Genomic DNA, 115343 nt, shown 5'->3' on the forward strand with positions numbered 1-115343 from the left:
TGAAAGGCCCTCGGGTAAAACTTCTCACCTGCGTGAGCCGCTCCATTCACCAGGCAAAGCTGATAGCCGAGAATGGATTTCTGCCATTTAATCCCAGAAATGTCCGACCATGGAATCCAGGTCGTGCGATACGGCTCGCGAACGACTAGGTGACCCTTCTTCGCGAGCAATCCGGGCGAGAAATAGTAACGCCACGCGAAGCATGCGAAGAAGGGGGAGAGCATCAAAGTCAGGGCCAGCGGAGTGTACGTGTCGTGCGGTGAGCTGATGGCCTCGATGATGACGATCACCGGAAGAGCCTGGGAGACGCCGGAAAAGATGAGACCTTTCAGGAGATGAGTCCTCGATCTCTTCATCATCGCCCCCTCCCCCTGAACTCCAAGGTGCTCACGATCGAATCAACCACACTTTGTGCAAGTCTGGCCCCCGTGAAGGCGAGCGCCAGTCCCGCCACGCCCCCTGCGAGCCCGAGGCTCTGTTAGGTACAGCCCCGGCTCCGCTGGAGCAGGACCCGCACGCGTCCTTCTGCTCCCCATAGTGCTTCTGGCGGTAATAGTCGGGGGAGAGGGTTCCGCCGTTGGATTCCACGATCTCCTCGTAGCGGTTGCCATACTCGTACGGGTCGTTGCCGTTGTGGCACTTGTCCATGCCGCTGGCGCACTCTTCGAGTTGCTTGCCGGTGGGGTCCCAGAACGTGAAGGGGTTCTGGTTCGAGTACGTGTAGCCGTGGAGCTGTTGCGAGTCCTTGAGGTCCATGACCGGGTCGACGGAGATGAACCGCCCGGTCAGGGGATCGTACTCGCGGGCGCCGAGGTGGGTGAGACCGCTGTCGATGTCCTTGGTGCCCCCGACGAAGCCCTTGTCGCCGGCCCAGGCGGTCGGCTGGGTGCCGCGGATCTCACCGAACAGGCCGGTCTTACGGCGGGTCACCGCCTGGGTCGCGTCCGCGGTGATCTGGGTGGTGCCGGTGCCATGGTGGTCGGTGAGGGTGAAGGTGAGCTTGCCGCCCTCGCGCATGGCGACGCCGTCGTAGTAGCGGGTGCCAGTGACCTTTCCGGTCTTGTCCAGGTGGAGTTCGTTCCCACCGGGCAGGTAGAGCGTGGTGCTCTTGGTGTCCTTGCGGAGCAAGCGCTGGCCGGCGGCGTCGTAGACGAAGGAGTTGCTGGAGGTGCCCTGGGTCAGGGTCTTCAGGTGTCCTTCGACGTCCCAGTCGAGGTACTGGGTTTCACCGGTGCCGCTCTTGCGGGTCTTGGTGTTGCCGCTCTCGTCGTAGGTGAAGGTCTCGTCATGGACGTTGGTGCCGCTCTGCGTGACCTTGGTCAGGTCGTGCTTGCCGGCGGTCGGCGGGGCGTAGGTGCGGATGGTGTCGGCGGTCGGGCCCGAGGCCGTCTTGTGCTTGGTCTCGGTCTTGCGGTTGCCGACCGCGTCGTAGGTGTACGTCGTCCAGTACGGGTCCTCACCACCGATGACCGAAGCCGACGGCGAGCTCGCGCAGGCCTCGCCCTTGTTGGTCCAGGCCTCGGTGATGCGGCGCAGTGCGTCAATGCGGACGCACTGGGTGTCGGTGGTGCGTGCGGCGTCCTGGCCGTACGCGGTGGCGATGGATGTGAGGTTGCCCGCGGGGTCGTTGCTGTACTTGGTGTCCTCGATCCGCTGGGGTGCGAGGTCGCGGTCGGTGTAGGCGCGGCTGATCGCACCAGTGTGCTCGTCGTACTCGGTCGAGCGGTACAGGCGCTGACCGAGGGCACCGAGTTCCTGGCGGGTGCTGCGGCCGTAGTGGTCGTAGGTCATCGCCGAGACGAGGCGGCTGCTGCCTGCGGCCATGTTGTTGAGCAGGCCCGACACCGACTTGTAGGTGCTGCCGACCGTCTCCGCAGGCAGGTCGCCCATGGCCGGCTGCTTGGTCGTCAGGATCTGACCGGTGATGTTGTAGGTGTTCGTCCACTGGTAGGTGCCGGCCAGCGCCCCGGTGTCCGGGGTGGAGGGGATGGTGACCTTGGTGGTGAGGGGCTGGTAGAGGTTGTTGTAGGCGAGGACCTCGGACTCGTACGCCTTGCCGTCCACGTAGCGCGTGGACTTCGCCACCTGGCCCTTGGCGACCGTGTCGTAGACCTGCGCGATGAGCACGGTCGCGCCCTGCTTGACGGTGGTAGGGCGGCCGAGGTCGTCGTAGTCGGTGTGCAGCGTGATACCGCGGGCGTCGGTGATGTCCGTGGTGCGGTCACCGGCGTCGTAGGTGACCTTCATGACGCCCTTGTCCGAGTCGTTCGACTCGACCTGGCGGCCGCGGACGTCGTAGGTGGCTGTCCACTTCGCATTGCCCGGGTCGGTGACCTGGGCGAGCTGGCCGAGCTTGTTGTAGCCGTACAGCGTCGACTGTGAAGTCGTGCGGGCGGCGTTGGTGTACTGCTTGCTTTCGACGGTGCGGCCCAGCGCGTCGACGACCGTGGTCGTCGCTGTCCCGCCCTGGGGCGGGATCACCGTGGTGGTGTCACCTGTGTAGCTGGTGGTGGCGCGCTTGGTCTCGGTGCCGAACTTCTTGGAGATCACTGCGGTCGGCCGTCCGGCACCGTCGAAGACGGTGTCGGTCGAGGCGGGGTATGCGGTCTCCGTACCCGTCACCAGATCAGGTGAGGGCGCGCCGTCGGCGTAGTAGGTGCCGGAGCTGCGCCAGGCCAGGCCGCGGGTGTCGTAGAACGTCTCCGTGACCAGACGCCCGGACAGGTCGGGCGACTGCGTCTGCGTCTGGCGCTCGCGCAGCAGACCGTCCTGGATGGAGTAGACGGTGGAGTACTTGTAGTCGTGCGTCAGGGACTTGGAGGTGACGACGTTCGGGCCGTCGTTGCGGACCGTGTAGTCGAACACGCGGCTGGGCGCGTTCGGGTTCGCCTCGACCGTCCAGTTCGGGAACCAGACCTTGGTCATACGCCCGAGGGCGTCGTACGCCGTGGTGGTGACCTTGCCGTTGGCGTCGGTCACCTTCGTCGGCAGCCCACGCAGCGGGTCCACCTCGGAAGTGGTGGTGTGCGCGAGCGTGTTCGTCACGACCATGGACGTCGGGACCTCGCCCGTGGCCGGGGTGTAGGCGGTCGTGCTGACCTTGTTGTAGGCGTCGGTGCCGGCCAGGGCTCGGCCGTAGACGTCGTAGCAAAGCTGGTTCTTGGCGGCGCCGCAGGTCGACGGCACGGTGGAGACGACGTCGTACCCGTCGCCCTTGCCGTTGATCTTCTCGTTCTTCGTCACCAGGCCCGAACCGGGAACGGTGCCGAGCGCGCCGTTGTCGAAGTAGGTACGGACGTCGGAGATGACGTCGGACGGTCGGCTGACGGGTGAGCCGCATGTCGCGGCCACGGCCTCGACGCGGCTTTGCTTGTTCAGGATCCAGCTCGTGGTGTTGCGGGCGTACGTGGTCGTGGTGCAGGCCTCGTCACCCGTCTTGGCGGTGTCGCCCGTCGAGGACTCCCAGTCGACCATTCCGTACTCGTCGAAGTGGCGGCTGGCCTCGGTCGTGCGCGTACCGCCGGTGACGGTGGTTCGAGTGGCCTCCTTCTCCGTTCCCGTCTTGTACGAGACGAGGTCGGGCAGGCCCGAACGGACCCGCTTGGCCACGGGATCCGAGCGCCAGGGCGTGTTGGACTTGGCGCTGATCAGTTTGGTGGTGTCGTCGCCCTCGTAGGTGGCCGACTCACGGACCATGCCGGCGAACTCGGGTCGGTCGGTGACCGCGACACCTGCGGAGTCCTTGACGTCCTTGCCGTCCAGGCCCCGGAAGTAGCGGTTCGCGGAGAGCGTCTTGGCGTCACTCGCGGCGCCGGTGCGCGTCTGCACGAGCTCATAGCCGCGGGCGACGGAGTGCACTCGGTCCTCGGGCTTGGTGAACTCGCTGGTGTCCTTGTCCCAGGCTGCCGCGCCGAGGTAGGCGTATGAGGTCACCTTGTCCGGGGTGGAGGCTATGTTGTCGCCCTCCACGATCTGGGTCACCACGTAGCTGTTGAACCAGTCGACCTTCGACGTGTCGCCCTCCGCTGCCCACTTGACGGGGTAGCAGCGGGTCGTGTTCGTCCCGTCCGGCTGCGGCAGGGTCGTAGGGGTACAGTCGGGCTGGGAGTAGGTGACTCCGATGGTGCCGCCGCTCTCGGTGTTCACCTGGGACACCCGCAGCCGGATGTACGGCGCGAGACCGTCACCGGTGGCGTCCACCCGGTTCGGGCGCTGCTCACCGCTGAAGCTGACCGGGGGAAGCGGGGTGTCCGTGGCGGCGCCCGCCCTGCCGGTGCGGGTGATGGACTTCAGCCACATGGGGGTGGAGGTGCCGTCGCCGGCCGGCGGGAAGTTCTGGTCCAGGGTCCAGGAGTCGACGTCCTGATAGGCGCCGCCGGTGAGGACCTTGGTGTTGATGCCGGTCAGGCGCTTGCGCGACCAGAAGGTGGGCGAGTACTGGCCCTTGCACTCGGCGGACCCGTCCTTGCAGAACAAGTCATACGGGGTGTCCGGCCAGTTCTTCGCGTTCGTCTCGTCGAAGGTCCCACACGCGGTCAGGCAGCGCTCGGAGACGTCGAAGGTGACCTGGCCCATGGCCTTGGCCGTGTAGACCGAGTCCGAGCGCAGGCCGTAGTCGATGTGGTCGAGCCAGCCGCCGCGGACGTACGGGGTGACCGTGGACTTGCCGGTGGTCTCCGACACGTTGCGGCCGTAGTTGTTGGTCTCGGTCTTCCAGTAGTACGCCATGGCGCTGCCGCCGGGAGCGACCACGTAGTCCATCTGCCAGCGCCACGCCTGCCGGCACCAGGCCGACGCGAACGAGGCCTTGTAGCAGGGCTCGCCCGCCTGGTTGCCGAAGACCGGGACCGTCCACGCGGAATTCGTCGCCGGCGTCGACGCGTCCTTCCAGCCCGGCAGGCGGTTCAGGCCGAAGAAGTACTGCATGCCGTCGGTCGTGGTGATCTTCCAGTGCTCACCGTCATTGTCGCCGTTGTTGGCGCCGGTCAGCTTCTCGACCTTCTCACCCGAGTCGGACGCCGGGTGCCAGCCCTTGCCCGCCTCGAAGACCAGCTCGGTCGACTTGCCGCCCAGCGAGAGCGTCGCGTTGTCGTTGAACCAGCACTGGTCACCCACCTTGGTGGTGTTGGTGCCGCCGGTCTTGTCGTCGTTGCACGCCTTGTACTTGCGCTCGATGAAGCCGGGCTCCCAGTTCCAGCCGTCGCCGATCCACGAAGCCTGGCTGTTCGACGCGCTCGTCCGGCCGTCAACCGACTGCGAGCTGTAGCTCAGTCCGATCTGCGGGGCCTGCCCGCCGGGCACATCGGGAGTGCTGATGCCGTAGGTCCAGGAGAAGGCGCCGGTCGAGCCGCCGGAAGTCCAGGAGCCCGACGGCTGCAGAGACGTTGCCTTGTAGTCACCCGTCGGGCCGGAGTCACCCGCCGTCGCCGCGAGGACGGTCGCACCGCCGCTCGCGGCTGCGGCCGCCGGGGCCGCCTGCCCGCCCGCCGCCTCCGCCGCGACGCCAGGCGGCGTGACCTGCGCGGACAGCTTGCCCGCGTGCGTGTCGTTGCGCGTCTGCAGCGGCTTCTGCGTACGGCACTCCGCGCGCTCCGGCGTCGTCAGTGCACAGGCCGGAAGCTCCACCAGGTGCAGGCGGGTCGCGTAGTCGCCGCCGTAGGCCCCCCGGAAGGAGTTGTAGTCCACCTCGACCTGCGCCGAAGCGGACTGCGCGGAACCGTCGGAGCGGCCCACCGACAGCAGTACGCCGTCGATGCCGGCCTTGCGCGCCGCGTCCTTGCCGGCGACGGAGACCTTCACCTTGGACGGCGCCTCGGCCGCCTTGCCCGGAGCCGCGTACACCGCGACCGGGAACTTGCCCGCCTGCTGCGAGCCCGAACCGACGGCCGGAACCTGCGCCGCACCGGCGAGGAACGACTTCGAGACCGGGCCCGAAGCCGGAGCCAGGTCCACCTCCGCCGAACCCGCGGCCGGCCAGGAGACCTTCGGAGCCTTCCACGGCGTCGCCGCGTCACCGGCCTTCTTCGCGCCGCCCGCAGGGACCGGCTTGACCGGTACCGCCTTCGGCTGCTCGAGCTCCGGCAGCGAAGCCCGTGGTTTGCTGTCCGCTACGGCAACCGCGCCGGGCAGCATGCCTGAGAGGACCGCTGCGGCCAATGCTGCAGAAAGCCCTCGCATGCGAAATCTTCTCACACCCCACCCCATGTTTCTCAGCAGAATTACCGGCGCAGACTAACAGGGCGAATTCCCCTATCTCACACACCATCACCTGCGCGGATACGACCAAGGGGATCTAGCGGATCAAATGGGGCGGCGCGCATAAAGTGTCCATAAAAAGCGCAGGTTAGCATGCTTGCAGGCGCGCACTCAGAGTAGAGTCACCGGGCGCACTCCGACACTTGCGGTTTGCGTGAGAAGAAATAAGGGCCTCTCCGGCGCTCGGGATGGGCGAGGGGGGTTGCGGTTCATTTCCTTGGTCCTCATAAACGGAATTACTGCTACCGGTTTGGTGGTAATACAACCGTCGTCCACTGCTGCTGCCGCGACCGATCCCGTCGCCGAGGGCTCCATGAGTCCGGCTGACTTCGCACTCGCCAAGGCCAAGGCGTCGGCAGTCAGCATCACCTTCTCCGGCGGCGGCACCGCACCCCTGTCATGCGCCTCAGCCAGCGCCCTTACCCCGCGTCAGGGCCCGCCGCCACGGAACGACACCTCCGTCACCTGAAGCAGTGAACTCCGCCTTACCCCAACGGCACCACGGGTAGGGCACTGCTGATCTCGTGCGGGGGGGCCGCAGCCAAGGGCCCCCCGCACCCTCGGACGGAAAGGCCGACCCCGCCGTGACGCAGCCGTTTCAACTGCCGGATTTCTACGTGCCCTATCCGGCACGACTGAATCCCCACCTGGAGGACGCGAGGGTCCACACCAAGGGATGGGCCCGCGCACTCGGGATGCTGGAGGGTTCCGGTGTGTGGGAAGAACGCGACCTCGACTCCCACGACTACGCGCTGCTGTGCGCCTACACCCACCCCGACTGCGACAGCGAAGCGCTGTCGCTGGTCACCGACTGGTACGTCTGGGTCTTCTTCTTCGACGACCACTTCCTGGAGATGTACAAGCGCTCGCAGGACCGCGACGGCGCCAAGGAGTACCTCGACCGGCTCGCCGCCTTCATGCCGATGGACCTGGCCGACGGCTTTCCCGAGGCGACCAACCCGGTCGAGGCCGGGCTGGCGGACCTGTGGGCCCGGACCGTCCCGGCGATGTCCGGTGACTGGAGGGAACGGTTCGCCCAATCCACGAGGAACCTCCTCAACGAATCCATGTGGGAACTGGCCAACATCAACATCGGGCGCGTGTCGAACCCGCTCGAATACATCGAGATGCGCCGCAAGGTGGGCGGCGCCCCCTGGTCGGCCGGCCTGATCGAGTACGTCTCCGCCGAGGTACCGGCCCGCGTCGCGCACGCGCGACCGCTCGCCGTGCTGCGCGACGCCTTCTCCGACGCCGTGCACATCAGGAACGACATCTTCTCCTACGAGCGCGAGGTCGCCGACGAGGGTGAGCTCTCCAACGCCATCCTGGTCCTGGAGACCTTCCTGGGCTGCTCCACCCAGGAGGCCGCCGAGGCGTCCAACGACCTGCTCACCTCCCGACTCCAGCAGTTCGAGCACACCGCGCTCGCCGAACTGCCGCAGCTCTTCGCCGACCACGCCATGGACCCGGCCGAGATCGCCGCCGTCCTCGCCTACGCCAAGGGCCTCCAGGACTGGCAGTCGGGCGGCCACGAGTGGCACATGGTCTCCAGCCGCTACATGAACAAGGAGGCCCGGGCCACCGCCCCCCTCACCCTCCCCTTCCTCCCGGCCGGCCTCGGCACCTCTGCGCTCGATCTGCGGTCCGTCTTCGCGCAGCGCTCGATGGGGCTGCGCCGCCGCTCCTTCACGCACGTCCCCTTCGAGAAGACCGGCCCCTCCGTCATCCCCGACATCTACATGCCCCATCAGCTCAGCCTCAGCCCGCACCTGGCGCACGCACGCGAGGAGTCGGTGGCGTGGGCCCGGCGGACGGGCCTGCTGGATCCGCAGCCGGGCGATCCCGGCTCGGGCATCTGGAACGAGCAGAAGCTGCGCGGCTACGACTTCGCCCTCTGCTCCGCAGGCCTCGACCCCGACGCCACACCCGAGCAGCTGACCCTGAACGCCTCCTGGCTGACCTGGGGCACCTACGGTGACGACTACTACCCCGTGGTCTTCGCCCAGGCCAAGAACCTGCCCGCGGCCAAGGCCACCACGGCGCGCCTGGTGGCCATGATCCCCGTCGACCACGCCGACCAGCCGGAACCCCTGACCGCCATGGAACGCGGCCTGGGCGACCTGTGGGTGCGCACGAGCGCCGGCATGTCCACGGAGCAGCGGACCGAATTCCGGGCCACGCTGGTGGACATGCTGGAGAGCTGGCTGTGGGAGGTGGACAACCAGATCCAGAACCGCATCCCGGACCCGGTCGACTACGCGGAGATGCGACGGCGCACCTTCGGCACCTACCTGACGATGTACCTGTGCCGGCTCGGGCACCAGGGCCGGGGCATCCCGCCGGAGATCTACTCCTCGGGCACCATCCGGTCGCTGGAGAACGCGGTCGCGGACGCGGCGTGCCTGATCAACGACGTCTTCTCCTACCAGAAGGAGGTGGAGGTCGAGGGGGAGGTCCACAACTACATTCTGGTCACGCGGAACTTCTTCGACATCGGCTACCCGGAGGCACTGCACATCTGCCACGCGCTGATGACGCAGCGCACCGAGGAGTTCGAGCACATCGTGGCCCACCAGCTGCCGCTCCTCTACGACGACTGGAAACTGAGCGGGGAGGCGCGCGGCGCGCTGGACGCGTACGTCGGCGAACTGAAGGACTGGCACGCCGGCATCCTCAACTGGCACCGGAAGATCCGCCGTTACCGCCCCGAGGACCTGCACGGACTGCCCGACGCCCTGTCCACGGGCGTCCGGGACCCGGGCTTCGGCAGGTCGGCCACCCGGATCGCCCTGCCCTCCTGACCCGGGGGCGGGGCCGGTCCGCTCGCCCGGCCCCGCCACCGCCACCGCCACCGCCACCGCCCGCCCGCCCCCGCCCTCACCCCCGGTGCCGCCCGCCCCGGCCGGCCGGGCGGGCGGCGGGCGGCGCGTCAGAACTCGTCGGCGGTGTGCGCCAGCACATCGGTCCGCAGGGCCGCGTCCAGCGCCGCCGCGGAGCCGGCGGTACGTTCGGCGACCAGCCCGGCGGCGACCAGCTCGGTCATCCGGGTCCCGCCCAGGTAACAGGCGGCCAGTTCGCGCACGTCCATGGCCAGGTCCGCGGGGGACACGGTGGGCTCGTACGCGGCCCCGCCCGGCCCCGCCTTCAGCCGGAACCGCCCGGCGTTCGCGGGCAGCCACGCGTCGGTCAGCTCCAGGACCACTTCCACCGCGGCGGCCCACGCGCGGCCGGTCAGTGCCGCCCGTACGTCGACCAGGCGCAGCCACAGCGCGGGGAACTGCGCGGTGACCCGTACCTGGTCCCGGTCGGCGGCGAAGTGCAGGAGCGGGTCGTCGGCCGGGCGGCCCCACGCGCAGACCCGGCCGGTGAGGTCCAGGGAGGCGAGGCACCCCCACAGGGCGGCGGCGACCGCGGGGGTCTCGGCCTCCAGCTCGTCCACCCGGACCAGCCCGGGGGTGCGCAGGGGTCCGGCGTCGTCCTCCGGTTTGGTGCGGTAGAGGACGTACCCGGCGATCGGCCGGCCCGGGTCACCCAGGACGATGATCCGGGGAGGGCTCAACTCCGCGTCCTCCTCGTCCTGTTCGGCCAGCCATTCCTCGGCCCAGCGCTCCGGGCTCCGGGTGGGGCGGCCCGCCCGTACGGCGCGGGCGGCCTCGTGGAAGGGACCGATCACGGCGAGGGCCTCATCCGCGCCGACCAGGCGCAGCGGGCGCGGGTCCGGGGCGATGCGCAGGGGCAGCGGCCGGGTGGAGTCGATCTCGATGGTGACGCCGGTGGTGGCGCCGCCGTAGCCGAAGCGGCCGTAGATGGCGGCCTCGGAGGCCCAGAGGGCCGCGAGGGGGCTGCCGGCCGCCGCCGCGCGCCGCAGCTGTTCGGTCATCAGCGCGGTGAGCACGCCGCGGCGGCGGTGGGTGGGGGCGACGGAGACGAAGGTGAGCCCCGGGCAGGGCAGGTCCGCGCCCGGGACCGAGAGCCGGAAGTCGTGCGCCGCCATGAAGCCGACCAGCAGGTCCCCGTCGTAGGCGCCGAGGCGTCCGCAGCGTGACAGCAGGGCGCGGTGCCTTTCGCGGACCTCCTTCTCGGGCCTGTCGTGGAAGACCAGGTACGCGAGTTCCAGAGCGCGGTCGATGTCGGCCTCGGCTACCTCACGGATGTGCAGCATGATCGCGAGACTAATCGGTCATCGGGGACCGGTCACCCCATATACCTCGTACTGGCCAGGGTGACCGGTTCCCGTGGCCGCCCTACCGGGCGGCGGGGCCGCTCCAGCCCGCCGGGACGTGCCCGATCCGGACCCGCTGCGGGTGGTCCCCCACGGGGACGGAGACCCGCTTGGTGCCGGTGGCGAAGTCGATGGCCGTGACCTGGTCGGCGCCGCTCTCGGAGATCACGCAGCCCGTGCCGTCGCCGTCGACGGTGGCCCAGTACGGCTTGACGGCGGGTACGAGCGGCCCTTCGGTGAGGGTGGCCCGGTCCACGACGGTGGCGTAGTCGTCCATGGTGCCCGCGATGCAGAGCTTGCTGCCGTCCGGGCTCATGGACATGCCGTGGTGGCGGGAGTCGTTGACCCACGTGGTGCGGTCGGCGCTGGTGGCCGGGTTCTGCGGGAGGGTCTTGAGACGGGTGATCCGGTCGGTGGCCACGTCGTACTCGAGGAAGCCGCCCAGGAACGACACCTGGAAGTAGAGCTTCGACTCGTCCGGGCTGAAGGAGACGGGGCGCACGGCGTCGGAGAGGTCCGGGCGGCCGAAGGCGTCCAGCCGCTCCCGCATGTCGATGATCTTGACGGTGCGGAAGGTCTGGGCGTCGACCACGGTGATCTTGCGGTCGCCCTTCGTCCAGTCGAGCCAGGGGGCGTCAAGAGCGGAGGTCACGTCCCCGATGGAGCTGTTCCACAGGTAGCGGCCGTCCCGGCTGAAGGTGTTCTCGTGGGGCTTGTCGCCGGTGGGGAATGAGCCGATCTGGCGTCCGGTGGCGATGTCGAGGACGTGCACGGTGTTGGCGGTGGAGGCCGACACCGCCACCCGGGTGCCGTCCGGGGAGACGGCCATGTGGTCGGCGCGGTAACCGGCCACGGGGAAGCGCCAGTTGATCCGTCCCGTGCGCAGGTCGACGGAGACGACATCGGCGAAACTGGGCCGGGAGGCGACGAGGGCCGATCCGTCGGGGGTGGTGTACAGGTCGTCGACGAACTGGTCGTGGCCCTCGCCGGCGGTTTCCCGGATGCCGAGGAAGAAGCCCAGCTTGATCGGGTTGAGGTAGATCTCCCGGAGCCGTTCCGCCTTGTCGGGGACGACGTTGATCCGGCCGACCTTGGCGAGGCCGCCGGTGGAGGCGAGGACGTCGGCGGTCCCCTCCCAGTTGTTGCCGACGAAGAGCACTTCGCGCAGTCCGTCGCCGGGCGCTGCGGCGGCCGGTGAGACGGCGGCCAGCAGGGTGGCCGCGGCCAGCACGCCGAGGGTGCGCAGGGTGCGGAGGGTACGTGACATCCGTTCAACTCCGTTGTGGGGAAGGGATGGAGAGGGTGCCTCCTGTTACCGGCCGGTAAAATAGGCGGAACGCCGAAAGGACGCAACCCCCTTGGGGCGCGCCCTTTTCCACGTCCTGCTTCCGCGTCCACCGCGGCTGAGCCTCGAAACCCTTGGAACCCCTGAAACCCTTCAGCCTCGGCAACTCGGCAACCTCTTCAAGCGACGGAGCCGATCCGGCTCACGACCGTGTGCGCGGCGTCGGGGTGGATCGGCCGGTGCGCGCCGGTCAGTGCGGCCCCGGTGCCGCCGCGGCGGTTGGCCACGATCTCGGCGGCGATGGACAACGCGGTCTCCTCGGGCGAGCGGGCGCCCAGGTCCAGGCCGATCGGCGAGCGCAGCCGGGCCAGTTCCAGCTCGGTCACGCCCACCTGGCGCAGCCGCTCGTTGCGGTCCTCGTGCGTGCGGCGGGAGCCCATGGCGCCGACGTAGGCGACGGGGAGCCGCAGGGCCAGTTCGAGGAGCGGGACGTCGAACTTGGCGTCGTGGGTGAGCACGCACAGGACGGTCCGTCCGTCCACGCCGGTGGTCTCCAGGTAGCGGTGCGGCCAGTCGACGACGATCTCGTCGGCCTCGGGGAAGCGGGTCGCCGTCGCGAAGACGGGCCGCGCGTCGCACAGGGTCACTCGGTAGCCGAGGAACTTCCCGATGCGCACGAGGGCGGAGGCGAAGTCGATGGCACCGAAGACGATCATCCGCGGCGGCGGCACGCTGGACTCCACGAGCACCTTGAGGGGCTCCCCGCACAGCCGCCCGTCGGCGCCGATCTCCAGCACGCCGGTCCGGCCGGCGTCGAGCATGGCGCGGGCCTCCTGCGCGATGGTGCGGTCCAGCTCGGGGTGTCCGCCGAAACCGCCCTGGGGGGCGCCGTCGGTACGGACGAGCACGGCCCTGCCCATCAGCCCGGCGGGGCCCTCGGCGATGCGCGCCACCGCGGCGGCCTCACCGCGGGCGGCGGCGGCCACAGCGGCCGCGACCACCTCCCGTACGGCGGATCCCACGGCCACCGGGGTCACCAGGATGTCGATGATCCCGCCGCAGGTCAGGCCCACGGCGAAGGCATCGTCATCGCTGTACCCGAAGCGCTCCCGGACGCTCTCGCCGTCCTTCAGCGCCTGCCGGCACAGCTCGTACACCGCGCCCTCCACGCATCCGCCGGAAACCGAGCCGATGGCCGTGCCCTCGCTGTCGACCGCGAGGGCCGCTCCGGGCTGCCGGGGCGCGCTCCCGCCGACCGCCACCACGGTGGCGACGGCGAAGTCACGTCCCTGCTCGACCCACCGGTTCAGTTCTTCGGCGATGTCCAGCATGGGGGCCTCCTCGGAGGGTTCGGTTCCAGTATCGGATGCGTGGAGGGGTCAGGTGCGGATCACGTCCGCACCTACTTGACGCCGAGCCATCCCTCGATGGGGTGGAGGGCGAAGTAGACCAGGAAGATGCCGGCCAGCACCCACATGAAGGCACCGACCTCGCGGGCCTTGCCCTGCGCGGCCTTGATGGCCACGTAGGAGATGACACCGGCGGCGACACCGGCGGTGATCTGGTAGGTGAACGGCATGATCACGACGGTCAGGAAGACCGGGATCGAGGTGGCGCTGTCGGCCCAGTCCACGTGGCGGGCGTTCTGCATCATCATCGCGCCGATGACGACCAGGGCCGCGGAGGCGACCTCGCCGGGGACGATCTGGGTGATCGGGGTGAAGAAGAGGCAGGCGGCGAAGAACAGGCCGGTGACGACGGAGGCGAGACCGGTACGGGCCCCCTCGCCGACGCCGGTCGCGGACTCGACGAACACGGTCTGGCCGGAGCCGCCCGCGAGGCCGCCGATGGCGCCGCCGGCGCCGTCGATGAACAGCGCCTTGGACAGGCCCGGCATGCGGCCCTTGTCGTCGGCGAGCTTGGCCTCGGTGCCGACGCCGATGATGGTGGCCATCGCGTCGAAGAAGCCGGCGAGCACCAGCGTGAAGACGATCATGCCGACGGTCATGACACCGACGTCGCCCCAGCCGCCGAACTCGACCTTGCCGAAGAGCGAGAAGTCGGGCATCGAGATGGCGGAGCCGGAGAGCTCCGGCGGGCCGTTCCGCCACGCCTTCGGGTCGATGTCCGCGACAGCGTTGAGGCTGGCCGCGAGGACGGTGCCGCCGACGATGCCGATCAGGATCGCGCCGGGGATCCTGCGTGCCTGGAGCATGAAGATGGCGAGCAGGGTGACGCAGAACAGCAGGACGGGCCAGCCCGCGAGCTCACCGGCGGCGCCGAGCGTCACGGGAGGAGCGAACTCCCCGCCGTTGCCGACGAAGCCGGCCTTGACCAGGCCGATGAGGGCGACGAACAGGCCGATGCCCATGGTGATCGCGTGCTTGAGCGCGAGGGGAATCGCGTTCATGATCATCTCGCGGAGGCCGGTGACGACCAGGAGACAGATCACGACCCCGTACATGACGCACATGCCCATGGCCTGCGGCCAGGTCATCTGGGGCGCCACCTGTGAGGACAGCACACCCGAGACGGACAGTCCGGCCGCGAGGGCGAGCGGCACCTTGCCGACGAAGCCCATCAGGAGGGTGGTCAGGGCGGCGGCGAAGGCCGTGGCCGTGATCAGCGCCTTCTGGCTCATGGTGTCTCCGGCGACGTCCTTGCCGGAGAGGATCAGCGGGTTGAGCAGCAGGATGTACGCCATGGCCATGAAGGTCGTGACGCCGCCACGAACCTCGTTGCCGACATTGGATCCTCTGTGTGTGATGTGAAAGTACCGGTCGAGCCAAGAACGCCCGGCGGGTGTGCGAGAGCCGTCGCCGGCCTCTTCCGCGGTGGTCTTGGGCTCCACAGACGACTGGGTCATGGTGCCTAACTCCCAAGGTTCAAAGGGGCACCCGCATGAAGATTGGAGACGCGGGATTTGGGAAACTCCGTTGGCTGCACGACCCGGGGTGACGGCCCGAGGCGAAGCGAAATGTTCACTGCGTGTACTGCGGGTTCTGCGGGTTCTGCGTGAACTGCGGTCCTGCGGGTGGCGCGGTGGTGACCGCTGGAACTACGGGGGTGTGTGCAGGGGTGCTGCCGGGTGAAGCGGACCGCGAGCGGTGCGGTCCTTCGTGTACTCCGGGCGGTGCCTGTGAAGTGTGACGTTCCCATGTCGCACCGCCCGGAGAGTTCGAGGGGGTCCGGGCGCCGGACGGCCCCCGGAGCGTGCCGTCCTAGAGGGTGCCGGTGAGGGCTTCCGGGCGGATCGGCGTCTTGGTGATGTCCAGGCCGGTCGCCTGGCGGATCGCCGCGAGGACGGCCGGGGTGGAGGAGAGGGTCGGGGCCTCGCCCATTCCGCGCAGGCCGTAGGGGGCCTTCGGGTCGGCGAGCTCCAGGACGTCGACCGGGATGGTCGGGGTGTCGAGGATGGTCGGGATCAGGTAGTCCGTGAAGGAGGGGTTGCGCACCTTCGCGGTCTTCGGGTCCACGATGATCTCTTCCATGATCGCGACGCCCAGGCCCTGGGTGGTGCCGCCCTGGATCTGGCCGACCACGGAGAGCATGTTCAGGGCCTTGCCGACGTCCTGCGCGGTCGCCAGCTCGACGACCTTGACCAGGCCGAGCTCGGTGTCCACCTCGACGACCGCGCGGTGCGCGGCGAAGGTGTACTGGACGTGCCCGTTGCCCTGGCCGGTGACCAGGTCGAAGGGGACCGTCGGGTGGTGGCGGTACTCCAGTTCGAGGTCGATGGCCTCGTCCCCGAGGACCTCGGCGATGTCCGCGAGGACCTCGCCGCCGTCGGTGACGATCTTCCCGCTTTCGAGGAGCAGCTCGGCGGTGGCCCAGGCCGGGTGGTACGAGCCGTTCTTGCGGCGGCCGATCTCCAGCAGGGCCTCGCGGACCGCCTCACAGGTGTTCTTCACCGCGCCACCGGTCATGTACGTCTGCCGGGAGGCGGAGGTGGAACCGGCGGAGCCGACCTGGGTGTCGGCCGGGTGGATGGTCACCTGGGTGACGCCCAGCTCGGTCCGGGCGATCTGCGCGTGGACGGTGATGCCGCCCTGGCCGACCTCCGCCATGGCGGTGTGGACCATCGCGACGGGCTCGCCGTTGATGACCTCAAGGCGCACCCGGGCGGTCGAGTAGTCGTCGAAGCCCTCGGAGAAGCCGACGTTCTTGATGCCGACCGCGTAGCCGACGCCGCGCACCACGCCCTCGCCGTGGGTGGTGTTGGAGAGGCCGCCGGGCAGCGCGCGGACGTCCGGGCCCTCGCCGGCCGTCTCCCACTGGCGCTCCGGCGGCAGCGGGCGGGCCTTGACCCGGCGCAGCAGTTCGGCGACGGGCGCGGGGGCGTCCACGACCTGGCCGGTGGGCATGACCGTGCCCATCTCCATGGCGTTCAGCTGGCGGAACTCGACCGGGTCCATGCCCAGCTTCGCCGCGAGCTTGTCCATCTGGGCCTCGTAGGCGAAGCAGGCCTGGACGGCGCCGAAGCCGCGCATCGCGCCACAGGGCGGGTTGTTCGTGTAGAGCGCGATCGCCTCGATGTCCACGTCCTCCAGGACGTAGGGACCGACCGACAGGGACGAGGCGTTGCCGACGACGGCCGGGGAGGCCGAGGCGTAGGCGCCGCCGTCGAGGACGATTCTGCACTTCATGTGCGTGAGCTTGCCGTCCTTGGTGGCGCCGTGCTCGTAGTGGAGCTTCGCCGGGTGACGGTGCACGTGGCCGAAGAAGGACTCGAACCGGTTGTAGACGATCTTGACCGGCTTGTTCGTGGCCAGCGCCAGGAGGCACGCGTGGATCTGCATCGAGATGTCCTCGCGGCCGCCGAAGGCACCGCCGACGCCGGACAGCGTCATGCGGACCTTCTCCTCGGGCAGGCCGAGGACGGGGGCGATCTGCTTGAGGTCCGAGTGCAGCCACTGGGTGGCGACGTACAGCTCGACGCCGCCGTCATCGCAGGGCACGGCCAGGCCGGACTCGGGGCCGAGGAAGGCCTGGTCCTGCATGCCGAAGGTGTACTCGCCCTCGACGATGACGTCGGCCCTCTTGCGGGCCTCTTCCACGTTGCCGCGGATGATGGGCTGGCGGTGCACGATGTTCGGGTGCGGGACGTGACCGATGTGGTGGTCGGTGCGGCCCTCATGGATCAGCGGGGCGCCCTCGGCGAGCGCGGAGGCCTCGTCCGTGACGAGCGGCAGCTCACGGTAGTCGATCTTGATCTTGGCGGCCGCGCGCCGGGCGGTCTCCGGGTGGTCGGCGGCGACCAGGGCGACCGGCTCGCCGTGGTGGCGCACCCGGCCGTTGGCGAGGACCGGGGTGTCCTGGATCTCCAGGCCGTAGTTCTTCATCTCGGCCGGCAGGTCGTCGTAGGTCAGCACCGAGTAGACGCCGGGCATGGCGAGCGCCTCGGAGATGTCGATGGACGCGATCTCGGCGTGGGCGACGGTGCTGCGCAGGGTCTGGCCCCACAGCATGTCCTCGTGCCACATGTCCGAGGAGTACGCGAACTCACCGGTGACCTTGAGCGTGCCGTCCGGGCGGAGCGTCGACTCGCCGATGCCGCCCTTGTTGTGCTTCTGGCTGACGCTGGTCGGCGCGCCGGCGGGCACGGTGCGGGTGTTCTGAGCCATGGTCAGACCGCCTCTGACTGACGGGCGGCCGCGAGGCGGACCGCGTCGAGGATCTTCTCGTAACCCGTGCAGCGGCAGAGGTTGCCGGACAGGGCCTCACGGATGTCCTGGTCGGACGGGGAGGCGTTCTCCTCCAGCAGCGCGTCGGCCTGGACCAGGAGGCCGGGGGTGCAAAAACCGCACTGCACGGCGCCGGCGTCGATGAACGCCTGCTGGATGGTGGAGAGTTCGACGCCCTCACCGGTCTGGGAGTCACCGGGCTTGGCCGTCCAGCGCTTGGCCTCGTCGATGGTGACGCCCTTGGCGCCGCAGCCGCCGCCGGTGCCACAGGCCCCGCCGTGGCCGTGCTCCTCGCGCTGCTTGGCGAAGTCCGCCAGGCCCTCGACGGTCACGACGTCGCGACCCTCGACCTGACCGGCGGCCACCAGACACGAACAGACCGGCACGCCGTCGAGACGGACGGTGCAGGAACCGCACTCGCCCTGCTCACAGGCGTTCTTCGAACCGGGCAGACCCAGGCGCTCGCGCAGGACGTACAGGAGGGACTCGCCCTCCCACACGTCGTCCGCTTCCTGCTGACGGCCGTTGACGGTGAAATTGACGCGCATGTTTACGCAGCCCCTTCAAGCGAGCGGCCGTGGCCGGTACCGCGGTACTGCTCCCAGGTCCAGACGAGCTGGCGGCGAGCCATGATGCCGACCGCGTGACGGCGGTACTTCGCCGTGCCGCGGACGTCGTCGATCGGGTTGGCCGCGCCGGAGGCGAGGTCACCGAACTGCTTGGCGATCGACGGGGTGACGACCTTGCCGGACTCCCAGAAGCCGCCCTCTTCGAGGGCGGCGTTCAGGAACTCCTCGGCGGCCTTCGCGCGGATCGGGGTCGGCGCGGCCGAGCCGATGCCGGTACGGACCGTGCGGGTCTGCGGGTGCAGCGCCAGGCCGAAGGCGCAGACGGCGATGACCATCGCGTTGCGGGAGCCGACCTTGGAGTACTGCTGGGGGCCGTCCGCCTTCTTCACGTGGACGGTCTTGATGAGCTCGTCGGCGGCGAGCGCGTTGCGCTTCACGCCGGTGTAGAACTCGTCGATCGGGATCAGGCGGGAGCCGCGTACGGACTCCACCTCGACCTCGGCGCCCGCCGCGAGCAGCGCGGGGTGGGAGTCACCGGCCGGCGAGGCGCAGCCGAGGTTGCCGCCGACGCCTCCGCGGTTGCGGATCTGCGGGGACGCGACCGTGTGCGAGGCGAGCGCGAGACCGGGCAGCTCCGTGCGGAGGTTCTCCATGATCTGCGTGTAGGGGACGGAGGCGCCGAGACGGACCACGTCCTCGCCGACCTCCCACTCCCGCAGCAGACCGATGCGGTTCAGGTCCAGGAGGTACTCCGGCCGGCGGTGGTCGAAGTTGATCTCGACCATCACGTCGGTGCCACCCGCAATCGGCACAGCTGAGGGGAACTCGGCCTTAGCGGCGAGCGCCTCCTCCCAGCTGGCGGGGCGAAGGAAGTCCATGAGCGGCTCTCTTCTTCTTCATCGTGTCGTTCACTTCAAGCCAGGAGGCCCAGTGGCCTTCGACTGGTCGTTCACGTGCTGTTAACGCGGTGTGGAGTCAGTACACAAGCCGCGCGTCCCCCGGGTGCAGTCACCGAAACCATGAAGGAGTTGGCTGGCGGCCTCCCTCGTCTTGTAGATTCGTATGAAAGGCAGGATGCAACGACCTGCCCGATTTCCAACGGCAACATTCGAGACAGATCGGCGGCGACATCATGCGGCTGCGCGCACTGCTGGAGACCGAGGCGCTGGGGCTGCGGCTGCTGGGCGGCGAGGACGAACTCGACCGGACGGTCCGCGGGGTCATGACGACCGACCTGCGTGATCCCAGCCGATACCTCTCCGGGGGCGAACTCGTCCTCACCGGCCTGGCCTGGCGGCGGAATTCGGCCGACTCCGAGCCGTTCGTACGAATCCTCGCGAGCGCCGGTGTGGCGGGGCTCGCGGCGGGTGAGGCGGAGCTCGGGGACGTGCCGGACGATCTGGTATCGGCCTGCCGGCGCAACCGGCTGCCGTTGTTCGCCGTCAACGAAGACGTTGCATTCGCCACGATCACCGAGTACGTGGTGCGCCAGGTCTCGGGGGAGCGCGCCGGGGACCTGGCGGCCGTGGTCGACCGCCACCGCCGCCTGATGACGTCGGGCCCGGCCGGTGGCGGACCCGACGTGGTGCTGGATCTGCTCACCACGGACCTCGATCTCCGGGCCTGGGTGCTGTCCCCCACGGGCCGGCAGATCGCCGGGGCGGGCGAGCCGCTGGCACCAGGCGTGTGCGCAGCGCTGGCGAGTGAGCACCTCGCCGCGGTCCGGACGGGCCGCAGGGGCCCGCACCGGATCTCCCTCCAGGGTATTACCTACTCGCTCTTCCCGATCAGGGGACACGGGCGCGGCGCGGCCGGTCCGGCCGCCCGTGACGTCCGCGAGAGCGTGCTGTCGGACTGGCTGCTGGCCGTCGAGGCGGACGCCGGGGACTGGCCCGCCGAGCGGCTCGACCTGCTCCAGGGCGTCACCCAGCTCATCGCGGTGGAACGGGAGCGGCGCGACGCCGCCCGCACCGTGCGCCGCCGCCTCGCACAAGAAGTCCTCGAACTGGTCCAGACGGGTGCCCCGCCGGCGGAGATCGCCGCCCGCCTGCGGGTCGCGGCCCCGGTACTGCTGCCCGGACTGGGCGCGGCACCCCACTGGCAGGTCGTGGTGGCGCGGGTGGACTGGGACGGCGGGGACATCCCCGGCGGCCCGGTGGCCCAGTCGCTGCTGGAGGAGATCCTCGTCGACCCGTCCGTCTCGGGGCCCGAACCGTCGGACCGGATCGCCGTCGCCCACGCCGGGGGCGAGGCCATCGCCCTGGTGCCGCTGCCCGCACCGGCCGGGGAGGACGGGGAGGACAAGGGCCCCGACTCCGCCCTGCACGCCGACGTGCTGCTGACGGCCGTACGCGACCCGCTCCAGGCCGGTCTGGCCGACGACGGCCGGCTCACGCTGGGCGTCAGCGCGGCGGTGCACTCCGCGGAGGGACTGCGCGGCGCGCTGGAGGAGGCCCGGCACGCCCGCCGCGTCGCCGCGGCCCGCCCGGGCCGGGTCTGCGCGGCGGGCCACCACGAACTGGCCTCGCACGTGCTGCTGCTGCCGTTCGTGCCGGACGACGTGCGCCGCGCCTTCACGGCCCGGCTGCTGGACCCGCTGCGGGACTACGACCGGCGCCACCGCGCCGAGCTCATCCCGACGCTGGAGGCATTCCTGGACTGCGACGGTTCCTGGACCCGTTGCGCGACGCGGCTGCACCTGCACGTCAACACGCTGCGCTACCGGGTCGGACGAATCGAGCAGTTGACGGGACGTGACCTGTCCCGGCTGGAGGACAAGCTCGACTTCTTCCTGGCACTGCGCATGAGCTGAGCGGATCCGCCCCCGCGGCCGCCCCCCGCCGGCCGGCGGCGGCTGATGATCCGTCCGGACTTTGTGAAAGAGTTCACCCGACCCCTTGGCCGGAGCCGTGGATCCGTGCTCTCATTTCGCCCCAGGGCTCAACGATGTGCTGCTTGGTTGCTTCGGGGAGGGCAATGTGGCGGACACCGCCATGTCGGGTGCCGGATCTACCGGGGGAGACGACCCCCTCCAGCGGGCGATATGGCGGCTGCGCTCGCGCGGCTGTTGGACCGACGCGGCGGCGCTGCTGACCCCACGGGTCGGCGCGGCCGGTGACGCCGGGGCCGCCGTGCAGCGGACCGCGCTGCTGGTGGAACGGTGCCTCTTCACGGGGCAGGGCTGGTCCGAGGCCGAGGACGCGCTGCGGATCGCCGAGGCCGTCGCCAGGGAGGACGACGAGCGGGGAGCGGCCGCGTGCGAGCGGGGACAGCTGGCGTACGCCGCCACCGTGCTCGGCGTGCGCGACCGGTCCGACGAAGCGCGCTCCGCGCTGGGCCGGGCCGCGGCGCTGCTGTCGCCGGGGTCCCGGACCCGGCCGCTGCTGGACTTCCGGCGCGGGCTGGTGGCGGAGCACCTGGCCGACGCGCCGCAGGCGGCCCGTCCGGCGTACCGCCGGGCCCACGAGGGGGCGGTGGCCCACGGGGACACGCTCCTGCAGTCCTTCACCTGGCGGCACCTGGCCGCGCTGGCGCTGCGGGACGGCGAGGTGGCGGAGGCCCGCAAGGGCTTCGCGGAGTCCCTGCGGATCCGGGAGGACCTGGGCTTCCTGATCGGCACGGCCCCGGCCCTGGCGGCCCTGGCCGAAGCCGAACCGGAACCGGAGGCGGCCCGCCTCCGCGCGGAGGCCCGCCGCCTGTTCCACCTCCTGGGCGGCATCCCCACCTGGCTGGCAGACCAACTCCACCCCACCCCCACCTCAGCCCCAGCCCCAGCCCCAGCCCCGGCAACCTGACCCCCCACCCGCACCTGCCCAACCCCGCCACCCCGGGAGGCACGGAGCCGGGGCACACCCAGCCCCGCCGGCGCTTGAGGCGTGGAGCCCGGGGTAACCCAGCCCCGCCGGCGTTTGAGGCGCGGGGCCCGGTCACACCCAGCCCCGCCCCCCTGGAGGCGCGGAGCCCGGGGCAATCCAGCCTCGCCGGCGCTTGAGGCGCGGGGTCCGGGGCGGAGCCCCGGCGGCGGCGCCGCGCCCGCGCCTCGCTCCATGCCTCCCCGGCGCCCCATGCGCGAAGCCCACCCATGCAGCCCCGCCCCCCGGAAGCGCAGGACCCGGGCACACCCGGCCCCGCCTGCGCTTGAGGCGCGGGGCCCGGGGCGGAGCCCCGGCGGCGGCGCCGCGCCCGCGCCTCGCTCCTCTGCCTTACCGGCTGCCTCCCCGACGCCCCATGCGTAAGGCCCACCCATGCAGCTCCGGCACCCGGAAGCGCAGGACCCGGGCACACCCGGCCCCGCCGGCGTTTGAGGCGCGGGGTCCGGGTAATCCAGCCTCGCCGGCGTTTGAGGCGCGGGGTCCGGGGCGGAGCCCCGGCGGCGGCGCCGCGCCCGCGCCTCGCTCCTCTGCCTTACCGGCTGCCTCCCCGACGCCCCATGCGTAAGGCCCACCCATGCAGCCCCGCCCGCCCGGAAGCGCAGGACCCGGGCACACCCGGCCCCGCCGGCGTTTGAGGCGCGGGGTCCGGGGCGGGCCCCCGGTGGCGGCGCCGCGCTCCGGGATCGGCGCACGCGCCGTGCGTCAGGACGCCGAGCCCTGGAAGTGCTCCCGCACCAGGGACTCCACGACCGGCAGGTCACCGGCGATCAACGCCTCCAGCAGCGCCGCATGCTCAGCCGCATCGGCGACGAGATCCGCCCGCCGAACCCGCGGAGCGCCCGGCAGGGGCCACTGCGCCCGGCGGTGGAGCTCCTCCGCCACCTGCACCAGCTGCTCGTTGCCGGCCAGCGCGAGCACCCGCCGGTGGAAGGCCCGGTCCGTGTCCGCGTACCCCGGCACGTCCCCCGCCGCCGCCGCCTCCGCCGTCGCGGCGGCCGCCGGGCGCAAGCCCTCCCAGGTCTCCGCGGGCACGCTGCGGGCCAGCCGCAGCATGACGGGCACCTCCAGCAGGGCCCGTACCTCCGCCAGCTCGGCGAGCTCGCGCGGGGTCCGCGACAAGACGCGGAAGCCCCGGTTCGGGAGGCATTCCACGGCCCCCTCCAGCGCCAGCTGCTGCATCGCCTCGCGCACCGGGGTCGCGGAGACCCCGAAACGCTCCCCCAGCGCCGGACCCGAGTAGATCTCCCCCGGCGCCAGCTCCCCGTCGACCAGCGCGGCGCGCAACGCGTCGAGGATCTGCCCGCGCACCGAATGGCGCAGCACCTTCCGGTCGGTTTTCCCCTCCGGCATCCGCGCCGGGATCTGTGCCGGCATCTGCGCCGGCATCTGCGCCGCGATCGCCGGCTCCGCCCCGATCCCGCCCTGGGCCACTTCGCGCACTCGGTCCTCCTCACCTGGTCTCGGCCTGTCCAGAGAATAGGTGACCCGGGCAAGGCGACCCCGGGCACATGGAGATCAGCTAAGGTAAGGCTTACCTGTTAACGATCGTGCGATTCGGTGGACCGCCATGACCGTCACGACCCTCGGCGCCCCCGGCGCCTTCGACCTCCCACCCGCCCCGCCCGGCTCCCCGGTGGCCGACTCCTACGCGCGCCTCGCGCAGGTCTACGGCGGCCTACGGGTCGTCGAGCAGACCGCGGACGAAGCGGCCCCCCGCGGTGCGGGCTGGGTCGGCGCGGACGAGCTCGCGGCGGGCGGAACGGCCCTCGACACCTTCCTGGCCTGGGACGACGCACAGGTCCTGCGAGATTACGGACACCAGGCCCGCCCCGACGTGGTCGCAAGCTTCGGCCTCCACCGCTACGCGTGGCCGGCCTGCCTGCTGATCACCCTGCCGTGGTTCCTGCACCGGCGGGTCCCCCGGCTCCCGGCCGGCCAGGTGGCCTTCCACCGGACCCTCGGCCGGATGGCCGTGCACGTCGCGGAGTTCGCCTGCCTGCCGGACGACCCGGCGGCCGCCCTCCCGGGGGCCCGCGTCGTGCCCGACGAGGAGGCGCTGCGGGGTGAGGTGCGGGCCGCGGTGGCCCAGCACCTCGGGCCCGTGCTGGAAGGTTTCGGCCCGCGCATGCGGCGCGGCCGCCGCGCGCTGTGGGGCATGGTGACCGACGAAGTCGTCGAGAGCCTCTGGTACATCGGCCACCTGCTCGGCGAGGAACAGCGCGCGACGGCCGAGCTGGAGGCGCTCCTGCCCGGCTCGACCGCCCCGTACACCGGGGGCGCCGGATTCCGTACGCTCACGGGTCCGGACGGCGGGAAGCTCCCCACGCGGGACCGGGCCAGCTGCTGCCTCTTCTACACCATCCGGCCCGAGGACACCTGCGTCACCTGTCCCCGGACCTGCGACGCGGACCGCCTCGCCCGGCTCACGGCAGCGGATGCCTTCGCCTCCTAGAACGCCGGCCCGGAAGCCCTGACATCGCACGGCGGCGGCCATCGCGGCCCCTCCCGCGCCGAACCCACCCCCAGGGGTGACGGCGATCGAACTGGACTCCGTCCGCACGGGCACGCGTTCGAAGCACAACACCCTATCCGGCGTGCCCCGCCCCCCGATGGCGTCCTCTTGCCCCGAAACCCGCGTGCACGGCCGGCCGGCTGCGCCACTATGGCGCCCGGAACGCCGCATACGCGAGGCAAGGGACATCCGCATGAGACTGACCGACATATCGCTGGACTGGCTGCTGCCCGGCAGCCTGCTGATCCTGGGCGTACTTGCGGCAGTTGCGGTATTGGCCCGGGGCAGGCGCGAAAGCGAGAAGGCCGTGTCCGAGGACAGCTGGGAGCGCAGCGAGGAGCGCCGCAGGCGCAAGGAGGCCGTCTACGGGTCCGCCTCGTACGTCCTGCTCTTCTGCTGCGCCGCGGTCGCCGCCGCACTCTCCTTCCACGGACTGGTCGGCTTCGGCCGGCAGAACCTCAACCTCTCGGGCGGCTGGGAGTACCTGGTCCCCTTCGGCCTCGACGGCGCCGCCATGTTCTGTTCGGTGCTCGCCGTCCGCGAGGCCAGCCACGGTGACGCCGCCCTCGGCTCACGCATGCTGGTCTGGCTGTTCGCGGGCGCGGCCGCCTGGTTCAACTGGGTGCACGCCCCGCGCGGCATGGGCCACGACGGAGCCCCGCAGTTCTTCGCGGGGATGTCGCTCTCGGCTGCCGTCCTCTTCGACCGCGCCCTCAAGCAGACCCGCCGGGCGGCGCTGCGCGAGCAGGGGCTGATCCCCCGGCCGCTGCCCCAGATCCGGATGGTCCGCTGGCTGCGGGCGCCCCGGGAGACCTTCGGAGCGTGGTCACTCATGCTGCTGGAGGGGGTGCGCACCCTCGACGAGGCCGTGGACGAGGTGCGCGAGGACAAGAAGGAGAAGGAGAACGACCGGCACCGCAGGCGCGAGCAGCACCGCTTGGACCGGGCGCACATCAAGGCGCTCGGCCGGCAGAACCGCGCGTTCGGGCGGGCTCGCGCCCGCGAGGGCGACATGCCGGGGCTGGCTCCTGGAACGGGCTCCGCGCCGGTCGGCGCGGAGCCGGCCATAGCGGCGCAGGGACAGCTGCCCCCGCACCGAAGGCCCTCCTTGCAGGCCGTGAACGGAACCGAAGGCTCTGAAGCGGCCGGCCCCCGGACGGTGGACCTCACCGCCGAGGACGACACCCAGACGATCCCGCGCCTCGACTCCCTGGAACGCAAACTGAAGGACCTGGAGCAGCAGTTCGGCTGACCGGTCCTGCCCGCGGTACCCGCAGGGCCCGCCCGTTCAGGCGAGCCCTCCCTCCATCTCGAACCAGACCACCTTGCCGCGGCCCGGCCCCAGCGCCTCCACGCCCCAGGCGTCCGCGAGCGCCTGCACCAGCACGAGCCCCCTGCCGTGCGTACCGTCGTCGGCGGTCGGTACGTGCGGCCGGGGACGGGGCCGGGGCCGGCGGTTGGCGTAGTCCCGGACCTCCACCCGTAAACGGGTGGCGGCGAGACTCGCGCACACCTCCGCGCCCTGCCCGGTGTGGACGAGTGCGTTGGTGACGAGTTCGGTGATGAGGAGTTCGGCCACGTCGGCGGAATCACTCCGGCACCGATGGCGCATCAGCTCCCGCAGCGCCCGCCGCACTTCGCCGACGGCCTTCAGATCCGCCCGGCGCACGCTCCGGGTGATCTCCAGCTCGTCCACCGCTCCCCCGTCCCCGTCGGACGGTTCGCGCGGTTCGGGCCGCCCTCTCCTTCCCTGCTTCCCTGTCTTCGCCCCCACCCGCACGGCGCTGTACCTCCCGCGTCCACTGCTCTCGAACAGGTCTACGGGATGCATGCCCCCCGGGCAGATCCGCACTCCTTCGGCCTCAGGGACGCGGCACGTTGCGCAGGTTGGATCGAGCCATCTGGACCATGCGGCCCACCCCGCCGTCCAACACGATCTTGCTGGCCGAAAGGGCGAATCCGGTCACCATCTCGGCCCTGATCTTCGGCGGAATGGACAAGGCGTTGGGATCGGTGACCACATCGACCAGAGCGGGTCCGGAGTGCCGGAACGCGTCCTTCAGAGCGGCGTTGAGCTGCTTGGGCTTCTCGACGCGGACCCCGTAGGCGCCCGCTGCCCGGGCGATGGCGGCGAAGTCCGGGTTCGTGTACGTCGTCCCGTAGGCGGGCAGGCCGGAAACCATCATCTCCAACTCGACCATTCCCAGAGATGAGTTGTTGAAGAGGACCACTTTGACGGGGAGGTCGTACTGCACGAGGGTGAGGAAATCTCCCATCAGCATCGAGAAACCGCCGTCACCGGACATGGACACCACTTGACGTCCGCGATCCGTGAACTGTGCCCCGATGGCCTGCGGGAGGGCGTTGGCCATGGAGCCGTGGCTGAAGGAGCCGATGATGCGCCGCTTGCCGTTCGGCGAAAGATAGCGCGCCGCCCACACGTTGCACATGCCCGTGTCGACGGTGAACACGGCGTCCCCGTCGGCCAGTTGGTCGAGGACCGCGGCCACGTACTCGGGGTGGATGGGGGTGTGCTTCTCCACCTTGCGCGTATAGGCCTTGACGACCCCTTCCAGCGCCTCCGCGTGCTTCTTCAGCATGCGGTCCAGGAAGCGGCGGTCCGTCTTGGCCTTCACGCGCGCATTCAGGGCGCACAGGGTCTCCCGTACGTCTCCCCAGACGGCGAGGTCCAACTGGGATCGGCGGCCCAGGTGTTCGGGCCGGATGTCCACCTGGACGATCTTCACGTCATCGGGCAGGAAGGCGTTGTAGGGGAAGTCCGTGCCGAGCAGGATCAGCAGGTCGCACTCGTGGGTCGCCTCATAGGCCGCGCCGTAGCCCAGGAGCCCGCTCATGCCGACGTCGTACGGGTTGTCGTACTGGATCCACTCCTTGCCGCGCAGGGCGTGCCCGATGGGCGCCTTCACTCGTTCGGCGAAGTCCATCACCTCGGCGTGCGCGCCGGCGGTGCCGCTGCCGCAGAAGAGGGTGACCTTGTCCGCCTCGTCGACGAGGCGGACCAGCTTCTCGATTTCGCCCTCCCCGGGGCGTACCGAGGGCCGTGCCGTGACGAGGGCGTGCTCCACCGTCTTGTCCGGCGCGGGCTGGGAGGCGATGTCCCCGGGCAGGGTGATCACGCCGACGCCGCTGCGTCCGACGGCGTGCTGGATGGCGGTCTGGAGCACCCGGGGCATCTGCCCGGGGTTGGAGATCATCTCGCTGTAGTGGCTGCATTCGGTGAACAGCCGGTCGGGGTGGGTCTCCTGGAAGTAGCCGAGCCCGATCTCCGAGGAGGGGATGTGCGAGGCGAGCGCGAGGACGGGCGCCATGGAGCGGTGGGCGTCGTACAGACCGTTGACGAGGTGCAGGTTTCCCGGGCCGCAGGAGCCCGCGCAGGCGGCCAGGCGGCCGGTGATCTGGGCTTCGGCGCCGGCCGCGAAGGCGGCCGTCTCCTCGTGGCGCACCTGGATCCAGTCGATGCCGCCCGTCCGGCGGATCGCATCCACCACCGGGTTGAGGCTGTCGCCGACGACGCCGTACATCCTTCGTACGCCGGCGCGCACGAGGATGTCGACGAACTGCTCTGCCACGTTCTGCTTGGCCATGAGGGAGGCACCCTTCCCGGTGTCCGGCCCGGTCCCGTCCGGTGGTCCGTCGTGTGTGCCTCCCATCCAGCCATGTGTGGGGCGGTTACGCCTCCCAGACCGCGGCGGCCGTACGGTCGTCCGCGTACCCCTTGAGGCGGAGCTGGGTGTCCGCGAGGAAGGCCGCGAGGCCGGGCGGCTGCGGCCGGCCCCAGCGCGCGGCCAGCTCGGCGCAGAGCAGCTCCTCCTCCCGCATCGGCTCCGCCAGGCCGCCGGAACAGAGCAGCAGGACATCGCCCGGGCGGGCCACGGTGGCGCGGAACCGGAAGCAGGCGGCGCCGGGCGCGGGGGCCGCGGGCTCGTCGCCCCCCGGGGGCCCGGCGGGGGGCCCGGCTGCCGGTTCCAGGTCCTGCCAGGCGCCTTCCCGCAGCCGGAACAGTCCGCCCGCGCCGGCGCCGAAGCAGACCCGGGTGCGGCATGCGGGGTCCACCGGGAGCAGCAGGCCGCGCAGTCCGGCCGCGTACGTCTCCTCGGCGAGGCCCAGCTCGGCGGCGCGGACCCGCAGGCGGCCGTAGCCCCGGTCGGTGAGGCGCTGCAGCCCCGAACGCAGCGCGTCACGGCGTCCGGCGCGGATGTCCTCGGCGAGCCGTTCCCGGCTGCGGCCGACGGCGCCCGCGACGGTGTGGCAGAGCTCGGCGGCGGCTTCGCCCGCGCCCGGCGCCGCGCGGTCGCCTCCGGCCAGGGCCACCAGGACGAGGGCGTCGTCGCCGGCGCCGAAGCGGGCCGTGAGCAGGACGTCCCGGCGGGCCTCGCCGCGGAAGCGGGCGGAGTCCCCGCGCAGGGAGGCGGCCCGCAGGGTGTAGGTGCCGTAGCGGGCGCCTTCGAGGACGGTGTCGGGGGCCGGCGGGGTCCAGCCGTTGAGGGAGGCGGGGTCGGTGAGCGGCAGCGTGCCGGGCTCGGCGGCGTAGGTGGGGGCGCGGTCGCCGAGGTGCCGTACCTCGGGCCGGTCGGCGGCGGGCGGGGACGGCGCCGGTTCCTGCGTCGGCGTCGGGGGCGGTGGCGGCTTGCGCCGGGCACCGGAGCCTGCCGGGACCTCAACGGCGCGGGCCCCGGGCGGGGCCTCGGGGGGCGCCCCTTCGTGCGGCACGCCCCGGCGCTCGGCGGGAAGTCCGGGCGGCTGCGCCGGCTCGGGTCCGCGCACCGGCGGGACCCGCACACCCCCGAGGGCGTACCCGGTGGCGCCGCCCTCCCGGGGATCGCGCAGGGGCGGGGCGCCCGCGTCCGCGCGCGGATCCTGCGACCAGGGCGCGCCGGCCGACGGCGCCTGCGGCAACCCGGCACCGGCCACCCGGTCCGGGCCGGCGGGCGGGGGCCCGGGCGGGGCCCCCGCCCCCGCAGCGGCGGGGGCCTCACCACGCGAAGGCGGATCCACCGGAAGGCCGGACGGCGCGGGAGGCTCCCCCTGGGGCCTGCGTACGAAGGCCCCGCCCGGCCCCGGGTCACCGGGCGGGCAAGGCGGGGGCAGCGGACCCGCCGGGCCCGGAACCCGGCGTACGGCCGCCCCGTCAGGCGGCGGCGCAGCGCAGCCCGGCGCGGCCGGCGGCGGAACCGGACGCGGGGGCACACCGAGGGGCGGCGGTGCGCCGGCAGGAACCCCGTCCGGAAGTGCACGGCCCCCCGGCGCCGCAGGAGCCTGCGCGGCTTCACCAGAGGCCGGAAGGCCACCCGGCCACGCAGGAGCCTGCGCGGGTTCATCGGCGGCCGGAACGCCGCCCGGGGCGGGAACACCCCTCGGTGGCACGGCGCGTCGGTCACCCGGCGGAGGTCCGGCGGAGGCCGGATGCCGAGGGCCTGGCAGGAGTCCCTCCGTGCCCCGCCGCGCCTCCGGCGTCCCCGGCGGCTCCCCGGAACCATCCTCCGGCGCCCGGGCCGGATCCGGCACCCGGCCGCCGGGAGCCGTCCCAGGGTCGGGAACCCCCGCCCCGACGGGATCCGGCGCCCGGCCGGGGCCCGACTCCGCGTCGGGGTCCGGCGTCTGGGCGGGGATGCCCGTCCGGGTCTGGGCAGGCGCTTGGGTGGGGGGTGGTGGTCCGTTCGGGGGTGGGGCCGTGGTCAGGATCGTGGCCGAGCGGAAGCGGGTGTCCAGGGTGTCCCCCGGGTCCGGCTCCGGGCCCGGTTCCGGGTCCTCGTAGAGCTTCTGCCACCAGTCGTCCGCGCCCTGCTGACTCATGCCCCCATTCTCGGCCTCCCGCCGGGGTGAAAAACGCCGAACGCGCGAAAAGGTTCCACCGGGCCGCCGCCCGGTGGACCCCTTCCGCCTTACCCGTACGGCCTAGCGGACGTCGTACGCCCGCGCGGCCGTCTGGGTCACCGACGCGCCGTTCGCGTCGGTCAGTTCGACCTTCAGCGATACCGGCTTGCCGGAAGCACCCGTGTGGTCCACGACCGCGGTCCACTTGCCGCCGCGCCCGCTGCCCCCGGCCTCGGTCCAGTGCTCACCTTCGTACGAGTACGACAGCTTCGCCGACTTCAGCGGACCGGGCGCGCAGCCCGCGTGCCCGGTGACGCCCAGCCCGATGCTCAGGCCCTTCGCCGCGCGAACTTGGTGGCCTTGCCGTCGAATCCGGCGGCCCAGGCGGCCGGGGCGTTGACCTGCTTCGTGGAGCGGTCCAGGCTGGCCCGGACCTTGCCGTCCAGCCAGAGCTTGCGCAGGCCGCCGGACACCGAGCGCGCGCGGGCGTCCGTACCGGTGACGTCGGCCCACAAAGCGGCGGCCTGTGCCTTGTCGGCGGCGAGGGCGACGCCGCCGGTCGAGCCGAGGACCAGGGAGCGGTCGGCGCCGCGGGCCGCTCCGCGGCTGCCGCGCTCCCGGCGACGGGTCTGTTCTCCGGCGCTGCGCCGCCGCTCGGTTGTGCCGTGGGAGGGGCCCGCGGCGGTGACGGCGAGGACGGCCGCGGTGGCCGTTCCCCATGCCGTGCGCGATATCGGGCGCATCGCTCTCCCCGGGTCGATTCCGGCCCAACTGCCGCGTTGCACGGCAAAGCTGCCGCGTACGTGGCCTGTGGCCGGCGGATGTCGGTGCTGCGGTGGAATGACCTTGGCAGAGTGGCGGCGGGTGCGGCGATGATGTCCGCGGCGGGTTTGCGCCGTGGCCGCTTCCCGCCAGGCGCTGTGCTGAGAGGTGGGTGGACGGGTTGCTGGGTGCGATAGGCCTCGACGAGGGCCAGGAGTCGGCGTACCGCGCGCTGGTGGCGCTGGGGGCGGCGGAGGTGCCCGACCTCGCGCACCGGCTGACGCTGCCGGTCCCGCAGACCGAGCGGGCGCTGCGGCACCTGGAGCGCCAGGGGCTGGCCGCCCAGTCCTCCTCGCGCCCGGGGCGCTGGGTGGCGGCCCCGCCGGGGGTCGCCCTCGGGGCGCTGCTGACGCAGCAGCGGCACGAGTTGGAGCAGGCGGAGCTGGCGGCGGTGCTGCTCGCGCAGGAGTACCGGGCGGAGGCGGCCGAGCCGGCGGTGCACGACCTGGTGGAGGTGGTGCAGGGGGCGAGCGCGGTGGCGCACCGCTTCCACCAGCTTCAGCTGGGCGCGGCGCAGGAGGTGTGCGCGCTGGTCAGGGGCCGCTCGCAGGTGGTGACGGGTAGCGACAACGAGGCGGAGGAACGGGCCCCGGTGCGCGGTGTCGCCTACCGGGTGGTGATCGAGCGGGAGGTCCTGACGGCGCCGCGGGGGATCCGGGAGGCGTCCTCGGCGCTGGCCCGGGGCGAGCGCGTGCGGGTGACGGGCGGGGTCCCCACGAAGCTGGTGATCGCGGACCGGACGCTGGCCATGGTCCCGCTGACGTCGCGCGGCGCGGAGCCGGCGGCGCTGGTGGTGCACGCGTCGGGTCTGCTGGAATCGCTGATGGGCCTCTTCGAGGCGGTGTGGCGGGAGTCGCTGCCGCTGCGGCTGGGCGCCTCGGGGGCGCCGGAGGAGTCCGACGGCGGTCCGGACGCAACGGATCTGGAGATCCTCTCCCTCCTGCTGGCGGGGATGACGGACGCGAGCGTGGCGAAGCACCTGGAACTGGGCCTGCGGACGGTGCAGCGGCGGGTCAGGAGGCTGATGGAGCTGTCCGGGGTCACGACGCGGCTCCAGCTGGGCTGGCACGCGTACGAACGGGGCTGGGTGGCCCGATAGTCCCTGGTCGGTCAGGCGGAGCAGATGGAGCTGCCTCAGCTGCCGGCGGGGCTGGTGCTGCTGCTCGGGACGCTCGGGGTGCCGGTCCCCGGGGTGCCGGGCACCTGGCTGGTGTGGGCGGGGGTCCTGTGGTGGGCGCTGCGCGAACGGTCGGCCGGGGCCTGGACCCTGCTGGCCTGGACCACCGCCCTGCTGCTGGTGGTCCAGGTGGTGAAGTGGCTGCTCCCCCCGCGACGGCTGCGGCGCGTGGGGGCGCCCCCCCGGATGGCGGCGTACGCGGGCGCCGGCGCGGTACCGGGCTTCGTACCGGTCCCGGCGGTGGGGGCGGTCCCGGGTTTCGTGGGCGGCGTCTACCTCTGCGAGCGGCGCGAGCGGCTGCGCCTGGGTGCGCCCGGCGACGCACGGGCGTCGGTACGGGCGTCGGTACTGGATGTGATGCGGGCGGTGATGCGGGCGGTGGGCACGAGCGTGCTGGTGGAGCTGGTGGAGCTGCCGGCCTGCCTGCTGGTGGCGGCAGCCTGGCTGGGCACGGTCCCGTCGACAGTCCGTGGCCCCCGGGGCAGGCGGGAGCCGGGCCCCGGGGGGGCCGGCTCCCGCTGGGTCAGGTCAGCGGTTGCCGCGCTTGGCCGCGTAGTTGGCCCGGCCTTCCGCCGCCCTCAGGCGCCAGTCCCGCCGGATCTCCGAGCGGAGCCTCGCGTCCGTCTTCGCGACGATCCGCTGGTTCTCCCGCAGCAGCTTGCGGTAACTGTCCAGGCGGCGCTCCGCCAGCTCCCCCGACTCCACGGCGGCCAGCACCGCGCACCCGGGCTCGGCTTCGTGCGCGCAGTCGTGGAAGCGGCACTCCTGGGCGTACTCCTCGATCTCCGAGAAGACCTGGCCGACCCCGGCCTCCGCGTCGAAGAGCCCGACGCCCCGCAGGCCGGGCGTGTCGATGAGGACCCCGCCGGCCGGCAGGGCGAGCAGGTTGCGCGTCGTGGTCGTGTGGCGGCCCTTGCCGTCGACCTCGCGGGCCTCCTGGACCTCCATGACATCGGCGCCGAGGAGCGTGTTGGCCAGGGTGGACTTGCCCGCGCCGGAGATGCCCAGCAGCACGCTGGTGCCGTCCGACAGGATGGCGGTGAGCGTGTCGGTGCCCTCCCCGGTGAGGGAGGAGACGGTGAGCACCTGGACCCCCGGCGCCGTGGTCTCCACGTCCTGGACCAGGTGCGCGAGCGTCGCCGGGTCCGGGACCAGGTCCGCCTTGGTGAGGACGACAAGCGGCTGGGCCCCCGACTCCCACGCCAGGGCCAGGAAGCGCTCGATGCGCCCGAGGTCGAGTTCCACGGCGAGGGAGACGGCGATGACCGCGTGGTCGACGTTGGCGGCGAGGATCTGCCCTTCGGAGCGCTGCGAGGAGGTGGAGCGTACGAAGGCGGTCCGGCGCGGCAGGTACGCCTTCACGTAGCGCGGGCTGCCCGCCGCTTCGACGGCGGCCCAGTCGCCGGTGCAGATGACCTTCAGCGGGTCGTGCGGGGTGACGAAGGCGGTGTCGGCGCGGACGATCCCCTCCGGGGTCATGACGTCGCACTGACCGCGGTCGACGCGTACCACCCGCCCGGGCACGAGGCCCTGCGCGGCGTACGGGGTGAACTCGGCCTGCCAGGCGTCGTCCCAGCCGTAGGGGGCGAGGGGGTGCGCGGAGGAGTCCTGGGGAAAAGAGGAGTCCTGGGGGAAAGAAGAGGAAGACGGGAAAGACAAGGGGAACCCTTCACAGGGTGGCCCCGGCAGCGCACGCCCGCCCGGTGGCGGCGCGCGAAGAGGTGTGAGGTCAGCCGGGGACCACGGAAGTGACATTGATGGTCTTCTGAGTGCGGGCAGCGCCCTGCGCGACGACAGTCATCAACGAACTCACCTCCGGGTCCGAACACGAGCGGACGGCTCCACGCCGGTCGGCGGGATACGGAAGTACGGTAACAAGTCCCGCTGGGCGGGGGCCAATTCTTTTTCCGGCTCTCCGGCTCTCCGGCTCTCCGGCTCTCCGGCTCTCCGGACAGCCGTACAGCCGGATCTGCGGGCGGCGAACATGTCCGTTTCCTTCAAGACGGGGCCGCCCGTGGGTGCCTAGCCTGCGGGTATGACTCCTCGACTCGACATGATCGGCCTGGTCGTCTCCGACATGGCCGCCTCGCTCGCCTTCTACCGCCGCCTCGGGCTGGAGGTTCCCGCCGACGGTGACGGTCAGCCGCACGTCGAAGCCGCCCTGCCCGGCGGGCTGCGGATCGCGTGGGACACGGAGGAGACCGTCCGCTCCTTCGACCCGTCCTGGACCCGTCCCACCGGGGACGGCCGCCGGGAGCTCGCCTTCCTGTGCGACTCCCCCGCCGAGGTGGACGCCATGTACGCGGAGCTGACCGGCGCCGGCTACACCGGTCACCTCAAGCCGTGGGACGCCTTCTGGGGCCAGCGCTACGCGGTGGTCCTCGACCCGGACGGCTGCTGGGTCTCGCTCTTCGCCCCGGCGGCGCCGGCCGCCGCCTAGGACCTGTCCGGCCGATCATGTTCGGAGCCACACCCCGCCCCATGCCCAGAACCACGTCCTGACCCGAAGGCGAGCCACATGACTGAGCTCGACAGATCCCAGAAGTGCGCTTGACTGCCAGGATGAACATCAACTCGACGGAAGTAAGTCCGTCCATGACCGTGCAGGTCAGGCGTTTCCGTAACGACGATTCGGTGGAACAGCTCACTCTCCTGCTCCACCGCGCCTACGCAGACCACGCCGCTGCCGGGCGGGTCTTCTTCGCCTCCTACCAAACTCCGCAGGACACACAGCACCGCCTGAGCAAAGGCGAGTGCTGGGTCGCGATGGACGGAAACGTACTGGTAGGCACGGTCACCGTGTCGGCTCCACACATCACTCCGGCCGGATACCCAGCGCCAGCGGGAGGGGGCTCGTTCTGGCAACTGGCTGTCGAGCCATCGCAAAGAGGCACCGGCCTCGGACAACGACTGCTGGCTCTGGCAGAGTCACGCATTACCGCCCTCGGATCGACGCAGGTCGTCATCGATACCTCCTCGCAGGCAACAGACCTCGTCGACTGGTACCGCCGGCGAGGCTACGCGCCGATCGGCACTTGGAGGTGGGACGTCACCAATTACGACAGCATCGTCCTCATGAAGAACCTGCCGCCGACAACTTCGTGATCGCCCGGACAGGTCCTAGGCGCTCGGCGCGGTCCCGGCCGTGTGAGTGCCCGGTGCGGTACCGGCCGTGTGAGTGCTCGGCGCGGCCCCGGCCGCGTAGGTGCTCAGCGTGGTGCCGGCCAGTGCGCGGACCTCGCGGGCCAGGTGGGGCTGGTCGGCGTAGCCGGTGAGGAGGGCGACCTCGGCGTACGGCGTGCCCGAGCGGGTCAGGGCCAGCGCACGGCGCAGCCGCAGCACCCGGCCGAGCGTGCGGGGGCCGTAGCCGAAGGCGTCGAGGCAGCGGCGGTGCAACTGGCGCTCGCCGAGGCCGACCGCGGCGGCGATCCGGGCCACCGCCTCGCCGGCCCGCAGCCGGGCCGTGACCTCGGCGGCGAGGGGGTCGGGCGGCCCGGTCTCGGCGGCGCGGCGGGCGGCCAGCGCCTCCAGTGCGGCCCGCGGGTCCCGGTGGCCCGCCACCAGTGCGGACAGCCGGCGCACCTCAGCGGCCGGCCACAGCTCCGCCAGTTCCACGCGCCGGTCCCGCAGGACGTGCGCCGGTACGCCGAGCAGCGCGGGCGCGGTGCCGGGCGCGAGCCGGATCCCGGCGAAGGATCCGCCCGGGACCTCCCCGGCGGGGTGCGGCCCGGTGTCGGGCCCGGCCACCAGCAGTCGCCCCCCGGCCCACAGCAGGTCCATGCAGCCGTCGGGCAGCACCGTCCCGCCGCCGCCCCCGGCCCGCCACAGCACGGCTCCGGGCAGGGCTCGCGACGGTGTTTCCTCGTACATCCTCCCAGGCTAGGGGGTGTGTCGCCGGTCAGGGCGGGCCCGGCTGCTCAGTGCTTGCGCAGCCGCGAGGTGTAGTCCTCCGGCGGCAGGAACTTCGACCACCGCTCCGGGAACTCCGACGGCATGCCGGCGTCCTCGTCGTCCTCCGACTCGCCCTCGGCCATCGCCCGCCAGGCGGCGGCCCGCGCGATCAGCCGCGCGGCCTCCGCCTCCCGGGCCCGCTCGTTCGCCTCGCGCGCCGCCGCCGTGGCCACCGACGGCCAGACCCGGTCGATCGCCGCGTTGACGGCCGCGCCGACGAGCACCGCGAAGGCGGAGATGCCGATCCACAGCAGCACCGCCACCGGCGCGGCCAGCGAGCCGTAGATCGTCGGCCCTTCCACGGTGTTGGTCAGGTAGATCCGCAGCAGGAAGGAGCCCACCACCCACATCGCCAGGGCCACCAGCGCCCCCGGCACGTCCTCGATCCACGGCGAGCGCACCGGGACCGACACGTGGTAGAGCGTGGTCAGGAAGGCGATCGACAGCACGGTCACGGTAGGCCAGTACAGGACCGCGATCACCTCGGTGCCCCAGGGCACCAGCCGGACCACCGCGTCCGGTCCGACCACCATCAGCGGCAGCACGATGGCGCCGATCAGCAGGGCGATCACGTACAGCAGGAAGGCCAGCAGCCGGGTCTTGACGATGCCGCGCTGTCCGTCGAGCCCGTACATCACGGTGATGGTGTCGATGAAGACGTTGACGGCGCGGGATCCCGACCACAGGGCGAAGGCGAAGCCGAGCGAGATCAGGTCCGGGCGGCCCCGGCCGGTGACGTCGTCCAGCAGCGGTTTTGCGATCTCGTTGACGCCCCGGTCGGACAGGACCGTGCCGACGGCGCCCAGGATGTTCTCCTCGATGCTGGCGACCGTCTGGGTGTCGGTCCAGCCGTCCACGTAGCCGAGGAGGCCCAGCAGGCCGAGGAAGAGCGGGGGCAGCGAGAGCAGCGTGAAGAAGGCCGCCTCCGCCGCGAGCCCGAGGATCCGGTACTCGATGCAGGAGTTGACGGTGTCCTTCAGGAGCAGCCAGGCCATCTTGCGCTTCGAGACGTTGCGGTAGAGGGCGCGGGCCCGGTGGAGCCGTCCTGGGATCCGCTCGGGTGTTTCTTTTGCTGGCTGCACGTCCTTACGGTATCCGCATGGCAGCCACCACCCACACAGTCAGCAACCAGCCCCCGCCCCTCGTGGGCTACGACGTCTACGGGGGCGACCGGGCCCTCAGCGAGGGGGTGGCGCGGCACCTCGCCTCCGCGGACCCGGAACTGCTCGGCGAGGTGGGCCGGGAGCTCACCCTCCTCGGTACGGCCGCGGGCTCCGCGCAGGCCCAGGGATGGGGGGTCCAGGCGAACGAGTACCCGCCGAGACTGCGGACGCACGACCGGTACGGCAACCGCGTCGACGAGGTCGAGTTCCACCCGGCCTGGCACCGGCTGCTCGGGCACGCCGTGACGTCGGGCCTCACCGACGCGTGGGGCCGCCCGGCCGGCCATCTGCGGCGCGCGGCCGGGTTCTTCGTGTGGTCCCAGGCCGAGGCCGGGCACGGCTGCCCCGTCTCCATGACCCACGCCGCGGTGCCGGCCCTGCGGACCGATCCGGAGCTGGCCGCCGAGTGGGAGCCGCGGCTGACCTCGCACGTGTACGAGGAGGGGCTGCGGCCGGCCGGGCAGAAGGCCGGGGTGCTGTTCGGCATGGGGATGACGGAGAAGCAGGGCGGCAGCGACGTACGGGCGAACACCACCGCCGCGGTGCCGCTGGACGCGTCCGGCGAGTACCTGCTGACGGGACACAAGTGGTTCTGCTCGGCGCCGATGTGCGACGGGTTCCTGGTGCTGGCGCAGGCCCCGGGCGGCCTGACCTGCTTCCTGGTGCCGCGGGTGCTGCCGGACGGCACGCGCAACGCCTTCGCCATCCAGCGGCTGAAGGACAAGCTGGGCAACCGGTCGAACGCGTCGAGCGAGGTGGAGTTCGACGGGACGTGGGCCCGGCGGGTCGGCGAGGAGGGCCGGGGGGTGCGGACCATCATCGAGATGGTCGCGGCGACCCGGCTGGACTGCGTGATCGGCTCGGCGTCGCTGATGCGGCAGGCGCTGACGCAGGCCGTACACCACGCGGAGCACCGCTCCGCCTTCGGAGCGGTGCTCCTTGATCAGCCGCTGATGCGCAACGTCCTCGCGGACCTGGCCCTGGAGTCGGAGGCGGCCACCACCCTCACCCTGCGCCTCGCGGCCGCCTACGACGCGGGCACGGACCAGGAGAGGGCCTTCCTGCGGCTCGCCGTGCCGGTCGCCAAGTACTGGGTGACCAAGCGCTGCACGCCGATGGTGGCGGAGGCGCTGGAATGCCTGGGCGGCAACGGGTACGTCGAGGATTCCGGCATGCCGAGGCTGCTGCGCGAATCCCCGCTGAACTCCATCTGGGAGGGCTCGGGCAACGTCCAGGCCCTGGACGTGCTCCGCGCCCTCCAGCGGGAGCCGCAGGCACTGAACGCCTTCCTCCAGGAGGTGGGCCTGGCACGGGGCGCCGACCACCGGCTGGACGCGGCCGTCAAGGACCTGCTGACGGACCTCGCCGACCTGGAGGGGATCGAGGCACGGGCCCGCCGGGTGGTCGAGCGGATGGCCCTGGTGCTCCAGGGTTCGCTGCTGGTGCGGTGGGCGCCGCCGCAGGTGGCGGACGCGTTCTGCGCCTCACGGCTGGGCGGCGACTGGGGGGCGGCCTTCGGCACGCTGCCGCACAGCCTGGACCTGCGGGCGGTCGTCGAACGGGCGCGGATCGCGGGTCGGTGAGGGGTGCCTGACGGCACCCCGCGGTCCCCAAACCGCTCCGATCCGCGCTCCGGGCCCGCCGGCCGGGCAACAGGGGTGGCGCCGCGCCGACTCGGCGCCACCCCGGCCCGAAGAAGCCCCGAGGAGGAGCTGTCACGCCGCCGGGCGGCGTCCGGACAGTTTCGGTCGTCCGGCCGGAACTTGGCGAGGGTTGCGTACCGTTGCAACCTTTGACCGCGGCGCCGCCGCCGGGAGCGCCGCGGGAAGCGTCCGCGCACCGCCGTGCGGCGCGCCGCACGTCCTGTTCGCAACGGGAGGTTCCGGTGGCCGACACCGCACGCAGCACGGTCGACGTGGCCCGTATCTCGGCCATGGACCCGCGGGAGGCCGCGCGCCTGCTCAAGGGGGTGCGGGCCGCCGCGCTGGCCGGGGACCTGCCGCCCGCCGCGCCCCGTCCGGAGATCGCCGCGTCCTGGCGGCGGATGCTCGACGGCGGGGTGCACCCGGACCGGGACGCGCGGTCGCGGATGCTGTCCGCCGCCGAGACCGAGGAGCGGCGGCGCGTCTCACCGCTGCGGGAGGTCCTGCCGGCGCTGCGCGAGGGCCTCCTGCCGGCGCTGGACCACGCCCTGCACATCATGGTCGTCGCCGATGCGGAGGGGCGGCTGCTGTGGCGGGAGGGGCACGCCTCGATCCTGCGCAAGGCGGACCGGCTCGGCTTCGCGGTCGGTGCCCACTGGGACGAGGCCGTGGTCGGCACGAACGGGGTGGGCACCGCGCTGGTGGCCCGGCGGCCGGTCCAGGTGTTCTCCGCGGAGCACTTCGTCTCCAGCCACCACGACTGGACCTGCGCGGGTGCGCCCGTACGGGATCCGCGCGACGGGCGGTTGCTGGGCGTGGTCGACGTGAGCGGTCCGCTGGCCACCATGCACCCGGCGACGCTGGCCTGGGTGACGTCGGTGGCCCGGCTCGCGGAACGGGAGCTGCGGCTGCGGCACCTGGAGTCGCTGGAGCGGCTGCGGGCGGTGGCCGCCCCGCTGCTGGCGAGGCTGCCGGGGCGGGCGCTGGCGGTGGACCCGCACGGCTGGACTGCGGCCGTGACGGGCCTGGCCCCGGTGGAGCGGGTTCCGCTGCCCAAGTCCTTCGGGCCGGGCCGCGTGTGGGTGCCGCAGCTGGGCGACTGCGCGGTGGAGCCGCTGCCCGGCGGCTGGCTGCTGCGGATCGCGCGGGAACCGGCGGCCGCGGGGGCGACCCGGCTCGTACTCGACGTCAGCCGGCCCGGATCGTGGTCGGCGACGGTGTACGGGGCCGCCGGGAGCTGGTCGCAGGACCTGAGCCCGCGCCACGCGGAGCTGCTGTTCCTGCTGGCGCAGAGCCCCGGGGGCCGGTCGGCGGCGGAGCTGTCCGCGGAGCTGTTCGGCGACCCGGGGCGGACGGTGACGGTCCGGGCGGAGATGTCCCGGGTGCGCCGGCACCTGGCGGGCGTGCTGGACAGCCGGCCCTACCGCTTTTCGCGGGACGTCGAGGTGGAGCTGGTCCGCCCCCGGGACCCCGCGGCGCTGCTTCCCCACTCCACTGCCCCCTCGGTGGTCCGGGCGCGGCTGGGGCGCAGCGGGCCCCGGGGCGGCCCGGGGCGGCGGGCGGCGGGTGTGGTTCCCTGAGCTGCATGAGCACCGTCACCCTCACCACCTGGTCCCTGGAAATGACCTCTGCGTCGGACCTCGTGCCGGCGGCCGTCCCGGGGCCGGAGATCACCGTCAGCCGTGCGGAGGTCCCCTCCCCGGAGTTCAGCCGCTTCCTGTACGCCTCGGTCGGCGGTGACATCCACTGGACGGACCGGCTGTCCCTGACCCGCGCGCAGTGGGTGGAGCAGCTGGGGCGGCCGGGCGTGGAGACGTGGGTGGCCTACGACCGCGGGACGCCGGCCGGGTACGCCGAGTTCGACCCGCAGGACGACGGTGTGGTGGAGATCGTCTACTTCGGCCTGCTGCCGGACTTCCGGGGCCGCCGCATCGGGGGGCACCTGCTGACGGTGGGCGTGGCCCGTGCGTGGGACCTCGCGGAGCGCTGGCCGGACCGCGAGCCGACGCGCCGCGTCTGGCTGCACACGTGCAGCCAGGACGGCCCGACGGCGATGGACAACTACCTGCGCCGCGGCTTCAAGGTCTTCCGGACGGAGACGGAGTCCAAGGAGGAGACCCCGACCCCCGGTCCCTGGCCGGGCGCCCAGGTCCTGCTCTCACCCGCCCGCGGGGGTGGTGCGGGCACCACGGGCACCACAGCGTGACCCCGATCACGCCGTCCCGCGATCCGAGACGACTTCGTCCGGATCGTGGACAGTAGTGGACTCCTCCAATCGGCACATGACACGCTTCCGCCATGAATGGAGCTGGAATTGCCTTGGTGAGTCGGCGGCACGTCGACCTCGGCCGCATGTCCAGCGCCATCTGTCCGGCGAGCTGACGGAACCAGCAACCGCCGCACATCGCCGCAATCCCGGCATCGCCGCCGTGGACGCGTCGATCACCGCAGCCCCCTGAAGGCCGAATACCGCCCTGCTCGCCGGCCACCCCGGCGAAGGCGCGGTCATCCGCCGCACCCGCTCAGCGTCCCAGGGGTCAAGCCGCCGCTCCCCTCCCCGCCCCTGCCCTGAGCCGCCCGAGAAGGACGTACCGCCATGGCCGCCACCCCCGAAACGCCCGCAGCCGCCGCGCGCCGCAAGACCGGCCGTCACCGCGGTGAGGGCCAGTGGGCCGTCGGACACCACACCCCCCTCAACGGCAACGAGCAGTTCAAGAAGGACGACGACGGTCTCAACGTGCGGACACGCATCGAGACGATCTACTCCAAGGCGGGTTTCGACTCGATCGACCCCAACGACCTGCGCGGCCGCATGCGCTGGTGGGGCCTCTACACCCAGCGCAAGCCCGGGATCGACGGCGGCAAGACCGCGATCCTGGAGCCGGAGGAGCTGGACGACAAGTACTTCATGCTGCGCGTGCGCATCGACGGCGGCCGGCTGACCACCGAGCAGCTGCGCGTCATCGGCGAGATCTCCGAGGAGTTCGCGCGCGGCACCGCCGACCTCACCGACCGCCAGAACGTGCAGTACCACTGGATCCGGATCGAGGACGTCCCGGAGATCTGGCGCCGCCTGGAGGCCGTCGGGCTCTCCACCACCGAGGCCTGCGGTGACACGCCCCGCGTCATCCTCGGTTCGCCCGTCGCCGGCATCGCCCGGGACGAGATCATCGACGGCACCCCCGCCATCGAGGAGATCCAGCGCCGTATCGTCGGCAATCCGGACTTCTCCAACCTGCCCCGCAAGTTCAAGTCCGCGGTCTCCGGCTCGCCCCTGCTCGATGTGGCGCACGAGATCAACGACGTCTCCTTCGTCGGCGTGGTACACCCCGAGCACGGCCCCGGCTTCGACGTCTGGGTCGGCGGCGGCCTGTCCACCAACCCCAAGCTCGGCGTGCGCCTGGGCACCTGGGTCTCCCTCGACGAGGTCCCGGACGTCTACGAGGGCGTCATCTCCATCTTCCGCGACTACGGCTACCGCCGGCTGCGCAACCGCGCCCGCCTGAAGTTCCTCGTCGCCGACTGGGGCCCGGCCCGGTTCCGCCAGGTCCTGGAGGAGGAGTACCTGCGGCGCAAACTCACCGACGGGCCCGCCCCCGAGCAGCCCACCGGCCAGTGGCGCGACCACGTCGGTGTCCACGAGCAGCAGGACGGCCGCTTCTACGTCGGCTTCGCCCCGCGCGTCGGCCGCGTCGACGGCGCCACCCTCACCAAGATCGCGGACGTGGCCGCCCAGCACGGCTCCGGCCGGCTGCGCACCACCGCCGAGCAGAAGATGATCGTCCTCGACATCGAGGCCGACCGGGTCGACTCGGTCGTGGCCGCGCTGGAGGCGCTCGACCTGCGGGTCAAGCCGTCCCCGTTCCGCCGCGGCACGATGGCCTGCACCGGCATCGAGTTCTGCAAGCTCGCCATCGTCGAGACCAAGGCGCGCGGCGCCTCGCTGATCGACGAACTGGAGCGGCGCCTGCCCGATTTCGCCGAGCCGATCACGATCAACATCAACGGCTGCCCGAACGCCTGCGCCCGTATCCAGGTGGCGGACATCGGTCTCAAGGGCCAGCTGGTCCTGGACGACGACGGCAACCAGGTGGAGGGCTACCAGGTCCACCTCGGCGGCGCCCTCGGCCTGGAGGCCGGCTTCGGCCGCAAGGTCCGCGGCCTCAAGGTCACCGCGGCCGAGCTGCCCGACTACGTCGAGCGGGTCGTCCGGCAGTACGAGGACCAGCGCGAGGACGGCGAGCGCTTCGCGGCCTGGGCCGCCCGCGCCGACGAGAAGAGCCTCTCGTGAGCGAGCGCGCCGCCCCGTTCCACTGCCCGTACTGCGGCGACGAGGACCTTTTCCCCCACGAGTCGGGCCACGGCGCCTGGGAATGCCGGTCCTGCAACCGGGCCTTCCAGCTGAAGTACCTCGGGCTGCTGGCCCGGGGTGTCCGGTCCGACACCGCTGGAGAGGACGAGATATGACGACGGTTCAGGAGACGCGCGACCTCAGGGAGCTGGCCGAGCGGGCGGGCCGGGACCTGGAGGACGCCTCCGCCCTGGAGATCCTCACCTGGGCGGCCGAGACCTTCGGCGAGAAGTTCGCCGTGACCTCCTCCATGGAGGACGCGGTCGTCGCCCACCTGGCCTCCCGCGCCCTCCCGGGTGTCGACGTGGTCTTCCTCGACACGGGCTACCACTTCGAGGAGACCATCGGCACCCGCGACGCGGTCGAGGCCGTGATGGACGTCAACGTCATCACGCTCACCCCGCGCCAGAGCGTCGCCGAGCAGGACGCGCAGTACGGGCCGCGGCTGCACGAACGCGACCCCGACCTGTGCTGCGCGCTGCGCAAGGTCAAGCCGCTGGAGGAAGGCCTGGCCGCGTACCAGGCGTGGGCCACGGGCCTGCGCCGCGACGAGTCCCCGACCCGGGCGAACACCCCGGTCGTCGGCTGGGACGAGAAGCGGCAAAAGGTCAAGGTCTCGCCGATCGCCCGCTGGAGCCAGGACGAGGTCGACGCGTACGTCGCCGAGCACGGCGTGCTCACCAACCCGCTGCTGACGGACGGCTACGCCTCCGTCGGCTGCGCCCCCTGCACCCGCCGCGTCGCGCCGGGCGAGGACGCGCGGGCCGGCCGCTGGGCCGGGCTCGGCAAGACCGAGTGCGGGCTGCACGGCTGATGGCGAACTACACAGAACCGACGGAGAAGAAGCAGATGAGCGTGAGCGACCAGGGCGCCACCGTGTGGCTGACCGGGCTGCCGAGCGCGGGCAAGACCACCGTCGCCCGCGCGCTGGCGGTGCGGCTGCGCGCCGAGGGCCACCGCGTGGAGGTCCTCGACGGCGACGAGATCCGGGAGTTCCTCTCCGCCGGCCTCGGCTTCAGCCGCGAGGACCGGCACACCAACGTGCAGCGGATCGGCTTCGTCGCCGAACTCCTCGCGCGCAACGGCGTCAAGGCGCTCGTGCCGGTGATCGCCCCGTTCGCCGACAGCCGTGAGGCCGTCCGGGGGCGGCACGCCGCCGAGGGCACCCCGTACCTGGAGGTCCACGTGGCCACCCCGGTCGAGGTCTGCTCCGAGCGTGACGTGAAGGGCCTGTACGCCAAGCAGGCGGCGGGCGAGATCTCGGGTCTGACCGGGGTCGACGACCCGTACGAGGCGCCACAGAGCCCGGACCTGCGTATCGAGTCGCACACGCAGTCCGTGCGGGAGTCGGCCTCGGCCCTGCACGCGCTGCTCACCGAGAGGGGCCTGGCATGACGACCACCGTCACCCACCTGCACGACGCTGCGAACAATTCCTCCGGCGCCGGGCCCTACGCGCTGTCGCACCTCGACGCCCTCGAATCGGAGGCCGTGCACATCTTCCGCGAGGTGGCGGGCGAGTTCGAGAAGCCGGTGATCCTCTTCTCCGGCGGCAAGGACTCCATCGTCATGCTGCACCTGGCACTGAAGGCGTTCGCGCCGGCGCCGGTGCCCTTCACCCTCTTGCACGTCGACACGGGCCACAACTTCCCCGAGGTGCTCCAGTACCGCGACCGCACGGTCCAGGAGCACGGCCTGCGCCTGCACGTGGCCTCCGTCCAGGAGTACATCGACGCCGGCAAACTGCGCGAGCGCCCGGACGGCACCCGCAACCCGCTGCAGACCCTCCCGCTCACCGAGGCGATCCAGAACCTCAAGTTCGACGCCGTCTTCGGCGGCGGACGCCGCGACGAGGAGAAGGCCCGCGCCAAGGAACGCGTCTTCTCCCTGCGCGACGAGTTCTCCCAGTGGGACCCGCGCCGCCAGCGCCCCGAGCTGTGGCAGCTCTACAACGGCCGCCACGCGCCCGGCGAGCACGTGCGCGTCTTCCCGCTGTCCAACTGGACCGAGCTGGACGTGTGGCAGTACATCGCCCGCGAGTCCATCGAGCTGCCGCAGATCTACTTCGCCCACGAACGCGAGGTCTTCCTGCGGGGCGGCATGTGGCTGACGGCCGGCGACTGGGGCGGCGCGAAGAAGGGCGAGAAGCCCGAGACGCGCCTCGTGCGCTACCGCACCGTCGGCGACATGTCCTGCACCGGTGCCGTCGATTCCGACGCCACCACGCTCGACGCCGTGATCGCCGAGATCGCCGTCTCCCGGCTCACCGAGCGGGGCGCCACCCGGGCCGACGACAAGATGTCCGAAGCCGCGATGGAAGACCGCAAGCGCGAAGGGTACTTCTAGAGATGACGAGCACCACCGAGCAGTTCGCCGACCTCGCGGCGACCACGCTGCTGCGCTTCGCGACCGCAGGTTCCGTCGACGACGGCAAGTCCACCCTGGTCGGCCGCCTGCTGCACGACTCCAAGTCGGTCCTGACCGACCAGATGGAGGCCGTCGAAGCCGTCTCCGCCCAGCGCGGCCAGGACGCCCCCGACCTCGCGCTGCTCACCGACGGCCTGCGGGCCGAACGCGAGCAGGGCATCACCATCGACGTCGCCTACCGCTACTTCGCCACCGCCCGGCGCCGGTTCATCCTCGCGGACACCCCGGGGCACGTGCAGTACACGCGGAACATGGTCACCGGCGCTTCCACCGCCGACCTCGCCGTCGTGCTGGTCGACGCCCGCAACGGCGTGATCGAGCAGACCCGCCGGCACGCGGCGGTCGCCGCCCTGCTGCGGGTGCCGCACGTGGTCCTGGCGGTCAACAAGATGGACCTGGTGGGCTACGAGGAGAAGGTCTTCGCCTCGATCGCCGAGGAGTTCACCGCGTACGCCTCGGACCTGGGCGTCCCGGAGATCACCGCGATCCCGATCTCGGCCCTGGCCGGGGACAACGTCGTGGAACCGTCGGCGAACATGGACTGGTACGGCGGCCCGACGGTGCTGGAACACCTGGAGACCGTGCCGGTCAGCCACGACCTCACCGCCTGCCCCGCACGTTTCCCGGTGCAGTACGTGATCCGCCCGCAGAGCGCGGAGCACCCCGACTACCGCGGCTACGCGGGCCAGATCGCCTCCGGCGTGCTGCGCGTCGGCGAGGCCGTGACCGTCCTGCCGTCGGGCCGTACCAGCAGCATCGTGGGAATCGACGCGCTCGGCCACGGCGTGGACATCGCCTGGGCCCCGCAGTCGGTGACGCTGCGCCTGGCGGACGACATCGACATCTCACGCGGCGACCTGATCGCGCCGTCCTCGAACCCGCCGGCCACCACGCAGGACGTCGTCGCGACGGTCTGCCACGTGGCGGACCAGCCGCTGGCCGTCGGCGCCCGGGTGCTGCTCAAGCACACGACGCGCACGGTCAAGGCGATCGTCAAGGAGATCCCCTCGCGGCTGACCCTCGACGACCTGTCCCAGCACCCGGACCCGGGACAGCTGGTGGCCAACGACATCGGCCGTGTGGTCGTCCGTACCGCCGAGCCGCTGGCGCTCGACGCGTACGCCGACTCGCGCCGCACCGGGTCCTTCCTGCTGATCGACCCGGCCGACGGCACCACCCTGGCGGCGGGCATGGCGGGCGAGTCCTTCGCCTCCCAGGCCCGGACGACCGTCCAGGCCGACGAAGAAGGGTGGGACTTCTAACCCGTGTCCGCCGACATCTACTCCACCTTCGCCAAAGAGGGGGGCCGCGTGGGCAGCGGCTCCCTCGGCAGCGGCCAGGGAGGGGTGGCGCGATGTGCGCGATGACGTACGCGCACCGCATGCGCGCCCACACCCCCCACGAGCCGTACCCGTCCCCGCTCGACAGACGAAGACCTGCGCCGTGATCCCACGGCGCTCCGAGAGGAAGTCCTCCCGTGCCTGCCACCGGTACCACCGCCCCTTCCGCGTCCCGGCGTGAGAAGGGACTGCGCCGCGGCCTCGCCGCCGCCGCCGCCCTCCCGCTCCTGATCGGTGCGCTCGCCTCGTGCGGCTACGGCTCCGACGCCGCGAAGGACGCGCCGAAGGCCGCCGACGCGGCCGACTCCGCGGACGCCGGCAAGAAGCTCTCCGCCGCCGAGGTCCGCATCGGGTACTTCCCGAACCTGACGCACGCCACCGCCCTGGTCGGCCTCCAGGAAGGCCTGATCGAGAAGGAACTGAACGGCACCCGGATCAAGCCGCAGTCCTTCAACGCCGGCCCGTCCGAGATCGAAGCCCTCAACGGCGGCTCTCTCGACATCGGTTTCATCGGCCCCTCGCCGTCGATCAACGGCTACGTGAAGTCCAAGGGCTCCAACCTGCGGATCATCTCCGGCTCCGCCTCCGGCGGCGTCAAGCTGGTCGTGAACCCGGACAAGATCAAGACCCTGGACGACCTCAAGGGCAAGAAGATCGCCACCCCGCAGAAGGGCAACACGCAGGACGTCGCCTTCCTCAACTGGATCTCCGGGAAGGGCTGGTCGGTCGACCCGGAGTCCGGCAAGGGTGACGTCTCCGTCGTCCGCACGGACAACAAGGTCACCCCGGACGCCTTCAAGCAGGGCTCGATCGACGGCGCCTGGGTGCCGGAGCCCACGGCCTCCAAGCTCGTCTCCGAAGGCGGCTCCGTCCTCCTGGACGAGACCAGCCTGTGGCCCGACAAGAAGTTCGTGATCACGAACGTCATCGTGTCGCAGAAGTTCCTGGCGGAGCACCCGGACGTCGTCGAGGCCGTGCTCAAGGGCACCGTGAAGACGAACGAGTGGATCAACGCCAACCCGGACAAGGCGAAGGCCTCCGCCAACGCCAAGCTGGCGGCGGACGGCGGCAAGCCGCTCGACGCCAAGGTGATCGACCCGGCGTGGACGAGCATCCTCGTCACCGACGACCCGCTGGCGGGGACGCTGAAGACGGAGTCCGACTGGGCCGTCAAGGCCAAGCTCATCGAGCAGCCCGACCTGGCCGGCATCTACGACCTGACCCTCCTGAACAAGGTCCTGAAGGCCGCCGGGAAGCCCGAGGTCTCCGACGCCGGTCTCGGCGCCAAGTAATCCCGCAACCAGCAACCCCAGGAGGTGACGACCATGGCCACCACGCTCGCCAAGGCTGCCGAGGGCACCGTAGCGGAGCGGACGCACGCCGCCCGCATCGAGCACGTCTCGAAGTCCTTCTCCGGCCCGGCCGGATCGCAGCTCGTCCTGGACGACATCAGCCTCGATGTCGCTCCCGGAGAGTTCGTCACCATCCTGGGCGCCTCGGGATGCGGCAAGTCCACGCTGCTGAACCTGGTCGCGGGCCTGGACGCGCCGACCGCGGGGTCCATCGAGACCCCCGGCGGCCGTCCCGCGCTCATGTTCCAGGAGCACGCCCTCTTCCCGTGGCTCACCGCGGGCAAGAACATCGAACTCGCCCTGCGGCTGCGCGGGGTGGCGAAGGCCGACCGCCGTGCCGAGGCCGAGCGGCTGCTCGACCTCGTCCGGCTCGGCGGCGCCCACGGCAAGCGCGTGCACGAGCTGTCGGGCGGCATGCGCCAGCGCGTGGCCCTGGCCCGGGCACTCGCCCAGGACAGCCGGCTGCTGCTGATGGACGAGCCGTTCGCCGCGCTCGATGCCATCACCCGGGACGTGCTCCACGGCGAGCTCACCCGCATCTGGGCGGAGACGGGACTCTCCGTCCTCTTCGTCACCCACAACGTGCGCGAGGCCGTCCGCCTGGCCCAGCGCGTGGTCCTGCTCTCTTCCCGGCCCGGCCGCATCGCCGAGGAGTGGACCGTGGACATCCCGCAGCCGCGCCGCATCGAGGACGCGGACGTCGCGGAACTGTCCCTCGAGATCACCGAACACCTGCGTGGGGAGATCCGCCGCCATGGCCAGCACTGACACCACTCCCGAGGTCACCACCAAGGGCAGGGGCGAGGACCTGGCGGGCCTGGAGGCCGGCCTGGACGCCCTGGACGCAGTCCAGACCCACCGCACCCCGGTCCGGGAGGTCCTCACCAAGAAGGTCCTGCCCCCGCTGCTGGCCGTCGGCCTCGTGCTGGTGGTGTGGCAGGTCCTCGTCGTCGCGAAGGTCACCGACGAGACCAAGCTGCCCGCCCTGTCCGCGGTGTGGGACAGCCTGTCCGCGATGTGGCTCAAGGGCACGCTGCTGGAAGTCATCTGGACCAGCGTGTCGCGCGGCCTCCTCGGCTTCCTGCTGGCCCTGGCCATCGGCACTCCGCTCGGGCTGCTCGTCGCCCGGGTGAAGTTCGTGCGGGCGGCCATCGGCCCGATCCTCCAGGGCCTCCAGTCCCTGCCGTCCGTCGCCTGGGTCCCCCCGGCGGTGCTCTGGTTCGGCCTGAACGACGCCATGATGTTCACGGTGATCCTGCTGGGCGCCGTCCCCTCCATCGCCAACGGCCTCGTCTCCGGCATCGACCAGATCCCGCCGCTGTTCCTGCGGGCCGGCCGCACGCTCGGCGCCACCGGCCTGCGCGGTGCGCGGCACGTGGTCATGCCGGCGGCGCTGCCGGGCTACCTGGCGGGCCTGAAGCAGGGCTGGGCCTTCTCCTGGCGCTCGCTGATGGCCGCCGAGATCATCGCCAGCTCCCCCGACCTGGGCCTGGGCCTGGGCCAGTTGCTGGAGAACGGCCGCAACAACATCGACCTGCCGGGCGTGTTCCTCGCGATCATCCTGATCCTGGTCGTCGGCATCGCCATCGACCTGCTGATCTTCAGCCCCGTCGAGCGGTGGGTGCTGCGCAGCCGCGGCCTGCTGGTCAGCAGCTGATCGCCGTGTCCCCCGCACCCGCCCTCCTGGTCATCGCCCACGGCAGCCGCGATCCGCGGCACGCGGCGACCGTGCACGCCCTCACCCGGCGCGCGCGGGAGCTGCGGCCCGGGCTGCGGGTGGAGACGGCCTTCCTGGAATTCGACACCCCGTCCGTGGGGCAGGCCATGTCCTCGCTCTACCTGTCCGGCGTACGGGAGGTCGTGGCGCTCCCGCTCCTGCTGACCCGCGCCTTCCACGCGAAGTCCGACGTCCCGGCGGCGCTGGCCGAGTCCGCTGCGCGGCTGCCGGGGCTGTCGGTGCGGGTGGCCGATGTGCTGGGGCCCTCCCCGCTGCTGGTCTCGGCGCTCGAACGGCGGCTGGCCGCGGCCGGCCTCGCCCCGGCGGACCGCGCCGGCACCGCGGTGGTGCTCGCGTCCGCCGGCTCCACCGACCCGGAGGCGATCGCGGTGATCGCGGGAATCGCACGCGAGTGGCGGCGCACCGGCTGGGGCGCCGTGCGGCCCGCCTTCGCCTCCGCCGCTCTGCCGCGTACGCAGGACGCCGTACGGGCCCTGCGCGGCGAGGGCTTCGCGCGGGTGGCGGTCGCTCCGTACGTCATCGCCCCCGGCCGGCTCCCGGACCGCATCGCGGCCGGCGCCGAAGCCGCGGGGGCCGATGTGGTGGCGGGCGTGCTGGGGGACGCTCCGGAGCTGGCCCGCCTGTTGCTGCACCGCTACGACGCGGCCGCCCCGGCCCCGTCCGCCCGCCGGGCACTGACGGCCTGAGGGCCTGGGGGCCTGAGGACGCGATGGCCTGGCAACCTGACGGATCAGCGGGTCCCGGGGGGGCTTCGACCGCCGCACGCCGGCGCGGCGCGATCCGGCGGCCCTCCCGAGGGCCGGGCAGCGGGTCGGGGTCAGGATCTGGCCGTGGCCTCGTCCGCCAGCGCCGTCAGGTCCGCGATCGCCATCGCTCCCGGCGGCAGCGACTCCCGCGCGAAGATGTTGGCGGCGTGCCGCAGCACGTCGTTCACCGGCGTCGCCACCCCGTGCAGCCGGCCCAGCAGACAGATCTCCCCGTTGAGGTAGTCCGCCTCCACCGAGCCGGTCCCCCGGGCCAGGCTCTGCCACGAGGAGCCGCCCCGGACCCCCGGGGGCGGCTCGGCCTTCCCGTCGCGCGCCGCGGCCTGCTCCGCCTCCGGGGTGTGGTCGATGCCCGCGGCCGCGAAGGCCGCCTTCGCCTCACGGACGGCCCGCAGCAGCAGAGCGCCCTTGGCCGGGTCCGGCTCCGGGCCGGTCGTCGCCTGGATGGCGTTGCCCAGGTTGCCCAGCAGCTTCGCGTACTTCCAGCGCATCACGTCCCCGACCACGGGCGCCTCGAAGCCGGCCCCGGCCAGGTCCGCCGCGACGGCGGCGGCCAGCGCGTCCGTGCCGCCCGCCGCGCGGCCCAGGTGCAGGATGCCGGTCAGCGGCGCGCACAGCGCCTCGACCACGCCCGGCTCCAGGAAGGTGGCGGGCAGCCATACGCACACCCCGTAGACCCGCGCGAAGCGCCGCAGGGCCAGCCGCTCGCCCTCCACGCCGTTCTGCGCGCACAGTACCGGGAGCCGCTGCGCGGCCGTACCGCCGCCCGCGACCTCCGCGTCGCCCCACGCGTCCAGCGCGGCGATGGCGTCCTGGGTCTTCACGGCGAGCAGCAGGACGTCGTCCGGCCGCAGTTCGCCCAGCTCGGCCGGTCCGGTGACCACGGGCAGCCGGTGCACCCGGGACCCACCGGCCGTCGTGAGCCGCAGGCCGTCCGCCCGCAGGGCCCGGGCGTGGTCCCCGCGGGCGACGAGGACGACCTCGCCGCCCGCCTCCGCGAGCCGTCCGCCGATGGTGGCGCCCACCGCGCCCGCGCCGATGATGATGTACCGCATGCACCGAGCCTGGCACATCCGGCGCCCCGCGCCGTGGCCGGGGTCAGGACCGGGTGAGTTCGACGAGCTTGGCGACGGTGTTCCAGTTGCGGGTGGTCGCGTCGACACCCTTGACGACGGCCGGTCGGGCGAGGACCTCCGCCAGTTTGGAACGGCCGAGGCCGTCCGGGGCGTAGAGGTAGAGGACGCGGTCGCCCAGGCGGTACTCCTCGGGGAGGTAGGAGGGCCCGTCGAGGGCGGCGAAGCGTTCCGCGGGGGGCTGTTCGGAGAAGAACGTGACGTGGAGCTGTCTGCCCTCCAGTTCGGCCGCCGGGAAGGGGCAGGCCGCCGCGACCGCGCTCAGGTAGGCGCCGTCGAGCACCAGGCACGCCACCCGGAAGCCGAAGTGGGCCTCGATGGCCGCCTCCAGTTCCCGGGCGAGCGCCCGCGGGTCGCTCCTCGTACTGCTGAAGACGGCGTTGCCGCTCTGGAGGTGGGTCCGCACCTCTGCGTGGCCCAGTCCTTCCAGCACGGTGCGCAGTTCGGCCATCGGGACCTTCTTGTGGCCGCCGACGTTGATGCCGCGCAGCAGGGCCGCGTACCGCCGCGTCGCGGCTTTGCCGGTCACTTCCTTCTTGGTCATGGGCGCACCTTAGGCAGTGCCTGTGACAGTTCGGCTTCGACGAGGTCGGCGGCCTGCCGTGTGCCGCCCTCGGCGGCCAGGCGCTCGCGCAGTTCCCGGCACCGGGCCGCGACCGCGGGATCGGCGACCAGGGCGAGGACGGCCTCCCGCAGGGTGGTGGCGTTCGCGGTGTCCATGGGCAGGTGCCGGGCCACGCCGAGGGAGGCCAGCATGTCGGCGTTGCCGAACTGGTCGGCGGCCTGGGGGACGGCCACCATCGGGGTGGCGGTGGCCAGGCCCTCCTGGCTGCCGCCGGCGCCGGCGTGGGTGATGAAGGCGTCGGCCTGGCGCAGGACGTCCAGTTGGGGAACCCAGCGGTGGACCTCGACGTTGCCGGGGACCGGGCCGAGGTCGGCCTCGTCGGTGAACCTGCCGATCTGCAGGACGACGTACCAGTCGGGCAGGTTTCCGAAGGCCTCGACGCAGGCGCGGTAGAAGGCGGGCTGCTTGGTGAAGGTGGAGCCGAGCGAGACCAGCAGGATCTTCCTGCCCTCGGCGGCGGGCGGCCGCCGCCAGGTGCCCTGGGTGGCACTGCGGTCGCCCTGGCAGGCGCCGACGAAGGTGTGGACGGTGCGGTCGACGCGGTCGGCGTGCGGCTGGAGGGCGCTGGGGATCAGGACGATGCTGCGGCGCGGCCGGCCCTGGAAGCGCCCCACGTCCTCGCTGAGGCCGTTCTCGGCGAGCCACGCGGCGAATGCGGCGTAGTACGCCCGGCCGCGCTCGGTGGCCTTCACCGGGGCGGTCATCGCCTCGCCCACCTCCTCCTCGTACCCCTCCCAGGCGACCAGGTTCGGGGAGAGGGAGACCGCGGGGACGCCCCAGCGGTGGGCGAGCACGGGTGCCGGGTAGGAGGTGATGTCGTGCAGGACGAGGTCGGGTTCGTCTCCCGCGAAGGCGGCGGCGAGCTGCGGGAGCGCCTGGACGGCGTCGGTCAGGAAGAGCTCCAGGTGGTCGATGAGCTCGGTTCCCCAGGCGTCCGGGTCGTCGTCGGTGGGGAGGATGGAGGTGTAGGTCACCGGGGTGGCGCCGGTCTGCGCGACCCGCTCGGCGAAGGAGGCGGGGACGGCGTAGCTGACGCGGTGGCCCCGGGCCACGAGTTCCCGGATCACCTCGATGCTCGGGATCACGTGCCCGTGGGCGGCGATGGAGAACATGGCGATGTGGGCGGGTTCGGCTGAGGTGGTCATGCCGCGACTCTAACGAGACGATACGTATCGTCGCAATCTTTTTTCCTTCGCGGGGCGCGACGCCCGCTGCCGGGCCCTGCCGGGCCCCTTGGGCCCCCGGGGCTACCTCTGGTACCGGGCAAGCACCCGGTTCCCGTCCCGCACCAGGCGTTCCTCCAGCTCCGCGAGGTCGATCGCCCCGCTGTAGTACTCCTGGAGAGCCGGGGTGGCGACCTTGTCCTTCCACTCCGGGTAGCCGCGCACCGAGGGGGCCGGAGCGGGGCGCAGTCCGGCCGCCAGGGCGGTGCCCGTGGACCAGCCGAGGTCGGGGGTGTGCAGGGCGGGGTCGGCCAGTGCCCGCGCACTGGTCGGCAGCATCCAGTCGCCGAGGGCCAGGCGGACCGTGTTGGCCGGGCTGAGCAGGAAGTCGAGGAAGGCGGCCGCCTCCTTCTTGTGGGGGCTGTCCCGGGCGATCGAGAGGGTCTGCGGGCTGACTCCCTGGACCAGGCCGTCCGTCCCCGCCGGGGGCGGCAGCACCTGCCACTCGAAACCGGGCGGCGCCTGCCGGGCGATCTGCTGGCGGTAGGAGAAGCCGAGCGGCACCATCGCGTACCGGCCGCCGAAGAAGCCGGGCAGGGTGTCGGACCCGCCCATCCCCAGGGTGGCCCTGGAGGCGCTGTGGTCGGTCCCGGTCATGGCCCGGACGGTGCCGGGTACGACGGCGTCGCCCTCGGCCCAGCGGATCACGGCCTTCCCGGCGGCGTCCCGGCGGAAGAGCCGGCCGCCCGCGGACAGTCCGAGGTTGAGGGTGGCGGAGACGGGGTCCTTCAGGGGCCAGGCCACCCCGTATCGGCCTTCGGTGGTGAGCTGCCGGGCCGCCGTACGGAACTCCTCCCAGCTCCAGGGGGCTTCGGAGGTGGGGATGCGGACCCCGGCGGCGCGCAGCAGCCCGGTGTTGGCCATCAGGACCCGCGGCTCCTGGAGGAAGGGGACCCCGTACACCCCGCCCTCGGCCCCGAAGGTGACGGACTCCCAGGAGGCGGCCGGGATGTCGGCCCTGAGCCGGTCGGACAGCAGGGGCCGCAGGTCGGCGAGGTAGCCACCGTGGGCGAAGTCGGCGAGGTCGTCGGAGGCGTCGTGGATGACGTCGGGGGCTTCGCCGCCCTCGAAGGAGGTCAGCAGCTGGTCGTGGACGCTGCTCCAGCTGCCCTGGACGTACTCGACCCGGACCCGGGGGTGGCCCGCGTTCCACTCGGCGACCAGGGCCCTGTTGGCGTCGACGGACTCCTTCTGCCAGGCCAGGGACTGGAAGCGCAGCCGGACCACCCCGCCCGCGTCGCCGTCCGCGTCGCCGTCCGGTGCGCCGCAGCCGCCGAGCAGCCCGGCCAGCAGGGCGAGCAGGGCGGCGGCGGCCCGCCGCCGGCGTCGCGCGAGCACCAGGGCGGCCCGGCCCATCAGCTCTTCACCGCCCCGGCGAGCATCCCGCCGGCGATCCGCTTCTGGATGACCGAGAAGATCACCAGGGAGGGCAGGGTGGCGAGGAAGGCCGCGGCGGCGAGCGGACCGAGGTCGGCGGCCCCCTCCGCGCCGAGGAAGTGCGTCAGCACGACCGGCAGGGTCTGCTGCCGCGGGGTCTTGAGGAGGACCAGGGCGAAGAAGAACTCGTTCCAGGCGGTGATGAAGGCGAAGAGCGCGGTGGCGGCGATCCCGGGCGCCAGCAGGGGGGCCACCACGGACACGAGGGTCCGCAGCCGCCCTGCCCCGTCCATCGCCGCCGCCTCCTCCAGCTCCTGCGGGACGGCCCGTACGAAGCCGGCCAGCATCCACAGCGCGAACGGCAGCGACCAGACCACATAGACCAGGACGAGGCCGGGCACGGAGTCGACCAGGCGCAGGTTCTTCAGCAGGAGGAACAGCGGGATGATCACCAGGACGAAGGGGAATGCCTGGCTGACCACGACCCAGCCGGTGGCGGCCGCAGCCGCCCTTCCGCGCCCGCGGGCGAGGACGAAGGCCGCCGGGAGGGCGAGGACGACCGTGATCGCCGCCGCGCACGCGGCGGCGGTCAGGCTGTTCAGCGCCGCCCCGAGCAGGGGTTGTTCGGCGAACGCCTGGCGGAAGTTGGCGATGGTGGGGTCCTTCGGGAGCCAGGTGGGGTGCAGGCTGCCGAGTTCGCGCGCCGGTTTGAAGGCGGTGGAGACCAGCCACAGGAACGGGAACGCGAGGAAGACCAGGTAGCCGGCGAGCGCCGCGTACTGGGCGGCCCGTACGGACCGGGCGGACGGGGGACGGCCCCGGCTGCTCTCCCGTTCCCGCGCGGGGCCCCTCATGCCCCACCTCCCCCGAGCCGGCCGGCCAGGAACACGGCGAGGAGGACCGAGATCACCGCGACCATGACGCAGCCCATGGCGGCGGCGTACCCGAACTGGCCGTAGCGGAAGGCTTCCTCGTACGCGAAGAGCATGGGCAGCCGGGTGCGCCCGCCGGGCCCGCCGCTGGTCAGGACGTAGACCAGGGCGAAGGAGTTGAAGTTCCAGATGAAGTTCAGGGCCGAGACGGCCAGGGCGATCGGCCGGATCGCCGGCCAGGTCACCGTACGGAAGCGGCGCCAGGCCCCGGCGCCGTCGAGGGCGGCGGCCTCGTGCAGTTCGTGCGGGGTGTTCTGCAGCCCGGCGAGCAGGACGACCGTGGTCTGCGGCATGCCCGCCCAGACGCCGACCACGACGACGGCGGGCAGGGCGGTGGCGAGGCCGCTCAGCCAGTCGGTGTCCCCGGCGAGCCCGAGGCCGGACAGGGTCTCGTTCAGGATCCCCGCGTCGGGGTGGTAGACGAGGCGCCACATGATGGCGACCACCACCTCGGGCATGGCCCAGGGGATGATCGCGAGCGAGCGGGCCAGCGGACGGAAGCGGAGGTTCTGGTCGAGCAGCAGGGCGAGCCCGAGGGCCAGCAGGAACTGCGGGACGGTGACGCCCAGCGCCCACACCAGGCCGATCCGGAAGGACTCCCCGAACAGCCGGTCGTGGAACAGGTCGTGGAAGTTGAGCAGGCCGGTCCACCGGGTGGGAACGGTCCGGCCGGACTGGGAATCGGTGAAGGCGAGCGCGATGCCGTAGAGCAGCGGACCGACGCTCAGCAGCAGGATCGGCAGCAGCGCCGGCAGCACCAGGAACCAGGCTCCGCGGCCGACCCGGCCGGCCCGCCCGCGCGCCGGAACCGGAAGCGGAGCCGGAGCCCCGCGGACCCTGACGGCTGAGGTCACCTGCACCCCTCCCCGGCGGATCGTACGGACCCGTCCCGGTCATCGTGCGCAGGGCCCGGTGGCACGTCAAGGCACCGGGCGGCCGGGTGGGAGACTTGACGCATTCACGACGATCCGGATCCGGAGAACGACATGGACGAGGCGCGGGCCAGGGACGTACTGGCGGCGGCCGGCCTGGGCGGCGGCGCCGAGCTGCTGACGCTGGGCGAGAACGCGGTCTTCACGGCCGGGGATCTGGTGGTGAAGGTGGGCCGCGCGGATCCCGCCCTGCTGGAGCGGGCCACGCGCGAACTGGCCGTCGCACGGTGGCTGGCGCAGGCCGGGGTGCCGGCCGTCCGCGCGGCGCAGCCGCAGCCGCGGCTGGTGGAGGGGCACCCGGTGACGGTGTGGCACCGGCTCCCGGACGCCGTGCGCCCGGCCCGGGCGGAGGACCTCGCGACGCTGCTGCGGTGCGTCCACGCCCTGCCCGAGCCGCCCTTCCCGCTCGGCGCGCGGGACCTGCTGGGCGGCGTCGAGCGCTGGCTCCGGATGGCCGGCGACGCGATCGACCCGGCGGACGCGGCGTACCTGCGGTCGCGACGCGACGCCTACGCCGGCGAAGTGGCCGCGCTCACCGCGTACCTGCCCCCGGGCCCGATCCACGGCGACGCCCTGCCGCGCAACGTGCACGTCGGCCCGGACGGGCCGGTCCTGGTCGACCTGGAGACCGTCTCGGCCGACCTGCGCGAGCACGACCTGGTCGTGATGGCCCTCTCCCGCGACCGGTACGGCCTGTCCGCCGAGTCCTATGAGGCGTTCGTGACGGCGTACGGCTGGGACGTGCGCGAGTGGGAGGGCTGTGCGGTGCTGCGCGGGGCCCGGGAGACGGCCAGCTGCGCCTGGGTGTCGCAGCACGCCCCCACCAACCCGAAGGCCCTGGCCGAATTCCGCCGCCGGGTGAACTCCCTGCGCGACGACGCACCCGAGGTGCGCTGGCACCCGTTCTAGAGGTCGCAGGTGCCGGGCGCGGGCCGGGCGGTGCGAGCCCGGCGCAGGCGGGCGCATGCAGGCGCGGGCGCGGGCACGGCGGCCGGGCCGAGTGTTCGCGTCAGGCGCCCGCAGGGACCAGGCTCCGGAGCGGCCAGGCCGTGTCGATCACCGCCTCCGGAGTGCCCTGCCGGCGCAGGTAGGACTGGAAGTCCCGGGCCCAGCGCGCATGCCAGGTGCCTTGGCGGGCGTGCAGGTCGGCCGGGGTGAGGGCGGCCACCTCCGGGTGGCGCGCGGCTATCGCCCGGGCCACCTCCACCGCGGCGAGCGCATCGGCGCCGGCGTCGTGCGCGTCGTGGAGGGTGACCCCGTAGACCCCGCAGACCGCCTCCAGGGTCCGCTTGCCGCGCCGGTAGCGGTCCACGGCCCGGTCGATGGTCAACGGATCCACCACCGGCCCGGTCTCCGTCCCGCCCAGCCGGTCGGCGAGCGACGGCAGTCCGTGCCGGGCCAGTTCGGCGGAGAGCAGCGTCAGGTCGAAGGCCGCGTTGTAGGCGACGACCACCGCGCCGCGCCGCCAGTGGGCGACGAGCGCCTGCGCGACCTCCTCGGCCACCTCCCGCACCGGACGGCCTTCGGCGACGGCCCGCTCGGTGCTGATCCCGTGGATCGCCGACGCCTGTTCGGGGATGGCTATCCCCGGATCCGCCAGCCAGCCGCGCCGTTCGCGCACCTCACCGCCCCGCACCTCGACCAGCGCCGCCGTCACGATCCGCGACTCCCCCGGCTCCGTGCCGGTCGTCTCCAGGTCGAAACCGATCAGCACACCGCCGTGCCAGTCCCCCATGCCGCGCCGCCCCTCCACCCCGTGCCCCTCCCCCGTACGCCTTCGCTCAACGGCTTTCAGCCTGACACGGGGCACTGACAAGCCGGTGGCCGGGGCCGGGGCGGAGCCGCGGGAGGCACGGGCGCGGGGCCGCAGGATGCCGGGCGCGGGGCCCGCAGCGGGGTTCCGTCGCGGCTCACGACACCGGCCGGGAATCCTCCCACATGGACTCGAATTCCTCCCGGTACGTGGTGAACAGTCCGTGGTCGGCGTCTTTCGGCACACCCCGGCCGCCGCCCCGCAGGACCAGCACGGGGGATTCCATGCCGCGCGCCCGGCGCAGGTAGGACTGGACCACGGCGATCCCCGAGGACTGCCCCTCCACCAGGTAGGCGGTGAAGCGCGGGGTCTCGTCGAAGACGTGGATCTCGAAGCGCGAGGGGTCCCGCAGGCCCGCCCGGACCCGGCGGACGTGCAGGATGTTCATCTCCACCGAGCGGCTCAGCTCGCCCTTGCGCAGGCCGAGCTCCCGCTCGCGCCGCTTGACCGCGCTGCTCGCCGGGTTCAGGAACAGCAGCCGCACCCGGCATCCGGCCTCGGTGAGCCGGACGAGTCTTCGGCCCGAGAAGTTCTGGACCAGCAGGTTGAGTCCTATCCCGATGGCGTCCAGCCGCCGCGCGCCCCCGAAGAGGTCCTCCGCCGGAAGCTGGCGCTGCAGCCGCACCCGGTCCGGGTGGACCGAGATGACGTCCGCGTACCGGTCGCCCACCAGGTCCTCGACGGCGTCGATGGGCAGCCGGTCCGCCGCCGGGCTGCCCGCGCCCCCGCCCAGCACGTCCAGCAGCCGCGCCGAGGCCCGCTCGGCCTGTTCGAGGACCGGCCGCGAGAGCGCCCGGTTGCGGGAGACGACGTTGCGGGTGACCTCCAGCTCGTCCAGGGCGAGCTCGATCTCGCGCCGGTCGTCGAAGTACGGTTCGAAACACGGCCAGTGCTGGACCATCAGCTCGCGCAACTGCGGGAGCGTCAGGAAGCTCAGCACGTTGTCGTCGGCCTGGTCGAGCAGGTAGCCCTTGCGCCGGCTGACCTCGCGCACGGCCACCGCCCGCTGCACCCATTCCTGGCCGGCGGGTCCCGCGGCCGCGACCACCCAGTCGTCCCCGCCGTGCACCGGTTCGTAGATCGGCCGCAGCACCGCCCCTACCACCGACCGCAGCCGCTGCTCGATGAGGTTCAGCCAGATGTACGCGCGGCCCGCCCGCTGCGCCCGGGTGCGGACCTCGCTCCAGGCCTCCGTGCTCCAGTCCAGCTCCGCGCCGGCCCGTATGCCCCCGGCCTCCGCGGGACCGCCCGCCAGGGAGACCGCTCCGGCCGCGACCCCGCCCGCCGGCGCCCCCGGGGGGGCACTTCCTGGGGCGTCCGCCGGGCCACCCTCGTGACCGCTGTCACCAGGGGGCAGCTCCAGACCTCCCGAGCTCACCCGTGCACCGCCTTCTGCGTCTGGACGCCCGTCTCCAGTGATCACGGAAGGGTACTCCGCGCGTGCGGCCCGGTGCAGCCCGATGGGCCGTACACGGGCCGGCGGTTGACCCATTATCGGATGCGCACACAGTCCGCTGACCCGCCTGTCAGCTCTGCGCATCACCCGGAGAGACCAGCCCAAGTCCACGCGTGGGGACCCTCTTTCGGGGAAGATCTGGCAGTGACGTGGTCCAGCCGGGGCAGCGGGATCAGCCGGAGCAGGATGGGAAGAGTCGTTATCTATGCAGGTCTGGCCGGGACAGGCGTATCCGCTCGGCGCCACTTACGACGGCGCGGGCACCAATTTCGCGGTCTATTCAGAGGCCGCCCGACGCATCGAGCTGTGCCTCCTCCACGACGACGGGTCGGAGACCGCCGTGGAGCTGCGCGAGACGGACGCCTTCGTCCGCCACGCCTACCTGCCGGGGATCATGCCCGGCCAGCGCTACGGGTTCCGCGTCCACGGCCCGTACGCGCCGGAACACGGCCAGCGCTGCAACGCGGCGAAACTACTGCTGGATCCGTATGCGCGTGCGGTCAGCGGCACCGTGGACTGGGGCGAGGCGGTGTACGGATACCACTTCGGCCGTCCCGACTCCCGCAACGACCTGGACTCCGCGCCGCACACCATGAGCTCGGTCGTGGTGAACCCGTACTTCGACTGGGCCAATGACCGGCCCCCGCGCCACGAGTACCACCACACCGTCCTCTACGAGGCCCACGTCAAGGGTCTGACGATGAACCACCCGGAGCTCCCCGAGGAACTGCGCGGCACCTACGGGGCGCTCGCGCACCCTGCGGTCATCGGACACCTCACCAAGCTCGGGGTGACGGCGCTGGAGCTGATGCCGGTGCACCAGTTCGTCCATGACCACAGGCTGGTCAACGACGGGCTGAGCAACTACTGGGGCTACAACACCATCGGCTTCTTCGCACCCCACAACGGCTACGCCTCGGGCGACCGCGGCCAGCAGGTGCTGGAGTTCAAGTCGGCGGTGCGCGCCCTGCACGAGGCGGGGATCGAGGTGATCCTGGACGTGGTCTACAACCACACGGCGGAGGGCAACCACCTGGGTCCGACCCTGTCCTTCCGCGGGCTGGACAACGTCTCGTACTACCGGCTGACGGACGATCCGCGGCACTACATGGATACGACCGGTACCGGGAACTCTCTCCTGATGCGCTCCCCGCACGTCCTGCAACTGATCATGGACTCGCTGCGGTACTGGGTCACCGAGATGCACGTGGACGGCTTCCGCTTCGACCTGGCGGCGACGCTGGCCCGGCAGTTCCACGAGGTGGACAGGCTGTCCTCGTTCTTCGACCTGGTGCAGCAGGATCCGGTGGTCAGCCAGGTGAAGCTGATCGCCGAGCCCTGGGACCTGGGCGAGGGCGGCTACCAGGTGGGCAACTTCCCGCCGCTGTGGACCGAGTGGAACGGCAAGTACCGGGACACCGTGCGGGACCTGTGGCGCGGGCAGCCGCGCACCCTGGCGGAGTTCGCGGGACGGCTGACCGGTTCCTCGGACCTCTACCAGGACGACGGCCGGCGCCCGCTGGCCTCCATCAACTTCACCACCTGCCACGACGGTTTCACCCTGCACGACCTGGTCTCCTACAACGAGAAGCACAACGAGGCCAACCGGGAGGGCAACCGGGACGGGGAGACCCACAACCGGTCGTGGAACTGCGGGGTGGAGGGGCCCACGGAGGATCCCGGGGTACTGGAGCTGCGCGAGCGCCAGATGCGCAACTTCACCGCCACCCTGATGCTGTCGCAGGGCGTGCCGATGCTCAGCCACGGGGACGAGTTCGGCCGCACCCAGGACGGCAACAACAATGCCTACTGCCAGGACAACGAGCTGGCGTGGGTGCGCTGGCCGGAGCCGGGCAAGCCCTCGCCCGCACTGCTGGAGTTCACCCGCCGGATGGTGTGGCTGCGCCGCGACCATCCGGTCTTCCGCCGGCGCCGGTTCTTCCACGGGCGGCCGGTGGAGGGCACGCACGACGAGCTCTCCGACATCGCCTGGTTCACCCCGCACGGCGAGGAGATGCGGGCCCGCGACTGGCAGGCGCAGCACGCGCGGGCGCTGACGGTGTTCCTCAACGGGGAGGCGATCTCCGAACCGGGCACCCGCGGTGAGCGGATCACCGACGACTCGTTCCTGCTGATGTTCAACGCGGGAGCCGAGCCACAGGAGTTCACCGTCCCGGTCGGCCACGGCGCCCAGTGGCGCATGGTCGTGGACACGGCGCGCCCGCAGGTGCCCGCGCCCGGCACCGGGGCGCAGTTCGCGGCCGGTGACCGGGTGGCGCTCACGGGACGGAGCCTGGTGGTGCTTCAGCGCCCCGCGTAGGCGGACCCGGCGCCGTCCCCGAGGGCCGGGTCCGGGGTGCCCGGGTCCCCGACGGTCGAGCCGGCGACGCCCGGACCCCCGGCACCCGGCTCTCCGATGCCCGGCTCTCCGTCTCCCAGCTCTCCGATGCGCGGCTCTCCGGCGCCCGGGGCGCCGGTCCGCGGCGCCGGGGGGCCGCTCTGCCGGGCCGGGGCGAAGGCCGAGCCCGGGGTACGGGCGGACGGGACCCGGGTGGCCAGGGCGAGGGTCAGGCACAGCGCGGCCGCGCCCACGGCGACGCAGAACGCCCCGGCGGGCCCGTACGCCTCGGCGAGCCGCCCGCAGACGGCGAGCGCGACGGCCTGCCCGGCGACCAGCGAGCTGGCGGCGAAGGCCATCGCCTCGGCGAGCCGGGCCGGCTCCACGACGCGCTCGGTGAGCGCGAAGGCGGTGATCAGGTGCGGGGCGTAGGCCGCGCCGAGCACGGTGACGACCGCGTACAGCGGCCACAGCTCGTCGGTGAACAACAGCGGCCCGATAGGACCAGCGCGGCGCTGGTGGCCGCACGCCAGCGCAGCCGCAGCCCGAAGCGGGCCGGCAGCGCGCCGAGCGCGAGGCCCACGGCGGCGCTGACGACGCCCATGGCGGCGTAGACGATCCCGGCCTGGCCGGGGACGCCCAACCGGTCGGTGAGCGAGGCGATCCCGGCCTGGCAGGCGCCGAACATGGCGCCCTGGAGGGCGAGCGAGCCGCGGACGGCGTGGACCACCCGGGCCTGACGGACCCGGCCCGCGGTGCCGCGCGCCCGCACGGGGGTCCCGGCCGTGACGGCGGCGGTCGGGTGCAGCGCGTAGGCGGCGCCGAAGACGGCGACGAGCCCGGCCGCACCGCCGAGCGCGACGGCCGGGTGGGCGAGGAGGGCGGCCAGTGCGACGAGGGCCGGACCGAAGACGAAGGAGACCTCGTCCAGCGTCCCTTCGAGCGAGTGGACGGCCGCCACCACGCCCTCGTCGGCGCCGGCGCGGTGGGCCAGGGCGACGGAGCGGGTGCGGGCGAGTGGCCCGATCAGCGGGACGCAAGCTCCGGTGACGGCGCCGAGGGCGGCGAGCGGGGCGGTGGCGAGGCCGCCGAGCGCGCCGGCGACGAGGGCGGCGGTCGCGACGGCGTTGACGGCCGCGGCGGTCAGGACGACGGGCCGCTGCCCGTGGCGGTCGGCGAGCCGGCCCAGGACGGGCCCGAAGACCACCTGGGCGGCGGAGAGGGCGCCGCCGACGATCCCCGCGGTGGTCAGGGAGCCGCTGGTCTGGGCGACCAGCAGGACGCTTCCGAACTGGGACATCGCGACGGGCAGTCGGGCGAGGAAGGACAGGAGGGGAAGGAGGGGCCCGGTCAGGGCGATGACTCTTCGATAGGTGTTGACGGTTGCAACCACCCGAGCGACGTTAACCGCGCGCAGTCACCCGGATGCATGGGGTGATGGCACGGAATCCGGCAGGCTGGGTACGTACGTTCTCATGAGCCAGCCGCAGTCAAGCATCCGATCGGAACCTGACGTTCCGAAACCTGTCACTCCGGCGTCCACCTACCGCCTCCAGCTGCGTCCGGAATTCCCCTTCGCGGCGGCCGAGGGCGCCGTACCGTACCTCGCGTCCCTCGGGGTGTCCCACCTGCACCTGTCCCCCGCCCTGGAGGCCGTGCCCGGATCGACCCACGGGTACGACGTCACCGATCACTCCCGGGTCCGGGAGGAGCTGGGCGGCGAGGCCGGCCTGCGGTCGCTCGGCGCGGCGGCCCGGGCGCACGGGCTCGGCCTCGTGCTCGACATCGTCCCGAACCACATGGCGGTGCCGGCGCCGCTGCGGCTGAACCGGCCGCTGTGGGAGGTCCTGCGGGAGGGGCCGGGATCCCCGTACGCGCGCTGGTTCGACATCGACTGGGAGGCGGGCGGCGGGCAGGTGCTGCTGCCGGTGCTCGCCGGACCGGCCGATGCCTGCGACCTGAAGGCCGAGGGGGAAGTCCTGCGCTACGGGGAGCAGGAGTTCCCGCTGCGGGAGGGCACCGCGGGGCTGGAGCTCCCCGAGCTGCTGGCCGCGCAGTGGTACCGGCCGGCCTGGTGGCGGGAGGCGAGCACCGCGCTCAACTACCGTCGGTTCTTCACGATTTCGGACCTGATCGGGGTGCGCGTGGAGGACCCGGAGGTCTTCGACGCCACCCACGCCAAGATCCTGGAACTGGTCCGGGACGGGGTGGTGGAGGGGCTGCGGATCGACCACGTGGACGGGCTGGCCGATCCGGAGGGGTACCTGCGGCGGCTGCGCGCGGCGGCCGGGCCGCACTGCTGGGTGGTGGTGGAGAAGATCCTGGCCCGCCGGGAGCGGCTGTCCCCCGCGTGGCCGGTGGCGGGGACCACCGGGTACGACGCGCTGCACCGGGTCGACGGGGTGTTCACCGACCCGGTGGGCGCGGCCGAACTGGCCCGGCGTTACGGAGAGTCGACGGGAATGCCCGGCTGGGAGCGGACGGCCGAGGCGTGTGCGCGGGAGGTGCTGACCGGCGACCTGGCCGCCGAATTGGGCACGCTCGTCCGCCGGGCCGGCCCCGGACTGGCGGACGCGGTGGCGGAGCTGCTCATCGCCTATCCGGTCTACCGGACCTATCCCCGGGATCCGGAACCGCCCCCGGAGGCCGTGGAACGGGCCGCGGCGGCGGCCGGGCCGGCCGCGGTGGCCGGCGTACGGGAACTGCTGCTGCGGGACCCCGCCTTCGCCGCGCGCTTCGCCCAGACCTCGGCGGCGCTGCGCGCCAAGTCCCTGGAGGACCGCGCCTTCTACCGGTACGCGCCCCTGCTGTCGGCCACCGAGGTCGGCGGCGACCCGGGGCAACCGGCGGTGTGTGCGCAGGAGTTCCACGCCTTCAACGCCGAGAGGGAACGGGAGTGGCCCGGGACGGGAACGGTGCTGTCCACGCACGACACCAAACGCAGCGCGGACGTCCGTGCCCGGATCTCGGTCCTGTCCCAGGCACCGGAGCGGATGGCGGCGGAGCCGGCGGGGGCGGCGGGGGCGGAGGCGACTGGTGCGCAGCCGGCGGGGACGGAGCGGGCCGGGGCGGTGGCCGCCGGCTGCGATGTCCAGTTGGCGTGGACGGCCCGGCAGACCGCACTGGGACTCGGCGAGGTCCCGCAGGCCGTCCCGCGGATGGCCGAGGCACTGCTGAAGGGGGCCCGGGAGGCCACGCTGCACACCAGCTGGACCGACCCGGACGAGGCGTATGAGGCGACGGTGGCCGGGTACGCCGCGCGCGCGGTGGAGCTGCCGCAGGACCTCGCGGAGGCGGCGCGTGCCAACCTGCTCGGCATGACGCTGGTGCACTTGACGATGCCGGGGGTGCCGGAGGTCTACCAGGGCGCGGAGACGGAATACCGGGCCCTCGTGGACCCGGACAACCGGCGCCCGGCCCACTTCCCGCGCGAGGCCCTGGCCCGGCTCGACGCAGGATCCGCCCCCCTGGACCCCGCGCAGGAGAAGCTCGCGCTCACGGCCGCCGTGCTGCGGCTGCGGCGGGCGCGGCCCGAGCTCTTCACCGGCTACGCGCCGCTGACGGCCCGGGGTCCGGCGGCGGACCACTGCCTGGCCTACACCCGGTCGCCCGGCCTGCTGGTCGTGGCCACCCGGCTCTCGCACCGGCTGGCCGGATCGGGCGGCTGGCGCGGCACCACCCTGCCGCTGCCACCGGGCCGCTGGACCCCCCTGTCCCCGACCCTGCCCGGACCCCCGCACGAGGGGGAAACCCCCCTCGCCGACCTCCTGACCACCTGGCCCGTCGCCCTCCTCCTCCGCACGGCCCCCGAACCCCCGCAACCCTGACCCATGACCTCCGCTCGCCACCGGGTCCTGGCGCACACCCACGACCTGCCCCCCGGCAGCGTCCGGCCGGCCGGACGCAGAAGCCTCCAGGGCCCCGGCGCGCCCCAGCCCCGCCAGCGCTTGAGACGCGAGCCCGGATCCTCGGCGACGTACGACACCGCAGCCAAGGACTGAAGCAGGAGCCACGGACGCGCCCCCGCCCCCGCCGACGCCCGATGCGCGGGCCCGCGCAGCCGGCCCAGCGCGGGTCCGGCGCCGGTCCGGACGGCCGCCCCGGACGGGCCGACGGGTGGGATACCGGCCGGGGCTGGCGGGGGGTCCGGCACGGGCCCGGCGGGCGCCCCGGCAGGCGGCCCAGCCGGTCCGGCACGGGCCCGGCGGGCGCCCCGGCAGGCGGCCCAGCGCGGGTCCGGCGGGGGCTCGGGACGGGCCGGTGGGTGGGGTACCGGCCGGTAGACGGGCAGGTCGGGGGAAGTGCGGGGCGCGCGGAGCAGTAGGCGGTGCGGCGGGCGGGCATGGCATCCCTTGTGACCCTCCTCCGTGACATGTGCTACCCAACACCGCACGAACTCGCCCTGGCCGCGCGGGCCCTGGCGGACGACCACCCCGGCGAGGCCCGACTCCGTCAGGTGGGCACCTCCCGGGCCGGGCAACCCCTCTGGCTGCTGTCCATCGCCGAGGCCGGCTCCCGTTACGGCACCGGCCCGTACGCCCCGGGCCCGGGCACGGCCGCCGACACAGGCCCCTGCCCCGGCCCCGGCGGCCACAACAGCGGCACCACCGGCAGAGGCACCACCGGCCCCGGCACCGGCAACCGCAACGTCCTCGTCGTCGCCGGGGCCCACGCCAACGAGCCCGTCGGCGGCGCGACCGCCCTCTCCCTCGCCCGCCGCGTCCTGCGCGACCCGGCCCCGCGGGCAGGCTGCGCCTGGCACTTCCTGCTCTGCGCCGACCCGGACGGCGCTGCCCTGCACCGCACGCCCCGCCCCTACTCGCTCCTCGACTACCACCGGAACTTCTTCCGGCCCCCCGGCCCCGAACAGCCCGAGTGGGCGCCCTCTTTACTGCCCCCCGACCGGCTGCCGCCCGAGACCCTGGTCCTGACCGCCCTCATCGACGAGCTGCGGCCCGTCCTCCAGGTCTCCCTGCACGCCACCGACCTCGGCGGCTCCTGGGTGCAGCTCACCCGGGACATCCCCGGCCTCGCCGAGCCGTTCGCCAAGTCGGCCGCCGAGCTGCGCATCCCGGTGGAGAACGGGGCCTCGGACGCCGCCGGCTGGTCCTCCCCCGGGCCCGGAATCTTCGTCATCCCGCAGCCCGGGAGCGGGGCGGCCGGGGCCTTCCACCCCGAGGACACCCGGCTCAGCACCTGGTACCACGCCCATCGCTACGCCGGCACCACCGCGATCGTCGAAGTCCCCATGTGGGCCTCCCACCTGGTGGACGACCCGGCTCCGCACCCCGACCCGCGCCGCGCCCTGCGGATGCTGGCCGGCCGGCTCACCACGGACACCGCCCTCGTGGCCGGTGTCCGGAAGGGGATCGGGCCCGGCCCGCTGCCGCGGTCGGACCCGGCCTGCGCGCCCCTGCTGCGTGCGGTGGACTGGACGCTCGCGCTCATCCCGCGGATCACCGCCGAGTGGACCGGCGGCGCCGCCCCGACCGAGGCGACCGTGGCGTTCATCGCCAGCATCGACGCCTTCGGCCGGCGCCTGTCGCTGCGCGCCGCCTCCATGCTGCTGCGGGTGCTGCGCGCCCAGGGACACCGGTCGGCTCCCGGGCTGGACCGGCTGGTCACCGGGTGGTGCGAGGAGTTCGCAGCCCACTTCCAGGCCCGCTGGGTCCCGGTCGCCACCCAGGTCGAGCACCAGTCCCGGACCGTCCTGGCCGCCTACGACCGTCTCACCGCCGCCACCGCCACCGGCGCTCCGGCCCCCACCACCCTGGACCGGTGACCGGCAGCCCGGCTCCGGCCCGCCGTACGCCACCCGTTCGGGAACGCGTTCCACCGCACGGGACGGGGCCCCCGATGCGTGCGCGGCGGCCCCGCGGCAAACGCCGGGACAAACGGCCGGGGCATGCGGGCGCGCCCGGCCGGAACACCTGACCACGGGACCACCGGACCACCGGACCGCCGGACCGCCGGACCGCCGGACCGCCGCACTGGACCACCCCCGGACCGCCGGACCGCCCCGCCAGACCACCGGACCACCCCGCCGAACCACCGGACCGCCGGACACCGCACCGGACCACCGGACACCGCCGGCACCGCAACACCCCGCCGCCCCGTCGGGACACCGGGTCGCAAGGACGCCGAAGCGGCGAACCGCTCAGCTCGCGGACAGCCGGAAGGTCATCTTTCCGAAACCGACCTGGTCCCCGTCCCGCACCACCGCGGAGCCCGTCACCCGGTGTCCGTTGACCGTGGTGCCGTTCGTCGAGCCGAGATCCTTCAGCACCCACACCCCGCCCTGCATGCTGAGCTCCGCGTGCGCCCGGGAGACGGTCTCGTGGCTGAGCCGCAGCCCGTTCCCCGGGTCGCGGCCGATCCGCAGGGCGGCCGCGCTCGGGTGCGGCAGCAACAGCTTGGGGAGCTTCTCGGCGGCCCAGGCGCGCCGGACACCGACCGTGACGGCGGAGACCCGCCCCACCCAGCCGAACAGCCGTCGCGTCCACGGGCTTTCGGCGGCCTCCCGTGTCCGCAGGTCCGCGGTGAGGACCGCGAGGTCCTCGGAGCGACGCGCCACCAGGGCGAGTTCCATCCGGCGCAGGAACGTGTCGTGGGACAGCTTCCCGAGGGCGGCGCCCTCCCGGAGCTGGCCCAGCGCCCGGTCGCGCTCGGCGTCGGACAGCCGCGGCGCGGGGAAGGCGGGGAACTCGAAACTGGACGTCACAGGGTGATTGTCGGCCCGTCGGGGCCGGAGTGTCCAGAACTCCCCCGCCGGGCCCGGAATGATGGGCACGATACGCATGCTGGACAGCGCCGCAGACGAGGGGAACGTCCGTGCAGTTCGAGGTGTGGGCACCGCTGACAGGTCATGTCGCCATGCGACTCGACGACGCGACGTACGACATGGCGCCGGATCCGGACCGGGACGGCTGGTGGACCGCACACGCTCCGGCCGCCGACGGGAGCCGGTACGGCTTCCTGCTGGACGGCGATACCGTCCCCCGGCCGGACCCGCGCGGCCGCCGTCTCCCGGACGGCCCCGACGGCCTGTCGGCGGTGGTCGACTTCGCGGCCCTCCCCGCGCCGGGTTCGGCCGCCGGGCGCACCCCGCTCCAGGACGCCGTCCTGTACGAGCTGCACGTCGGCACCTTCACCCCCGAGGGCACCTTCGACGCCGCCGCGGCCCGCCTCGGGCACCTCACCGGCCTCGGCGTCACGCACGTCGAGCTGATGCCGGTGTGCTCCTTCCCCGGCCGGCACGGCTGGGGGTACGACGGCGTCGCGCCTTGGGCGGTGCACGAGCCGTACGGCGGCCCGGCCGGCCTGGCCCGGTTCACGGCGGCCGCGCACCGGGCGGGACTGGGGGTGGTGCTGGACGTGGTCCACAACCATCTCGGCCCCTCCGGCAACCACCTCCCGGCCTTCGGGCCGTACTTCAACGACGCCCACCACACCCCCTGGGGCGCGGCGGTGAACCTGGACGCGCCGGGTTCCGACGAGGTGCGCGCGTACTTCCTCGACAGCGCGCTGGCCTGGTTGCGCGACTACGGGATCGACGGGCTGCGGCTCGACGCCGTGCACGCGCTGGCCGACGGGCGGGCGCTGACCTACCTGGAGGAACTGGCCGCCGCCGTGGACGAGCTGGCCGCCGAGACCGGCCGGCCGCTGTTCCTGATCGCCGAGTCCGACCGGTGCGACCCGCGCACCACCACGCCCCGCTCCGAGGGGGGCCTGGGCCTGCACGCCCAGTGGAACGACGACTTCCACCACGCCCTGCACGCGGCGCTGACGGGCGAGTCCCAGGCGTACTACGCCGACTTCGCCGGGGCCCCGCTGGCCGCCGTGGCCAAGACCCTGACCCGCGTCTTCTTCCACGACGGGACGTGGTCCTCCTTCCGGGGCCACACCCACGGCCGGCCCGTGGACCGCCGCCGGACCCCCGCCCACCGCTTCGTCGGCTACACGCAGACGCACGACCAGATCGGCAACCGGGCCCTGGGCGACCGGCTCGCCGCCTCCCTCTCCCCCGGTCTGCTGGCCTGCGGGGCGGCCCTGGTGCTGACCGGGCCGTTCGTGCCGATGCTGTTCATGGGCGAGGAGTGGGGGGCGGGCACGCCCTGGCAGTACTTCACCGACCATCCCGACCCCGCGCTCGCGGAGGCCGTACGCACGGGCCGGCGCAAGGAGTTCGCCGCGCACGGCTGGCAGGCCGGGGCGGTCCCCGATCCCCAGGACCCGGCCACGCGGGAGCGTTCCTGCCTGAACTGGGACGAGCCCGGGCAGGGGGCGCACGCCCGCCTGCTGGCCTGGTACCGCACCCTCGTCTCGCTCCGCCGCACGCATCCGGACCTGCGCGACCCGGACCTCGCGGCGGTCCGCGTCGCCTTCGACGAGGAGCGCCGCTGGATCACCTTCCGGCGGGGCGACGTCCGCGTGGCCGTGAACTTCGCCCCGCAGCCGGCCACGATCGCGCTGGGCCGCAACGGTGTGCGGGTGCTGGCCGCCTGGGATCCGCTCGAACACCCCGGGGCGGACGGGCGGATCCACCTGCCGGGCGAATCCGCGGTCGTCCTGGGCCCCTGACCCCCTGACCTCCTGACTCCTGGTCCCGGCCGGCTGACCGGGCCACCGGGCCCCGGCCGGACGGGTCGCCTTCCGGTCGGGTCCCCACCCGACGGGACCTACCCGACGGGACCTGCCCGGCGAGACCTACTCGACGACGGCCAGCTCGCGCGGGGCGTTGTTCAGCCGGCGGGCGCCGTCCTCGGTGACGGTCACGATGTCCTCGATGCGGACGCCGAAGCGGCCGGGCAGGTAGATGCCCGGCTCCACGGAGAAGCACATGCCGGGGACGAGCGGCTGCTCCTCCCCCTCGACCATGTACGGCGGCTCGTGCGTGGTGACGCCGATGCCGTGGCCGGTGCGGTGGATGAAACGGTCGCCGTATCCGAATCCGGTGATCACCGCGCGGGCCGCCCGGTCCACCTCCTGACAGGAGACCCCCGGCCGGACCGCCGCCACACCCGCCTGCTGGGCCTCGCGGACGATGTCGTGGACGCGCTGCTCCTCGGGGCCCGGCTCGCCCACGTGCACGGTGCGGGAGATGTCGGAGCCGTAGCCGTGGCGCAGGCCGCCGAAGTCGAGGACCACCATGTCGCCGTGCGTAATGACCCGGTCTCCCGCCTCGTGGTGCGGGTTGGCTCCGTTGGGGCCGGAGCCGACGACGGTGAAGTCGACCTGGGAGTGGCCGTGCACGCGCAGCAGCGCGGCCAGTTCGGCGGCCACTTCCGTTTCCCGGCGCCCGGCGAAGGGCAGGTGGAGGATCTGCGCGAAGGCAGCGTCGGCGGCGGCCCCCGCCGCCGCGAGGCGCTCCAGCTCCCGCTCGTCCTTCACCGCCCGCAGCATGGGCAGGGAGTCGGTGAGCGGCACGTAGGAGGTGGCGGGCAACTCCCGCTGGAGGCCGAGCAGGTGCAGGGCCCAGGTGTTGTCGCTCACGCCGAAGCGCCCGGCCGCGTCCAGCAGCGGGGCGGTGATCGCGTACGGGTTCTTCCCGTCGGACCAGTCCCGCAGGCTCAGCGCGCTGGCGCCGGGGGCCTTGGCCGCGTCGGGGGCCTCCAGGGCGGGTACGACGAGCACCGGTTCCCGTCCGGCGGCCAGGACGAGCAGGGTCAGCCGCTCGGTCTCGGCGGTCGGCCGGTAGCCGGTGAGGTGCGCGAGGTCGGGCCCGGGAGCGATCAGCAGCCCGGCCAGTCCCGCGTCGGCGGCGCTCTGGGCGGCGGCGGTCATCCGGGCGGAGTAGTCGTCGGCCGTGAAGGGTGCGGGGTCAGAAGTCATACGGGGATCCTGCCGTGAGGCGTGCGGCGAGCGCAGCGGCCGCGCCGGTCACGATCCCGGGCGAGAGCAGTTCCGTGCGGTGCACCAGGCGCGGCGCGGACAGCGGTACGGCGACCCCCGCGCCCGCGGCTTCGGCGACCCGGCGCGGCAGCAGCACGAGACCGTGTCCGGCGGCGGCCAGGGCGCAGAGGGCGAACAGGTCGGTGCCGTCGTAGCGGGCGGCGGCGCGGGCGGCCCGCAGCGCGAGGCCCACGCCGGGGGCGTCGAGCCAGCGCGCCTCGGCGAGGTCGTCCAGCCGGACCGCTGCCCGCCCGGCGAAGGGATGCCCGGTGGGCAACAGGACGGCCAGCTCCTCCTCGCCCAGACCCGTCACGGTCAGGGGTGCCACGTCGGGCAGCCGCAGCGGGTCGCTGGGCGCGGCCGGGCCGTCGACCAGGCCGAGGTCGCAGCCGCCGGTGGCGACGGCGGCCGGCACCTCGGCCGGGGGCAGCACCCGCAGGGTGACCCCGGTGACGGGCAGGGCCGCGAGCAGCCGCGGGCCGACGGCGAGCGGGGAGGCGGCGAGGGTGACCCGCCCGGGTGGCGCGGCGGCCAGCCGCAGCACGTCGGCGCGCGCGGCGTCGAGCCGCAGCAGCAGCGGGCCGGCGTGCTCAAGCAGCCGCGCGCCGGCGGGGGTCGGCGCGACGGGCCGTCGGGTGAGCAGCGCCGCGCGCAGGTCGCCCTCCAGGGCGGCGATGTGCTGGGAGACGGCGGACTGGGTGTAACCGAGCTCGCGTGCGGCCGCGGAGAAGGAGCCCAGCCGGGCCACGGCCACGAAGGTGCGGAGCAGGTGCGGGTCCATGGCTCCAGCATCCCATCAGTGCTGCTTATCGACCGTGCAGGAACAATCGTTGGCGCTGAAGTGGGCCGCGGTACCAGCATGGACGACATGACCACCGCATCCAGTCGAGCCCGCACGTCCCCCCGGCCGGCTGCGTCGCCCGATGCGTCGCCTGCCGTGTCGCCTGCCGTGTCGACGACAGCCGCTTCCGCCATCGCTTCCGCCGCCCCGGCGTTCCCGGTCGCCCGGATCGCCCTCGTCGGCGACCGCTCGCCCCACGTGGAGTCCCACACCCGGATCCCGGTCCTCCTCGACGCCCTCGCCGCCCGCGACGGGCTCGTCCTCGACGCCTACTGGATCCCCACCGGCGACGCCGGAGCCGAGGCCGCCGCCGGCACGCTCGCCCGCTTCGACGCGGTCTGGGTGCTCCCCGGGAGCCCGTACGCCAGCGAGGCCGGGGCGCTCGCCGCGATCCGGGTGGCCCGGGAGGAGCGCATCCCCTTCCTCGGAACCTGCGGCGGCTTCCAGCACACCCTGCTGGAGTACGCCCGGACGGTGTGCGGGCTGGCGGACACCGCCCACGCCGAGAACGACCCAGGGGCGGCGGACCTGCTGATCGCGCCGCTCGCCTGCTCGCTCGTCGGGCACGAGGGCCTCGTACGGGCCGAGCCCGGTTCGCTCGCCGAGGCGGCGCTCGGCGCCGAGCGCTCCCTGGAGCACTACCACTGCACCTACGGGCCCGCCCCCCGCCACCTGCCGGCGCTCGCCGCGCACGGGCTGCGGCTGTCGGGACACGACGAGGAGGGGCAGGTGCGGATCGCCGAGCTGCCCGGCCACCCCTTCTTCCTGGCCACCCTCTTCCAGCCCGAGCTGCACGGGGACGGGACCCGGCCGCACCCCGTCGTCCGGGCCTTCGCCGCGGCGGCCGTGGCGCACGCAGCCGCGCGTGCCACGGGGCACACCACGGGGCACACCACGGGGCACGCCACGGGACCCGCCGTCCCCGGGCAACCCACCGCCGCCGCCGGATAACGCGTCGCGGGACCACCCTCCTGATCGGCTATGCTGTGCATGCACGTCGAACGGGTGGTCCGCCGCCCTTCGTGGTGGGTGTAGCTCAGTTGGTAGAGCACCTGGTTGTGGTCCAGGTGGCCGCGGGTTCAAGTCCCGTCACTCACCCTGATGGTCCCCTGGGGGGTACGAGGTTTCCTCGTACCCCCCAGGGGCTTTTTCGTATCGGCACTAGCTCCGCAGGAACGCCTCGACTTCGGTCGCGAAGGCCACCGGCGTCTCGTGCGGCGGGTAGTGGCCCGTGCCCGGGACAGTCCTGATGCGGCAGTTCGGGTACCAGGTCTTCCACGTGGCGCGCATCACCTCGGCGGTGAGGGCGAGGTCGTACTCCCCGACCAGGACCAGCACGGGGACCGTGTTGCCCTTCACGGCGGCGGAGAGGTCCAGCGGCTGCCAGCTCGCCAGGTACGCGGCGAAGACCTCGGGCCGGCAGGCGGCGAGGGAGTGGCCCACCATGCGATCGAGCCAGTGGCGGCTCGCGCGGTTGCCGGTGACCAGCGCGAGGATCGCCCGGCGCTTGTCGGGATCCTCGGCGGCGCCGTGGAAGAGCGCGTGGGTGGCGTCGTCCATCTCGTACGGCGCGGCCGGCACCGGGGCGACCCCGACGAGCTTCTCGATCCGTTCGGGGGCGCGGACGAGGACCTGCTGGGCCGCCTTGGCGCCCATGGAGTGGCCGAGGAGGGAGAAGGTGTCCCAGCCGAGCTGGTCGGCGAGTTCGAGGACGTCGTCGGCGATCTCCGGGACGCTGTAGCGGCCGGCGACGTCCCGCCGCTCGCCGTAGCCCCGGTAGTCGAGGAAGGCGTACGAGAACCCCTCCGGGTCCAGGTACTCCAGCACGGAGCCCCAGTTGGCGGACGTCCCGAACCAGTCGTGCAGCACGATGACGCGGACGGGTCCGGTGCCGATCCTGCGGTGGGCGATGGCCATGCGTTCTCCCTCGGTGACGGGACGAAGAAAACCGACGCCGTAGGTACTGCCCGCCGCACATGCGGTCACACCGGGGAACCGCGCGCCCTCCCGCTCCGGTACGCCCGGGGCGGCCGCCACCGCGGCGACCTCGCGGTGGCCCGGCCTCGGGGAACATCGGTACAGCCGTTGGCGCTGAGATTGATCACGAGGTCTGGCTGCGGAGCTCCGTGGTCGGGTGAGTGCTCAGGCGGACTGACGGAGTGCGCTGACCAGTGCGCGCGGGTCGTCTGCGTGGAAGCGGATGGTGTGGGCCTCTTCCGTTGCGCCGAGCGGGCGGGTGAAAGGGAGTGGCCGGTTCAGCTCCAGGGTCACCGAGGTCTGGCTGCCCACGATCAGGTCGAGGACCCCGTCCTCGGAGAGAGTGATCAGGCTGCCTTCGGGGTAGCGCCGCTCGACCCGGACCGTGGCCACCGCGTCCGGCGGTACGGCGAGGTCGAAGAGGGCTCCGTAGCGGATCCGCAGAGAGCCGTCGGGGCGCACGACGTGCGGCCGGGTGACGCAGGCGGCGTGCAGGGCCAGCACGAGGACGACGCCATACAGGTCGAGTACCAGGATCACCCGGTGGACCACCGGCCAAGGGATGAGGAAGGCCAGGCCCACCGTCTCGATGACCATCACGAAGAGCAGCCCGTACATCATCGCGGTCTGGGGCCCGGTGTAGGCGGCAGCGAGGTCCCCGGGGCGCACCCCGTGCGTGCCACGCCGGACCCACCGCCCCAGGGAGGCGAGGGCGCGCAGCTCGTGGAGGACCAGGCGGCGGACCGTCACCGGCACCGCCTCCTGCACGGCGGACCGCCGCGCCGCCCGGCGCTCCGCACCGCGGGCGCGCGCGGCCACGTACAGCGAGCGCAGCACCCGGGCCTCCACCAGCAGCACCACGAGCACCAGCGCCTCGGCGCCCGCCAGCACCCACCCGGGCGGCCGGACCCCGGCCACCAGGCAGGCGGCCAGGGCCAGTTCCCCCGGCAGTACGGCGGCGACCGCGACCCGCGCCGCCCGTACGCCCCTTGACCGGCCGTTCATCCCCTACCCCTCTCCATGAACGCGTCCATAAGTCGGCCCACGACTTCCGCCTGCGCTGGGGTGTACTCGGCGAGCAGCGCCTCCCTGAACCCGGTCACGACCACCCCGTCCTCGGGGATCGCGGCGAACAACTCCGCGGGGACGGCTGCCATCAGGTCAGCTGCCAGGGGTGCGATCCGCGGATCGCCGGTGGGGGCTTCGGCGAGAGCGTCGAGGCGCTCGTACAGTTCGACGACCTCGGGATCGGCGACCAGCGTCCCGAGCAGCCCGAGCATCTCCTTGTTACCGGTGCTGGTGGCGTCCAGCAGCGCGAGGTACTCGCGGTCCTTCGCCGCGCTCGGCGAGTCTGTTCGGGGGGCCTGTGCCAAAAGTGCGGCGAGGGCGGGTGAAACGGGCCCGGTCGCGCCGGGCGGCTCGGCGAGCAGGGCGCCGAGCCGGCAGCGGCGCTCCCTGATGTCGGCTTCCTGGCGGGCCAGGTCGGCATCGAGTTCTTCCAATATCTCGGTCAGTTCGCGCCCGGCATCGTCGGCGAGGGCGTCGCGCACTTCATCGAGGCTGAGGCCGAGTTCGGTGAGCCTGCGCACCCTGGCGAGCAGGACGGCGTCGCGGACGCTGTAGGCCCGGTAGCCGTTGGGGAGCCGCTCCGGTTCCGGAAGCAGCCCGACATGGTGGTAGTGCCGGATCGCCCGGGTGGTGAGCCCCACGAGCGCGGCGACCTCTCCGATTCGCATGCCGCCAGTAGAAACCCTGCCGTTGCGTCAAGGTCAAGCGCTGAAACTATCGTCGGGCGCAAAACGATTCGAGCGTGTCTACACACCGGAGTGGTACGTCTTCGCCAGCGCACGTAACCGGCCAGCGTCCGCTCCCGTTACCCCTCGTCGTCCTCGTCGAATTCGACTGTGTCCGGGTCGCGCAAACGGGCGTAGGGCGCCGACGGCCGGGTGGAGGTACAGGGACGACGAACCGCAGTCCGTCGACCGAGACCAACGGCCCGTCTCCCCAGTACCGCACGAAGAACCGCTCCAGCTCAGGTCTCGTCAGCTTCTCGGCGAACTCCCCGTACGCCTCGGCCTGATCATCAGTTGAGAACTCCACCGGCATGACGCGGACCGTAGCCAGGCCCCACCCGTGATCGACGATCTTTCGGCGAACCCTTGTTCTGGGCACGATCGCTGTGCTAGCCGACCGTGATCGTTCTCAGCACGAACGGCTGGCTGTACCGATGTTTCCCAAGGCCGTGGCCGGCTGCCGGCCGCGCGCAGCCGGCAGCCGCGCGCGGACGGCGCAGGACCGGGTCAGACGGTTCTGATCGCCGGGTCGGAGACGCCCGGGGCGCCCGTTTCCACATGGCCGGCGAAGCGGCGCAGGAAGGTGGCGTCGGCGTCCGAGGCGATCGTGACGTCGTACCAGCGGCCGGTCGCGCCCAGGTCCACCGTGTGGGAGACGGTGGCGCCGGGTCCGACCCGGAAGGTCCGGGGCGCGCCGCCGTAGGCGTTGGCGACGGTGAGGTTGACCGCGGCCCTGCCGGAATTGGCCAGGGTCAATGCCAGGTTGCCGGTGGAGCCGACGTGGCGGGCCGTGACCTCGGGACCGGCCTTCTTCGCCGGGCCCTTCCAGGTGCGCAGGAAACCGTTCGGGCCCCAGACCGTGAGGTCGATCTGGTTTCCGGTGGAGCTGCTGGTGCTCCAGGTGTCCGAGAGGGTCCTGCCCGCCTCGACCGTGTAGGGCCAGGGACCGTCCGTGCGGTTGCCGGAGGTGCTGTGGAAGTGGGCGCCGAGGGTGGGGCCGGCGGCGAAGGTCAGGGTGAACTTGCCGGTGGACACGGTGGCCTTGCCGTCCACGTACGGGCTGTAGCCCAGGGCGCGGGTCCGCTTGGAGCCGGCCTCCTGCCGGGGCAGGGTGCCGGTGGCGGGCGGCACCGGGTGGTAGGACGGGTGGGCGTTGTGGTCCGGCGGGAGGTAGCCGGCCGTCGAAGGGAGCGCGGCCGGGGAGGCGTCCGGCTTCGTGAAGTCGAAGGCCGAGGTGAGGTCACCGCAGACGGCCCGGCGCCACGGCGAGATGTTGGGCTCGTGCACACCGAACCGCTTCTCCATGAAGCGGATCACCGAAGTGTGGTCGAAGGTTTCGGAGCAGACGTAGCCGCCCTTGCTCCACGGGGATACGACGATCATCGGGACGCGCGGGCCGAGCCCGTACGGTCCGGCCGCGTAGCCGCCGCCCCCGGCGTACAGGTCCTTCGACACGTCGGCCGTGGACAGACCCCAGGCGGAGGAGGCCGGCGGGTACGGCGGGACCACGTGGTCGAAGAAGCCGTCGTTCTCGTCGTAGGTGATGAAGAAGGCCGTCTTCGCCCACACCGCCGGATTGGCGGTCAGCGCGTCCAGGACCTGCGAGATGTACCAGGCACCGAAGTTGACCGGCCAGTTGGGGTGCTCGCTGAAGGCTTCCGGGGCGGCGATCCAGGAGATCTGGGGCAGCGTCCCGTTCACCACGTCGGCGCGCAGCCGGTCGAAGTAGCCGTCCCCCGCCTTCGCGTCGGTGCCGGTGCGCGCCTTCTCGTACAGGGCGCTGCCGGGCCGGGCGTTGCGGTAGGAGTTGAAGTACAGCAGCGAGTTGTCGCCGTAGTTGCCGCGGAAGGCGTCGCTGATCCAGCCCCAGGAGCCGGCCGCGTCCAGGCCGTCGCCGATGTCCTGGTAGATCTTCCAGGAGACCCCGGCGGCCTCCAGGCGTTCGGGGTAGGTCTTCCAGCCGTAGCCGGCCTCCTGATTGCCGAGGACCGGCCCGCCACCGGTGCCGTCGTTGCCGGTGTGGCCGGACCACATGTAGTAGCGGTTGGGGTCCGTGGCACCGATGAAGGAGCAGTGGTAGGCGTCGCAGACGGTGAAGGCGTCGGCGAGGGCGTAGTGGAACGGGATGTCGTTCCGGGTCATGTACGACATGGTCGTGGCGGTCTTGGCCGGCACCCACTTGTCGTACTTGCCGTTGTTGTGGGCCTGGTGGCCGCCGGCCCAGTCGTGATCGAGGCCCTCGACGAACTGCATCCCGAGGTCGTTGACCTGCGGGTGGAAGGGCAGGACGTCCTTGGTGCCGTTGGACTGGTGGAAGACGGACTTCCCGTTGCCCTGGAGGACCGGCCGCGGGTCACCGAAGCCCCGTACGCCCTTCATCGCGCCGAAGTACTGGTCGAAGGAACGGTTCTCCTGCATGAGGACGACGATGTGTTCGACGTCCTGGATCGTTCCCGTACTGCCCTGCGCCGGGATCGCGGCGGCCCGCGCGATGCTCGCGTCGAGCATCGCGGCGGCCGCGGTTCCTCCGGCGATCTGCAGGAACCTGCGGCGGTTGAGTTCTGCCATGGCGTGACGACCTCTGCGGGTGAGGGGGGAGTCGAGGGGCGCCCCAAGGACAGCGGCCCCGGGGTACCGGACGGGGATCCTTGCCTGACGCCCGGCCGTACAAACGGAGAACGGAAGGTCACTCGCCGGCGGCCCGCGCGCCGGCGAAGACGGCCAAGGCGATCCCCGTCGCCCAACAGCCCCCGTGGCCTCACCACTTCGGCTCCGCCGCCTGACCACTTCGGCTCCGCGGCCACACCGCGGGGCGCGGCGCGGCGCGGTAACCCACGGGAAGTGCTCCCTGCGGCCGGAGGGGCTGCCAGGATGGGCAGCGAGCTGCTCGGGCTCGGGATGTACGGATGGGTGTACGGGTCCTGCGGATGCGCGGATGGGGAGGGCGAGTCGACCGTGACCGAGGTCAGGGGGCCGAAGGTTCCGCCGTCCTATCCGCCGAAGAGCCCGCCGCCGCAGCGCAAACCGGTGGAGGCGCCCCGGCCGCATCCGGCCACCAAGCCGAAGGGCGGCGGGGTCCGCCCGGGGACCGCGTGTCGTCCCGGCGGCCGCCGCGGGCGTCGCAGGCGTCGCCGGTGGTGAACCGCGCGCCGCGCCGCAGGGACCGCGGCGACGCGGCCGGCGCCGGCTGGACACGTCCCGCCCCTCCCCGCCGCCCGGACACGGGAGGCCGGGTGCGTCCGGGGCCCGGGGCCGGGGGCGGTCCGCCCCCGGCCCCGGCCGCCCTCAGTCCTCGGCGGGGGTCAGGCGCAGGGAGATGGAGTTGATGCAGTACCGCTGGTCGGTCGGGGTGTCGTAGCCCTCGCCCTCGAAGACGTGGCCCAGGTGGGAGCCGCACTTCGCGCAGCGGACCTCGGTGCGGACCATGCCGTGCGAGGTGTCCGCGATCAGCTCGACCGCGTCGGTGTCCTTCGGGTCGAAGAAGGACGGCCAGCCGCAGTGCGACTCGAACTTTTCCGAGGAGCGGAACAGTTCGCTGCCGCAGCCGCGGCAGGAGTAGACGCCCTCCGTCTTGGTGTCGGTGTACTCACCGCGGAAGGCCGGCTCGGTTCCGGCGAGGCGCAGCACCTGGTATTCGGACGGGGTCAGCTCCGCCTGCCACTGCTCGTCCGTCTTCTCGACCTCGTACGCCATGACGTTCCCGCTCCCTCAGTTCGACGGCAGGGCCGGACGGATCGCCTCCAGGATCCGGGGTCCCAGATCCGTGACGTCGCCCGCGCCCATGGTGAGAACGAGATCGCCGGGCTTGGCCATTCCCGCGATGACGTCGGCGACCTCGTCCTTGCTGTGCTCGGCGCTCACGTCAGCGCCCGCGGCCCGGGCGGCAGCGATGATGAGCTCGCTGGTGACGCCGGGGATCGGGTCCTCGCGGGCCGGGTAGATGTCGAGGACCACCGAGGCGTCGGCGAGGGCGAGGGCCTGGCCCATTTCCTTGCCCAGTTCCTGCGTGCGGGAGAAGAGGTGGGGCTGGAAGACGACCAGGATCCGGGAGTCCCCGGCGGCGCCGCGGATGGCCTCCAGGTCTGCGGTCATCTCCGTGGGGTGGTGCGCGTAGGAGTCGATGACCTGGACGCCGGCCGCCTCGCCCTTGAGCTGGAGGCGGCGCTTGACGCCGGTGTACTTGCCGAGGGCGGAGGCCAGGTTGTGCGCCGGGATGCCGAGGGCGACACCGGCGGCCAGGGCGGCCACGGCGTTGTGCGCGTAGTGCCGGCCGGGCACCGAGACGGTGAAGGTGAGCATCCGGCCGTCCAGGACGACGGTGACCTCGCTGGTCAGACCGCGCGGGGTGATCTTGGTGATGCGGACGTCGGCCTCGGGCTCCTCGCCGTAGGTGACGACTGTGAGGTCCTCGCGGCCGGCGACGCGGCGGGCGATCTCGGCCGCGCCTTCCTGCCCGTGGGCGACGACCAGGGTGCCGCCGGGCACGACCTTGCCGACGAAGGTCTCGAAGGACTGGTAGATCTCCTCCAGCGACGCGTAGTTCGCGTGGTGGTCGAGCTCCGCGTTCAGGATGATCGCGACCTGCGGCGTGTACTTGTGGAAGGTGCGGTCGCTCTCGTCCGCCTCGGCCACGAAGATGTCGCCCTCGCCGTGGTGGGCGTTGGAGCCGGGCGCGTCCAGGTCGCCGCCGATGGCGTAGGAGGGGTCCAGGCCCAGGGCCGACAGGGACACCGCGAGCATCGAGGTGGTGGTCGTCTTGCCGTGCGTACCGGCGACGGCGATCGGACGCAGCCCGTCCATCAGGCCGGCGAGGGCGTCGGAGCGGTGCACGACGGGGATGTCCAGTTCGGCGGCGCGGGCCAGCTCGGGGTTGTCCGCGCGGATGGCGCTGGAGACGACCACGCACGTGGAGTCCGGGGCGAGGTTGCCGGCGTCGTGGCCGCCGTGCACCGTGACGCCGTGGCCGCGCAGGGCCTGGGCGGTCTCGGAGTCCCCGCGGCTGTCGCTGCCGGCGACCTGCGCGCCCCGCTGGGCGAGGATCTTCGCGATGCCGGACATGCCGGCGCCGCCGATGCCGATGAAGTGGGGCCGTTCCATGGCGGTCGGCAGGCCGGGCTTCATTCAGGTCGCTCCAGGGTCGAGAGTGCGGTGTGTGGTCGGGCGTGACCGCCCCAGCCTATTCGTTGTGGGCGAAGAGCTTGAGCACCGGAACGCCGACCTTGTGGCGGGCCCGGGAGGCCCAGTCGCGGTGGAAGAACTCCTCCACGAAGTGCGGGGCGGTCAGGACGATCACCTCGTCGGCCCCGGCCTCCTCCACGACGGCCTTGAGTTTGTCGAGCGGGTGGTTCCCGACGAGCCGGCCGGTGGCCTTGGCGCCCTTCTGGCGCAGGGCGTTCAGGGAGTGGGCGAGGGCCTGGGCGGCGGGTCCCCGGGCGGCCTCCCCCTCCGGCTCGTCCCCTTCGTGGAGGGCCTCGGGAAGCTCACCGAGCGCTACGTCGTCGATTGCGCGCAGCAGCCGGTCCTGGTCGCCCCGGGGTTGCATGAGCACGATGAAGGAGACCTGGTCGTCTCCGTGCAGGGTGGTGACGAAGTCCACGTCCACCGCGGTCAGCGGCTGCTCGATCATCAATACGCTCGTGAACACGGACGCCCTCTCCTTCATGGGCCGAGGCCGGCTGCCCAGCCCCTGCGGAAACCATCCTGCCCCGCTCTCACACGGGGCCTGCGCAGGTATATGTGCCCAGCGAAAGCTAAGCGGAACGGTGAATTCCGCCCCTTGTCAGATCCGACGGTAACGGGTGAAGAGGAACCCGGCCTCCTCCAGTACGCAGGCGGGCGCGAGCCGGTGCGGAACGGCGAGCGGGGGCCCGCCGGCGATCCTCTGGGCATCGCCCGCCGTGAGCACAGGGGAGATCGTCAGGCACAGCTCGTCCAGTGCGTCGGCGGCCACGATCTGGCCCAGCAGCCGGGGCCCGCCCTCGGTGAGCTGGCGGCGCAGCCCCCGCCCGGCGAGCTCCCGCAGGGCCCTGGCCGGATCCACGGAGGCCCCGTCCCCCGCCACCACGACCTCGGCGCCCGCCCTGACGGCCTCGGCGACCCTGTCGGCGGGCGCGGCGGCCCCGGTGACCACCAGGGTCGCCACGAGCGGGGAGGTGAACAGGGGCAGCGAGAAGTCCAGGTCCAGGCCGGCTGTGACCACCGCGATGGCGGGCGCGGGGCCCTGCCCGGCGGCCGCACGGCGGCCGGCGAAGGCCTCCCGCGCCCGGGCCGGCCGGTAGCCCTCCTGGCGAACCGTTTCGGCGCCGACGACCACCACATCGGCCAGCCCCCGCAGGGTGCCGAAGATGCGCATGTCGCTCTCGCCGGAGATGGGCTGCGAGCGGCCCTCGTGCTGGGCGGCGCCGTCCAGGGTCGAGACCATGTTCGCGCGCAGCCAGTGGGCGCCGTCCTCGAGGACCGGGTACGCGTACGCCTCGGCGAGCTCGTCCAGCGACCACTCCCGGTCCGCGAGAGGCCCCGACGGGTCCGGGGACCCGGGCCCCGGCAGGGGCTCGGACGGGCCGCGGGACGAGCCGTGGGACGGGGCCGTGGCCTGACCGGCCGCTGGTGTCTGATCGGTCACAGGGAACAGGCGTCGCATCGGTGCAGTGTGCCACGCCACGTAGAGTTGAGTGCTGTGTCAACTTCACTCTCCGCCTCCGGTCCCGCTTCCCGGCGGGCCGCGGGCAGGCCGCCGATAGCCGACGACGCGGGCCCGCAGTCCCTGTGCGCCCGTGAGCCGCGGGTGCCCGCCGAGCGGCTGGTGGCCGAGATGGTCCCGCCGCCCCGTTTCGACTCGGTGCGCTTCGACACGTACGAGCCCGACCCGGCCCAGCCGAGCCAGTCCGAGGCCGTCACCGTGCTGAGCGGCTTCGCCGGCGGCCTCGGCGGAGCGCACGCGAGCGGCGCCGGCAAGCGCCGCTGGTTCGCGAAGAAGCCGGCGGCTCCGGCCGGCCCGCGCGGGGTCTACCTCGACGGCGGCTACGGCGTCGGCAAGACCCACCTGCTCGCCTCGCTGTGGCACGCCACCCCGGCCGAGCCCGCGCTCAAGGCGTTCGGCACCTTCGTGGAGCTGACCAACCTGGTCGGCGCGCTCGGTTTCCAGCAGACGGTGCAGACCCTGGGCGGCCACCGCCTCCTGTGCATCGACGAATTCGAACTGGACGACCCGGGCGACACCGTCCTGGTCTCCTCGCTGCTCAGCCGCCTCGTGGAGCAGGGCGTGGCGCTGGCCGCCACCTCCAACACGCTGCCCGGCAAGCTCGGCGAGGGCCGCTTCGCCGCCGCGGACTTCCTGCGGGAGATCCAGGGGCTGTCGGCGCACTTCCGCCCGCTGCGGATCGACGGCCAGGACTACCGTCACCGGGGTCTGCCAGAGGCGCCGGCGCCGTTCTCCGACGAGCAGGTCACCAAGGCCGCGTACGCCACCCCGGGCGCGAGCCTGGACGACTTCCCCGGCCTGCTGGAACACCTGGCCCGGGTGCACCCCAGCCGCTACGGCGCGCTCACCGACGGGATCGCGGCGGTCTGCCTGACCGACGTCGGCCCGGTGCCGGACCAGTCGACGGCCCTGCGGCTGGTGGTGCTGGCCGACCGGCTGTACGACCGCGAGGTCCCGGTCCTGGCCTCCGGGGTGCCCTTCGACAAGCTGTTCAGTGAGGACATGCTGGCCGGGGGGTATCGGAAGAAGTACTTCCGCGCCATATCTCGGCTCACCGCGCTGGCGCGCGACGCGAAGCCCCTGGTGTCCCAGTAGGTTTGGCAGCGCCGGGCCCTTCCGGGGGTCCGGCCGTTTCCACTTCTGCGAAGGGATCCACCATGGCCGCCACACGCAACGCGCACGCAGTCTGGGAAGGCGACCTGCTGACCGGCAAGGGAGTCGTCACCCTCGACTCGTCCGGTATCGGCAGCTACCCCGTCTCCTGGCCGGCGCGCACCGACGAGCAGGCGAACGGCCGGACCAGCCCGGAAGAGCTGATCGCCGCCGCGCACTCCAGCTGCTTCAACATGGCGTTCTCGAACGGACTGGCGAAGGCGGGCAACCCGCCGGCCAAGCTGACCACCTCGGCCGCGGTCACCTTCGTCCCCGGCGAGGGCATCACCGGCATCCACCTCACCGTGGAGGGCGAGGTGCCGGGCCTGGACGACGACGCGTTCGTCGCCGCGGCCGAGGACGCGAAGAAGAACTGCCCGGTCAGCCAGGCCCTGACGGGCACGAAGATCACCCTGAGCGCCAAACTCGTCTGACCGCCTGCGGGGAGGCCCCGACGCCCGTCCGTCCGGTGGGGCCGGGCCGGGGCCGGGTCGGGGGCTCGGCCCCCGACGGCACGCCCGGGGCCGGCCTCGCGCCGGCCTCCGCGCCCGTCCCCGGCGGGGAACCGGAACGCAGCCGCCCCGCCCGGTGCCACGCCCCCGGGGCCGGCCGGGCGTCGCTCCCGCCGGGTCACTCGCCGCCCCGGGGCGAGCGGGCATCCGGTGGTCGCCGGCCCGGCCCGGCGACCGGTACGGGGAGGCCGAGCCCCGGCAGCCTCCCCGCCCGCCCGGCAGGGACCGCCTGCGCCCGCGGCCCGGCGCCGTCCTCGGGGGCCGGACGGGGCCGGACGGGGCCGCACCCCCCGCCGGGTCACGTAGCGCCCTCGCGCGGTCGGGCACCCGACGCGGGGACTGCCCGGGACGGCGACCGGAACGCCGGTACGGGGAGGCGGAGCCTCGGCAGCCCTTGCGCCCGCCCGCTCGGTCGGCATCTCGGGGCGGCCCGCGCAGGGGAGTGACATCTCGGCGGGGGCCGCGTGTGAGGCTGGGAGGTGCGTGGTACCACGGGGCCGTCACCCGCTTCACTGCGCCGCCGGGAGTTGCCGATGTCCGTCACCCGACGAAGCCTGCTCGCCGCCGGCGGGATCGCCTTCAGCGGGGCGCTCGGCGCCCTCTTCACCTCCGCCGGCGCCGGCCGGGCCGCGGACTCCCCTCCGACTCGGGGGTACGGGCCGCTGGTGCCCGATCCGCGCGGGCTGCTCGACCTGCCCGCCGGGTTCGCCTACCGGGTCCTCTCCCGCGCGGGCGACCCGCTGCGCTCGGGCGGGGGCACCGTCCCGGCCAACTGCGACGGCATGGCCGCCTTCGGCGCCGGCCGCGGCCGTGTGCGGCTCGTCCGCAACCACGAGAACCGCGCTACCGCCACCCTGCGCGTCCCCGCCGTCGCCGGGCTCACCTACGACCCCGGCGCCCTGGGCGGCTGTACGGTCCTGGAGCTGGACGCGACCGGCGCCGTCACCGGCGAGCGGGTCGCCCTCGCCGGTACGGCCGTCAACTGCGCCGGCGGCCGGACCCCCTGGAACACCTGGCTGAGCTGCGAGGAGACCGAGGACCGCGCGGGCACCACCGGTTACACCAGGGACCACGGCCACGTCTTCGAAGTCGACCCGGCGGACCCGCACCGCAGCGGCGCGGTCCCGCTCACCGCGATGGGCCGCTTCGCGCACGAGGCCGTCGCCGTGGACCCGTACCGCGGGATCGTCTACGAGACCGAGGACGCCTTCATCGAGCCGTTCGGGCTGTTCTACCGCTTCCTTCCCGCACGGCCGCTCGGCGGCCCGGGCTCGCTGCGGGCCGGCGGCGCCCTGGAGGCCCTGCGCGTGCCCGGGCTGGCCGACCTGTCCGTGGTGGACGAGCCCGGGGCCCGGTTCCCGGTGGAGTGGGTCCCCGTACCCGACCCGGCGGCGGCCCGGACCCCGATCCGGTTCCAGGACTTCGGGAAGGGCGGCATCACCCACGCGCAGAAGCTGGAGGGCTGCTACTGGGGCGGAACCGGCGTCCACTTCGTCTCCAGCTACGCCCGCAGCCTGGAGGGCGCGGGCGCCGACCACCACGGGCAGGTGTGGTTCTACGACCCGGTGCGCGCCCAGCTCCGGCTGGACGTGCTCTTCGGCCCGGCGACCGACGTCGCACTCCCCGGGGACTCCCCCGACAACATCTGCCTGGCCCCCGACGGCGGCCTCATGGTGTGCGAGGACGGCGGCGGGGCGCAGTACGTCTTCGGCGTGACGATCGGCGGCGAGGTGTACCCGGTGGCCCGCAACGCCCAGGACATCGGGCGGCCGGGGGCCCCGGAGTGGGGGGAATTCGCCGGGGTCACCTTTTCCCCCGACGGACGGACGATGTACGTCAACGCCTACGCCCCGGGGACCACCTTCGCGGTGACCGGCCCCTGGCACTGATCTCGCGGATCCGCTCGTCCTGCCGCAGGATCGAACGGAGTCGACGGGACAGGACGGGGGCGGTGGGCCATGGCCGGGAAGCGGCACGGGAAGCGGCACGGGAAGCGGCACGAAGATCGGCACGAAGAGCAGCGGCGCGCGAAGCACGGGCCGAAGGCAGGGCCCGGGAACGCAGGGGCAGGGAACGCAGGGCCCGGGAACGCAGGGGCAGGGAGCGCGGGCGGGTCGTTGCGCGACCTGTTGCGCGTGCCGGCCGGGAAGCGGCCCGGGCTCCACCGCCTCGACACCGCCTCGACCCCCGCCGCTCCTGCGGGCAAGGCGGCCGGGCGGGCGGCCACGGCCCGGATGGCGCCGGAGCTCGCCTCACTCCAGGAGCGGCTCTACGCGGCCAGCACCGCCGGCGACCGCCGCCGCCTCCTGCTCGTCCTGCAGGGCATGGACACCAGCGGCAAGGGCGGCACCGTCAAGCACGTGACCGGGCTGTTCAACCCTTCCGGCTGCCGCATCAAGGCGTTCAAGGCGCCCACGCCGGAGGAGCACAACCACCACTACCTCTGGCGCGTCATGAACGCCCTCCCCCAGCCGGGCGAGATCGGCATCTTCGACCGTTCGCACTACGAGGACGTCCTCGTCACCCGTGTGCACGAGCTGGTGCCCCGCGCCGTCCTGGACCACCGCTACGAGGAGATCAACCGCTTCGAGCAGTCCCTCGCCGACGCCGGCGTGACCGTGGTGAAGGTCTTCCTCCACCTCGGCTACGAGGAGCAGCGCGAGCGTCTCCTGGCACGGCTCGACAACCCCGACAAGCACTGGAAGTTCACCTCGGGCGACATCGAGGAGCGCGGCCTGTGGGACGCCTACCAGGAAGCGTACGAGGTGGCGCTGGAGCGGTGCTCCGGCGAGGCCGCGCCCTGGTTCGTCGTCCCCGCGGACCGCAAGTGGTACCGCAACTGGGCCGTCAGTACGCTGCTGCGCGAGCACCTGGAGGAGATCGGTCCGCGGTATCCCGAAGGGCACTTCGATGTCGGGGAGTGCCGCACCCTCCTACTTGGCACATAGTCATATATTTTGCCTATGTGACCATTTCTGCGCGTAAAGTGGCGGCCATGGCCGTCCTCGGTGCCGCCCTCGCGGGATGCGGGAGCGGCGCCGGCCCGTCCGACGCCGGCCGCGCCGCCCGTATGGGAACCCACGCGGCGACGACCTCCGCCGCCCCCTCGGCGGCCGGCTCCGCCCCGGCTTCCTCCGCCGCACCTCAGGCCGGTCCGCCGGCCAAGGTGCCCACCATGGCACCCGGCCCGAACGGCCTGACCCCGGTCTTCGAGCGGACGAAGCAGAGCAGCGACAAGGCCGTGGCGCTGACCTTCGACGCCGACATGACCTCCGACCAGGGGCCGCGCGCCGCGGACGGGGAACACTTCGACAACCCCCAGCTGATCTCCACCCTGCGCGCCCTCGGGGTACCGGCCACGGTCTTCATGACGGGCCGCTGGGCCGAGGAGTACCCGGACCAGGCGAAGGCGATCGGCACGGACGCGAACTTCGAGATCGCGAACCACTCGTACAGCCACCACGCCTTCAAGTCCCCCTGCTACGGGCTTCCCTCGCTCGACGGAGCGGCCGCCCGCGCGGACGTGGACCGGGCGTTCGCCGCCTTCCGGAAGGCGGGGGCGGTCAACACCGTCCCCTACTTCCGCTTCCCCGGCGGCTGCTACGACGACGGGGCGCTGCGGGCCCTTGCCGCCGCCAAGGTCACGGCCGTCCAGTGGGACGTGGTCAGCGGGGACGCCTTCGCCAAGGACCCGGACGCGGTGGCCGAACAGGTCCTGGCGGGAGTGAAGCCCGGTTCGGTGGTGGTCATGCACTGCACGCGCAGCGCGGCGCCGGTCACCGAGGAGGCCGTCCGCAGAATCGTCCCCGAGCTGCGCAAGCGCGGCTACCGCTTCGCGAAGGTCTCCGAGCTCATGGGCAGGTGACCGCCGGCGCCGCCGACACGACACGCCGGACAATGCCCCGCCGCCCGATACCCGGCCGGCCCGATCCGGACCGGCCGGTCAGCCGGAGGGGCGGGACCCCCGGGGAAAGCGGGCCGGCCGGCGGGTCACCCGGGGAAGCAGGCGAGCCGGAGGCGGCTCAGCCCGAACAGGCCGTGCGCTGCGCCTCCTGCCACTCGCACACCGGGCAGAGCACCACGCCCGGCGTCGCGACCCCGTACTCGGTGGGCCTGCCGCACTCCAGGCAGTCGGCGTAGGGCGGCCCCTCCACCCGGGCGGCCGGTACGGCGGGCGCGGGGCAGTAGGCGGTACCGGGGTCCTGGGCGGTGTCCTTCGCTGCCTGGTCCATGGCTTCGAGCCTACCCACCCGCGCGCCGCACCGGCGATGCCGTCTGACGGATGCCGCCCTCCCCGTCCCGGGAGGCGCCGACGCAGCTCAGGCCGGGGCCTGCTCCTTCGGTCCGGGTCCGGGTTCCGTCCCCGCCCTCGCTCCCGCCCCCGCCCCCGCCCCCGCCGAGCATCCGCAGCATCGTCTCGGCTGCCCGCACGGAGGCGTCCGCGCAGCAGTTGTTGAACAGCACGTGCACGGATGCGGCCCGCGACGCCATCTCCCGTACCCGCGGCACCCACGGCGCCAGCTCCGCCTCCGTGTACGCGTGGCGGTACTTCTCCTCCTTGCTGCCGGGACCGCTGGAACCCCACGCGGGGTTGCGCCCGTGGAAGCGCACGACGGCCAGCTCCGGAGCGGTGACGACCGCGACCGGCGGAACGGACGCGGGCAGGCCCTGGACCGTGTCGACGGCCACGGCCGTCATCCCGTACCGGGCCAGCAGTTCGGCGGTGAGCGTCCGCCGCTCCTCCTGCCACCACCCGGGATGGCGGAACTCCACGGCCACCGGCCAGCCCGCCGTCCGCGCGGCACATTCGCCGATCACTTCCTCGGCCCGCGCTCCGGGAGCGAGCGACGGCGGGAACTGGAACAGCAGGGTCCCGAGCCGGCCGCCCTCGCGCAGCGGTTCGAGCGCGCCGCTGAAGCGCTCCCACACCTCCTTGCGAAGCGCGTCGTCGGGGCGCGCCCAAGTGCCCCCGCCCCGGCGCAGGTCGGCGGGGAGGGCCGCGGTCCGGGTCGGGTGACCGGTGAGGAGGGAGAACGCCTTGACGTCGAACGTGAAGCCGGGCGGGGTCCGCTGCACCCACAGCCCGCTGTTGCGGGTGCTCGGCAGCGCGTAGTAGGTGGAGTCGACCTCGACGACCGGGAAACGGGTGGCGTAGTGCCTCAGCCTCCCCTCCGCGTCCCGTTTGCCGGCGGGGTACCACCCGCTGGCGACCAGTGCCGGATCCGTCCACGAACACGCGCCCACCGAGATCTCTGCCATGCGGGCGCGTGTACCCACCCCCGCCCGCCGGTACCGGTCCGGTCAGTGCGCGGCGGCCGTCTCGGTGACCTCGCTCGGGCGGACGATGACGAAGCCCTCGCCGCGCAGCATCAGCTGGACGGCCTCACCGGAGCCGCCGCGGATCATCGAGCCGACCGACTGGGAGCGGTGCAGGCCGGTCTCCAGCGAGGCGCTCCAGCCGACCACCGCGTCCGTGTCCACGTAGACGGGGGCCTGCGCGGTGACCGGGATGATGATCGGGTTGCCGTCGCAGATGACGGCCAGTTTGCCGGTGCCGGTGAAGACGCTGTTGAAGAGGCCGCCGCCGGTCATGCCGGCGCCCTTCACCATCTTGATCTCGTAGGAGAGGGTGGGGTCGAAGCAGAGCACGTTGCGGCCGTTGACCGTCAGGGCGTCGCCGGGTTCGAAGTCGATGATGAAGCAGTTTGCGGCCTGGTGCGCGAACCACGCCTCGCCCTGGCCCCGTACGGACATCAGGGCCAGCCCCTCGCCCGTGACGGCGCGCTTGAGCATGCCGCCTATGCCCTGTCCCTTGCGCTCGAACTGGAGGTTGCCGCGGAAGGCGACCATCGAGCCCTGACGGGCCAGCATCTCGCCGTTGACGGCGTATTTCACGGACTTGGCGTTCTGCAGGGTCATGCCGGGGGTGACGGCCGACTGGGCCAGGTTCTCGGAGGCAAAAAGATCGCTCTTCATGACGTCGATCCTCGCCGGGAGCGAGCACCCTCGACATCATCCTGAAGGGGGAGCCTGGCATGCTTGGCAGGATGAGCAGCCGGCACACCGATGACATCACGGACGTACCCGCCGTCGGGGCGGACAGCCCCTTCCGGCAGAAGCACGTCGTGCGCGACGAGGCCCCGCAGTTCGTCCTGCCGTTGGTGGTGCGGATCGAGAAGGCGCAGCCGCCCGCCCGGACGGACGCGCTTCAGACGGCGGCCCGCGCCGTGCTGGTGCTGCTGAGCGACGAGCGGGCGCGGGGCGAGGGCGAGTGGGCCGAAGCGGTCCGGGACTGGCAGGACGCGCGGATCCGCAAGGTGGTCCGGCGGGCGCGCGGGGCGGAGTGGCGCAAGGCGCAGACCCTGCCGGGCGTCACGGTGCACGGCGACGCCGCCGAGGTGCGGGTCTTCCCGCCGGTGCCGCTGGACGGCTGGCCCAGGGAATTGGCCAGGCTCCAGGTCTCGGGCACCGACCTGGACGACCCGGAGCCGCCCGCGCCCGCCGCCCCGGGGCTGCCGGTGCTGTGGCTGAATCCCGGCCTCGACATGTCGGCGGGGAAGGCGATGGCCCAGGCCGGGCACGCCGCGCAGTTGGCGTGGTGGGAGCTGACGGGCGCAGAGCGCGCCGCGTGGCAGGACTCCGGTTTCGCGCTGGCCGTACGGACGGCCGCGCGCGAGCGGTGGGCGGAGCTGAGCGGGAGCGGGCTGCCGGTGGTCCGGGACGCCGGCTTCACCGAGATCGCACCGGGCTCGTGCACGGTGGTGGCGGACCACTCGGCGCTCCGGGCCCGCCTGTGACCGGCCGGGGCGTTGACCGGCCGGGGTGTTGACGGGTTGGGACATGTGACCGGCTGAGTACGCGACCGGCCGGGGCCTGTGACCAGGGGGCTTGTTGTCGCCCGGGTCCGGGACCGGCCCGATCCCGGGGCCCGGCGGCCGCGGCACGCCCGCTTCGGGCCGCCCGCTCCGGGCCCCGCCGCGCTGTCCTGCGGGGGCCTGCGGGAACCTCAAATGTTGCTCTGAACGTCCCTCTTCGCGGTTGGCCCGTCTCCGCCGGGGCCATGACATCGGCACAACGGTGCGGCGAGCGGCGCCGAGAGGGGGCGAGGGGACATGAAGCCCATGGCACACCTGGGGGTGGGCATCGGCTGGCGGCCGGAGATCGCGGACGCGATCGAGCGGCTGCCCGGCCTGGACTGGGTGGAGGTGGTGGCCGAGAACATCTGCCCGGACCATCTCCCCGAGTCCCTGCTGAGGCTGCGCGGGGCCGGCACGCGCATCGTGCCGCACGGGGTCTCACTCGGCCTCGGCGGCGCCGACCGCCCCGACCCGGCGAAACTGACGGCGCTCGGGGAGCGGGCGGTGGCGCTGGGGGCGCCCCTCGTCAGCGAGCACATCGCCTTCGTCCGCACCTCCTCGCCCGCGCTGGAGGCGGGCCACCTGCTGCCTGTGCCGCGGACGCGCGACGCGCTGGCCGTGCTGTGCGAGAACGTGCGCATCGCGCAGGACGCCCTGCCCGTGCCCCTCGCGCTGGAGAACATCGCCGCGCTGCTCTCCTGGCCCGGCGAGGAGCTGACGGAGGCGCAGTTCCTGACGGAACTCGTCGAGCGGACCGGCGTCCGGCTGCTCATCGACGTGGCCAACCTGCACACCAACCGGGTCAACCGGGGCGAGGACCCGGCTGCCGTGCTGGACGCGATCCCGCTGGAGGCGCTGGCGTACGTGCACGTGGCGGGCGGCATCGAGCGGGACGGGGTCTGGCACGACACCCACGCGCACCCGGTACCGCCGGTGGTGCTCGACCTGCTGGCCGAGCTGCGCTCCCGGGTCGACCCGCCGGGGGTCCTCCTGGAACGGGACGACGACTTCCCGCCGGAGACGGAACTGGCCGGCGAACTGTCCGCCATCCGCACGACCCTGGCGAGCACGACACCGGCGATCACCACCCTGGCAAGCCGCACCCCGGCAAGCACGTCCGTCGCAAGCGCGACCCGGCGCCCCCCGGCGGCGACCGCGGTGTCGACCGCCGTTGCGCCCGCGGCGCCCGCCCGCGAGCGGGACGCCGCCGACGGGGGCGGCGCCGACGAGACCGTCCGCACCCGCGTCGCGCTGGGACAGGCCGCACTGCTGTCGGCCCTGGTGGCCGGCACCCCCGTGCCCGAGGGCTTCGACCGCGGGCGCGTCCGGGTGCAGGCCCGGGCGCTGGCCGCCAAGCGGGCCGGGGTGGTGGCCGGGCTGGCCCCCGAACTGCCCGCGATCCTGGGCGGCGAGGCCCCGTACCGCGCGGCCTTCCTCACCTACGCCAAGGGCCGTCCCATGACGGCGGGCTACCGGCGGGACGCGCTGGACTTCGCCGAGCACCTGCTGATCCGCGACCTGCCGGCCGATCAGGCCGCCCGGCGCCGGCTCACCGCCTGGTGGCGGGACCGGGCCGGGGCGCGGCCGCCCCGGCGGGTCGTGCGCTGGGCCCGGGCGCTGGTGGGGAGAACGGCATGAACCTCCTCGTCCTCGCGATCTGGACGGCCGTCGCCGTCTCCAGCGGGCTGCTGGTTCGCGGCCTGCGCCGCTCCCGGCCCCGGCCGCCGGCGGGGCCGCCGCCGACCCTGCACGACCTGTCCGAGGCCGCGTTCGTCGCGGGCGGCCCCGGCGCCGTCGTGGACACCGCCCTCGTCTCCATGCTCGCGGACGGCAGGCTGGTCGTCGGCGGCCCGGGCATCGTCCACGTCCGGCCCGGGGCGCGCGCCGCCGATCCAGCCGAGCGCGCCGTCCTCCACGCCCACCGGGGGGCGCCTTCGGGCTGGCTGTACCAGGTGCGCTACGCCGCCATGCTCGACCCGGCCGTCCAGGAGACCGGGGACGCCCTGGCCGCCCGCGGGCTGATCGCACCGCCGGGTTCCGGGCGGACGTGGCGACGCCGGGGGCTGGTGCAGGCCGCGGTGTGCGGACTGCTGGTGCCGCTGTCGCTGCCCCTGACCTTCGTCGCGTTCGTCCTGGACCCGGGCACGCACGTGCCGTTCATCCTGAAGGTGCTGCCCGCCCTGCTGGCCGGGATCCTCGTCGGGGCCCTCTGCGCCGGGCGGGCCCGGCTGCGGATCACCCCGGCCGGGCAGCGGGCGCTGCGCGAGATCCGCGCCCACCACCTCCACGACCGGACCCCGCAGGTGCAGACGGCGCTGTTCGGGCTGCGCGGCCTGCGGGACCCGTTCCTGCGCGCGCAGCTGGTGCCCGCCGCGCGCGGCACCCGGCTGGCGGCGGCCCAGTCCCGCTCCCGTTCGTACCACCCGGGCACCTCGTACGGCTCCGCCACCGACCTCGTGCCGGTGGTGGTCTGGTGCGCCGGGAACGACGGCGGCGGGGGCGGCGCGAGCGGGTCCGGCTGCGGCTCCGGCTCGGGGTGCGGCTCGCCGGGCAGCAGCTGTTCCTCGGGTTCGGGTTGCGGTTCCTCCGGCAGCAGCTGCGCAAGCGGTGGTTCCAGCTGTTCCAGCGGGGGTTCGAGCTGCTCCGGCAGCAGCTCCAGTTGCGGCGGTTCGTCCGGTTCCAGCTGCTCCAGCAGTTCCTGACCGCCCATCGGACACGCCACGACGTGCGCGCACCCCGGCTGGGGGTCGGGTACGGCAACCGGGGGCGGATCCCCCGGCAACGGGACCATTGGGGCCGACACCGGCCGGTGATCCTTTACAAGCCCGCCCTCCGGGCCTCTGATCGCCTCATCGGACGATCGGAAGGGGCCGCCATGCGGACGACTCCCGCACGCCGCGCGGCCGCCGCCGCGGGGCTCTGCCTCATCCTGTGCGCCACCGGCGGCGCGAGCGCCACCACCGCGCCCCCGGCCCCGCCCGTCCGCGCCGCCGACGCGGCGGCGGAGGCCGGCGCCGAGCTCGTCGCCCGCCGCGCCGCCGCCGCCGGGCTGGACTTCCGGCCCTGCCCGGCCGTCGAGGACCTGCCCGGCCCCGTGCGCTGCGCGACCCTGCGCGTACCGCTCGACTACGCCCGCCCGGAGGGGACGCGGATCTCCCTCACCGTCAGCCGGGTGGCGGCGACCGGCGCGGGCGGCGCCGCCCGCCAGGGCGCCCTCGTCCACAATCCCGGCGGTCCCGGCGCCTCCGGCATGTACTTCCCGCTCGTCGCCAAACTGCCCGGCTGGGACCGGATCGCCGCCGCCTACGACCTCGTCGGCTACGCCCCCCGTGGCGTCGGCCGCTCCGCCCCGCTCTCCTGCCAGGACCCGCCCGCCCGCGCACAGGGCCCCACCCAGGTGCCGGTCGCCCCCTCCCCCGCCTACAAGCAGCAGCGCGTCGCCTCCGCCCGGGCCTACGCCCGCGGCTGCGCCCGGCGGGCCGGCGCCGCCCTGGCCTACTACACGACGCTGGACAACGTCCGGGACCTGCACGTGCTGCGCGCCGCCCTCGGCGAGGAAAAGCTGACCTTCATGGGCGCCTCGTACGGCACCTATCTCGGTGCGGTGTACGCCACGCTGCACCCGGGCCGCGTCCGGCGCATGGTCCTCGACTCGGCGGTCGATCCCGACCCGCGCCGCATCTGGTACCGCAACAACCTCGACCAGGCGCCTGGTTTCGAGCGCCGCTGGTACGACTTCCGCGCCTGGGCCGCCCGCCACCACGCCACCTACCGCCTCGGCGCCACCCCGGCGGCCGTCCAGGCCGGCTACGAACGGGTCCGGGCCGCGGTGGCCCGCACCCCCGCCGGCGGCAGCGTCGGCACCGGCGAGCTCCAGGCCGCCTACCTCCAGGCCGCGTACTACGACGACGTGTGGCCGGACCGTGCCGCGGCGCTGGCGGCGTTCCTGCGCGGAGACCCGGCTCCGCTGACCGCCCAGGCGGCCCCCGACCCGGCGGCCGCCGCCGAGGCGGAGAACGCGAAGGCCGTCTACACCGCGGTCCTGTGCAACGACGCCCCCTGGCCCGCGGACTGGGAGACCTGGGACCGCGACAACACCGAACTGGCCCGCAGGGCCCCCTTCGAGACCTGGGCCAACGCCTTCCTCAACCTGCCGTGCGCCTACTGGCCGGTGCGCACCGGGCACCAGCCGGTGGCGGTCGGCAGCCGGCCGGTCCGGCTGCCCCGCACGCTGATCGTCGCCGCGGAACGGGACGGGGCGACGCCCTACCGGGGTGCGCTGGAACTCCAGCGGCGGCTCGGGCCGCAGGCCGCGCTGGTCACGGAGCGGGGCGCGGGCGCCCACGGAGTGGTCGGCGGACGCAACGACTGCGTGGACCGTCACGTGGAGCGGTATCTGCTGACAGGTGACACCTCGGGGTGGCGTGTCACGTGTGCGCCGCATCCGGAGCCCGCACCGGTGTCGCTGGACGACCGGGCCGCACGTGCCCCGAGGGCACTGCTGCCGCCAGTCGTCTGAACTTCCGGGCGCGGTCTCCGGCTGCGTCGTTTCGGGGGCAGGGCCTCCCGATCCGCCGGAGCCACCACGTCACGTGTGGCGTGGTCCTCCGACCCTTCCCCCCGGGGGAGGTATCAGGCGAGCCCGGCCACCAGATCGGCGACGGACTTGCGGCGCCCGGTGTAGAAAGGCACCTCTTCACGGACGTGCATACGGGCCTCGGAGGCGCGCAGGTGACGCATGAGGTCGACGATGCGGTAGAGCTCGTCGGCCTCGAAGGCCAGCATCCACTCGTAGTCGCCCAGCGAGAAGGACGCGACGGTGTTGGCACGCACGTCCGGGTAGCCGCGGGCCATCTTGCCGTGGTCGGCGAGCATGCGGCGGCGGTCCTCGTCCGGCAGCAGGTACCAGTCGTAGCTGCGCACGAAGGGGTACACGCTGACGTAGTCGCGGGCCACCTCGTCGGCCAGGAAGGCCGGGATGTGCGACTTGTTGAACTCGGCCGGGCGGTGCAGGGCCATGTTCGACCAGACCGGCTCCAGAGCGCGGCCCAGCCTGGTGCGGCGGAACAGGTTGTACGCGCTCTGCAGCTCGTCCGCGGTCTCCGCGTGCCACCAGATCATGATGTCCGCGTCGGCGCGCAGGCCGGAGACGTCGTAGGTGCCGCGGACGGTGATGTCCTTGGCGGCCAGCTGGTCGAACAGCTCCTGGACCTCGTCGGCGAAGCCGGTGCGGTCCTGCGGCAGGACGTCCTTCAGCTTGAAGACGGACCACAGGGTGTAGCGGATGACCTCGTTGAGGTCCTTCGCCTTCTTCCCCGCGTTGGGAATCTTCTCTGGTGCAGTCATGTGCCCATTGTCCCGTGTGCCGATCAGTGGTCCGTGCCAGGGGTGCCCAGGGCGGCGATCACCGCGTCCGCCGCCGCGCCGGCGCTCGCGATGCACGCGGGGATGCCCACCCCGTCGTAGAGGGCGCCGCACACCGCGAGGCCTGGGAGGGCGGCGACGGCGGCGCGGATCCGGGCGACCCGGTCCAGGTGTCCGACCGGGTACTGGGGCAGCCCGGCGTCCCAGCGGGTGACCGTGGAGGCCACCGGCCGGGCCGCGAGGCCCACGGCCGATCCGAGGTCGGTGAGCGAGACGTCCACCAGCTCCGCGTCCTCGCGCAGCAGGTCCCGCTCGTCGGCGTAGCGGCCCACCGAGGTGCGCAGCAGGAAGAGCCCGGGGTCCGCGCCGGCCCAGGCCCACTTGTTGCTGGAGAAGGTGGACGCCTTGATGGTCCGGCCCTCGACGGGTGGGACCAGGAAGCCGCTGGCGCCGCCTTCGGTGAGGGCCGCCGGCAGGTCGGAGCGGCGGAACGCCATCGTGATCAGGGCCATCGAGGCGTACTCGACCTCGCGCAGCTCGACCGCGGCGGCCGGCGCGAGCCCCTCCAGCAGCGCGGCGGCGGGTCCGGCGGGGGTGGCCACGACCACGCCGTCGGCCTCGATCACCTCGGCGCCGGCCACGACCCGCCAGCCTCCGGCGGTACGCAGGACCTCGCGCACGGGGGCAGCGGTACGGATGCGCGCTCCGGCGGAGCGGCAGGCCTCGGCCACGGCGAGCGGGAGCCGTCCGATGCCGCCGTCGATGCCGGCGAAGACCGGACCGGGCGGGCGGGGCCCTGCCTCCGCCCGGCGCTGGAGGTCCCGCACCCCGTCACCCAGCAGCGCGTGCGTACGGGCGGCCTCGAAGAGCTGGGGCACGGCGGCCCGCATCGAGATCCGGTAGGCGTCGCCCGCGTAGACCCCGCCGAGCAGCGGTTCCACGAGCCGGTCGACGACCTCGCGGCCCATGCGGGCGGCGACGTACTCGCCGACGGCCACGTCCTCGCCGATCTCGGCGGGCGGCAGGGTGCGTTCGGTCTCGATCCGGGCCAGGCCCTTCGGGGAGAGCACTCCGGACGCGGCGAGCGGGCCGAGATCGCCGGGGACGCCCATGACGTGCCCGCGGGGCATGGGGCGCAGCGCGCCGCGGCTCCACAGGTGGGCGGTGGCGGTGGCGGGCGGCTGCAGGGCGTCGCCGAGGCCGACGGCCTCGGCCAGCGCCACGGCTTCGGGCCTCCGGGCGAGCACCGACTCGGCGCCGAGGTCGACGGGGGCTCCGGCGAGCTCACCGGCGAGCAGCTTGCCGCCGAGCCGCGGGCCGGCTTCCAGCAGCGTGACGCGTACGCCCCCGGCCAGCAGCCGGTGGGCCGCCGCGAGGCCGGCGATGCCGCCGCCGATGACGACGACATGGCCGCCGGGGACGTGGCCGCCGGCGCGGTGGGGGCCGGTGACGTCGCCCGCCCGGTCCGTACGCGTGTCCGCTTCATGCATGGACACATCGTCTCAGAGCGCTCACCGACGCCGCACCGTGACCCTATCGGGACCGGCCCGGGACCGCGGAGGCGAAACCCGCGACGGGACTCTGGACGTCGAACCGGCAACACCAGCCGAACGACGGGGGTTTACAGCGATGCACACCCTGAACGGACAGCGTTCCGCGGCCGCCCTTGCCGCCCTCTCCCTGGCGGGAGCACTCGCCCTCACCGGTTGCGGCGCCGCCGACGACGGCCGGGGCACGGCGAGCGACAAGGCGGCGGTGGCGCCCGCGCAGGACAACGGGGCCCCGGAAGGCGCGAAGGGGGCCGCGGCGGGGACGGCGGCACCGGGAACCGCCGAGGGCCGGGCCACACAGCCTCCGGCCGCGGTCCGCCCGAACGTCATCCGTACGGCGGCGCTGGGGATCGAGACGGACGATCCGCGAAAGACCCTGGCCCAGGCCCGCACCGCCGCCGACGGCGCGGGCGGTTACGTGGGCAGCGAGTCGACCGAACGCGGCGGGGACGGCCGGATGACCTCCACGCTGACCCTGCGGGTGCCGGGCGACCGCTTCGACGCGGTGCTCGGTGCCATGGAGGGCAGCGGCAGGCTCCTGCACCGCAAGGTCGACGCGCAGGACGTCACCGAGAAGGTCGCCGACATCGGCAGCCGGGTCGCCTCCCAGCAGGCCAGCGTGGCCCGGGTGCGGGAGATGATGGGCAAGGCCTCGGCGCTGAGCGAAGTGGTGATGCTGGAGGGCGAGCTGAGCCGGCGCCAGTCGGACCTGGAGTCCCTGCTGGCGCAGCAGACGGCGCTCAAGGACCAGACGTCGATGGGCACGATCACGCTGAAGGTCTCGGAGCCCGAGCCGCCCGCGGCGCGCAAGGAGAAGGAGCGGGACCCGGGCTTCACGGACGCCCTGGCGGGCGGCTGGGCGGTGTTCTCGCGGATCGTGCGCCTGCTGCTCCTGGCGGTGGCCGCGGTCCTGCCGTTCGCGATCGCGGCAGGACTGGTGTGGCTGGGCCTGCGGCTGTACCGCAAGGCCCGTCCGCCGCGGCCCGGGGCGGGGCCGGTCTCGGCCGCGGGCACGGTTCCGGGGGCGAGGTCGCACCACCCCACGGGAACCCTGGACCGGGCCACCGGCACCGGCACGGACACTGGTGCGGGCGCGGACAAGGGCGCGCGGACGGCTCCGGAGGCCGACACCAAGACGGGGCCCGGGCCGGGGCCGGCCACGGCCGAAGAGGACTGAACACCCGTTCGCCCGTAGCGTGTCCACCACATGACGGCGGTGAAGGGGCGGTGCGCGATGGCGTCGGCGGCGAGGGAACGGCTGGTGGTGGTCGGCGGCGACGCGGCGGGGATGTCCGCCGCGTCACAGGCCCGGCGGCTCAGGGACCCGGCGGAGCTGGAGATCGTCGCCTTCGAGCGGGGGCACTTCACCTCGTACTCCGCCTGCGGCATCCCGTACTGGGTCGGCGGCCAGGTCGCCGGCCCGCAGGACCTGATCGCGCGTACCCCCGAGGAGCACCGGACGCGCGGTATCGACCTGCGCATGCGTACCGAAGTGGTGGAGCTGGACCTCGCCGGCTCCCGGGTCCGCTCCCGCGATCTGGACAGCGGGTCCGAGTCGTGGACGGACTACGACAAGCTCGTCCTGGCCACGGGCGCCCGGCCGGTCCGCCCCCGGCTGCCCGGGATCGGCGCGCACGGGGTCCACGGCATCCAGACCCTGGACGACGGCAGCCGCCTGATGACGACCCTGGAGCGGGCCGGCGGCCCGGGGCGCGCGCAGGGCCGCCGGGCGGTCGTGGTCGGCGCGGGGTACATCGGCGTGGAGATGGCGGAAGCCCTCGTCAGGCGCGACTACGAGGTCACCGTGCTGCACCGCGGCGAGCAGCCGATGTCCACACTGGACCCGGACATGGGCGGGCTGGTGCACAGCGCCATGAACCACATGGGGATCCGTACGGTCGCCGGCGCCGAGGTGACGAAGATCCTGACCGATGACGAGGGCAGGGCCCGCGCCGTGGCCACGGCGGCCGGCGAGGAGTACCCGGCGGACGTGGTCGTGCTCGGCATCGGGGTGGAGCCGCGCACCGCCCTCGCCCGTGCGGCGGGGCTGCCGCTGGGCCCCTCGGGCGGCCTGCTCACGGACCTGTCGATGCGGGTGCGGGGCCAGGAGAACATCTGGTCGGGCGGCGACTGCGTGGAGGTCCTGGACCTCGTCGCGGGCCGTACCCGGCACATCCCGCTGGGCACCCACGCCAACAAGCACGGCCAGGTCATCGGCGCGGGCGTGGGCGGCGGCTACGCGACCTTCCCCGGCGTGGTCGGCACCGCGGTCAGCAAGGTCTGCGACCTGGAGATCGCCCGTACGGGGCTGCGGGAGAAGGACGCCCTCGACGCGGGGCTGCGCTTCGTGACGGCCACCATCACCTCCACCAACACCGCGGGCTACTACCCGGGGGCGCAGGAGATGACGGTGAAGATGCTGGCGGAGCGCCGTACGGGCCGTCTCCTCGGCGTCCAGATCGTCGGTGGCGCCGGCGCGGCGAAGCGGGTGGACGTCGCGGCGGTCGCCCTCACGGCGGGCATGACCGTGGACCAGGTGGTCTCCCTGGACCTGGGCTACGCCCCGCCCTTCTCCCCGGTCTGGGACCCCGTCCTGGTGGCGGCCCGCCGCGCGGTGACCGCGGTGCGGGCCGCGGGAGCGTGAGCGGCCGGGCGTGACCCGCAGGGGGCGTAGGGCGTGGGGAGTGGGCCGTGGGGCCGTGACCCGCTCCGGGCGGTCCGGCGGGGCCGGATCGCCCGGAGGCGTCGATTGCGGCCCCGCTGCCGGTGAGGCGCGGGGGCCGCGCCGGGGCCCGGCACCGCTGACCGGGGACCGTCAGCGCGCGGTACGGGTGTGGACGTAGTCCACCAGGCGGGTCAGGGCGTCCGGGTCCGTCGTCGGGAGGACGCCGTGGCCCAGGTTGAAGACGTGGCCTTCCAGGCCGGCCGCGGCGGCGAGGACCTCGTCGGCCTTGGCCTCGACGGCCTGCGGGGTGGAGAAGAGGACCGCCGGGTCCAGGTTGCCCTGGAGGGCCTTGCCCGGGCCCACCCTGCGGACGGCCTCGTCCATCGGGATCCGCCAGTCGACGCCCATGACGTCCGCGCCGGCCTCGCCCATCAGGCCCAGCAGCTCGCCGGTGCCCACGCCGAAGTGGATGCGGGGGACGCCGTACGGGGCGACGGACCGGAAGACCTTCGCCGAGGCCGGCATCACCGAACGGCGGTAGTCCGCCGGGGCGAGCGCGCCGACCCAGGAGTCGAAGAGCTGGACGGCGGAGACGCCGGCCTCGATCTGCACCTTGAGGAAGGCGGAGGTGATCTCGGCGAGGCGGTCCAGCAGGTCCGCCCACAGCTCCGGGTCCCCGTACATGAGGGCCTTGGTGTGCTCGTGGTTCTTCGAGGGGCCGCCCTCGACCAGGTAACTCGCGAGGGTGAAGGGCGCGCCCGCGAAACCGATCAACGGCGTGGAGCCGAGTTCACCCGTGAGCATGCCGATCGCCTCGGTGACGTACCAGACATCCTCAGGAGTGAGGTCGCGCAGCTGTGCGAGGTCCTCGCGGCGGCGGATCGGCTGGGCGACGACCGGCCCGATGCCCGGCTTGATGTCCAGGTCGATGCCGATGGCCTTCAGCGGGACCACGATGTCCGAGAAGAAGATCGCGGCGTCGACCTTGTGGCGGCGCACCGGCTGGAGCGTGATCTCCGTGACCAGGTCGGGCCGCATGCACGACTCCAGCATCTGGGTCCCCTCGCGCACCTTGCGGTACTCGGGGAGCGAGCGCCCGGCCTGCCGCATGAACCACACCGGGGTGTGCGGCACCGGTTCCCGTCGGCACGCCTTCAGGAAGGCGGAATCGTACGTCTGGCTCGGCTGCCCCTGGGACGGGGTCTCCCCGGCGCCGGCGGAGCCCTGCGCGGAGGAAAGGTCGTTGGCACTCACGACCCAAATCTTCGCACGTATGAAGAAGTGCCCGGCCCGGCGCGGGTGTCCCTGCGCCGTACGGGCGCGCATTCCGCCTAGTCTTCCCCGCATGGCTGCGGCTCAGGGACGATTTTCAGATGGCGCCGACGGTGCGGACAGCGCGAAGGAGAGCTCCGTCCCGCTCCCGTTCCGGCGGGCGGTCGACGGCTTGACGAAGGCGCGGCTGCGCCCGGGGATCGAGATCGACCCCACCAAGCCGCCCCAGCGGCTGGCGCCGTACGCCTACGCGCTGGAGGCGGCGGTGGTGGACGGCGAGGACGACCTGGCCGACGGCCGGCTCATCCTGCTCCACGACCCGGCCGGCCACGACGCCTGGCAGGGGACCTTCCGGCTGGTGACGCTCGTACGGGCGGAGCTGGAGCCGGAGATGGCCGCAGACCCGCTCCTGCCGGAGGTGTGCTGGTCCTGGCTGACGGGGGCGCTGGAGGCGCGCGGGCTGGGGTACGGCGAGCCGAGCGGCACCGTCACCATGGCGAGCTCGCACTATTTCGGCGGTCTCGCGGAGCGCCGGCCGGCGACGCAGATCGAGATCAGGGCCTCGTGGACCCCGCGGGAGGGGGTGGGCGGGGTGCCGGACACCTCGGCGCACCTGTCGGCGTGGTGCGAGCTGCTGTGCCAGATCTCGGGACTGCCTCCGGCGGGTCCGACCGACACCGCGACGGGCGTGGTCTCCCTGCCACAGCGGCGCGGTCCGCACCACCCGTAGGCACGGGGCCGTCCGGCGGCACCGCGCACGGCGCGGGCAGGCCGCGGGACGGCGGCGCCGGACACCGGGCCGCCGCGGCAGGCGGCACGGAGCGTCCTGTGCGGACCGCCGGCCGGCCGGGGCACGCACGGCCGGCCCGGACGGGGAACGGACGAGCGAAGCCCGCACCGGGGTGTCGCAACGCGGCGCCCGTTGTGGGCTTCTGATCACCCTATGATCGATCGTGCGTCCGAATTGCCCGAATTGTTACTCACCAAATCGTGATCATTCCCTAAAGCCGGGCGGGTGACGTGCCGAAGGAGTCAGTGACCATCCGCACGGTTCGCACCGGCTTCCTTCCCCCAGCCGGCCGTCCCGCCACTCCCCCAGGAGGCCTAGGTGTCCGTTCTTCTCGAGCAGCCCGCAAGCCTGGTCGCCTACCGCCCGAACAAGCCGACGGCCATGGTCGTCGTGGCCGACCCGCGCGTCCGTTCCACCGTGACCCGCCATCTGTGGGCCCTCGGAGTACGCGACGTGATCGAGGCTTCGTCCATCGCGGAGGCCCGCCCCCGCGTCAGCAGCCCGCGCGACATCTGCGTGGCCGACGTACACCTGCCCGACGGCTCCGGTCTCACCCTGCTCTCCGAGACCCGCGCCGCGGGCTGGCCCAACGGCCTGGCCCTGTCCGCCGCCGACGACATCGGCGCCGTACGCAACGCCCTCGCGGGCGGAGTCAAGGGCTACGTCGTCACCGGCACGAGGACCAACATCGGGCTCCCCAGCCGGCCCGGCGCCGCCCCCATCGGCGCCGCCGCCGCCCGCATGCACCGCCGCCCCCCGGGTGCCCCGAGCCACCCGGGCGGCTACCGGGAGCTCTCCGGCCGCGAGGTCGAGGTCCTGCGCCTCGTCGCGGAGGGCCAGTCCAACAAGGCCATCGGCGTCTCGATGGGCTTGTCCGCCCTGACCGTCAAGTCCCACCTCGCCCGGATCGCCCGCAAGCTGGGCACGGGCGACCGGGCCGGGATGGTCGCCGTCGCCCTGCGGACCGGAATCATCCACTGATCCCGCCCCGAGGCTCCCGGGCGAACTCCCGGGGAACCCGGGGAGACGTCCGCACCTCTCCCTCGCGCCCGTCGCCGGAACGTTCCGGCGACGGGCGCGTCGTATACACAGATACCCTTGACCGGTGACCGACGCCCAAGAGACCGCAGCAGACCTGCGCACCACCACCGGGGGCGGCCCCCCGGACGACGTCGTCAGTTCGTCCGACGGGCCGCCGATCCCCCTTCTGGAACCCCGTGAGGGGATCCCCCCGGTCGTCACCGACGCCGAAGCCCTCGCCCGCGTGGTCGCGGCCTTCGCCGCGGGCACCGGCCCCGTGGCCGTCGACGCCGAGCGCGCCTCCGGCTACCGCTACGGCCAGCGCGCCTACCTGGTGCAGCTGCGCCGCGAAGGCGCGGGATCGGCCCTCGTCGACCCGGTGGGCTGCCCCGACCTCTCCTCCCTGGGCGAGGCCCTGTCCGGTACCGAGTGGATCCTGCACGCCGCCACCCAGGACCTGCCGTGCCTGCGTGAAATAGGCATGGTGCCCACCTCCCTCTTCGACACCGAGCTGGCCGGCCGCCTCGCCGGCTTCCCGCGGGTGGGACTGGGCGCGATGGTCGAGAGCGTTCTCGGCTACGCGCTGGAGAAGGGCCACTCGGCCGTCGACTGGTCCACCCGCCCGCTGCCCGAGCCGTGGCTGCGCTACGCCGCCCTCGACGTGGAGCTGCTGGTGGACCTGCGGGACGCGCTGGAGGAGGAGCTGGAGCGGCAGGGCAAGCTGGAGTGGGCCCGTCAGGAGTTCGACGCCATCGCGGCCGCGCCACCGGCGCCGCCGCGCAAGGACCCGTGGCGCCGTACCTCCGGCATGCACAAGGTGCGCCGCCGCCGGCAGATGGCCGTCGTACGGGAGCTGTGGGAGTCGCGGGACCGCATCGCCCAGCGCCGTGACGTGTCACCCGGCAAGGTGCTGGGCGACGCCGCGATCGTGGAGGCCGCCCTCGCGCTGCCGGCGAACGCACAGAGCCTGTCCGCGCTGCCAGGCTACGGACAGCGCATGGGCCGGCGCCAGCTGGAGCAGTGGATGGCCGCCGTGGACCGCGCGAGGGCGCTGCCCGAGAGCGAGCTGCCGCAGCCCGGGGCCGGCGCCGCCGGCCCCCCGCCGCCGCGCTCCTGGGCCGACAAGGACCCCGCTGCCGCGGCGCGGCTGTCGGCGGCCCGCGCGGCCGTCTCGGCGATCGCGGAGGAGCTGAACCTGCCCCAGGAGAACCTGATCACCCCCGACACGGTCCGCCGGCTGTGCTGGGAGCCGCCGCAGCGCCTCGAAGCGGATGCGGTGGCGCAGGCCCTCGCCGGTTACGGCGCCCGCCCCTGGCAGGTCGAGCAGGTGACCCCGGCGCTGGTCACGGCCCTGGCCGCGACCGCCTGAGCGCACGACCGCACGACCGCACGATTCCCGCGAAGAGCCCCCGGCCACCGGCCGGGGGCTCTTCGCGTCGGAGCAGGGTACGGCGTGCGCCCTTGTTACGCGCTCATGACATCCCGGGCCTTTTGAACACGCTCAACTCTCGCTAGGTTCTTGAACGTGATCAAAACTGGGTACGAGGCGTGGGTGGACGAGTTCGAGGCCGAGCGCGAGCGCCGGGCGGCGCTCGGGGACCCGGAGTGGGGGAGCCCGGTGGACCTGGCTCCCGAGATCATCCGCAGCATCCAGAAGTTCCAGGTCGGCGAGGACGGGGACGGCTCCGCCCTCCTGCGCAAGGCGGACGGCGCGGGCGACCCGGCGTACCGCGAAGCGGTCCGGCTCTTCATCGCCGAGGAGCAGAACCACGCACGGATGCTGGCCCTGCTCCTGACGGCCGCGGGGGCCCCGACACTGGACGGACACTGGAGCGACGCGGCCTTCGTCCGGCTGCGGCGACTGCTGGGCCTGCGCGTGGAACTGCTGGTGCTGATGATCGCCGAGGTGGTGGCCCTCGCGTACTACCGGGCGCTGCGCGACGGCGCGGCCCATCCGCTGGCCTCGGGGGTCGCGGGCCGGATCCTGGCGGACGAGGAGCGGCACGTCCCCTTCCACTGCCGGCGCCTGCACGAAGGGCTCCGGGGCCTCCCCCGGCCCGCCCGGCGGGCCGTGACCGCCGGCTGGCGCGGCCTGCTCGCCTGTGCCGGCGCACTGGTTGCGATCGACCACGGTCCGGCCCTGCGCGCCCTGGGGACGAGCCGTCGCGCCTTCCTCGCGGAGGTCGTCCGCTCCTCCGCGCGGGCGGCGTCGGCCATGGCCGACGGGCCGGCGCCCCCGGCGCCGGCGCCGGTCTGCGGGGTGTGACCTTCACCGCTCCTCGGGGAGGGGGTGTGCACATTGGTTACCCGCAAGTAGCATGGGCCGGGTGAGCGGGCGCTCAGCAACGCATGCCGAGCACGCCCCCGCGCAGCAGTGCACACCCGCACCTGGAGGAGAGCCAACGTGCCTCGTACCGTCAGGGACGTCGTCTTCGTCGACGGCGTCCGCACCCCGTTCGGCAAGGCGGGCCCGAAGGGCATCTACCACGAGACCCGCGCCGACGACCTCGTCGTGAAGGCGATCCGGGAGCTGCTGCGCCGCAACCCGGATCTGGACCCCAAGAAGATCGACGAGGTCGCCATCGCCGCGACCACGCAGATCGGGGACCAGGGTCTGACGCTCGGCCGCACGGCCGGCATCCTCGCGGGCCTCCCGCAGTCCGTCCCGGGCTACTCCATCGACCGCATGTGCGCCGGCGCGCTGACCGCCGTGACCGCCGTCGCGGGCGGTGTGGCCTTCGGTGCGTACGACGTCGCCCTCGCCGGCGGTGTCGAGCACATGGGCCGCCACCCCATGGGCGAGGGCGTGGACCCGAACCCGCGCTTCGTCTCCGAGAAGCTGGTCGACGAGTCCGCCCTGTTCATGGGCATGACCGCCGAGAACCTGCACGACCGGTACCCGACGATCACCAAGCTCCGCGCCGACGAGTACGCCGTGCGCTCGCAGGAGAAGGCCGCCAAGGCGTACGCCGACGGCAAGATCCAGCAGGACCTGGTTCCGGTCTCGGTGCGCAACACCAACGCGGAGGTCGGTGAGACGGGCTGGGGCCTGGTCACCACCGACGAGCCGATGCGCCCGGGCACCACGCTGGAGAACCTGGCCGGCCTGAAGACCCCCTTCCGCACCCACGGCCGGGTCACCGCGGGCAACGCCGCCGGTCTCAACGACGGCGCCACGGCCGCGATCATCGCGTCCGAGGACTTCGCCCGCGAGAACAACCTCCCGGTCAAGATGCGCCTGGTCTCCTACTCCTTCGCGGGTGTCGAGCCGGAGGTCATGGGTTACGGCCCGATCCCGGCGACCGAGAAGGCCCTCGCCCAGGCCGGCCTGTCCATCGAGGACATCGGTCTCTTCGAGATCAACGAGGCCTTCGCGGTCCAGGTCCTCGCCTTCCTGGAGCACTACGGCATCGCCGACGACGACGCCCGCGTGAACCAGTACGGCGGCGCCATCGCCTTCGGTCACCCCCTCGCCTCCTCGGGCGTGCGCCTGATGACGCAGCTGGCCCGCCAGTTCGAGGAGCAGCCGCACGTCCGCTACGGCCTGACGACCATGTGCGTCGGCTTCGGCATGGGCGCCACGGTCATCTGGGAGAACCCGAACTTCAACACCGAGGGAGACTCCAAGTGAGCACCACCACTGAGCTCCTGAAGGGTGCGGCCGAGCTGTTCCCCGGCGAGGTCGTCACCTCCGCGCACGTCCGCCACCTGGACCTGCCCTTCGGCGCCGGGCGCTTCGCGCTCATCACGCTGGACAACGGCTTCGACCACACCAAGCCGACCACCTTCGGCCCGCAGTCCCTCGCCAATCTGAACGCGGCGATCGACCAGGTCGAGCAGGAGGCCATCGCGGGCTCCATCGTCGGCGCGGGCATCACCGGCAAGCCGTTCATCTTCGCGGTCGGCGCCGACCTCAAGGGCGTCGAGCTGCTGAAGAACCACGACGAGGCGCTCGCCATCGGCAAGGGCGGCCACGACGTCTTCAAGCGTCTCGCGGCGCTGGCCGTCCCCACCTTCGCGTACTACAACGGCGCGGCGATGGGCGGCGGTGTCGAGGTCGGCCTGCACTGCACCTACCGCACCGTCTCGAAGGCCATCCCGGCCTTCTCGCTGCCCGAGGTCTTCCTCGGCCTGGTCCCCGGCTGGGGCGGCTGCGCCCTCCTGCCGAACCTGATCGGCGCGGACCGCGCGGTCTCGGTGATCATCGAGAACTCGCTGAACCAGAACAAGCAGCTGCGCGGCAAGCAGGTCTTCGACCTCGGCATCGCCGACGCGCTGTTCGAGGGCGCCGACTTCCTGGAGCAGTCGCTCCTGTGGACGGCGAACGTCCTGAACGGCACCACCGAGGTCGTACGCGCCGAGGTGGACCGCGGCGAGGCATGGGACGCGGCGGTGGCCCGCGGCCGCTCCATCGCGGACTCCAAGGTGCACGGCGCGGCTCCGGCCGCCTACCGGGCCCTGGAGATCATCGCGGCGGCCAAGGACGGCGACCTCCAGGCCGGTTTCGACGCCGAGGACACGGCGCTCGCCGACCTCATCATGGGCGGCGAACTGCGCTCGGGCATCTACGCCTTCAACCTGGTCCAGAAGCGCGCCAAGCGCCCGGCCGGCGCCCCGGACAAGTCCCTGGCCCGCCCGGTCACCAAGGTCGGCGTCGTCGGCGCGGGCCTGATGGCCTCGCAGCTGGCGCTGCTCTTCCTGCGCCGCCTGGAGGTGCCGGTGGTCCTCACCGACATCGACCAGGAGCGCGTGGACAAGGGTGTGGGCTACGTCCACGCCGAGATCCAGAAGCTGCTCGGCAAGGGCCGCATCAACCAGGACAAGGCCAACCGCCTGACCGCCCTGGTGACCGGTGTCCTGGACAAGGCCGAGGGCTTCGCGGACGCGGACTTCATCATCGAGGCCGTGTTCGAGGAGATGTCGGTCAAGCAGAAGGTGTTCGCGGAGGTCGAGGCGGTCGCCCCGGCGCACGCGGTCCTCGCCACCAACACCTCCTCGCTGTCGGTGTCGGAGATGGCCTCCAAGCTCCAGCACCCCGAGCGCGTGGTCGGCTTCCACTTCTTCAACCCGGTCGCGATCCTGCCCCTGCTGGAGATCGTCCGCGGCGAGCAGACCGACGACGCCTCGCTGGCCACGGCCTTCGGTGTCGCCAAGAAGCTGAAGAAGACGGCCGTGCTCACGAAGGACGCCCCGGCGTTCGTCGTGAACCGCATCCTGACCCGCTTCATGGGCGAGATCCAGAACGTCATCGACGAGGGCACCCCGGTGGTCACCGCCGAGAAGGCCATCGAGCCCCTCGGCCTGCCGATGTCCCCGCTGGTGCTCCTGGAGCTCGTCGGCCCGGCGATCGGTCTGCACGTCTCCGAGACCCTCAACCGTGCCTTCCCGGAGCGCTTCACGGTCTCCCCCAACCTGAAGCGGGTCGTCGAGGCCGGCAAGCGCGGCTTCTACGTCTACAACGCCGAGAACGGCTTCAAGCCGGAACTCGACCCCGAGGTCGCCGCGCTCCTGGTCCAGGGCGACTCCGTCCTGACGGAGGAGCAGGTGCGCGACCGCGTCCTGGACGCGGTGGCGCAGGAGATCGGCCTGATGCTGGAGGAGGGTGTCGTGGCCGAGGCCCAGGACATCGACCTCTGCCTCATCACGGGCGCCGGCTGGCCCTTCCACCTGGGCGGCATCACGCCGTACCTGGACCGTGAGGGCGTCTCGGAGCGCGTGAACGGCAAGAAGTTCCTCGCCCCCGGTGTGGCGAGCGTTCCGGCCTGATCCGGCCGTACTCGGACCTGTTGTCCACGTCCCGGCCCGGCCCGCCCCCTTTCCGGGGGGCGGGCTTCGGCCGTTCGAATACCTGTCTAAGATTCACCCCCATGACGGACAAGCACGCGCGGCCCAGACGCCGCCGACGCCGCATTCTGCGGATCACCCTGCTGCTGGTCGCCGTGCTGGTCCTGGGCGCCGCCGGGGCCGGCTGGTGGACGTACAGCCACCTCAACGGCAACATCGGCAGCGTCGACCTGGACCAGGCGATCGGGGTCGACAACCGGCCGCCCAAGGTGGTCGCGAACGCGCAGAACGTCCTCGTGCTCGGCTCGGACTCGCGGGCCGGCGCCAACGGGGACCTCGACCACGGCGACGTGAGCGGCGCCCGCTCGGACACCGCGATGCTGGTGCACATACCCGAGGGCCGGGCCAGGGCGACCGCGGTGAGCATCCCCCGCGACACCCTGATCACTCGGCCCGAGTGCAAGGACGGGAACGGCAAGACCCTGCCCTCCGCCAAGCGGGTCATGTTCAACTCCGTCTACTCGCTGGCCGGTCCGGCCTGCGTGGTCAACACCGTGGAGCAGATGTCCGGCATCCGCGTGGACCACTTCGTCGAGGTGGACTTCGCCGGCTTCAAGGGTCTGGTCGACGCCCTGGGCGGGGTCACGGTCACCCTGGACAAGCCGATGACCGGCGCGAAGGGCGGCCTCAAGCTGGACGCGGGCACGCACCGGCTCAACGGCACCGACTCGCTGAAGTTCGTACGGACCCGCTACGGCTACGGGGACGGCAGCGACCTCGGACGCATCGGGCTCCAGCAGCAGTTCATGGTGGCGATGCTGTCCGAGATCAAGAAGCAGGACGCCCTCGGCAACCCGGCGCGGCTCTACAAGCTGGCCGACGCCGGCACCAAGTCGCTGACCACCGACTCCGACCTCTCCTCCCTCACCGCCCTCTCCGACTTCGCGCGGAGCATGAAGGGCGTGGACCCCGAGACCATGGAGACGATCATGCTGCCCGTCGCCTACGACAAGGTCGACCGCAACCGGGTGGTCGTGGCCGAGCCGCAGGCGGCGGGGTTGTGGGAAGCCCTCCGCAACGACCGGAAGGTACCGGCCTCCGCGAAGGACTCCCCCGCCAAGGGCTGACGGCGCCCGCGTGCACGGAGCCGGCCGTACGGGTGACCCGTAGGGCCGGCTTCAGGCTTGTGGCGTCTAGTACTCCGCGTCCGCGCCGGCCTGGCCGAGGCGGCTGTGCCGGCGCCCGTAGGCGAAGTAGATCACGATGCCGATCGCCATCCAGACGCCGAAGCGGATCCAGGTCTCGGCCGGCAGGTTGAGCATGAGCCAGAGCGAGGCCGCGATCGACAGGATCGGGATCACCGGCACCCACGGGGTGCGGAACGCCCGGTGCAGGTCGGGGCGGGTCCGGCGCAGGATGATCACGCCGAGGGCGACGAGCACGAAGGCGAACAGCGTGCCGATGTTGACCAGTTCCGCGAGCTTCTCCAGACTGGTGAAGCCGGCGATGACGGCGATGACGCCGCCGAGCAGCATGGTCGCCCGGTAGGGGGTGCGGTACTTGGGGTGGGTGACGGAGAAGACGCGCGGCAGCAGTCCGTCACGACTCATCGCGAAGAACACGCGGGTCTGGCCGAGCAGCAGGATCATGCTGACGGTGATCAGACCGACGGCCGCCCCGAGACTGATGGCACCGGAGAAGAAGGGCTGGTTCACCGACTTGAAGGCTTCGGCCAGCGGCGCGGTCGGTGACATCTCCGTGTACTTCTGCATGCCGGTGACCACCAGCGTCACGGCGACGTAGAGCACCGTGCAGATCACCAGCGAGCCGAGGATGCCGCGCGGCATGTCCCGCTGGGGGTTCCTGGTCTCCTCGGCCGCGGTGGCCACGACGTCGAAGCCGATGAAGGCGAAGAAGATGAGGGAGGCCGCCGTGAAGATGCCCATGACGCCGAAGTTGGTGGGCGCGTAGCCGAAGAGCAGCTGGACCAGCGGCGCGTGAAGACCGTTGCCGGCCTCCTGCGGCTGGGCCGGGGGGACGAACGGGCTGTAGTTGTCCGCCTTGATGAAGAACAGGCCCGCGACGATGACCAGCAGCACCACGGCCACCTTGATGGCGACGACGACCGCCGTGATCCGGGCCGAGAGCTTCGTCCCGACGACCAGGATCGCGGTCAGCGCCAGGATCAGCAGGAACGCCAGCAGGTCGAAGGTGCCGCCGGCGTCGGGCCCGGACAGCCCCACGGGCAGGTCCCAGCCGAGGTTGGTGTGCATGAGATGGCGCACGTAGCCGGACCAGCCGACCGCCACGACGGCGGTGCCGAGCGCGAATTCCAGCACCAGGTCCCAGCCGATGATCCAGGCGGGCAGCTCGCCGATCGAGGCGTAGGAGAAGGTGTACGCCGAGCCGGCCACCGGCACGGTGGACGCGAACTCGGCGTAGCAGAGCGCCGCGAGGGCGCAGACGATACCCGCGGCGACGAAGGCGAGAGCGGTGGCGGGTCCGGCGTTGTTCCGGGCTGCGATGCCCGTGAGGACGAAGATGCCGGTGCCGATGATGACACCGACACCGAAGACCGTCAGGTCCCAGGCGGAGAGCGACTTGCGGAGCGCGTGTTCCGGCTCCTCCGTGTCGCGGATGGACTGCTCCACCGTCTTGGTGCGAAATGGGCTGTTCAGATCCTTGCTCACCGACGCCTCCGAGAGGTGACGACGCACGAACGGGCCGGGAGGCCCACCCCTCCCAGGGTGATCTCCCGGCCCGTGACGTGCAACCGCGCGGCGATCTAGCAGCCGGCAGGCGTCTGGTCCTGGTCCGCCTTGGCCCTAGTCCACGGTGGCGGCCCGCTCGCTGTCGTAGCGCCCGTCGAGCTTCGCCACCAGACCGGTGACCTGCCGGGCGATGTCCGGAGCGGTCAGCCCGATCTCGGCCATGACCTCCTTGCGGGAGGCGTGGTCCAGGAAGCGCTGCGGGATGCCGAAGTCGCGCAGCGGCACGTCGACCCCGGCGTCCCGCAGGGCCTGCGCGACGGCGGAGCCCACGCCGCCGGCGCGGCTGTTGTCCTCGACGGTGACGACCACCCGGTGCCGCTCCGCGAGCGGCGCCAGGGCCTCGTCGACCGGCTTGACCCAGCGGGGGTCGACCACGGTCGTGGAGATGCCCTGCTTGTCGAGCAGGTCGGCGATCTCCAGGCACATCGGGGCCAGTGCGCCGACCGAGACGAGCAGTACGTCCGGAAGGGTGACCTCGGGGGCCGGGGCGCGCAGTACGTCCATGCCGCCGATGCGGCCGACGGCCGGGACGGCCGGGCCGACGACGCCCTTGGAGAAGCGCACGACCGTGGGTGCGTCCTTGACCAGGACGGCCTCGTTGAGCTGCGCGCGCAGTTGCTCCGCGTCGCGGGGAGCGGCCAGCCGGAGTCCCGGGACGACCTGGAGGATGGACATGTCCCACATGCCGTTGTGGGAGGCGCCGTCGGTGCCGGTGACGCCGGCGCGGTCCAGGACGAAGGTGACCCCGCACTTGTGCAGGGCGACGTCCATGAGGACCTGGTCGAAGGCGCGGTTGAGGAAGGTCGCGTAGACCGCGAAGACGGGGTGGGCGCCGCCGGTCGCCAGGCCCGCCGCCGACGTGGCGCCGTGCTGCTCGGCGATGCCGACGTCGAAGATCCGGTCCGGGAAGGCGTCCGCGAACTTCTTCAGCCCGACGGGCTGGAGCATGGCCGCGGTGATCGCGACGATGTCCGGGCGCTCCTTGCCGAGCCTGACCATCTCGTCGGCGAAGACGGAGGTCCAGCTCGCGGCGTCGGTGCTGACGGGCAGGCCGGTGTCCGGGTGGATCACGCCGACCGCGTGGAAACGGTCCGCCTCGTCCTGGACGGCGGGCTCGTAGCCGCGGCCCTTCTGGGTGAGGCAGTGGACGATGACCGGACCGCTGAAGCGCTTGGCGCGCGTCAGGGCCGATTCCAGCGCCTCGATGTCGTGGCCGTCGATGGGCCCGATGTACTTCAGGCCCAGGTCTTCGAACATGCCCTGGGGTGCGATGAAGTCCTTGAGGCCCTTCTTGGCGCCGTGCAGGGTCTCGTAGAGGGGCCTGCCGACGACCGGGGTGCGCTCCAGGAGGTCCTTGCCGCGGGCCAGGAAGCGCTCGTAGCCGTCCGTGGTGCGCAGCGTCGCCAGGTGGTTGGCGAGACCGCCGATGGTGGGGCCGTAGGAGCGCTCGTTGTCGTTGACCACGATGACCAGCGGGCGGTCCTTGGCGGCGGCGATGTTGTTCAGCGCCTCCCAGGCCATGCCCCCGGTCAGCGCGCCGTCGCCGATGACGGCGGCGACGTGGTGGTCCTCGCGGCCCAGTACCTCGTTGGCCTTGGCGATGCCGTCGGCCCA

The 115343-nt window shown here is 72.9% G+C and carries 93 protein-coding genes, 1 tRNA gene and 1 pseudogene (2 of these 95 cut by a window edge); 49 read left to right on the forward strand and 46 right to left on the reverse strand.

The window, feature by feature from the left end; genetic code table 11:
• Positions 1-290 carry the 5' portion of a hypothetical protein gene (locus tag AMK16_RS05885; RefSeq protein ID WP_143196797.1) on the reverse strand. Its footprint begins 181 nt before the window's first position, so the window shows 290 of its 471 coding nt (coding positions 1-290); it begins with the start codon at positions 288-290; the stop codon falls past the left edge of the window.
• A gap of 97 nt (positions 291-387) precedes the next feature.
• Positions 388-6177, reverse strand: a complete 5790-nt coding sequence (locus AMK16_RS05890; RefSeq protein WP_199885350.1) for an RHS repeat domain-containing protein — start codon at positions 6175-6177, stop codon at positions 388-390.
• Between the two features lie 662 nt (positions 6178-6839).
• Between AMK16_RS05890 and AMK16_RS05895 the strand changes: the two genes are divergently transcribed.
• Complete coding sequence (locus AMK16_RS05895; protein ID WP_073909368.1) at positions 6840-9056, forward strand: terpene synthase family protein; 2217 nt, start codon at positions 6840-6842, stop codon at positions 9054-9056.
• Between the two features lie 128 nt (positions 9057-9184).
• Here the strand turns inward: AMK16_RS05895 and AMK16_RS05900 are convergent, their stop codons facing one another.
• The 7 genes from AMK16_RS05900 to AMK16_RS05930 all read right to left on the reverse strand — a co-directional run bounded on the left by AMK16_RS05900 (position 9185) and on the right by AMK16_RS05930 (position 18893).
• Positions 9185-10417, reverse strand: a complete 1233-nt coding sequence (locus tag AMK16_RS05900; protein ID WP_073909370.1) for a GNAT family N-acetyltransferase — start codon at positions 10415-10417, stop codon at positions 9185-9187.
• Positions 10418-10499: 82 nt separating this feature from the next.
• Positions 10500-11744 (reverse strand): YncE family protein, encoded by a 1245-nt coding sequence (locus AMK16_RS05905; protein WP_073909372.1) that lies wholly within the window; start codon positions 11742-11744, stop codon positions 10500-10502.
• Between the two features lie 197 nt (positions 11745-11941).
• Positions 11942-13093 carry an XdhC family protein gene (locus AMK16_RS05910; RefSeq protein WP_073909375.1) on the reverse strand — a complete coding sequence of 384 codons (1152 nt, stop codon included), beginning with the start codon at positions 13091-13093 and terminating at the stop codon, positions 11942-11944.
• A 71-nt stretch (positions 13094-13164) separates the two neighbouring features.
• A complete protein-coding gene (locus tag AMK16_RS05915) occupies positions 13165-14628 on the reverse strand; it encodes an NCS2 family permease (RefSeq protein WP_073909378.1) in 1464 nt (487 codons plus the stop codon).
• Positions 14629-14983: 355 nt separating this feature from the next.
• Entirely contained in the window at positions 14984-17386 is a 2403-nt protein-coding gene (locus tag AMK16_RS05920) for a xanthine dehydrogenase family protein molybdopterin-binding subunit (RefSeq protein ID WP_073909381.1), read from the reverse strand.
• A 2-nt stretch (positions 17387-17388) separates the two neighbouring features.
• On the reverse strand, positions 17389-17994 hold the full coding sequence (locus AMK16_RS05925; protein ID WP_073909383.1) for a (2Fe-2S)-binding protein: 606 nt from the start codon (positions 17992-17994) through the stop codon (positions 17389-17391).
• Positions 17995-17996: 2 nt separating this feature from the next.
• The gene (locus AMK16_RS05930; RefSeq protein WP_073909386.1) at positions 17997-18893 is read right to left on the reverse strand and encodes an FAD binding domain-containing protein; all 897 of its coding nucleotides are present in this window, start codon (positions 18891-18893) and stop codon (positions 17997-17999) included.
• Positions 18894-19147: 254 nt separating this feature from the next.
• On the opposite strand from AMK16_RS05930, the gene AMK16_RS05935 reads away from it, so the two are divergent.
• Together AMK16_RS05935 and AMK16_RS05940 are read left to right on the forward strand one after the other, a co-directional pair.
• Positions 19148-20827, forward strand: coding sequence for a PucR family transcriptional regulator (locus AMK16_RS05935; protein ID WP_073909389.1), 1680 nt, complete (start codon positions 19148-19150; stop codon positions 20825-20827).
• A 181-nt stretch (positions 20828-21008) separates the two neighbouring features.
• Entirely contained in the window at positions 21009-21809 is an 801-nt protein-coding gene (locus tag AMK16_RS05940; protein WP_199885378.1) for a hypothetical protein, read from the forward strand.
• A gap of 780 nt (positions 21810-22589) precedes the next feature.
• Here the strand turns inward: AMK16_RS05940 and AMK16_RS05945 are convergent.
• Positions 22590-23261, reverse strand: a complete 672-nt coding sequence (locus AMK16_RS05945) for a GntR family transcriptional regulator (protein WP_073910620.1) — start codon at positions 23259-23261, stop codon at positions 22590-22592.
• A gap of 193 nt (positions 23262-23454) precedes the next feature.
• On the opposite strand from AMK16_RS05945, the gene AMK16_RS05950 reads away from it, so the two are divergent.
• Positions 23455-24339, forward strand: a complete 885-nt coding sequence (locus AMK16_RS05950) for a (2Fe-2S)-binding protein (RefSeq protein ID WP_073909395.1) — start codon at positions 23455-23457, stop codon at positions 24337-24339.
• 253 nt (positions 24340-24592) lie between these two features.
• Positions 24593-25651 carry a DUF2637 domain-containing protein gene (locus AMK16_RS05955; RefSeq protein ID WP_073909398.1) on the forward strand — a complete coding sequence of 353 codons (1059 nt, stop codon included), beginning with the start codon at positions 24593-24595 and terminating at the stop codon, positions 25649-25651.
• 36 nt (positions 25652-25687) lie between these two features.
• Here the strand turns inward: AMK16_RS05955 and AMK16_RS05960 are convergent, their stop codons facing one another.
• The 4 genes from AMK16_RS05960 to AMK16_RS35720 form a co-directional block, all read right to left on the reverse strand.
• Complete coding sequence (locus tag AMK16_RS05960) at positions 25688-26068, reverse strand: ATP-binding protein (protein ID WP_073910624.1); 381 nt, start codon at positions 26066-26068, stop codon at positions 25688-25690.
• 193 nt (positions 26069-26261) lie between these two features.
• Positions 26262-28004 carry a pyruvate dehydrogenase gene (locus AMK16_RS05965; RefSeq protein WP_073909400.1) on the reverse strand — a complete coding sequence of 581 codons (1743 nt, stop codon included), beginning with the start codon at positions 28002-28004 and terminating at the stop codon, positions 26262-26264.
• Between the two features lie 85 nt (positions 28005-28089).
• Positions 28090-29316: a protein phosphatase 2C domain-containing protein gene (locus AMK16_RS37040; protein ID WP_242438606.1), complete on the reverse strand. Its 1227-nt coding sequence runs from the start codon at positions 29314-29316 to the stop codon at positions 28090-28092.
• Positions 29317-30563: 1247 nt separating this feature from the next.
• Positions 30564-30977, reverse strand: coding sequence for a hypothetical protein (locus tag AMK16_RS35720; protein ID WP_073909403.1), 414 nt, complete (start codon positions 30975-30977; stop codon positions 30564-30566).
• A 200-nt stretch (positions 30978-31177) separates the two neighbouring features.
• Here AMK16_RS35720 and AMK16_RS05980 point away from each other — a divergent pair, with 200 nt between their 5' ends.
• Both AMK16_RS05980 and AMK16_RS05985 read left to right on the forward strand, forming a co-directional pair.
• Positions 31178-32155, forward strand: coding sequence for a helix-turn-helix domain-containing protein (locus AMK16_RS05980; RefSeq protein ID WP_073910627.1), 978 nt, complete (start codon positions 31178-31180; stop codon positions 32153-32155).
• A 24-nt stretch (positions 32156-32179) separates the two neighbouring features.
• A pseudogene (locus AMK16_RS05985) lies at positions 32180-32689 on the forward strand (DUF456 domain-containing protein); the annotation flags it as partial.
• A gap of 72 nt (positions 32690-32761) precedes the next feature.
• Here the strand turns inward: AMK16_RS05985 and rsgA are convergent.
• Positions 32762-33892 (reverse strand): ribosome small subunit-dependent GTPase A, encoded by a 1131-nt coding sequence (rsgA, locus tag AMK16_RS05990; protein ID WP_073909405.1) that lies wholly within the window; start codon positions 33890-33892, stop codon positions 32762-32764.
• A 376-nt stretch (positions 33893-34268) separates the two neighbouring features.
• On the opposite strand from rsgA, the gene AMK16_RS05995 reads away from it, so the two are divergent.
• Positions 34269-34673, forward strand: coding sequence for a VOC family protein (locus AMK16_RS05995; RefSeq protein WP_073909408.1), 405 nt, complete (start codon positions 34269-34271; stop codon positions 34671-34673).
• Positions 34674-34795: 122 nt separating this feature from the next.
• Positions 34796-35338 (forward strand): GNAT family N-acetyltransferase, encoded by a 543-nt coding sequence (locus tag AMK16_RS06000; protein WP_143196799.1) that lies wholly within the window; start codon positions 34796-34798, stop codon positions 35336-35338.
• 15 nt (positions 35339-35353) lie between these two features.
• On the opposite strand, the gene AMK16_RS06005 is transcribed toward AMK16_RS06000, so the two are convergent.
• Both AMK16_RS06005 and AMK16_RS06010 read right to left on the reverse strand, forming a co-directional pair.
• Positions 35354-36103: a helix-turn-helix transcriptional regulator gene (locus tag AMK16_RS06005; RefSeq protein ID WP_073909414.1), complete on the reverse strand. Its 750-nt coding sequence runs from the start codon at positions 36101-36103 to the stop codon at positions 35354-35356.
• A gap of 47 nt (positions 36104-36150) precedes the next feature.
• Positions 36151-37266, reverse strand: a complete 1116-nt coding sequence (locus AMK16_RS06010; protein WP_073909416.1) for a YihY/virulence factor BrkB family protein — start codon at positions 37264-37266, stop codon at positions 36151-36153.
• A gap of 17 nt (positions 37267-37283) precedes the next feature.
• Here AMK16_RS06010 and AMK16_RS06015 point away from each other — a divergent pair, with 17 nt between their 5' ends.
• The 14 genes from AMK16_RS06015 (at position 37284) to AMK16_RS06075 (ending at position 50883) form a co-directional block, all read left to right on the forward strand.
• Positions 37284-38930, forward strand: a complete 1647-nt coding sequence (locus AMK16_RS06015) for an acyl-CoA dehydrogenase family protein (RefSeq protein WP_073909419.1) — start codon at positions 37284-37286, stop codon at positions 38928-38930.
• A gap of 350 nt (positions 38931-39280) precedes the next feature.
• Positions 39281-40570, forward strand: coding sequence for a helix-turn-helix domain-containing protein (locus AMK16_RS06020; RefSeq protein WP_073910631.1), 1290 nt, complete (start codon positions 39281-39283; stop codon positions 40568-40570).
• A gap of 5 nt (positions 40571-40575) precedes the next feature.
• Positions 40576-41196, forward strand: a complete 621-nt coding sequence (locus AMK16_RS06025; RefSeq protein WP_073909422.1) for a GNAT family N-acetyltransferase — start codon at positions 40576-40578, stop codon at positions 41194-41196.
• A 92-nt stretch (positions 41197-41288) separates the two neighbouring features.
• Positions 41289-41372, forward strand: coding sequence for a putative leader peptide (locus AMK16_RS38290; protein ID WP_309550570.1), 84 nt, complete (start codon positions 41289-41291; stop codon positions 41370-41372).
• A gap of 214 nt (positions 41373-41586) precedes the next feature.
• The gene (locus AMK16_RS06030; protein WP_073909425.1) at positions 41587-43281 is read left to right on the forward strand and encodes a nitrite/sulfite reductase; all 1695 of its coding nucleotides are present in this window, start codon (positions 41587-41589) and stop codon (positions 43279-43281) included.
• Positions 43278-43457, forward strand: coding sequence for a hypothetical protein (locus tag AMK16_RS06035; protein ID WP_073909428.1), 180 nt, complete (start codon positions 43278-43280; stop codon positions 43455-43457). The genes AMK16_RS06030 and AMK16_RS06035 overlap by 4 nt, the downstream gene beginning before the upstream one ends.
• Positions 43454-44155 carry a phosphoadenylyl-sulfate reductase gene (locus AMK16_RS06040; RefSeq protein ID WP_073909431.1) on the forward strand — a complete coding sequence of 234 codons (702 nt, stop codon included), beginning with the start codon at positions 43454-43456 and terminating at the stop codon, positions 44153-44155. Before AMK16_RS06035 ends, AMK16_RS06040 begins: the two co-directional genes overlap by 4 nt.
• Before the next feature lie 35 nt (positions 44156-44190).
• Positions 44191-44736 (forward strand): adenylyl-sulfate kinase, encoded by a 546-nt coding sequence (cysC, locus tag AMK16_RS06045; protein ID WP_073910635.1) that lies wholly within the window; start codon positions 44191-44193, stop codon positions 44734-44736.
• On the forward strand, positions 44733-45686 hold the full coding sequence (gene cysD, locus AMK16_RS06050) for a sulfate adenylyltransferase subunit CysD (protein WP_073909434.1): 954 nt from the start codon (positions 44733-44735) through the stop codon (positions 45684-45686). Before cysC ends, cysD begins: the two co-directional genes overlap by 4 nt.
• A gap of 2 nt (positions 45687-45688) precedes the next feature.
• On the forward strand, positions 45689-47029 hold the full coding sequence (locus tag AMK16_RS06055) for a sulfate adenylyltransferase subunit 1 (protein WP_073909437.1): 1341 nt from the start codon (positions 45689-45691) through the stop codon (positions 47027-47029).
• Positions 47030-47244: 215 nt separating this feature from the next.
• Positions 47245-48399: an aliphatic sulfonate ABC transporter substrate-binding protein gene (locus AMK16_RS06060; RefSeq protein WP_073909439.1), complete on the forward strand. Its 1155-nt coding sequence runs from the start codon at positions 47245-47247 to the stop codon at positions 48397-48399.
• Between the two features lie 33 nt (positions 48400-48432).
• Positions 48433-49227, forward strand: a complete 795-nt coding sequence (locus AMK16_RS06065; protein ID WP_073909442.1) for an ABC transporter ATP-binding protein — start codon at positions 48433-48435, stop codon at positions 49225-49227.
• Positions 49214-50116 (forward strand): ABC transporter permease, encoded by a 903-nt coding sequence (locus AMK16_RS06070; RefSeq protein WP_073909445.1) that lies wholly within the window; start codon positions 49214-49216, stop codon positions 50114-50116. Before AMK16_RS06065 ends, AMK16_RS06070 begins: the two co-directional genes overlap by 14 nt.
• A gap of 5 nt (positions 50117-50121) precedes the next feature.
• A complete protein-coding gene (locus AMK16_RS06075) occupies positions 50122-50883 on the forward strand; it encodes a sirohydrochlorin chelatase (protein WP_073909448.1) in 762 nt (253 codons plus the stop codon).
• Positions 50884-51014: 131 nt separating this feature from the next.
• Here the strand turns inward: AMK16_RS06075 and AMK16_RS06080 are convergent, their stop codons facing one another.
• The 6 genes from AMK16_RS06080 to AMK16_RS06105 form a co-directional block, all read right to left on the reverse strand.
• Positions 51015-52016: a ketopantoate reductase family protein gene (locus AMK16_RS06080; protein ID WP_073909451.1), complete on the reverse strand. Its 1002-nt coding sequence runs from the start codon at positions 52014-52016 to the stop codon at positions 51015-51017.
• 43 nt (positions 52017-52059) lie between these two features.
• Positions 52060-52638: a DUF1697 domain-containing protein gene (locus AMK16_RS06085; RefSeq protein WP_073909453.1), complete on the reverse strand. Its 579-nt coding sequence runs from the start codon at positions 52636-52638 to the stop codon at positions 52060-52062.
• Positions 52635-53864, reverse strand: coding sequence for a macrolide-inactivating glycosyltransferase (mgt, locus tag AMK16_RS06090; RefSeq protein ID WP_073909456.1), 1230 nt, complete (start codon positions 53862-53864; stop codon positions 52635-52637). The genes AMK16_RS06085 and mgt overlap by 4 nt, the downstream gene beginning before the upstream one ends.
• 102 nt (positions 53865-53966) lie before the next feature.
• Positions 53967-55298, reverse strand: coding sequence for an ABC transporter substrate-binding protein (locus AMK16_RS06095; protein ID WP_073909458.1), 1332 nt, complete (start codon positions 55296-55298; stop codon positions 53967-53969).
• Entirely contained in the window at positions 55298-56173 is an 876-nt protein-coding gene (locus AMK16_RS06100; protein WP_073909460.1) for a carbohydrate ABC transporter permease, read from the reverse strand. Before AMK16_RS06100 ends, AMK16_RS06095 begins: the two co-directional genes overlap by 1 nt.
• Positions 56170-57105: a carbohydrate ABC transporter permease gene (locus tag AMK16_RS06105; RefSeq protein ID WP_073909462.1), complete on the reverse strand. Its 936-nt coding sequence runs from the start codon at positions 57103-57105 to the stop codon at positions 56170-56172. The genes AMK16_RS06100 and AMK16_RS06105 overlap by 4 nt, the downstream gene beginning before the upstream one ends.
• A gap of 132 nt (positions 57106-57237) precedes the next feature.
• On the opposite strand from AMK16_RS06105, the gene AMK16_RS06110 reads away from it, so the two are divergent.
• Positions 57238-58092, forward strand: a complete 855-nt coding sequence (locus tag AMK16_RS06110) for a phosphotransferase enzyme family protein (protein ID WP_073909464.1) — start codon at positions 57238-57240, stop codon at positions 58090-58092.
• A 100-nt stretch (positions 58093-58192) separates the two neighbouring features.
• Here the strand turns inward: AMK16_RS06110 and AMK16_RS06115 are convergent, their stop codons facing one another.
• Positions 58193-58918 (reverse strand): 3'-5' exonuclease, encoded by a 726-nt coding sequence (locus AMK16_RS06115; protein ID WP_073909466.1) that lies wholly within the window; start codon positions 58916-58918, stop codon positions 58193-58195.
• A gap of 175 nt (positions 58919-59093) precedes the next feature.
• A complete protein-coding gene (locus tag AMK16_RS06120; RefSeq protein ID WP_073909468.1) occupies positions 59094-60374 on the reverse strand; it encodes an SAV2148 family HEPN domain-containing protein in 1281 nt (426 codons plus the stop codon).
• A gap of 283 nt (positions 60375-60657) precedes the next feature.
• On the opposite strand from AMK16_RS06120, the gene glgX reads away from it, so the two are divergent.
• The gene (gene glgX / locus AMK16_RS06125) at positions 60658-62772 is read left to right on the forward strand and encodes a glycogen debranching protein GlgX (protein ID WP_073909471.1); all 2115 of its coding nucleotides are present in this window, start codon (positions 60658-60660) and stop codon (positions 62770-62772) included.
• On the opposite strand, the gene AMK16_RS38295 is transcribed toward glgX, so the two are convergent.
• Positions 62757-63278, reverse strand: a complete 522-nt coding sequence (locus AMK16_RS38295; protein WP_073909473.1) for a hypothetical protein — start codon at positions 63276-63278, stop codon at positions 62757-62759. The genes glgX and AMK16_RS38295 overlap by 16 nt on opposite strands.
• Positions 63206-64183, reverse strand: a complete 978-nt coding sequence (locus AMK16_RS06135; RefSeq protein WP_338014415.1) for an MFS transporter — start codon at positions 64181-64183, stop codon at positions 63206-63208. The genes AMK16_RS38295 and AMK16_RS06135 overlap by 73 nt, the downstream gene beginning before the upstream one ends.
• Positions 64184-64265: 82 nt before the next feature.
• Between AMK16_RS06135 and treY the strand changes: the two genes are divergently transcribed.
• From treY to AMK16_RS06145, 3 genes are all read left to right on the forward strand, one after another.
• On the forward strand, positions 64266-66617 hold the full coding sequence (treY, locus tag AMK16_RS06140; protein ID WP_073909477.1) for a malto-oligosyltrehalose synthase: 2352 nt from the start codon (positions 64266-64268) through the stop codon (positions 66615-66617).
• Positions 66618-66620: 3 nt separating this feature from the next.
• The gene (locus AMK16_RS36175) at positions 66621-66791 is read left to right on the forward strand and encodes a hypothetical protein (protein WP_158071210.1); all 171 of its coding nucleotides are present in this window, start codon (positions 66621-66623) and stop codon (positions 66789-66791) included.
• A gap of 371 nt (positions 66792-67162) precedes the next feature.
• Positions 67163-68572 carry a M14 family zinc carboxypeptidase gene (locus AMK16_RS06145; RefSeq protein ID WP_079191397.1) on the forward strand — a complete coding sequence of 470 codons (1410 nt, stop codon included), beginning with the start codon at positions 67163-67165 and terminating at the stop codon, positions 68570-68572.
• 375 nt (positions 68573-68947) lie between these two features.
• Here AMK16_RS06145 and AMK16_RS06150 read toward each other — a convergent pair whose 3' ends face one another.
• Positions 68948-69511 (reverse strand): DUF1707 and FHA domain-containing protein, encoded by a 564-nt coding sequence (locus AMK16_RS06150; RefSeq protein WP_073909482.1) that lies wholly within the window; start codon positions 69509-69511, stop codon positions 68948-68950.
• 110 nt (positions 69512-69621) lie between these two features.
• Between AMK16_RS06150 and treZ the strand changes: the two genes are divergently transcribed.
• On the forward strand, positions 69622-71370 hold the full coding sequence (gene treZ, locus AMK16_RS06155) for a malto-oligosyltrehalose trehalohydrolase (RefSeq protein WP_073909483.1): 1749 nt from the start codon (positions 69622-69624) through the stop codon (positions 71368-71370).
• 126 nt (positions 71371-71496) lie between these two features.
• Here treZ and AMK16_RS06160 read toward each other — a convergent pair whose 3' ends face one another.
• Positions 71497-72621: a M24 family metallopeptidase gene (locus AMK16_RS06160; RefSeq protein WP_073909486.1), complete on the reverse strand. Its 1125-nt coding sequence runs from the start codon at positions 72619-72621 to the stop codon at positions 71497-71499.
• Positions 72611-73462: a LysR family transcriptional regulator gene (locus AMK16_RS06165; protein WP_073909488.1), complete on the reverse strand. Its 852-nt coding sequence runs from the start codon at positions 73460-73462 to the stop codon at positions 72611-72613. Before AMK16_RS06165 ends, AMK16_RS06160 begins: the two co-directional genes overlap by 11 nt.
• Before the next feature lie 168 nt (positions 73463-73630).
• Here AMK16_RS06165 and AMK16_RS06170 point away from each other — a divergent pair, with 168 nt between their 5' ends.
• Positions 73631-74473, forward strand: coding sequence for a CTP synthase C-terminal region-related (seleno)protein (locus tag AMK16_RS06170; RefSeq protein WP_242438608.1), 843 nt, complete (start codon positions 73631-73633; stop codon positions 74471-74473).
• Between the two features lie 74 nt (positions 74474-74547).
• Positions 74548-74620, forward strand: a tRNA-His gene (locus AMK16_RS06175).
• 63 nt (positions 74621-74683) lie between these two features.
• On the opposite strand, the gene AMK16_RS06180 is transcribed toward AMK16_RS06175, so the two are convergent.
• The 8 genes from AMK16_RS06180 to AMK16_RS06215 form a co-directional block, all read right to left on the reverse strand.
• The gene (locus AMK16_RS06180) at positions 74684-75439 is read right to left on the reverse strand and encodes an alpha/beta fold hydrolase (protein ID WP_073909490.1); all 756 of its coding nucleotides are present in this window, start codon (positions 75437-75439) and stop codon (positions 74684-74686) included.
• Between the two features lie 225 nt (positions 75440-75664).
• On the reverse strand, positions 75665-76504 hold the full coding sequence (locus tag AMK16_RS06185; protein ID WP_073909493.1) for a hypothetical protein: 840 nt from the start codon (positions 76502-76504) through the stop codon (positions 75665-75667).
• Complete coding sequence (locus tag AMK16_RS06190; protein ID WP_073909494.1) at positions 76501-77235, reverse strand: MerR family transcriptional regulator; 735 nt, start codon at positions 77233-77235, stop codon at positions 76501-76503. Before AMK16_RS06190 ends, AMK16_RS06185 begins: the two co-directional genes overlap by 4 nt.
• Positions 77236-77799: 564 nt before the next feature.
• A complete protein-coding gene (locus AMK16_RS06195) occupies positions 77800-79860 on the reverse strand; it encodes a phosphocholine-specific phospholipase C (protein WP_073909497.1) in 2061 nt (686 codons plus the stop codon).
• Between the two features lie 717 nt (positions 79861-80577).
• Positions 80578-80985, reverse strand: coding sequence for a peptide-methionine (R)-S-oxide reductase MsrB (msrB, locus tag AMK16_RS06200; RefSeq protein ID WP_073909498.1), 408 nt, complete (start codon positions 80983-80985; stop codon positions 80578-80580).
• Positions 80986-81000: 15 nt separating this feature from the next.
• Complete coding sequence (gene murC / locus AMK16_RS06205) at positions 81001-82413, reverse strand: UDP-N-acetylmuramate--L-alanine ligase (RefSeq protein WP_073909501.1); 1413 nt, start codon at positions 82411-82413, stop codon at positions 81001-81003.
• A 55-nt stretch (positions 82414-82468) separates the two neighbouring features.
• Positions 82469-82936, reverse strand: a complete 468-nt coding sequence (locus tag AMK16_RS06210; RefSeq protein ID WP_073909502.1) for an indole-3-glycerol phosphate synthase — start codon at positions 82934-82936, stop codon at positions 82469-82471.
• Positions 82937-83071: 135 nt separating this feature from the next.
• On the reverse strand, positions 83072-83932 hold the full coding sequence (locus tag AMK16_RS06215; protein ID WP_079191338.1) for a pyrimidine reductase family protein: 861 nt from the start codon (positions 83930-83932) through the stop codon (positions 83072-83074).
• Positions 83933-84028: 96 nt separating this feature from the next.
• On the opposite strand from AMK16_RS06215, the gene zapE reads away from it, so the two are divergent.
• The 5 genes from zapE (at position 84029) to AMK16_RS06240 (ending at position 89521) form a co-directional block, all read left to right on the forward strand.
• Positions 84029-85087, forward strand: a complete 1059-nt coding sequence (gene zapE, locus AMK16_RS06220; RefSeq protein ID WP_199885379.1) for a cell division protein ZapE — start codon at positions 84029-84031, stop codon at positions 85085-85087.
• Positions 85088-85149: 62 nt separating this feature from the next.
• A complete protein-coding gene (locus AMK16_RS06225; RefSeq protein ID WP_073909506.1) occupies positions 85150-85578 on the forward strand; it encodes an OsmC family protein in 429 nt (142 codons plus the stop codon).
• A 611-nt stretch (positions 85579-86189) separates the two neighbouring features.
• Entirely contained in the window at positions 86190-87545 is a 1356-nt protein-coding gene (locus AMK16_RS06230; RefSeq protein ID WP_079191339.1) for an alkaline phosphatase PhoX, read from the forward strand.
• A gap of 228 nt (positions 87546-87773) precedes the next feature.
• Positions 87774-88604 carry a PPK2 family polyphosphate kinase gene (locus AMK16_RS06235; protein WP_073909510.1) on the forward strand — a complete coding sequence of 277 codons (831 nt, stop codon included), beginning with the start codon at positions 87774-87776 and terminating at the stop codon, positions 88602-88604.
• A 47-nt stretch (positions 88605-88651) separates the two neighbouring features.
• Complete coding sequence (locus AMK16_RS06240; protein ID WP_073909513.1) at positions 88652-89521, forward strand: polysaccharide deacetylase family protein; 870 nt, start codon at positions 88652-88654, stop codon at positions 89519-89521.
• 157 nt (positions 89522-89678) lie between these two features.
• Here AMK16_RS06240 and AMK16_RS06245 read toward each other — a convergent pair whose 3' ends face one another.
• The 3 genes from AMK16_RS06245 to AMK16_RS06255 are packed head-to-tail and all read right to left on the reverse strand — an operon-like array spanning position 89679 to position 91632.
• A complete protein-coding gene (locus AMK16_RS06245; protein ID WP_073909514.1) occupies positions 89679-89888 on the reverse strand; it encodes a hypothetical protein in 210 nt (69 codons plus the stop codon).
• A 10-nt stretch (positions 89889-89898) separates the two neighbouring features.
• A complete protein-coding gene (locus AMK16_RS06250; protein ID WP_079191341.1) occupies positions 89899-90915 on the reverse strand; it encodes a DUF72 domain-containing protein in 1017 nt (338 codons plus the stop codon).
• A gap of 42 nt (positions 90916-90957) precedes the next feature.
• On the reverse strand, positions 90958-91632 hold the full coding sequence (locus tag AMK16_RS06255) for an AIM24 family protein (protein ID WP_073909517.1): 675 nt from the start codon (positions 91630-91632) through the stop codon (positions 90958-90960).
• A gap of 71 nt (positions 91633-91703) precedes the next feature.
• Here AMK16_RS06255 and AMK16_RS06260 point away from each other — a divergent pair, with 71 nt between their 5' ends.
• The 4 genes from AMK16_RS06260 (at position 91704) to AMK16_RS06275 (ending at position 97032) form a co-directional block, all read left to right on the forward strand.
• Positions 91704-92453 carry an aminoacyl-tRNA hydrolase gene (locus tag AMK16_RS06260; protein ID WP_073909519.1) on the forward strand — a complete coding sequence of 250 codons (750 nt, stop codon included), beginning with the start codon at positions 91704-91706 and terminating at the stop codon, positions 92451-92453.
• A gap of 315 nt (positions 92454-92768) precedes the next feature.
• Entirely contained in the window at positions 92769-94151 is a 1383-nt protein-coding gene (locus tag AMK16_RS06265; RefSeq protein WP_073909521.1) for a DUF692 domain-containing protein, read from the forward strand.
• Positions 94148-95215 (forward strand): TIGR04222 domain-containing membrane protein, encoded by a 1068-nt coding sequence (locus AMK16_RS06270; RefSeq protein WP_107417054.1) that lies wholly within the window; start codon positions 94148-94150, stop codon positions 95213-95215. Before AMK16_RS06265 ends, AMK16_RS06270 begins: the two co-directional genes overlap by 4 nt.
• A 173-nt stretch (positions 95216-95388) precedes the next feature.
• Positions 95389-97032 carry an alpha/beta fold hydrolase gene (locus AMK16_RS06275; RefSeq protein WP_073909525.1) on the forward strand — a complete coding sequence of 548 codons (1644 nt, stop codon included), beginning with the start codon at positions 95389-95391 and terminating at the stop codon, positions 97030-97032.
• Between the two features lie 113 nt (positions 97033-97145).
• Here AMK16_RS06275 and hemQ read toward each other — a convergent pair whose 3' ends face one another.
• On the reverse strand, positions 97146-97859 hold the full coding sequence (hemQ, locus tag AMK16_RS06280; RefSeq protein ID WP_073909527.1) for a hydrogen peroxide-dependent heme synthase: 714 nt from the start codon (positions 97857-97859) through the stop codon (positions 97146-97148).
• Between the two features lie 23 nt (positions 97860-97882).
• Complete coding sequence (hemG, locus tag AMK16_RS06285; RefSeq protein WP_079191342.1) at positions 97883-99367, reverse strand: protoporphyrinogen oxidase; 1485 nt, start codon at positions 99365-99367, stop codon at positions 97883-97885.
• A gap of 139 nt (positions 99368-99506) precedes the next feature.
• Here hemG and AMK16_RS06290 point away from each other — a divergent pair, with 139 nt between their 5' ends.
• Positions 99507-100604, forward strand: a complete 1098-nt coding sequence (locus AMK16_RS06290) for a DUF4349 domain-containing protein (protein ID WP_073909530.1) — start codon at positions 99507-99509, stop codon at positions 100602-100604.
• Positions 100605-100634: 30 nt separating this feature from the next.
• Positions 100635-102071 (forward strand): FAD-dependent oxidoreductase, encoded by a 1437-nt coding sequence (locus AMK16_RS06295; RefSeq protein WP_242438609.1) that lies wholly within the window; start codon positions 100635-100637, stop codon positions 102069-102071.
• 171 nt (positions 102072-102242) lie between these two features.
• Here AMK16_RS06295 and hemE read toward each other — a convergent pair whose 3' ends face one another.
• Complete coding sequence (hemE, locus tag AMK16_RS06300) at positions 102243-103346, reverse strand: uroporphyrinogen decarboxylase (RefSeq protein ID WP_073910649.1); 1104 nt, start codon at positions 103344-103346, stop codon at positions 102243-102245.
• A 91-nt stretch (positions 103347-103437) separates the two neighbouring features.
• Between hemE and AMK16_RS06305 the strand changes: the two genes are divergently transcribed.
• The 7 genes from AMK16_RS06305 to AMK16_RS06335 all read left to right on the forward strand — a co-directional run bounded on the left by AMK16_RS06305 (position 103438) and on the right by AMK16_RS06335 (position 112085).
• Positions 103438-104094 (forward strand): DUF3000 domain-containing protein, encoded by a 657-nt coding sequence (locus tag AMK16_RS06305; RefSeq protein WP_073909533.1) that lies wholly within the window; start codon positions 103438-103440, stop codon positions 104092-104094.
• A gap of 378 nt (positions 104095-104472) precedes the next feature.
• Positions 104473-105135 (forward strand): helix-turn-helix transcriptional regulator, encoded by a 663-nt coding sequence (locus tag AMK16_RS06310; protein ID WP_073909534.1) that lies wholly within the window; start codon positions 104473-104475, stop codon positions 105133-105135.
• Between the two features lie 124 nt (positions 105136-105259).
• A complete protein-coding gene (locus AMK16_RS06315) occupies positions 105260-106543 on the forward strand; it encodes a ribonuclease D (RefSeq protein ID WP_073909537.1) in 1284 nt (427 codons plus the stop codon).
• A gap of 150 nt (positions 106544-106693) precedes the next feature.
• On the forward strand, positions 106694-107440 hold the full coding sequence (locus AMK16_RS06320) for a ferritin-like domain-containing protein (RefSeq protein ID WP_443333532.1): 747 nt from the start codon (positions 106694-106696) through the stop codon (positions 107438-107440).
• Positions 107441-107578: 138 nt separating this feature from the next.
• A complete protein-coding gene (locus tag AMK16_RS06325; protein WP_073909539.1) occupies positions 107579-108805 on the forward strand; it encodes a thiolase family protein in 1227 nt (408 codons plus the stop codon).
• Positions 108802-110940: a 3-hydroxyacyl-CoA dehydrogenase NAD-binding domain-containing protein gene (locus AMK16_RS06330; protein ID WP_073909541.1), complete on the forward strand. Its 2139-nt coding sequence runs from the start codon at positions 108802-108804 to the stop codon at positions 110938-110940. The genes AMK16_RS06325 and AMK16_RS06330 overlap by 4 nt, the downstream gene beginning before the upstream one ends.
• Positions 110941-111041: 101 nt before the next feature.
• On the forward strand, positions 111042-112085 hold the full coding sequence (locus AMK16_RS06335; RefSeq protein ID WP_073909543.1) for an LCP family protein: 1044 nt from the start codon (positions 111042-111044) through the stop codon (positions 112083-112085).
• Between the two features lie 66 nt (positions 112086-112151).
• Here the strand turns inward: AMK16_RS06335 and AMK16_RS06340 are convergent, their stop codons facing one another.
• A complete protein-coding gene (locus AMK16_RS06340) occupies positions 112152-113648 on the reverse strand; it encodes an amino acid permease (RefSeq protein WP_073909545.1) in 1497 nt (498 codons plus the stop codon).
• Positions 113649-113783: 135 nt separating this feature from the next.
• On the reverse strand, positions 113784-115343 hold the 3' portion of the coding sequence (gene dxs, locus AMK16_RS06345; RefSeq protein ID WP_073909547.1) for a 1-deoxy-D-xylulose-5-phosphate synthase. Its footprint extends 357 nt past the window's final position; 1560 of the gene's 1917 nt are visible here — the last part of the coding sequence; its start codon lies beyond the right edge, outside the window — the gene reads right to left on this strand; its stop codon occupies positions 113784-113786.

It is taken from the genome of Streptomyces sp. CB00455 (genome assembly GCF_001905445.1).
Classification (GTDB): domain Bacteria; phylum Actinomycetota; class Actinomycetes; order Streptomycetales; family Streptomycetaceae; genus Streptomyces.

What these genes read in the sequence shown, in the direction of transcription:
- AMK16_RS06020 (WP_073910631.1), top strand. Translation starts at nt 39,281, where the DNA reads ATGGACCCGCGGGAGGCCGCGCGCCTGCTCAAGGGGGTGCGGGCCGCC.
- AMK16_RS06110 (WP_073909464.1), top strand. Translation starts at nt 57,238, where the DNA reads ATGGACGAGGCGCGGGCCAGGGACGTACTGGCGGCGGCCGGCCTGGGC.
- AMK16_RS06195 (WP_073909497.1), bottom strand. Translation starts at nt 79,860, where the DNA reads ATGGCAGAACTCAACCGCCGCAGGTTCCTGCAGATCGCCGGAGGAACC.
- AMK16_RS06295 (WP_242438609.1), top strand. Translation starts at nt 100,635, where the DNA reads ATGACGGCGGTGAAGGGGCGGTGCGCGATGGCGTCGGCGGCGAGGGAA.
- AMK16_RS05925 (WP_073909383.1), bottom strand. Translation starts at nt 17,994, where the DNA reads ATGCGCGTCAATTTCACCGTCAACGGCCGTCAGCAGGAAGCGGACGAC.
- AMK16_RS06040 (WP_073909431.1), top strand. Translation starts at nt 43,454, where the DNA reads ATGACGACGGTTCAGGAGACGCGCGACCTCAGGGAGCTGGCCGAGCGG.
- glgX (WP_073909471.1), top strand. Translation starts at nt 60,658, where the DNA reads ATGCAGGTCTGGCCGGGACAGGCGTATCCGCTCGGCGCCACTTACGAC.
- AMK16_RS06260 (WP_073909519.1), top strand. Translation starts at nt 91,704, where the DNA reads ATGAGCAGCCGGCACACCGATGACATCACGGACGTACCCGCCGTCGGG.
- AMK16_RS06225 (WP_073909506.1), top strand. Translation starts at nt 85,150, where the DNA reads ATGGCCGCCACACGCAACGCGCACGCAGTCTGGGAAGGCGACCTGCTG.
- hemQ (WP_073909527.1), bottom strand. Translation starts at nt 97,859, where the DNA reads ATGACTGCACCAGAGAAGATTCCCAACGCGGGGAAGAAGGCGAAGGAC.
- AMK16_RS05920 (WP_073909381.1), bottom strand. Translation starts at nt 17,386, where the DNA reads ATGGCTCAGAACACCCGCACCGTGCCCGCCGGCGCGCCGACCAGCGTC.
- AMK16_RS06165 (WP_073909488.1), bottom strand. Translation starts at nt 73,462, where the DNA reads ATGGACCCGCACCTGCTCCGCACCTTCGTGGCCGTGGCCCGGCTGGGC.
- AMK16_RS06145 (WP_079191397.1), top strand. Translation starts at nt 67,163, where the DNA reads ATGTGCTACCCAACACCGCACGAACTCGCCCTGGCCGCGCGGGCCCTG.
- AMK16_RS05930 (WP_073909386.1), bottom strand. Translation starts at nt 18,893, where the DNA reads ATGGACTTCCTTCGCCCCGCCAGCTGGGAGGAGGCGCTCGCCGCTAAG.
- cysD (WP_073909434.1), top strand. Translation starts at nt 44,733, where the DNA reads ATGACGACCACCGTCACCCACCTGCACGACGCTGCGAACAATTCCTCC.
- AMK16_RS35720 (WP_073909403.1), bottom strand. Translation starts at nt 30,977, where the DNA reads ATGCGCCCGATATCGCGCACGGCATGGGGAACGGCCACCGCGGCCGTC.
- AMK16_RS06005 (WP_073909414.1), bottom strand. Translation starts at nt 36,103, where the DNA reads ATGTACGAGGAAACACCGTCGCGAGCCCTGCCCGGAGCCGTGCTGTGG.
- AMK16_RS05995 (WP_073909408.1), top strand. Translation starts at nt 34,269, where the DNA reads ATGACTCCTCGACTCGACATGATCGGCCTGGTCGTCTCCGACATGGCC.
- AMK16_RS06055 (WP_073909437.1), top strand. Translation starts at nt 45,689, where the DNA reads ATGACGAGCACCACCGAGCAGTTCGCCGACCTCGCGGCGACCACGCTG.
- mgt (WP_073909456.1), bottom strand. Translation starts at nt 53,864, where the DNA reads ATGACCACCTCAGCCGAACCCGCCCACATCGCCATGTTCTCCATCGCC.
- AMK16_RS06180 (WP_073909490.1), bottom strand. Translation starts at nt 75,439, where the DNA reads ATGGCCATCGCCCACCGCAGGATCGGCACCGGACCCGTCCGCGTCATC.
- AMK16_RS06000 (WP_143196799.1), top strand. Translation starts at nt 34,796, where the DNA reads ATGAACATCAACTCGACGGAAGTAAGTCCGTCCATGACCGTGCAGGTC.
- murC (WP_073909501.1), bottom strand. Translation starts at nt 82,413, where the DNA reads ATGAAGCCCGGCCTGCCGACCGCCATGGAACGGCCCCACTTCATCGGC.
- AMK16_RS06095 (WP_073909458.1), bottom strand. Translation starts at nt 55,298, where the DNA reads ATGGGCCGGGCCGCCCTGGTGCTCGCGCGACGCCGGCGGCGGGCCGCC.
- AMK16_RS06215 (WP_079191338.1), bottom strand. Translation starts at nt 83,932, where the DNA reads ATGCGACGCCTGTTCCCTGTGACCGATCAGACACCAGCGGCCGGTCAG.
- AMK16_RS06100 (WP_073909460.1), bottom strand. Translation starts at nt 56,173, where the DNA reads ATGAGGGGCCCCGCGCGGGAACGGGAGAGCAGCCGGGGCCGTCCCCCG.
- AMK16_RS05935 (WP_073909389.1), top strand. Translation starts at nt 19,148, where the DNA reads ATGCGGCTGCGCGCACTGCTGGAGACCGAGGCGCTGGGGCTGCGGCTG.
- AMK16_RS06190 (WP_073909494.1), bottom strand. Translation starts at nt 77,235, where the DNA reads ATGCGAATCGGAGAGGTCGCCGCGCTCGTGGGGCTCACCACCCGGGCG.
- AMK16_RS06065 (WP_073909442.1), top strand. Translation starts at nt 48,433, where the DNA reads ATGGCCACCACGCTCGCCAAGGCTGCCGAGGGCACCGTAGCGGAGCGG.
- AMK16_RS38290 (WP_309550570.1), top strand. Translation starts at nt 41,289, where the DNA reads ATGAATGGAGCTGGAATTGCCTTGGTGAGTCGGCGGCACGTCGACCTC.
- AMK16_RS06255 (WP_073909517.1), bottom strand. Translation starts at nt 91,632, where the DNA reads ATGAAGAGCGATCTTTTTGCCTCCGAGAACCTGGCCCAGTCGGCCGTC.
- AMK16_RS05910 (WP_073909375.1), bottom strand. Translation starts at nt 13,093, where the DNA reads ATGCTGGACATCGCCGAAGAACTGAACCGGTGGGTCGAGCAGGGACGT.
- AMK16_RS06230 (WP_079191339.1), top strand. Translation starts at nt 86,190, where the DNA reads ATGTCCGTCACCCGACGAAGCCTGCTCGCCGCCGGCGGGATCGCCTTC.
- AMK16_RS06275 (WP_073909525.1), top strand. Translation starts at nt 95,389, where the DNA reads ATGCGGACGACTCCCGCACGCCGCGCGGCCGCCGCCGCGGGGCTCTGC.
- AMK16_RS06290 (WP_073909530.1), top strand. Translation starts at nt 99,507, where the DNA reads ATGCACACCCTGAACGGACAGCGTTCCGCGGCCGCCCTTGCCGCCCTC.
- AMK16_RS06085 (WP_073909453.1), bottom strand. Translation starts at nt 52,638, where the DNA reads ATGACCAAGAAGGAAGTGACCGGCAAAGCCGCGACGCGGCGGTACGCG.
- AMK16_RS06025 (WP_073909422.1), top strand. Translation starts at nt 40,576, where the DNA reads ATGAGCACCGTCACCCTCACCACCTGGTCCCTGGAAATGACCTCTGCG.
- AMK16_RS06335 (WP_073909543.1), top strand. Translation starts at nt 111,042, where the DNA reads ATGACGGACAAGCACGCGCGGCCCAGACGCCGCCGACGCCGCATTCTG.
- AMK16_RS05890 (WP_199885350.1), bottom strand. Translation starts at nt 6,177, where the DNA reads ATGCGAGGGCTTTCTGCAGCATTGGCCGCAGCGGTCCTCTCAGGCATG.
- AMK16_RS06245 (WP_073909514.1), bottom strand. Translation starts at nt 89,888, where the DNA reads ATGGACCAGGCAGCGAAGGACACCGCCCAGGACCCCGGTACCGCCTAC.
- AMK16_RS06265 (WP_073909521.1), top strand. Translation starts at nt 92,769, where the DNA reads ATGAAGCCCATGGCACACCTGGGGGTGGGCATCGGCTGGCGGCCGGAG.
- hemG (WP_079191342.1), bottom strand. Translation starts at nt 99,367, where the DNA reads ATGCATGAAGCGGACACGCGTACGGACCGGGCGGGCGACGTCACCGGC.
- AMK16_RS05965 (WP_073909400.1), bottom strand. Translation starts at nt 28,004, where the DNA reads ATGGCCAAGCAGAACGTGGCAGAGCAGTTCGTCGACATCCTCGTGCGC.
- AMK16_RS06185 (WP_073909493.1), bottom strand. Translation starts at nt 76,504, where the DNA reads ATGAACGGCCGGTCAAGGGGCGTACGGGCGGCGCGGGTCGCGGTCGCC.
- AMK16_RS06070 (WP_073909445.1), top strand. Translation starts at nt 49,214, where the DNA reads ATGGCCAGCACTGACACCACTCCCGAGGTCACCACCAAGGGCAGGGGC.
- AMK16_RS06160 (WP_073909486.1), bottom strand. Translation starts at nt 72,621, where the DNA reads ATGACTTCTGACCCCGCACCCTTCACGGCCGACGACTACTCCGCCCGG.
- AMK16_RS05955 (WP_073909398.1), top strand. Translation starts at nt 24,593, where the DNA reads ATGAGACTGACCGACATATCGCTGGACTGGCTGCTGCCCGGCAGCCTG.
- AMK16_RS36175 (WP_158071210.1), top strand. Translation starts at nt 66,621, where the DNA reads ATGACCTCCGCTCGCCACCGGGTCCTGGCGCACACCCACGACCTGCCC.
- AMK16_RS06030 (WP_073909425.1), top strand. Translation starts at nt 41,587, where the DNA reads ATGGCCGCCACCCCCGAAACGCCCGCAGCCGCCGCGCGCCGCAAGACC.
- AMK16_RS06270 (WP_107417054.1), top strand. Translation starts at nt 94,148, where the DNA reads ATGAACCTCCTCGTCCTCGCGATCTGGACGGCCGTCGCCGTCTCCAGC.
- treY (WP_073909477.1), top strand. Translation starts at nt 64,266, where the DNA reads ATGAGCCAGCCGCAGTCAAGCATCCGATCGGAACCTGACGTTCCGAAA.
- cysC (WP_073910635.1), top strand. Translation starts at nt 44,191, where the DNA reads ATGAGCGTGAGCGACCAGGGCGCCACCGTGTGGCTGACCGGGCTGCCG.
- AMK16_RS05940 (WP_199885378.1), top strand. Translation starts at nt 21,009, where the DNA reads ATGTCGGGTGCCGGATCTACCGGGGGAGACGACCCCCTCCAGCGGGCG.
- AMK16_RS06305 (WP_073909533.1), top strand. Translation starts at nt 103,438, where the DNA reads ATGGCTGCGGCTCAGGGACGATTTTCAGATGGCGCCGACGGTGCGGAC.
- AMK16_RS06015 (WP_073909419.1), top strand. Translation starts at nt 37,284, where the DNA reads ATGGCAGCCACCACCCACACAGTCAGCAACCAGCCCCCGCCCCTCGTG.
- AMK16_RS06115 (WP_073909466.1), bottom strand. Translation starts at nt 58,918, where the DNA reads ATGGGGGACTGGCACGGCGGTGTGCTGATCGGTTTCGACCTGGAGACG.
- AMK16_RS05905 (WP_073909372.1), bottom strand. Translation starts at nt 11,744, where the DNA reads ATGTCACGTACCCTCCGCACCCTGCGCACCCTCGGCGTGCTGGCCGCG.
- msrB (WP_073909498.1), bottom strand. Translation starts at nt 80,985, where the DNA reads ATGGCGTACGAGGTCGAGAAGACGGACGAGCAGTGGCAGGCGGAGCTG.
- AMK16_RS05915 (WP_073909378.1), bottom strand. Translation starts at nt 14,628, where the DNA reads ATGACCCAGTCGTCTGTGGAGCCCAAGACCACCGCGGAAGAGGCCGGC.
- AMK16_RS06250 (WP_079191341.1), bottom strand. Translation starts at nt 90,915, where the DNA reads ATGGCAGAGATCTCGGTGGGCGCGTGTTCGTGGACGGATCCGGCACTG.
- AMK16_RS06240 (WP_073909513.1), top strand. Translation starts at nt 88,652, where the DNA reads ATGGCCGTCCTCGGTGCCGCCCTCGCGGGATGCGGGAGCGGCGCCGGC.
- AMK16_RS05900 (WP_073909370.1), bottom strand. Translation starts at nt 10,417, where the DNA reads ATGCTGCACATCCGTGAGGTAGCCGAGGCCGACATCGACCGCGCTCTG.
- AMK16_RS05950 (WP_073909395.1), top strand. Translation starts at nt 23,455, where the DNA reads ATGACCGTCACGACCCTCGGCGCCCCCGGCGCCTTCGACCTCCCACCC.
- AMK16_RS06080 (WP_073909451.1), bottom strand. Translation starts at nt 52,016, where the DNA reads ATGCGGTACATCATCATCGGCGCGGGCGCGGTGGGCGCCACCATCGGC.
- AMK16_RS05945 (WP_073910620.1), bottom strand. Translation starts at nt 23,261, where the DNA reads ATGCCGGCACAGATCCCGGCGCGGATGCCGGAGGGGAAAACCGACCGG.